The 92915-nt window shown below is 56.6% G+C and carries 81 protein-coding genes and 2 pseudogenes; 37 read left to right on the top strand and 46 right to left on the bottom strand.

All coding sequences use genetic code 11. The annotated features are described in order from the left end of the window. Positions 1–587 precede the first annotated feature (587 nt). On the top strand, positions 588–1709 hold the full coding sequence (locus B9A24_RS19400) for a flavin monoamine oxidase family protein (protein WP_159452109.1): 1122 nt from the start codon (positions 588–590) through the stop codon (positions 1707–1709). 46 nt (positions 1710–1755) lie between these two features. Here B9A24_RS19400 and B9A24_RS19405 read toward each other — a convergent pair whose 3' ends face one another. Then, positions 1756–3885 (bottom strand): heavy metal translocating P-type ATPase, encoded by a 2130-nt coding sequence (locus tag B9A24_RS19405; protein WP_084447682.1) that lies wholly within the window; start codon positions 3883–3885, stop codon positions 1756–1758. Positions 3886–4212: 327 nt separating this feature from the next. After that, entirely contained in the window at positions 4213–5316 is a 1104-nt protein-coding gene (locus B9A24_RS19410) for a vWA domain-containing protein (RefSeq protein WP_084447683.1), read from the bottom strand. A gap of 213 nt (positions 5317–5529) precedes the next feature. On the opposite strand from B9A24_RS19410, the gene B9A24_RS19415 reads away from it, so the two are divergent. The 4 genes from B9A24_RS19415 (at position 5530) to B9A24_RS19430 (ending at position 8714) form a co-directional block, all read left to right on the top strand. After that, on the top strand, positions 5530–5811 hold the full coding sequence (locus B9A24_RS19415) for a DUF427 domain-containing protein (protein WP_084447684.1): 282 nt from the start codon (positions 5530–5532) through the stop codon (positions 5809–5811). Positions 5812–5903: 92 nt separating this feature from the next. Then, positions 5904–6551, top strand: a complete 648-nt coding sequence (locus B9A24_RS19420; RefSeq protein ID WP_084447685.1) for a hypothetical protein — start codon at positions 5904–5906, stop codon at positions 6549–6551. A 227-nt stretch (positions 6552–6778) separates the two neighbouring features. Beyond that, complete coding sequence (locus B9A24_RS19425) at positions 6779–7636, top strand: bifunctional transcriptional activator/DNA repair enzyme AdaA (protein WP_084447686.1); 858 nt, start codon at positions 6779–6781, stop codon at positions 7634–7636. A gap of 100 nt (positions 7637–7736) precedes the next feature. Then, a complete protein-coding gene (locus tag B9A24_RS19430; protein ID WP_084447687.1) occupies positions 7737–8714 on the top strand; it encodes an AAA family ATPase in 978 nt (325 codons plus the stop codon). A gap of 95 nt (positions 8715–8809) precedes the next feature. On the opposite strand, the gene B9A24_RS19435 is transcribed toward B9A24_RS19430, so the two are convergent. Together B9A24_RS19435 and B9A24_RS19440 are read right to left on the bottom strand one after the other, a co-directional pair. Continuing rightward, a complete protein-coding gene (locus tag B9A24_RS19435) occupies positions 8810–9787 on the bottom strand; it encodes an acyl-ACP desaturase (RefSeq protein WP_084447688.1) in 978 nt (325 codons plus the stop codon). A gap of 105 nt (positions 9788–9892) precedes the next feature. Continuing rightward, positions 9893–11536 carry a hypothetical protein gene (locus B9A24_RS19440; RefSeq protein ID WP_084447689.1) on the bottom strand — a complete coding sequence of 548 codons (1644 nt, stop codon included), beginning with the start codon at positions 11534–11536 and terminating at the stop codon, positions 9893–9895. A gap of 68 nt (positions 11537–11604) precedes the next feature. On the opposite strand from B9A24_RS19440, the gene B9A24_RS19445 reads away from it, so the two are divergent. Continuing rightward, positions 11605–13302: an ArnT family glycosyltransferase gene (locus B9A24_RS19445; RefSeq protein WP_143435075.1), complete on the top strand. Its 1698-nt coding sequence runs from the start codon at positions 11605–11607 to the stop codon at positions 13300–13302. A gap of 420 nt (positions 13303–13722) precedes the next feature. Here the strand turns inward: B9A24_RS19445 and B9A24_RS19450 are convergent, their stop codons facing one another. Beyond that, entirely contained in the window at positions 13723–14532 is an 810-nt protein-coding gene (locus B9A24_RS19450; protein WP_143435078.1) for a phytanoyl-CoA dioxygenase family protein, read from the bottom strand. A gap of 215 nt (positions 14533–14747) precedes the next feature. Between B9A24_RS19450 and B9A24_RS19455 the strand changes: the two genes are divergently transcribed. Then, positions 14748–16358, top strand: coding sequence for an ArnT family glycosyltransferase (locus B9A24_RS19455; RefSeq protein WP_084447692.1), 1611 nt, complete (start codon positions 14748–14750; stop codon positions 16356–16358). A 54-nt stretch (positions 16359–16412) separates the two neighbouring features. Here B9A24_RS19455 and B9A24_RS19460 read toward each other — a convergent pair whose 3' ends face one another. The 3 genes from B9A24_RS19460 to B9A24_RS19465 form a co-directional block, all read right to left on the bottom strand. Then, the gene (locus B9A24_RS19460) at positions 16413–17363 is read right to left on the bottom strand and encodes a glycosyltransferase family 2 protein (RefSeq protein WP_159452111.1); all 951 of its coding nucleotides are present in this window, start codon (positions 17361–17363) and stop codon (positions 16413–16415) included. After that, entirely contained in the window at positions 17356–18678 is a 1323-nt protein-coding gene (locus B9A24_RS22150) for an MATE family efflux transporter (protein WP_159452112.1), read from the bottom strand. The genes B9A24_RS19460 and B9A24_RS22150 overlap by 8 nt, the downstream gene beginning before the upstream one ends. A 141-nt stretch (positions 18679–18819) precedes the next feature. Continuing rightward, positions 18820–19839, bottom strand: coding sequence for a hypothetical protein (locus B9A24_RS19465; protein ID WP_084447694.1), 1020 nt, complete (start codon positions 19837–19839; stop codon positions 18820–18822). 155 nt (positions 19840–19994) lie between these two features. Here B9A24_RS19465 and corA point away from each other — a divergent pair, with 155 nt between their 5' ends. Continuing rightward, positions 19995–21194, top strand: coding sequence for a magnesium/cobalt transporter CorA (gene corA / locus B9A24_RS19470; RefSeq protein WP_084447695.1), 1200 nt, complete (start codon positions 19995–19997; stop codon positions 21192–21194). 242 nt (positions 21195–21436) lie between these two features. On the opposite strand, the gene B9A24_RS19475 is transcribed toward corA, so the two are convergent. The 4 genes from B9A24_RS19475 to B9A24_RS19490 form a co-directional block, all read right to left on the bottom strand. Further along, positions 21437–22696, bottom strand: coding sequence for a tol-pal system protein YbgF (locus tag B9A24_RS19475; RefSeq protein ID WP_200813976.1), 1260 nt, complete (start codon positions 22694–22696; stop codon positions 21437–21439). A gap of 236 nt (positions 22697–22932) precedes the next feature. Continuing rightward, complete coding sequence (locus B9A24_RS19480; RefSeq protein WP_084447696.1) at positions 22933–25671, bottom strand: hypothetical protein; 2739 nt, start codon at positions 25669–25671, stop codon at positions 22933–22935. 249 nt (positions 25672–25920) lie between these two features. Next, positions 25921–27012 carry an acetamidase/formamidase family protein gene (locus B9A24_RS19485; RefSeq protein ID WP_084447697.1) on the bottom strand — a complete coding sequence of 364 codons (1092 nt, stop codon included), beginning with the start codon at positions 27010–27012 and terminating at the stop codon, positions 25921–25923. 104 nt (positions 27013–27116) lie between these two features. Beyond that, complete coding sequence (locus tag B9A24_RS19490) at positions 27117–27989, bottom strand: hypothetical protein (RefSeq protein ID WP_143435080.1); 873 nt, start codon at positions 27987–27989, stop codon at positions 27117–27119. A 230-nt stretch (positions 27990–28219) separates the two neighbouring features. Here B9A24_RS19490 and B9A24_RS19495 point away from each other — a divergent pair, with 230 nt between their 5' ends. Next, complete coding sequence (locus B9A24_RS19495) at positions 28220–29692, top strand: APC family permease (protein ID WP_084447699.1); 1473 nt, start codon at positions 28220–28222, stop codon at positions 29690–29692. A 68-nt stretch (positions 29693–29760) separates the two neighbouring features. Here the strand turns inward: B9A24_RS19495 and B9A24_RS19500 are convergent, their stop codons facing one another. The 4 genes from B9A24_RS19500 to B9A24_RS19515 form a co-directional block, all read right to left on the bottom strand. Beyond that, entirely contained in the window at positions 29761–30066 is a 306-nt protein-coding gene (locus tag B9A24_RS19500) for a carboxypeptidase-like regulatory domain-containing protein (protein ID WP_234997543.1), read from the bottom strand. Between the two features lie 616 nt (positions 30067–30682). Continuing rightward, positions 30683–31282: a methyltransferase family protein gene (locus B9A24_RS19505; RefSeq protein WP_143435082.1), complete on the bottom strand. Its 600-nt coding sequence runs from the start codon at positions 31280–31282 to the stop codon at positions 30683–30685. A 95-nt stretch (positions 31283–31377) separates the two neighbouring features. Beyond that, positions 31378–31794: a hypothetical protein gene (locus tag B9A24_RS19510; RefSeq protein WP_084447702.1), complete on the bottom strand. Its 417-nt coding sequence runs from the start codon at positions 31792–31794 to the stop codon at positions 31378–31380. A gap of 136 nt (positions 31795–31930) precedes the next feature. Further along, positions 31931–32686, bottom strand: coding sequence for a DUF547 domain-containing protein (locus B9A24_RS19515; RefSeq protein ID WP_084447703.1), 756 nt, complete (start codon positions 32684–32686; stop codon positions 31931–31933). A 185-nt stretch (positions 32687–32871) separates the two neighbouring features. Between B9A24_RS19515 and B9A24_RS19520 the strand changes: the two genes are divergently transcribed. The 3 genes from B9A24_RS19520 (at position 32872) to B9A24_RS19530 (ending at position 35872) form a co-directional block, all read left to right on the top strand. Beyond that, positions 32872–34167 (top strand): NAD(P)/FAD-dependent oxidoreductase, encoded by a 1296-nt coding sequence (locus tag B9A24_RS19520; RefSeq protein ID WP_084447754.1) that lies wholly within the window; start codon positions 32872–32874, stop codon positions 34165–34167. 82 nt (positions 34168–34249) lie between these two features. Then, on the top strand, positions 34250–34483 hold the full coding sequence (locus tag B9A24_RS19525) for a hypothetical protein (protein WP_084447704.1): 234 nt from the start codon (positions 34250–34252) through the stop codon (positions 34481–34483). A gap of 36 nt (positions 34484–34519) precedes the next feature. Next, positions 34520–35872, top strand: coding sequence for a 4Fe-4S binding protein (locus B9A24_RS19530; RefSeq protein WP_143435084.1), 1353 nt, complete (start codon positions 34520–34522; stop codon positions 35870–35872). 196 nt (positions 35873–36068) lie between these two features. Here B9A24_RS19530 and B9A24_RS19535 read toward each other — a convergent pair whose 3' ends face one another. The 4 genes from B9A24_RS19535 to B9A24_RS19550 form a co-directional block, all read right to left on the bottom strand. Continuing rightward, complete coding sequence (locus B9A24_RS19535) at positions 36069–37055, bottom strand: alpha/beta fold hydrolase (protein ID WP_084447705.1); 987 nt, start codon at positions 37053–37055, stop codon at positions 36069–36071. Between the two features lie 77 nt (positions 37056–37132). Next, entirely contained in the window at positions 37133–37834 is a 702-nt protein-coding gene (locus B9A24_RS19540) for a LytR/AlgR family response regulator transcription factor (RefSeq protein ID WP_084447706.1), read from the bottom strand. 17 nt (positions 37835–37851) lie between these two features. Beyond that, complete coding sequence (locus tag B9A24_RS19545) at positions 37852–38940, bottom strand: sensor histidine kinase (protein ID WP_084447707.1); 1089 nt, start codon at positions 38938–38940, stop codon at positions 37852–37854. Continuing rightward, entirely contained in the window at positions 38937–40118 is a 1182-nt protein-coding gene (locus B9A24_RS19550) for a sensor histidine kinase (RefSeq protein WP_084447708.1), read from the bottom strand. The genes B9A24_RS19545 and B9A24_RS19550 overlap by 4 nt, the downstream gene beginning before the upstream one ends. A gap of 233 nt (positions 40119–40351) precedes the next feature. Here B9A24_RS19550 and B9A24_RS19555 point away from each other — a divergent pair, with 233 nt between their 5' ends. After that, positions 40352–40882 (top strand): hypothetical protein, encoded by a 531-nt coding sequence (locus B9A24_RS19555; RefSeq protein ID WP_084447709.1) that lies wholly within the window; start codon positions 40352–40354, stop codon positions 40880–40882. 162 nt (positions 40883–41044) lie between these two features. Here B9A24_RS19555 and B9A24_RS19560 read toward each other — a convergent pair whose 3' ends face one another. After that, on the bottom strand, positions 41045–41503 hold the full coding sequence (locus B9A24_RS19560; protein WP_084447710.1) for a peroxiredoxin: 459 nt from the start codon (positions 41501–41503) through the stop codon (positions 41045–41047). Positions 41504–41578: 75 nt separating this feature from the next. Here B9A24_RS19560 and B9A24_RS19565 point away from each other — a divergent pair, with 75 nt between their 5' ends. The 4 genes from B9A24_RS19565 (at position 41579) to B9A24_RS19580 (ending at position 45926) form a co-directional block, all read left to right on the top strand. Continuing rightward, a complete protein-coding gene (locus tag B9A24_RS19565) occupies positions 41579–42289 on the top strand; it encodes a glycosyltransferase family 2 protein (protein WP_084447711.1) in 711 nt (236 codons plus the stop codon). A 64-nt stretch (positions 42290–42353) separates the two neighbouring features. Continuing rightward, a complete protein-coding gene (locus B9A24_RS19570) occupies positions 42354–43817 on the top strand; it encodes a cellulose synthase family protein (protein WP_084447712.1) in 1464 nt (487 codons plus the stop codon). Between the two features lie 25 nt (positions 43818–43842). Further along, positions 43843–45186 (top strand): MptA/MptB family glycosyltransferase, encoded by a 1344-nt coding sequence (locus tag B9A24_RS19575; protein ID WP_084447713.1) that lies wholly within the window; start codon positions 43843–43845, stop codon positions 45184–45186. Positions 45187–45617: 431 nt separating this feature from the next. Next, positions 45618–45926, top strand: a complete 309-nt coding sequence (locus B9A24_RS19580) for a hypothetical protein (RefSeq protein WP_143435087.1) — start codon at positions 45618–45620, stop codon at positions 45924–45926. A 26-nt stretch (positions 45927–45952) separates the two neighbouring features. Here B9A24_RS19580 and B9A24_RS19585 read toward each other — a convergent pair whose 3' ends face one another. The 7 genes from B9A24_RS19585 to B9A24_RS19615 form a co-directional block, all read right to left on the bottom strand. Beyond that, complete coding sequence (locus B9A24_RS19585) at positions 45953–46861, bottom strand: hypothetical protein (protein ID WP_143435089.1); 909 nt, start codon at positions 46859–46861, stop codon at positions 45953–45955. Positions 46862–46927: 66 nt separating this feature from the next. Then, the gene (locus B9A24_RS19590; protein WP_143435091.1) at positions 46928–47554 is read right to left on the bottom strand and encodes a TIGR04282 family arsenosugar biosynthesis glycosyltransferase; all 627 of its coding nucleotides are present in this window, start codon (positions 47552–47554) and stop codon (positions 46928–46930) included. Between the two features lie 15 nt (positions 47555–47569). Continuing rightward, positions 47570–48106, bottom strand: a complete 537-nt coding sequence (locus tag B9A24_RS19595) for a rhodanese-like domain-containing protein (RefSeq protein ID WP_143435093.1) — start codon at positions 48104–48106, stop codon at positions 47570–47572. A gap of 24 nt (positions 48107–48130) precedes the next feature. After that, entirely contained in the window at positions 48131–49180 is a 1050-nt protein-coding gene (gene arsS / locus B9A24_RS19600; protein WP_084447717.1) for an arsenosugar biosynthesis radical SAM (seleno)protein ArsS, read from the bottom strand. A gap of 82 nt (positions 49181–49262) precedes the next feature. Beyond that, on the bottom strand, positions 49263–49601 hold the full coding sequence (locus B9A24_RS19605) for an arsenosugar biosynthesis-associated peroxidase-like protein (protein ID WP_084447718.1): 339 nt from the start codon (positions 49599–49601) through the stop codon (positions 49263–49265). A gap of 214 nt (positions 49602–49815) precedes the next feature. Further along, on the bottom strand, positions 49816–50694 hold the full coding sequence (locus B9A24_RS19610; RefSeq protein ID WP_084447719.1) for an anti-sigma factor: 879 nt from the start codon (positions 50692–50694) through the stop codon (positions 49816–49818). Positions 50695–50696: 2 nt separating this feature from the next. Then, positions 50697–51203 carry a sigma-70 family RNA polymerase sigma factor gene (locus B9A24_RS19615; RefSeq protein ID WP_143435100.1) on the bottom strand — a complete coding sequence of 169 codons (507 nt, stop codon included), beginning with the start codon at positions 51201–51203 and terminating at the stop codon, positions 50697–50699. A 301-nt stretch (positions 51204–51504) separates the two neighbouring features. Between B9A24_RS19615 and B9A24_RS19620 the strand changes: the two genes are divergently transcribed. Then, the gene (locus B9A24_RS19620; protein WP_084447720.1) at positions 51505–52905 is read left to right on the top strand and encodes an NAD-dependent succinate-semialdehyde dehydrogenase; all 1401 of its coding nucleotides are present in this window, start codon (positions 51505–51507) and stop codon (positions 52903–52905) included. A 278-nt stretch (positions 52906–53183) separates the two neighbouring features. Here B9A24_RS19620 and B9A24_RS19625 read toward each other — a convergent pair whose 3' ends face one another. Both B9A24_RS19625 and B9A24_RS19630 read right to left on the bottom strand, forming a co-directional pair. Beyond that, entirely contained in the window at positions 53184–53540 is a 357-nt protein-coding gene (locus B9A24_RS19625; protein ID WP_084447721.1) for a thioredoxin family protein, read from the bottom strand. 120 nt (positions 53541–53660) lie between these two features. Beyond that, positions 53661–55451: a DUF885 domain-containing protein gene (locus tag B9A24_RS19630; RefSeq protein ID WP_084447722.1), complete on the bottom strand. Its 1791-nt coding sequence runs from the start codon at positions 55449–55451 to the stop codon at positions 53661–53663. A gap of 268 nt (positions 55452–55719) precedes the next feature. Here B9A24_RS19630 and B9A24_RS19635 point away from each other — a divergent pair. The 4 genes and pseudogenes from B9A24_RS19635 to B9A24_RS19645 all read left to right on the top strand — a co-directional run. Then, positions 55720–56193: pseudogene (locus B9A24_RS19635) on the top strand (DUF7149 domain-containing protein); the annotation flags it as partial. Between the two features lie 77 nt (positions 56194–56270). Further along, positions 56271–56384: pseudogene (locus B9A24_RS23380) on the top strand (hypothetical protein); the annotation flags it as partial. A 69-nt stretch (positions 56385–56453) separates the two neighbouring features. Then, positions 56454–59534 (top strand): type IIG restriction enzyme/methyltransferase, encoded by a 3081-nt coding sequence (locus tag B9A24_RS19640; protein WP_449404358.1) that lies wholly within the window; start codon positions 56454–56456, stop codon positions 59532–59534. Between the two features lie 146 nt (positions 59535–59680). Beyond that, entirely contained in the window at positions 59681–60145 is a 465-nt protein-coding gene (locus B9A24_RS19645) for an endonuclease domain-containing protein (RefSeq protein ID WP_234997545.1), read from the top strand. 74 nt (positions 60146–60219) lie between these two features. Here B9A24_RS19645 and B9A24_RS19650 read toward each other — a convergent pair whose 3' ends face one another. After that, positions 60220–60666 carry a hypothetical protein gene (locus B9A24_RS19650; RefSeq protein WP_084447725.1) on the bottom strand — a complete coding sequence of 149 codons (447 nt, stop codon included), beginning with the start codon at positions 60664–60666 and terminating at the stop codon, positions 60220–60222. A 229-nt stretch (positions 60667–60895) separates the two neighbouring features. Between B9A24_RS19650 and B9A24_RS22850 the strand changes: the two genes are divergently transcribed. Beyond that, complete coding sequence (locus B9A24_RS22850) at positions 60896–62308, top strand: DNA/RNA non-specific endonuclease (RefSeq protein ID WP_084447726.1); 1413 nt, start codon at positions 60896–60898, stop codon at positions 62306–62308. 34 nt (positions 62309–62342) lie between these two features. Here the strand turns inward: B9A24_RS22850 and B9A24_RS19660 are convergent, their stop codons facing one another. Next, positions 62343–63362, bottom strand: coding sequence for an endonuclease/exonuclease/phosphatase family protein (locus B9A24_RS19660; protein ID WP_084447727.1), 1020 nt, complete (start codon positions 63360–63362; stop codon positions 62343–62345). 305 nt (positions 63363–63667) lie between these two features. Between B9A24_RS19660 and B9A24_RS19665 the strand changes: the two genes are divergently transcribed. Beyond that, positions 63668–64825, top strand: a complete 1158-nt coding sequence (locus B9A24_RS19665) for an MFS transporter (protein WP_084447728.1) — start codon at positions 63668–63670, stop codon at positions 64823–64825. Between the two features lie 20 nt (positions 64826–64845). Here the strand turns inward: B9A24_RS19665 and B9A24_RS19670 are convergent, their stop codons facing one another. The 5 genes from B9A24_RS19670 to rsmA form a co-directional block, all read right to left on the bottom strand. Then, a complete protein-coding gene (locus tag B9A24_RS19670; protein ID WP_084447729.1) occupies positions 64846–66483 on the bottom strand; it encodes a M28 family peptidase in 1638 nt (545 codons plus the stop codon). 36 nt (positions 66484–66519) lie between these two features. Next, complete coding sequence (locus B9A24_RS23130) at positions 66520–67425, bottom strand: nuclease A inhibitor family protein (RefSeq protein WP_084447730.1); 906 nt, start codon at positions 67423–67425, stop codon at positions 66520–66522. A gap of 184 nt (positions 67426–67609) precedes the next feature. After that, a complete protein-coding gene (gene greA, locus B9A24_RS19680) occupies positions 67610–68083 on the bottom strand; it encodes a transcription elongation factor GreA (protein WP_084447731.1) in 474 nt (157 codons plus the stop codon). Between the two features lie 102 nt (positions 68084–68185). Beyond that, positions 68186–69142 carry an NAD(P)-dependent oxidoreductase gene (locus tag B9A24_RS19685; protein ID WP_084447732.1) on the bottom strand — a complete coding sequence of 319 codons (957 nt, stop codon included), beginning with the start codon at positions 69140–69142 and terminating at the stop codon, positions 68186–68188. A 124-nt stretch (positions 69143–69266) separates the two neighbouring features. Beyond that, positions 69267–70073: a 16S rRNA (adenine(1518)-N(6)/adenine(1519)-N(6))-dimethyltransferase RsmA gene (gene rsmA, locus B9A24_RS19690; protein WP_084447733.1), complete on the bottom strand. Its 807-nt coding sequence runs from the start codon at positions 70071–70073 to the stop codon at positions 69267–69269. Positions 70074–70263: 190 nt separating this feature from the next. On the opposite strand from rsmA, the gene B9A24_RS19695 reads away from it, so the two are divergent. From B9A24_RS19695 to accC, 10 genes are all read left to right on the top strand, one after another. After that, positions 70264–71718 carry a leucyl aminopeptidase family protein gene (locus B9A24_RS19695; RefSeq protein WP_084447734.1) on the top strand — a complete coding sequence of 485 codons (1455 nt, stop codon included), beginning with the start codon at positions 70264–70266 and terminating at the stop codon, positions 71716–71718. Positions 71719–71787: 69 nt separating this feature from the next. Continuing rightward, positions 71788–72810, top strand: a complete 1023-nt coding sequence (pdxA, locus tag B9A24_RS19700) for a 4-hydroxythreonine-4-phosphate dehydrogenase PdxA (protein WP_084447735.1) — start codon at positions 71788–71790, stop codon at positions 72808–72810. 225 nt (positions 72811–73035) lie between these two features. Continuing rightward, positions 73036–73404 carry a helix-turn-helix domain-containing protein gene (locus tag B9A24_RS19705; protein ID WP_084447736.1) on the top strand — a complete coding sequence of 123 codons (369 nt, stop codon included), beginning with the start codon at positions 73036–73038 and terminating at the stop codon, positions 73402–73404. A 74-nt stretch (positions 73405–73478) separates the two neighbouring features. Further along, positions 73479–74006: a YceD family protein gene (locus B9A24_RS19710; protein ID WP_084447737.1), complete on the top strand. Its 528-nt coding sequence runs from the start codon at positions 73479–73481 to the stop codon at positions 74004–74006. A 60-nt stretch (positions 74007–74066) separates the two neighbouring features. Further along, positions 74067–74291 (top strand): 50S ribosomal protein L32, encoded by a 225-nt coding sequence (gene rpmF / locus B9A24_RS19715; RefSeq protein WP_084447738.1) that lies wholly within the window; start codon positions 74067–74069, stop codon positions 74289–74291. A gap of 72 nt (positions 74292–74363) precedes the next feature. Then, entirely contained in the window at positions 74364–75305 is a 942-nt protein-coding gene (gene plsX / locus B9A24_RS19720; RefSeq protein WP_084447739.1) for a phosphate acyltransferase PlsX, read from the top strand. Positions 75306–75360: 55 nt separating this feature from the next. After that, complete coding sequence (locus tag B9A24_RS19725) at positions 75361–76365, top strand: beta-ketoacyl-ACP synthase III (protein WP_084447740.1); 1005 nt, start codon at positions 75361–75363, stop codon at positions 76363–76365. 162 nt (positions 76366–76527) lie between these two features. Further along, positions 76528–77091, top strand: coding sequence for an elongation factor P (gene efp, locus B9A24_RS19730; protein ID WP_084447741.1), 564 nt, complete (start codon positions 76528–76530; stop codon positions 77089–77091). Positions 77092–77113: 22 nt separating this feature from the next. Continuing rightward, positions 77114–77611, top strand: coding sequence for an acetyl-CoA carboxylase biotin carboxyl carrier protein (gene accB, locus B9A24_RS19735; protein ID WP_084447742.1), 498 nt, complete (start codon positions 77114–77116; stop codon positions 77609–77611). Positions 77612–77743: 132 nt separating this feature from the next. After that, complete coding sequence (gene accC / locus B9A24_RS19740) at positions 77744–79087, top strand: acetyl-CoA carboxylase biotin carboxylase subunit (protein WP_084447743.1); 1344 nt, start codon at positions 77744–77746, stop codon at positions 79085–79087. Positions 79088–79146: 59 nt separating this feature from the next. Here the strand turns inward: accC and B9A24_RS19745 are convergent, their stop codons facing one another. Beyond that, entirely contained in the window at positions 79147–79716 is a 570-nt protein-coding gene (locus B9A24_RS19745; protein ID WP_084447744.1) for a DUF3109 family protein, read from the bottom strand. Between the two features lie 193 nt (positions 79717–79909). Between B9A24_RS19745 and B9A24_RS19750 the strand changes: the two genes are divergently transcribed. The 3 genes from B9A24_RS19750 (at position 79910) to murA (ending at position 84346) form a co-directional block, all read left to right on the top strand. Then, complete coding sequence (locus B9A24_RS19750) at positions 79910–82159, top strand: ATP-dependent helicase (protein ID WP_084447745.1); 2250 nt, start codon at positions 79910–79912, stop codon at positions 82157–82159. A 68-nt stretch (positions 82160–82227) separates the two neighbouring features. Then, positions 82228–82938, top strand: a complete 711-nt coding sequence (locus B9A24_RS19755; RefSeq protein WP_084447746.1) for a DUF4290 domain-containing protein — start codon at positions 82228–82230, stop codon at positions 82936–82938. 103 nt (positions 82939–83041) lie between these two features. Continuing rightward, positions 83042–84346, top strand: a complete 1305-nt coding sequence (gene murA, locus B9A24_RS19760) for a UDP-N-acetylglucosamine 1-carboxyvinyltransferase (protein WP_084447747.1) — start codon at positions 83042–83044, stop codon at positions 84344–84346. Between the two features lie 76 nt (positions 84347–84422). Here the strand turns inward: murA and B9A24_RS19765 are convergent, their stop codons facing one another. The 8 genes from B9A24_RS19765 to B9A24_RS19800 all read right to left on the bottom strand — a co-directional run. After that, positions 84423–84758: a phage holin family protein gene (locus tag B9A24_RS19765; RefSeq protein ID WP_084447748.1), complete on the bottom strand. Its 336-nt coding sequence runs from the start codon at positions 84756–84758 to the stop codon at positions 84423–84425. Positions 84759–84847: 89 nt separating this feature from the next. Then, a complete protein-coding gene (locus B9A24_RS19770; protein WP_084447749.1) occupies positions 84848–85957 on the bottom strand; it encodes an agmatinase family protein in 1110 nt (369 codons plus the stop codon). 210 nt (positions 85958–86167) lie between these two features. Beyond that, on the bottom strand, positions 86168–86806 hold the full coding sequence (locus B9A24_RS19775) for a chemotaxis protein CheC (RefSeq protein ID WP_234997547.1): 639 nt from the start codon (positions 86804–86806) through the stop codon (positions 86168–86170). A gap of 63 nt (positions 86807–86869) precedes the next feature. After that, a complete protein-coding gene (locus B9A24_RS19780) occupies positions 86870–88504 on the bottom strand; it encodes a chemotaxis protein CheA (RefSeq protein WP_084447750.1) in 1635 nt (544 codons plus the stop codon). Next, on the bottom strand, positions 88504–89427 hold the full coding sequence (locus B9A24_RS19785; RefSeq protein ID WP_143435096.1) for a CheB methylesterase domain-containing protein: 924 nt from the start codon (positions 89425–89427) through the stop codon (positions 88504–88506). The genes B9A24_RS19780 and B9A24_RS19785 overlap by 1 nt, the downstream gene beginning before the upstream one ends. 213 nt (positions 89428–89640) lie before the next feature. Continuing rightward, positions 89641–90024, bottom strand: a complete 384-nt coding sequence (locus tag B9A24_RS19790; RefSeq protein WP_084447752.1) for a response regulator — start codon at positions 90022–90024, stop codon at positions 89641–89643. An 83-nt stretch (positions 90025–90107) separates the two neighbouring features. Then, positions 90108–90617 carry a chemotaxis protein CheW gene (locus tag B9A24_RS19795; RefSeq protein WP_084447753.1) on the bottom strand — a complete coding sequence of 170 codons (510 nt, stop codon included), beginning with the start codon at positions 90615–90617 and terminating at the stop codon, positions 90108–90110. 72 nt (positions 90618–90689) lie between these two features. Beyond that, a partial coding sequence (locus tag B9A24_RS19800; RefSeq protein ID WP_143435098.1) for a methyl-accepting chemotaxis protein occupies positions 90690–92915 on the bottom strand: 2226 nt, incomplete at its 5' end.

Here is a 92915-nt window from a genome sequence, read left to right on the forward strand (position 1 = left end):
ATCAGGACTTGTAGGGGGCTTTTTCTTTAGAAATCAGACAGACCAGTAATGGTCAGCTCCTTTCCACACAGAGAATTTCAGAGTCCACGGCAGCAAGCATGCTCCTGTAGTATCAGGGCGGTGAGGCTTGCATATGGCTTTATAGATTAAAACAGTTGGGACTTACGCGTTTGGCGCCTCAACCTCGTTTCCAGCCTTTGAGGGCCTATTTTTAAGCGCCAATTAGTTCCGCTTGAAGAAACAAAAGTGGCTTCAGATGTGGTAAAAGCCCGTTGAGAAACTTCAAGTGCGTAAGTCCTATATCTATTGGTCTAAAAATCAGCGCCTAAAAATTATCTTTTTAAGTAGCCACTGCTAGCAGAAAAGCCCTGCCGTATTTGCGTCACCACCTCGTTGATGGCAGTGACGTCTTACTTCCTGACACTGACCGCAGGCAATAAGGCAAACGTGAAATCCCCCGAAGTTCAGACCCACTTTTGCCCTAGCCGCCGTGAAGTACATTTGCTATCTGAACAGAAATATCAGTCGCCCCGCCGTACGCCCCTCTCCTCTACATGACTACCCCATTACCTGCTTCTGCTACCCCAATGCCGTCCGTTCTCATCATTGGGGCGGGGCTGGCTGGCCTGATGGCTGCCTATACCCTCCAAATGGCGGGGGTGCCCGTACGCGTGCTGGAGGCCCGCGACCGGGTGGGGGGGCGCACGTGGGCGGTGCCAGCGCTTTCGGGTAGTCCGGAGGCTGAGTTGATAGATCTGGGAGCTACTTGGGGCTGGGCGCACCACCCAGAGCTAATGCACTTGCTGCCGGAGCTAGGCATCCGTCCGTTTGAGCAGCACAGCGCGGGCACTACCATCTACGAGACGCCGCAGGGCATCTACCGTTTGGCGCAAGCCTCTGGCTCAACCGGCTACCTGCGCTTTGCTGGGGGCGCGGCCGTGCTCTGCCGTACATTGACCCAGCGCCTGCCAGCCAACTGCCTCCAGTTAAGCACGCACGTGACGGCCATCCGCCAGTTGCCCGATGGCCAGGGGGTGGAAGTGCGGGCGGTGCAGGGCGACAGCACTTGCACATATATAGCCTCCGCCGTGGTGGTCGCACTGCCGCCTCGATTAATAGCCCACAGTATCCAATTCGAGCCTGCCTTACCGACGCTGTTGCACCAGACGCTACGCACGGTGCCAACCTGGATGAGTCATGCTATGAAGAGCGTGGTGGTGTATGAGCAGCCCTTCTGGCGGGCACATAGCTGGTCGGGCTTTGCGGTCAGCCAGGTAGGACCGCTGCTGGAGATACACGATGCTTCGCCGGAAAATGCTCAGTTGGGTGCGTTGTTTGGATTCTTTGCCACACCGCATCCCTTGCGTACCGCCTCACTCATGGAGCGCAAGGCCGCGGTGCTGGCTCAATTGACGCGCTTATTTGGCCCCCAGGCTGCTCACCCGCTCGCTTACCACGAGCTGGACTGGGCGCAGGAGCCGTTCACCAGCGTGCCCGGCGATGAGCAGCTGCCCCTGCAGGTACCATTGCAGGGCCCCGAACTACTGCGCCAACCCATATGGCAAGGAACCCTGCTCTGGGCCGGAGCCGAAACGTCGCTTGGTGAATGGGGCCGCCTGAATGGAGCCATCGAATCGGGGCGCTGGGCAGCGAAGCAGGTATTGCAGCAGCTAAAGGAGGCTGCTGCACCGGTGCCGAAAACTAAATAAGCTGCGTAACAATCAGCCTTCGGACTGGGGCAGTTGGGGGGCAAATCTATCGCTTAGTGAAATTCATGCGCTGAATGCGGACCGCGTTCAGGATGGCCAGCAGAGCCACGCCGACATCGGCAAATACGGCTTCCCACATCGTAGCCAAGCCGCCGGCACCTAGGGCCAGCACCACGGCCTTCACCCCAAATGCTAGCCAGATGTTCTGCCACACCACCGAATGCGTGGCGCGGGCAATGCGGCGGGCGGTGGCAATTTTGCTGGGGTGGTCGGTTTGAATCACCACGTCGGCCGTTTCGATGGTGGCGTCGGAGCCGAGGCCGCCCATGGCAATGCCTACGTCGGCCAGAGCCACCACGGGAGCGTCATTTACCCCGTCACCCACGAATGCCAGCTTGCGTCCCTCCTTGAGATACTGCTGCACGTAGCGGGCTTTGTCTTCGGGCAGCAGGCCGCCGTGGGCCTCGTCAATGCCAAGCTCCTTGGCCACGCGCTGGGTGATGCTGTCTTTGTCGCCGGAAAGCATTACCAGCTTGGTAATGCCATCGGCTTTCAGCTCCTGCACGGCCTGGGCCGCGTCTTCTTTGGGCGCGTCAGCCACGGTTAGGTAGCCAGCGTACTGGCCATCGACGGCGGCTACGACGATGCTGTCTGCCACCTGCTCCACTTCTGCGGGATACGGCACGTTGAACCGGGTGAGCAGCTTGGCGTTGCCGGCCAGCACCTCGTGACCGTCTACGAGGCCGTGCAGGCCGTGGCCGGCAATCTCTTCTACCTGGTCCACGGCCACACCCGCTGCGGCCGAACCTACATGCGTAACCACGGCCTTGGCAATGGGGTGGGTAGACTTAGTTTCCAGCGCGCCTACCAACCGAAGCAGTTGGGTGGTCTCGGTCCCGAGGGCCGGCTGCACTTGCTGCACGGCAAATACGCCCTGAGTGAGCGTCCCGGTCTTGTCCATCACCACGGTATCAATTTCGCGCATGACATCCAGAAAGTTGGAGCCCTTGAACAGAATGCCCGCCTTCGAGGCTGCCCCAATTCCGCCAAAGTAGCCCAGTGGAATACTCACCACCAGCGCACACGGACAGGAAATCACGAGAAAGATGAGGGAGCGGTAAAGCCAGGTGCGGAACACGTAGTCGTCTACTATAAAGTACGGCAGCACAATAACCAGCGTGGCCAGCGCCACCACGATGGGCGTGTATACTTTGGCAAAGCGGGTGATGAAAAGCTGGGTTTTGGCCTTGCGGCCGACGGCGTCCTGCACCATGGCCAGAATCTTGGCCAGCTTGGTATCCTGGTAGGTAGCAGTTACTGCTATCTGCACCAGGCGCTCCAGGTTGATCATGCCGGCCAACACCGTTTCGCCGGCCTGCTTGGTTTGGGGGGCCGATTCGCCCGTGAGAGCTGCCGTGTTGAAGCTGGCCGCAGCAATTTGCAGCGTACCGTCCAGCGCCACTTTCTCGCCGGGCTTAACTTCTATTACATCACCTAGCTGCACCTGCTGAGGGTCTAATATTAAACTTTGCCCCCCACGCACCACCGTCACTTCAGTAGCTTGAATTTCGAGCAGGGCCCGGATGCTGCGCTTGGCGCGGTTCACGGCGGCGTCCTGAAACAGCTCGCCCGCGGTATAGAATAGCATCACAGCCACGCCTTCAGGATACTCACCGATGGCAAACGCCCCCAGCGTAGCCAGACTCATGAGCAGAAACTCATTGAAAATATTGCCGGAAGGAATGCTATACACGGCCGAACGAATCACCTTCCAACCCACTAGCACAAAGGCCAGCCCATACCAGAGCAGCCGCACCGGGCCAGTGAAGAAGGCTACATCGGCGTAATCGAGGGCCAGGCCGCCGAGCAGGAGCGCCAAGCTAACGCCGGGCCACAGATAGGGATTTGTCCCTGCGTCATCGTGGCTATGGTCGCCGTGGTCGTTGGCGGTGGGGGCCTTTTTTGCGGGCTGCTCTACGCTGCAGCAGGCATCGGCGTCGGCGGTGCGCTTGGGCGCGGGCAGCACCGGTGCGTGGTCGTGGCCGGGTACGTCGTGGCCCTGGGGTGAAGTGGCAGCTTCGGGTGTGAGTTGGTTGCGGCTGATGGCACCCGCGTTAGCCGGGTCGACCTGCTTGGCGGTGTTTAATGGTTCACTTATATCGGAGGGCTTCTTCATAGAGCATTTAATCAATAAGAGAAGGCGGGGGGCATTTTCTTCTCTTTCCAGCTACATCAGCACCACAAGCCCCGTCACCAGCAGACGCCCCAAGCTTATAACTCGCTCATTTTGAGCATTGGCTTATCCTTACTACGCAATTAAGAGAAAAGCATAGAGGAATTATGCCTGGGCTGGGCATCGAAACGCCCCTCCGCAGAACCAACAGTTCGCTATCAAAGCACACTCAGACCTATAAAAACAAAGAAGCCGCCGGAGTTACGAAACCCCGGCGGCTGCCATGAAAAGTAATTTTGCGTCAGCTACGCCTCTTAGCTACATACTGTCTTACAACGACTTGCGACGATTCTTTTTGTAGTCTTCGAAAATCAGGTGACCCAAGCCTTTCAAGCCGCTGAAGTAGGCTTTGCCCTGGTTGACCTCTGTAAACTCGTTCACAAACTGCTGCAAGTACGGATCTGAGGCAATCATGAAGGTGGTGATCGGGATTTTGAGGCGGCGGGCGGCGGCGGCCAGGTTCAGAGTTTTGTTGACCACTTTCCGGTCCAGCCCGAAGCTGTTTTTGTAGTAGCCGTTGCCTTCTTTCAGGCAGGTGGGCTTACCGTCGGTAATCATGAAGATCTGCTTGTTGGCGGTTTTGCGCTTGCGCAACAGGTCCATGGCCAGCTCCAGACCGGCAACGGTATTGGTGTGGTACGGGCCAACTTCGAGGTAAGGCAAATCCTTTACCTTGATTTCCCAGGCGTCGTTGCCGAAGACGATGACGTCGAGGAAGTCTTTGGGGTACTTCTGCTTTACCAGCTCGGCCAAGGCCATCGCTACCTTTTTGGCGGGCGTGATGCGGTCCTCGCCGTAGAGAATCATGGAGTGCGAAATATCGATCATAAGCACGGTGCTGGTCTGCGACTTATGCTCGTTCTCGCGCACCTCCAGGTCGCCTTCGGCCAGCATAAACTCATCGGTGAGACCGTGGTTGAGCTGGGCGTTGCGAATGCTCTCGGTCATCGAAATCTGGTCGAGGGAGTCGCCGAAGCGGAACTCGCGCATGTCGGTGCTCTGCTCGTCGCCCTGGCCGGTGTGGGGCGTGCGGTGGTTGCCGGTGTTGCTCTTTTTGAGCTTACCGAAGATTTCCTCCAAAGCACTCTTCCGAATGCCCTGCTCGGTTTTAGGCGTTATCTTAAATGCCCCCCGCTCCTGCTCGTTTTCGTCGATGTAGCCCTTGGTTTTCAGGTCTTCGATGAAATTGCCGATGCCGTACTCGCCTTCGGTCAGGCCGTATTGCTTGTCGAGCTGGGAAAGCCAGGAAAGCGCCTCCCCCACGTCGCCGGACGTGATGGTGACCAGTTGCATAAATATCTTGAATAAAGAGTCGAAGCCTTTTTCGGGCGACTCATCGGGCACGAAGTCCCGGAAGCGAAAACCAGCAGCCATAGGAAGGGAGATTGAAGCCTGAGAACAACGGCGTGGCCGGCAATGTTCACCCGGAGTACCACAAGCAAGTTACAGCTTTGCCGAAACACACCACGGCACGCGTTTGCGCGCTGAACAACGGTGCTGCTTGTTTGTAGTATAATGGCGTCACAATCAGCGGGCGACACTCGTAAAAAAGCCCCCTGACTTCTTCCTACCCAACTTCTTTTACTTATGAAAGCCATCTGGAATAATACGATTCTGGCCGAGAGCAACGACACGGTTGTCGTGGAGAACAACCACTATTTCCCCGCCGATTCCATTAAGCGCGAGTTTTTTGAGGACAGCATCGCCCAGACCACCTGCCCCTGGAAGGGTCGCGCCAGCTACTACTCCGTGCGGGTAAATGGCGAGCTGAACAAAGATGTCGCCTGGTATTACCCCGAGCCCAAAGACGCCGCCAAACAGATCCAGGGCCGCGTGGCGTTCTGGAAAGGTGTGCAGATACAGCCCTAGCGAATCCAAAAAGCCCCCCGGCGCAACCTGGACTGCTATGCGTCGTTTGCAGGAAGAGGTCGGCCAAGGTAGGCCGATGACTTATATCATCAATGCGTTTCGTTATAAAGCAGTATTCTTTCCAAGGTATTCTGGGGGGCATTTTGGTGGGGCTGAGTGTGGTGGGCAGCGGGTGCGACAGTCAGCGCACGGTCACTGAAGGTGCCAATCCGGCCGCGCCGAGTGCGGAGGCTACGGTGCCCATTAGTTTCCAGAAAGAAGTAGCTCAGAACGATTACCGCTTCAGCGTGCAAACCACCGGCACCGGCACCAAGCGTATCCTTTCCCTGCGCGCTGCCAAAGACAACCGCGAGCTGTACACAACTTCCATTCCCATTGAAGGCGAGGTAAGCGACGCGGTAGCCACCAACCTCAACGACGACAAGTACCCGGAGCTGTTCATCTTCGTGGCGGGCGCGGGCAGCGGTTCTTACGGCCGCTTGGTAGGCTATGAGTTTATAAATCAAGGCCATCGACCCCTGACCTTGCCAGAGCTAAGCGGCCCCGCCGCCGCTGGCTATATGGGCCAGGATGCGTTTCGGGTAGAAGGCAGGCAGTTGCTCCGCTCCTTCCCCGTGTATCGGCCCGACGACCCGAACAGCACGCCCTCGGGTGGCATTCGCACCGTGACCTACACCATGGAGCCCGGCATGGTGCTGGCTGTGGCCGGCTTCAATGATGCTCCTGCTCGGGCGCAGTAGGTTTGAATGTGGCTGGGGTGGTACTACGACTCCAAAGTCGTAGTACCACTATCGCTGCTGATGCCTGCATAATCAAAGGTCGTTCAACAATAGTGGTACTACGACTTTGGAGTCGTAGTACCTCTCGGCTCCAATTCAGGGGGCTTTCTGTGCCAAACACCGCAAGTTTCGGGTGGTAGCAAAACCGGCGCGGCAGTACTTTTGATTACCACCTCAGCCTTCTACCGATGACGGATTACGAGCGTATCGCGGCGGCCATTGCCTACGCCCGCACTCACTTTAAAACGCAGCCTGATCTGGACGAAATGGCCCGGCAGGCCCACTGGAGCCCGTTCCACTTTCAGCGAAAGTTTCAGGAGTGGGCCGGCATGTCGCCGAAGAAGTTTCTGCAATACCTCAGCCTCGACCACGCCAAAACCCTGTTGCGCCAGCAGCTTTCCGTCGCCGATACGGCTTACGAAACCGGCCTGTCCGGCCCAGGCCGCCTCCACGACTTATTCGTGAGTCTGGAGGCCATGACGCCCGGCGAATACCGCCAGGGCGGTGCCGACCTGCATATCGACTATAGCTTCGGTGATAGTCCTTTCGGGCGCTATCTGGTAGCCACTACGTTCAAAGGCATCTGCAAGCTGGTGTTCCCCGAAACTGATGAGGCGGCCGTAGCCGAGTTGCATCAGGAGTGGCCTCAAGCCATTCTTGCAGCTCAGGAAACGGTTGTTCACGGGCAGGTGGCGCGCTTTTTCAATGGCACCTTCTCTCCCACCGACCGCTTCACCATGCACCTGAAAGGCACGCCGTTTCAATTGAAAGTGTGGGCCGCCCTCCTGCACATTCCCGAAGGCCAGCTTACTACTTATTCCCAGTTGGCCCGCGTAGCCGGCCACGAGCGGGCCGTGCGGGCAGTAGGCACCGCGGTGGGCGACAATCCCATCAGCTACCTCATCCCCTGCCACCGGGTCATTCGCCAGACCGGCGAGCTGGGCCAGTACCGCTGGGGCGCGACTCGCAAAGTGGCTTTGGTTGGCTGGGAGGCAGCACGAGTTCATCCGCAGGCATTGGTGGCCGCGCCAGGCTTGTTTGATTAGGAAGTAGCCGCCAGAGTTGGAACTCTGTGCCTCCGCCACCCGCAAACCCAACCATACAGCGTTGCGTTAGTCACTTTTAGGTTATCAACACCGCGCGCTTATGCCCTTCTTCTTTCTCCATCGTCGTTCTCAGCTCTACGGGCTGGTAGTTGGCAGCGTGGTACTAGTAAGCGGCTGCAACACGGCCACTCGCTCTCTGGCCCCGGAAAATGTGCCTGACGAAAGTGAATGCGCCCCACTGACGCCCGTCATGGCTCCCCGCGGCTACGTGGTACTGCCAGAAGCAGAAGTAGTCGCCGATTCGCTGCTGACCCGCACCTTCTCGGCCGACGCCGTGCGCACAGCCAACGTATGTGGACTCGTGCCCCACCTGCGCGATCTGCTGGCTACGCCGACGGGCTCGCTACCGCGTGTCGTGGCCCGGCAGCGCGTGGGCGACCAGTTGACCGACGTTGTGCTGGAGATTTCCAGCACGGCTGGCGAGCTGGACTGTGAGGAAGAGCGGGCCGACCAAATTGCCGACTACCTACTCGACGAAGCCGGCTCCCGCGTTAAGCGCCTCACCATTATGGCTATTTTGCTCGGGGCATTGGGCACGGTGGCTACTGGCCTGATGTCTTTGTTCAATGTGCGTAAAACTATTTACCGGCCCGTCGGCATTGCCATTGGCCTCGTAGGGGCTGCGCTGGGCTACTCCAGCCTGCGCACGTCGGCGGCGGCCGATATCCCGTTCACCCACCACCGCAATGCCCTGAGCGACATCTGGCACGGCCCAGCCGAGTCGCGGGTGTTTCCGGCCGCGGTCTGGAATTTTCTGTCACGGCCCGGCATCCGGGGGGCCGGGCAACCTCCGCTACGCCAGCGCCTGCTGAAGCGCTGGCTGACGGCCGGGGAGCTGGGAGCTAAAAACGAAGACGAAAAAAAGCAACTGGAGAACCTGCTGTTTGGGGCCGGTGGCACGTATCGGGCCGATGCGCTACGGATCCGGGCCAACCTCTTCGACCAACTCGAATCTAACGTTAATCTCATGAAAAGCGATGTACAGCAGCTCGCCCGCGAAGTGGCCGAGATTGAGTAACTCCCTGAAGCCGAGCCTGCACTCAGCAGCAAGCTATTTATATAAAAAGCCCCCCGGAAACATTTCCGGGGGGCTTTTTTGTCATCTTCTATGGATTACTCGATCCACTTAAATTTGTATTCCAACTTCGGAACGGACATGCGGTCGGCGACGCGGCGCAGGCGGTTGGGGAGCGCCATGATATATTCGCGGGCCTTTTCTGCCTGACCATTGAGGCCAGTGATTTGGTCGACTTTCCAGGTGGTGATCAGGCCTTCCAGAATGTCAGTGTAATCCTGACTGGTGTACACGCCCAAGCGCTGGGCGGCGTCGGTGAAGTGGCCGAAAGTTTTACCCATATCTACGCCCATTTCGCGCATGTAGTGGGCGGGCATTACAATCTTCTTACGCATCATATCTTCGAAGGCCAGCATCATTTCGGATGGGTCAACCTCGAAGATCTTGTCAACAAACGTCTGATACACACGGGCGTGGCGCGACTCGTCGCCGGCAATCATGCCGCAGAGCTTGGAGAGCTGGTCGTCGCCGGCCTTGCGGGCCAGCGTACCCACGCGGCGGTGCGAAAGGTTGGTGGCGGCTTCCTGGTAGCTGGTGTAAATGAAAGCGCGGTACGGATCGTGGGCAGTGCCCAGGTCGAAGCCGTCGGCAATCAGGTACTGGGTGCTCACCTCAAACTCGCGCATGTTTACGCGGCCGGAGAGGTAGAGGTAGCGGTTGAGCAGGTCGCCGTGGCGGTTTTCCTCCGCAGTCCAGCCCCGAATCCACTGGGCCCAGCCGTTGTTGGGGTCGCGGTTGAGGTCGTCGAGCTGGTGAAACCAGGCTTCGTAATTGGGGAGTGCTTCTTCCGTAATCGTGTCGCCGATGAGTACGGCCAGCAGGTCATAGCTGAGTTCTTTGGCGCGCTCACGCATGAGCTTTACTTCGTCAAAAAACGTATCGAGGCGGGAGTCGGGCAGGAAATCGGAGGGCTGCCAGCTGTCTTCCACTTTTTTAAGGAAGGAGCCCATGTTTTCCCGTAAAAAGGATTCCAGATGCTGAAGCACCTCCCCGCGGGAGGTTACGGTTGCGAGCATGACGTTGGGTAGAAGAGTAGAAGGGAACGGAAGGCCAAAGGTAGGCATTCGCATTTCTCAAATACGATATATAGCCTTGCAAGGGCTATTACAAAATTTTGGCTTTTAGGGCTTTTCTATAATTTTTGGCCGCACATGATAAAGCTGCGGCAAGGTGGAGTCCGGCGTTATCCTATTAAGGAGGCTAAACGTCAGGCCGAGCTTGCCAGCTGGTCGGTGATACTGAGTGTAGCGCTGCAGAAACGGGATTACTTCGGGGGCTAAAGCCCACCGTACACCGGGCCGCTGGGCCAAGCGAAACAAGCTGGTGCTGAAGTCGCGCGTGCCGGTGAGCTGTTGCCGGAGCGCGGGCAGCGAGGGATGCAGCGTGGCCCACCCCGTGAGCGGCAATTGTGGCCCCGGCAGCGTATACACCCGAAACGGCGACAACGACTTATACGCAACTTCCAGGTTAGCCGTAACCAGAATTTGCCCCCCAGCCGTGGCACGGGCTAACTTGCTTAGATAGGTCTCGTGATGCAGACGCCCGGCGGCTAGCAATTGCTTTCTATGCAACGTTTTGTAGCCGTAAATTCCTGTTATCAGAACCAACACAACCAATGCTAAGCGCGGAAACGGTACGCGTACTGCTGGCGTCTGTCGCAACCAATAAATAACATTGCTGAGGGTGAAGAGCGTGAAAAGCGGAAGCCCCAGGCGCGGCGGCAGCTTCAGCCCTACTCCTATACTTAGGATCAGTAAGGCAAAGCCAAATTGAGTCAGCCAGAAAAAAAGCCGGCCGCGAATGGGCGGATTGCGTAGCAGGCTCACAAAAATGAGTACGTTCAGCAGTAACAGTGGAAAGTAGTCGCGCACGACCAACTTGCCCAATGTGACCAGTTTAGCAGGCGCGGATTGGCGTAGGAAGTAGTCAGCGTTTTTGGGGATGGTTCGCTGGAAAAAAGCTTCGTTGACTACTGTTGAGTCACTTAAAATCCAGTGGCTAACGGCCTGCACGCCAAGAGTATCAGAAGTGGTTTTTGGCTGCGGCTGATAAAGCTGAAAGTCGTTGAGATTGGACTTGAGCACATCCAGGACACGGAAGCGCGTAGCCGCCACCGAGCGGGTGAGCGTGAGCGTGAGGCCACCCAGCCCGGCCAGTAGCAACGCCGCCGCCAGCACGCAGGCCCCGCGGCGCTGGCCCAGCCACAGCCCACCGGGCACTACAACCAGTAGCCCCAGCACCGCCGCGCTGGGCCGAATCAGCCAGGCCGCCCCGAAAGCCACTAACCCAAGTGCTATGGCCCAGCCTCGGCCGGTGCGTTGGGCCGCAAAAAGCCCCCCGGCCCCGGCCAGCAACAAGGGCACCCGCATATAGTTGAACCACAGGCTGTTTTCGATAAAGACCAGGCTAAAAAAGAGGATCAGCACCAGGGTTATTTGCCACGGTGTCAGACTAGGGGCCAGCAGGCGATTAAGCACCGCGAAAAGCAAAACCAGGGCCGCGTAGAGCAAAGCATACAGCGACAAGCCATACCAGGGTACCGCCGGAAAGCGCGCGTACAGGGCGGTCAGCGCGGGCGCAAAGCCGTGGAAATACAGATGCAAATTTGTGACAGGGGCTGCGGCCGTAGTCCCCCGTAGCAGCTGCGTAATAATCAGATCGTCGTTGGTTTCGTAGTAGGCACCCAGCCCCCCGATGGCCAGCAGCAACAGGAGCAGCGGCAGCAGCAATACCCGAAAAAAGCCCCCCAAGGTAGCGGTGTTCATGCCTGCAAGGTAGGGAGCGGCGGGACTTAAGTTAGTAGGTGCTGCGCCGGGCTGCCTACCTTGTGGCCGTGAATACTCGTCCGTTCGTTCGTCTGGCTTTCCTCACGCTCCTGTTGGTGGGGCTGTTTACTGTCGCGTACTTCTTCCTGACGCATGAGGGCTTGTACGCCCTCGACGATTATTACTATTCCCGCTACGCCCACCAGCTGGCCACGGGCACCTTCCAGCTGGCTCCCGACCCCATGGGTTTGCTCGTTGATCCGCTGCGTGAAAGGCCCCTGATTTTTGGGCCCGTTGCCTTACTGTACAGGCTTTTCGGCATCAATATCATTACCACCACTTTATGGCCGCTGCTGGCTACGCTAGGCTGCGCGGCAGTGCTTTGGCTTTTGTACGGAAAGCGCGAACCTATCGTGGCAGCGGGGGCAATGCTGCTATTGGGGCTGCACTACTTTAACCTTAATCTTACAAACTATCTTTATCCTGATAATATACTGATGTTCTGGTGTTTATCCTGCTCTTGCGCGTTGCTTATCGGACGGCGTGATGGGCAGCTTTCCGTGGGCTGGTGGGGAGCATCCTTTGCTGTACTCAACTTCGCGGCCCTGCTCAGCAAAGAGACTATTGTCTACTATCTGCCCTTTTACCTGGGCATCTTTCTACTAGACCTACGGCGCCGTCGCAATGGTCAATTTTGGCTGACTGCCTTCGCTATGGGTGCAGGTTTATTGCTGGGGTATCTCCTCTTTTATCAAGTGTATACCAATGACGCGCTATACCGCATTCACCTGATTGAGCGCACCAACGAATTCCTGAAAGAAGGCAATTACATCTTGGGCAAGCGCAATACGTTGTTCTATCGTCTTACCATGGCTCCCCCCAATTTTTTCATCAGCACTGGGCTGGGCGGAGCCGTAGTTTTAGCCGTAGCAGCCTTGCTGAATCAGCGCCGCCAGCCCGATTCAGATGCTGCCTATTGGCTGGCGCTGGTGGGCTCCACGCTGGCTTTTTACTGGTTTGGCAGCACCTCCCTTACGCAGTATAACCCCATTACCCTGCTGCCGCGCATGGCCACTCCCCTGCTGCCGCCGCTATGTGTGGCGGCAGGCTTTGGACTGCGTAATTTTAGCCGTTCCGGACGGGGCGCGGGCTGGATAGCACTGGCTTTGCTGGCTTGCGCGGGCTGGGCGCGAAGCTCTGTTTCCGTGATTTATGGCGGACTAAGCGTGTATTTTGGATTAATAGCACTCCTAGCTAATCCCGCCGCCCGCGCCAGCTGGCGGCGGCCCGGCACATATACCTTCGCCGCGCTGCTCCTGCTGGTGGTGGGCGGCACTACTGCAATCAGGCCAGCCTACTTCATGACCAAGCCAAGCGTATCATCACACTTTGCGCAGAATCAGCTGATTGCAGGATACTTACGACCGCCGGCGCAAGGCGTAGTATTCGTGGATGACTACCTGATAAGCAACTATGACTACTATTACGGGCATAAAAAGCCCCCCGGTATCCATTTCCGGCGTTACGCGGCCCGCGACTCCGTTCGCCTGGAGTCCGGCCAGCAGGCCTGGCTGCTTCTGAACCGCAGCACACTTACCAATGATGAATTGACGAGAAAGCTCATCCGCTATTCGGCGGCGGACGTATTGGCTTGCTATCCGCGGCGGCGACTGGTAGCCGAAGTGGGCAAGGTCAGTCTATATACGCTTGATTTGGGCGGAACGGCAACCGCGATGCCAGCAGCTACGCTGCGGAATGATAAATAAGCAGAAGTGAAATACTTTTCGGCGTTGGCACCTGATATCTTACTGAATGCTCTAGATAGTAATGAGCATCAGCAGGCAGCTTACAGCCAGCAATAAAGTAACTAGGTATGTTTGACGACGATAGTAGACAGTAGTTTTCATAAGCGTGTCACTAGCATTTAATTTATATCCAAATTTCTCCATAAACCACTCGCTTAACAAGGAAAGAATAGGGCTATTTGTGACATGGTTATTCCCTAAATAATAGACAATTACAAATAAATAATACTAATATTTCAATGGGCGGAAATTAGTTCAGCGGGTAATTCTGTTTAAGCCCTACCATAAGATTAAAGCAAGATTAGCGTATCGTGCACCAGAGCTTATCAATATGACTCCCAGGTGAATCCGTAATGCCATAGTTTAGCTGAAACCTACTGCCTATACCGCCCAGAACCGCATTTCTAATGATAAGCGGGTGGCATCTATGTTAAGATTTACCGCGCCGCCGTGTAGCAGATAAGGCGAAAACAGTAACACTTCCGCAGGAGCTGGATTGGGACGAATCAGCCGCAAGGGTTCAGCCGTATGTTTGACAGCTGGCACTGTGTAAGTTACGCCATTGTACACAGCCCCATTTTGGGTGCGTTCTACGCGGTTTTCGGGCCACCAGTGACTGCCTGGCACCAGGCTCAGGGAAGAGTCGGCAGTGCTGCCAGCTACCGGCACGTAGATATTAATGCAGTCATCATAATCAGGCAGCCACACATCCCGGTGGAGCGGATTATTATCGGAGCGGCCGGGCCTTACCAAGCGCAGATGAAACAGACGCATCTGATCAAAAGGGTTATAGGCTTGTACCGGGTGGCCACATAGCTCCGAAACCCGCGCCTCTAACAAAGCCGCTGGCAAGGGCAACCGGTCAATGGAGTATTCCTTCGTCATATTCACCACGGCCAGATGCCGCTGCTGGTCATCACCAATCAATTTGTGGTAGTCGGCCACCGAAAAATCAGCCGCGACGGGTAAGCCGGCCGCCGCTAGTGCCTCGCGTACCAATGTTTCCAGGCCTGCCTGTAGTTGCTGCTGCTCGGGAGCCGGCAATAATTCCGCCACCGTGTAGCCAGCGTCGGCCCAGGAGGAACCATAGGTAAGGTCGATGCTGTCAGCCAGAAGCACTTTATCTTCGACCTGACCGCTTTCGCCCTCAATCTGGTAGATTACCTCGCGTGCGTTGATGCTGGCTTTCATAAAAATGGGAGCAGGTTTGATTTTGAAGAAGGTAAGCGCTACAAATACGGCAATGATTCTGGGTAGCGAAGCATAATACTCCCGCAAATTAGGGCAAAGCGATAGTCAGGCGCAAAGTTTTCATTGTTCCGCCTTCTTTACATTAACGCACCAACATTGGATAACTTGCCACCGTGTCAGCGCCAATCTTCCGTCTACTACCCCGCTTCACGCTTGTGTTCGTTGGGCTCTTTACTATTGCCTTTTTCCTTTTTGCTCACGAGGGCCTGTATGATTACGATGACTACAACTATGCTCGATACGCCCACCAGCTAGCTACTGGCACCTTTGACCTACCCCCCGAACCGGGCCATCTTGACTATACCCCGCTCCACCAACGCCTAATGGTTTTTGGGCCGGTCGCCCTGTTCTATAAGCTGCTGGGCGTCGGGATATTTACTACTACCTTCTGGCCCTTGCTCTGCACGCTTGGTACCAGCCTGATTTTCTATCTGCTTTACCGCCAGCAAGCGCCAGTGGTTGCCAGCGCGGCAATATCACTGCTGGGTCTGCATTACTTCACGCTCAACCTCAGCATCTACCTCTACCCCGATAATGTCCTGATGTTCTTTGCGGCGGGCAGTGCAGCAGCGCTCCTGCACGGCCGCCGTGCCGCGCAGAAGCATCCAGTTTGGTGGGGCTTGGGTTTTGCCCTGCTGAATTTCACGGCCTTACTCAGTAAGGAAACCATCGTCTACTACCTTCCTTTCTACCTGGGCGTTTTGATACTCGATTTATGGCATGGCCGCCACGGCAAGTTCTGGCTAGCCGCACTAAGCGCCGGGACGACACTGCTAGCTATCTACTTGCTTGTTTGTCAGGTAGCTGCACATGACTTGCTATATCGCTTCCACGTTATTGAATCTGTTAATGAGGTGCGAAAAATAGGCAACACCTCCACTGGCTATGGCGGTATAGTGGCTCGCATTACTTATATGCCGCTTCAGCTACTTATAGGTACAGGGCTTGGAGTCGCGTTACTGCTGGTGATAGTAGCTGCAACCAAAAGCAGCCGCTTGAGCAGCGACGCTTGCTATTGGCTGGCGTTGGCGGGCAGCTCGTTGGCCTTTTACTGGCTGGGTAGCACTTCCCTCAGCTATTACAATCCTAATTCTCTGCTGCCACGCATGCTCACTCCCCTTCTGCCGCCGTTATGCCTAGCAGCGGGCTTTGGCCTGGACTATCTTGTGCGCACAGGTCGAGGCGGGTGGTTTCTAGCCTTGGGCCTGTTAGGCTGTGCAGCATGGCTGCGAAGTAGTATTAGTATCGTGTACGGGCTACTGGGGGGCTTTTTTGCCTTGGTAGCCGGACTTCTATCCGTTGGCGTTGGCCGCAAAAAAGTGGAGCGATATGGTCCGGGCACTGTATTTTTTGCAGGCGCTACGCTGGCTGTTTTAAGCTTAACTATAGCCATTCGTCCTGCTTATTTTATGAGTAAGCCGAGCAACTCGGGCTACTTTGCTCAGCAGCGTGTGATGCAGCAGGAATTACGTGGGCCGGCCGGGGGCATCGTGTTAATGGATAATTTCTCGCTGCATAAGTGCGAGATTATGTATGGATTTCAGGTGCCAACTGGCCTCCGTTTTCACCGTTATGCTGCCTATGATACGCTTCGCAAGGTGCCGGGCCGGCCAATCTGGCTGCTGATTAACCGGCCAATCCTCAGCAACGATGAGCTGATTCCGCAGGTAATATCTGCTTCAGCTGAGCAAGTGCTGACCCGTTTTCCGCATCGTAAGCTTCACGCCCGGGATAATGGGGTGGAGCTGTATTTGTTGCTGAATTGAACAGAAAACGATATCCCCAGATGGAGTTGAGTAGCCAGCGTCAATAAGTGCAGGTTAGCATCGCAAACGGCTCCAGCCAGCCAGTAGCCTATCGAGGAGGTGAGCGTTATTCGTTTGGCGCAACAACGCGTAAAAGGCCAACGCGTGCATATAATTGCCCCAGCGCACCGTTTGCCGCATCTCCCAGCGCAGCCGCACCGCTAGAGCCGCCAGTTCCCTCGGGTTTTTACATAAAGCCCGCGCCTTATAGCAAGTCTGGATAGTGGAATCTAGATGGGGATCTGAGGGTAAATAAGCCGTGCGCGACATGGCTTGAGGATGCTTGCGCTTGCGGGTAGTTACCTGGTCCAGAAAGTAGAAATGCCAGTTGCGCGCCGCCCGGACCCAGAAATCGAAATCTTCATAGTACAGCGTCTCGTCGTAGCCCCCTAGCTCGTCGAGGGTGGCGCGGCGCATCATCATGGTGGGCGTGCTGATAAAGTAGCGCGCCAATACATCGGCAAATACGTCGCCGGAGGCCGGGCGCGGCTGGAGGCCCTTTTTGGTATGTCGGAAATGGTGGCGCATAAAGCGCGACTGTTCATCTATCAGCTCCGCATCGGAATACACCACGCCATAGTTAGCCGGCAGGCGCTGAAAAGCCGCAACCTGCTGCGCTACGCGCTGGGGCAGCAGCACGTCATCGGTGGCGAAATCAATCAAAAAAGCCCCCCGCGACTGTCGGAATGCCTGATTGAAACCAGCGCACAAACCCAGGTTTTGAGTGTGCAGCGTGAGCTTCCAGGCAGGATTGCTGGCAGTATATTCGCGCAGAATACTAGGGCTGGCATCGGTGCTGCCATTATCTACCAGCAGAACTTCGAGCGCGGAGTAGGTTTGGGCCAAAATGGAATCCAGCGCTTCGCGTAGGAAAGGGGCATGATTGTGACACAGCGCCACAATCGTTACGAGCGGCTCTGGCTCAATTAAGATCGGCTGGGGGGCATTTTTCTCCGCATCATCCATTGCCGCGCCGTAAATAAGACCGAAAGTACACTGCGCTGAGCAGCAGCAGCAAGCCGAAGCGGCCAGCGTGGGCCAGCGGCACACCCAGCAGACCATAGTGCGGTAGCAGCCCCTGCAATAAGGCGACATACAGCATCGCCGAGCCCGCCTGCACCGCCACGTAGCGTCCCACCTGGGCCTTGGCCGTAAGCAGAAACAGCAACAGCCAAGTGATAAACTTAGCCCAATCGCCCAGGAGCTGGGGGGCAAAAAGGTAGCTGGCCGCGGCAAACTGCACGTTGAATAGCAAGGGCAACAGCCAATCGCGCAACAAGTAAACCAGGCTCAGCCCCACGGCCAGTACCGGTGCCAGCAGCAGCACTACCGTACGCACGTACGCCCGCTGCGCGGCGGGCTGGGTGCTCAAGGCGGCCAAACGCGGGTAATAGACGCTGCTCATCAGGGCCGTAAAAACCATGGTATAGTTGTCGGAGATTTTAGCTACTGCCTGCCAAAGATCGGTTTGGGCGAGTCCGAAGCGCGCAATCAGCACCTCACGCAGCGCAAAGTTGACGGCCGTACCGAATACCAGTAAGCTGCCAGCCATGAGCAGAAAGCGGCCCAGGCTCCTTAGAGCAACCTTACTTACCCGCCCGCTAAGCCGGGGCAGCAGGCCTGCCCGCGCGCACACCACGGCAGTAGGCAGCAGCGTGAGGGCCTGGGCCAGCAGATAGGTAAGCAGCACCTGTTCCACGGGCCACCCCAGGGCCAGGGCAGCGCCTACCCCGCTCACGCCCAAAAAGCTGAGCGTCACTGTCAGCCAGACGTAGGCACGCAGCTGTCCGGCCGCCAGCAGCACCGACCCAAGCAGGGCATGCGCCGAGAGCAGACCAATACCCAGTATAAACCAAAACATCCAGCCCGCCGTGAGTTGAAACACGCCTACCAGCGGCCCCGGCGTCAGCAGTAGCGCCAGCGCACCTAGCAGCAGCCCCACCAGATTCAGAATGATACCAGCCCCAAACCAAGCCCGGTATCGCCCCGAGCCCGCCCGCAATGGAGCCAGGTATTTCACCAACCCGACATGAACTCCGTCATAGGGCAGGATGGTGAACAGGGCCAGTAGATTTTGGAAGTGAGCTAACAGCGTAAGGCCACCAGGACCACCGTAGAGGGCCAGCAGCTTATTTAGCAACAGTGCTCCTGCGGTTCGCGCGCCAATGCCCAGCGTAGAAGTGAGCGAACCGCGCAGAAACCGCCCTGTTATCGTAGCGCTGGGCTCCGGCTCAAACTGGGGGGCATTTTGGGCAACGCTAGGTGGCAGTTTTGCAGGCACAGAACAGAGTTGAAACCACTGAGAAGTAGAATCGGATAGTCACACCACAACGCACAATGATAGTGGAATCAACAGATTTCTAACCCCAACGGTGCGGACTGCTACTACGATATCTACGCGAAAGCGGAGCAATAACTAACCCTACGCTGCCTCCCATTCCAAGGTCAGCTTTAAGCTCAAAATGCCCCCCAGATGTCGCTTGAACTGTAACAGCGACTGATTTAAGCCAGTGGGCAGCGTCGAGGTGCCCAGGTCGAGGAGGGCTAACCCGCTGGCACGACCGAACGCGTGCAAGCCTTCATTGAGCAACACCACCGGGCTGAACGCATTGTAGATCAGTGGGCTAGCTGGATAAAAGTTGTATAGCACCCGCTCGTTTACCTGAATAGCTACCGTAAGCGCCGCCCACTCCCCTGCTGAGTCGCGCACCGAGAATAGGAAATGGTTATTGGGAAATACCCGAAACAGCTGCGTTAGCCTTTCCTCGCTGAGCGACAGGTGCTGACCCTTTTCCTCGCGGCAGCGTCGTAAAAATTCATAGGCTTTGGGCAGAAAAAACAGCGGTTCCTGCTCAAAATGGAAGCCGTGGCGCCGACACTTGGCCAGGCGCCGCCGCTCCGATGGGTGCAGCCGCGCCTCAAAGTCCTGGTCCAGTGGCAAGTGATTATTCAATTCGGCTAGCGTTACTTTATAGCCTAACTGGCTCAATACCTGCGTCATCAGCGCGCTTCCTGCCGGGTCGTAGGCGAAGGGATAGGCGCGTATGCGCAGCCGCCGCACCCCGACTTCCTCAAGCGTTGAGTGAACCGCCAGCATCAACGACTTCAGGGCCGCCGCTGGTACTCCGGGGGCCATCTGTATTCCCCCAAACGGTGCCTGATACGGACTGTAAGCCAGCATATTAATATCCGCATCGATAAAAACGTGCAGTTGCGCTACGGTCTGGGCGCGGGCTTCGTTTTCGAGGTAAAACGCCAGATGCCGGCCCGCCGACCGCTGGAGACTAAGGTGAGCCGGCTGCATGTACAGAAACGACTCGAATGCCAGCGGTAGCGTCGGCTCACTCCCCTGCCCACACCGCACCACGTACTGGGCCTCATTCGTGGAGAAAGCAAGCAGTTGGGCAGTGCCGATGGTGGAGTTCACTAAGGAAAAAGTCAAATTCGGACTGCGAAATTACGAGTAAAACTGCGCGGTTTGCTTTACTTATAAAGAATGATGCCGCTACTCTAGGCCATTTCACCCAAGGTGAAACCCATCTGACTTTAACCTTACTTACCTTAGAAACCCTAAACGCTCGCTTTCCCTTTTGCCGCATGGAACCCACGTCGTCGCAATCTACCGCAAACCTGGACCTGGCGTCGGACGGCCCGGAGACGGAGCACCCTAATGGCGTAGCCGACCGCACCGCGACTCGCCTGGCCAGGGAGCAAGCCATTGGCCAGCGGCCGGGCACGCTCACCATCCGCCCCGACGCCCTGACTCCGCGCCTGTTCATGATTTCCTACACCAATGATTTCTTTCTGGAAAAAGAGTACAGCAGCTACGCTGAGCTGATCCAGTATTTTCGGGCTAACCCAACCCTTAAGCACTGGATTGATGTCCGGGGCTACAACGACCTGGACTTGTTGCAGCACATGATGGCTGATTTTGCCATTCATCCGCTTTTAATGGAGGATGTGCTCAGTGATTATCAACGGGCTAAGGTGGATATTCTTGAAGATGGGCGGCTGTTTCTAGTTTCCCGCATGACGGAATTTACGTCCTTACTCGAAATTGACGACGATCAACTCTCCATCTTCACGGGGCCCAATTATATCCTCAGCTTTCAGGATGACTATGATGATTGCCTCGAAGCGGTGCGTAACCGGCTCCGCTCGGGCTTTAGCCAGATAAAAGCCCGCTCCTCGCTCTATCTGGCCTACGCCCTCACCGATGTGGTGCTCGATCATTACTACCCTACCATGGCCGCCATCGGCGACTATATTGAAACCTTGGAGCATCGAATTCTGACCGAGCGGCGGGTCGACCGGCGCTTACTCAACCGGATTTTGCACGTAAAGAAGGATATCATTCGTTTCCGGCGCCTGGTGTACCCGGAGCGCGAGAAAATCGCGGAAATCCTGCGCCAGCCCGATGACGTGATTCCGGATGATATCAAGCTGTTTTTTCGCGACTGCTACGACCACGCCATCCAAAGCCTGGACTTGGCCGAAAGCTACCGTGAATCCGTCACTAGCCTAGTTGATCTGTTCATGTCGGACCAAAGCAACCGCATGAACGAGGTTATGAAGGTGCTTACCATTATCAGCAGCATCTTTATTCCCCTCAGCTTCGTGGTGGGCCTGTATGGCATGAACTTCCAACGCCAGGCCCCCGATGGTAGCATTAACCATCTCAATATGCCGGAGCTTTACGAACCCTGGGGCTATCCCGTGCTGCTGGGGGTTCTGGGCTTTATCGTGACGGGTCAGCTTATTTATTTCTACCGTAAAGGCTGGCTTACCAACCGCTGACCAGCTTGGAGCATTCCTTAAAAGTTGAGTTAGCAGAACGCGGCAGAAACGCAATAGTTGGAGTCTCGTCATTGAGCAACACCCACGCGGTGCGAACGGGGAGACTCCAACTATTGCGTTTCTGCCGCGTTCTGAGCAAGCGAAAAAGTTAACTTAAACTCTTTCTTAAGGATTAAGTCTAGTGCAAAAAAGCCCCCCAGATACTTACGACAGTGTCGGTGGGGCTTTTTTTGAGCGCGAGCTTAGCGCCGGGTTTGCAGGGAGGTGGATGCGGCCCGCGGCGTAGGTGAGCTGCCGGAATTGAGCTGGTTGTTTTTGTGCTTCTTATAATAAGCAGTTGCCTCCCGATACGACTCCGATTTGCGGTCGGCTTTATCACGCACGACACTGTAGTAGCGCAGCGCCGTTTTTATATCACGTTGGGCAGCGGCCATTTGGGCCAGGTTTTGGTTGGCATAAACGTAGAACCCAACGGTTGTTTCGCCGGTAGATTCCGCGAATACAATACACCGCTCATAGTAGTCCTTAGCCTTTGCCTGGTCTTTGTAGCGCAGTTGCATCAACGAGCCCAGCATGTAGGTAGCATACTTACCACTTACGCCCTCGTAGCCGGGCATTCCCCGGTTTAGCTTCGCCAGAATGTCGCGGCACACCCGCTCGCATTCCTGGTTTTGCTGCTCCCGAAAGCACGTAAGGGCATAAATGCGCTGGAAGTAGCCGTTGTCGGGGTAAGTAGCGGCCAGATAGCGGGCTATTGGGAGGCACTGGGCAGGATTATCTTCCTCATTCAACAGGATTTTCATCAGGAAGAACTTCGCCTCCATTCCGGTATAAAAGCCATTATCGGCCACGGTACGCAGCTGCTCCAGGCCCAGCTTCTGGTTGCCTTTAGGAAAAAAGAGCAACACGGGCCGCAGCAAAGGATAGTTTTCCGAAATCCAGACGGCGTAATAGTTCATGAGCGCCTCCCCAAGCATAAAGTCGGGACTCAAGCCATTGGCTTCTCTGCTCTTCGCCAGGTAATTGAGGGCCCGCTTGCTGCTCACGGTAGCTTTGCGCCAGTTAGACCGCTCCGCGTTTAGGCGGGCATCGAAGCCGTAGGCGGCGGAGAGGAAAAAGCAGGCTTCGTAGTTTTTATTGTCGGCCTCGTACAGCTTCTCGCCGTAGGTAATGGCCGTATCCATGTAGGCGTACAGCAGCTTATCGTACTTTTTCTCCTGCATGTTGGTGGGCAGAATCTTCCACCAGTTGCTCAGGCCAAGCAGGAAGTACGGCATCGGATGCTCGGGGTAGCGCCGCCGCAACGAGCGGAACTGCTTCTCGGCTTTATCGAATTTGAAGTTGTAGAGATTATGCACCGCTCCCTCCAGCTCCGTCTGGATATCCTGGTCGAGCAGCAGCCAGCCTTTAGCATCAACCGCGCCGGGAAGTACTTCTACGTCAGCTACCTCCACACCGGGCATACTCGGCACGGGCGGCACAGAATTGGAGCCCTGCGCCAAGGTTAATAAAGGAAATAAGCCAAAAAATAAGAGTAAAAGTTTTCTATACATAGTACAACTTTAAAGCCTTCTTTCCTTTCATTACCTGAAGTTAGAAACTTGCAAGTTAAAATGGCCTTTATGGCTATTTATCTTTGATTATTATAATAAAAACTAAACCCCGTTATCTTCGACAGATAACGGGGTAATGCAAGCAATTAATATACCTAATCTGTGATGAGTCCTGATTTAAGCCCCTAATTCATTTTCAAATCAGTGCGTCGCAATTCCGTATCTACCGTGCGGAACAAGTAGTAAGTACCGGTCACGGTTTCGTAGTGAAGTCCAACTTCGGGGGCGGTGCTTACAAACGGCTGCCCACCTACCAGACGTCCTTGCGCGTCGTAGATATAAGCCCGGTGGGGAGCCGGCTCCGTGATGACAACTACGCGACGACCGGCGCCAAAGTCAAAGTACTGCACGGGCTTGCGGCCCGAGGTCAGAAAGTTCTGCGTGAGCAGCTGCCGGCCCGATGGGTCGAAGATGCTTACCCGCCCACCCTCCTCCCGGGCGACCACGTAGCCGCGGCCGGCCAGCTCAGGCACCAGGCGAAATACTGAGTTGCGATTCCAGGTAGCTATCCGGCCCCGGCTGACCACGTCGCCGCCAAGGCTGAAGGTAATTCTTTCCCCATGCTGGTTTACTACCGTCAGGCGAGTGCGGCCCAGGGTAGTACCAGCCTCCACGAAAGCGCCCGTATTAAGTCGGGCACCTACACTCAGGGGGAAGCCAGGATACAGATTGCCCTGCTGATTGTAGGCATACACGTAGCCATTCTCCAGCAGCGCCACAATAACAGTGCGTCCGCCCACTACCAGGTAATGCGGTGGTGCGGCCAGGTTGAAATCCAGGCGCTTGGGCTGCCAGCCGGGGAAGGCCCGACCATTGGTATCAAATAAAAACAGATTGCCGCCGCCGCCACCAACCAGCAAGCCGGGGGGCGTTTTCCCGATGCCTGGCCCAGCGGTAAGCGAGCTGGCGCGCACTGTATCGGGTAGGTTCAGGGGGAAGTTAGGGGCCGAGCGGCCCTGCGGGTCGAGCAGGTGCAGCTGGGTGGGCGTAGCCAGCAGATAGCCCAAATTGCCCCCCACCGGCAACCGGCTGATAGACCCGACCAGCGGCCCCGGCAACGTATCGGACCAGGCTACCACGTTATCGGGGGTTACGTAGTGCAGCACCTGCGCCTTATCCTGCACCAGCGCGCCGGGCAGCCGGGCTCCCTGTACGGATATCAGGGTAGGCGAGCTGGCTAAGGGAGTTTTGAAGGTGAGCAGGCCGCCCGTGTCATTGGCGCCCTGGGGACTAGCCACGGCCGGACCCACTGCCGGATGCCGCAGCAGCAGCTGAGTATAGTACTGAGCATCAGGATCGGCTTCATTGGTAGGGGGCACAAACTGCAGGGCCAGCTGAGGAAAGCGCTTAAACAGGGCCTCATTGCGCAACAAGTCCGCCCGGCGTTCCTCTACCAACGCCCGCAACAGTACGTTCCAGCTATTGCGGGTGTCCATTATCAAACTCACGCGGGCCAGCGGCTGGGTTTCCTGCAGAAAAGCCACCTGAGCGGGCGAAGTAGTCCAGGTATCTTTACCAACCACATCATCCAGCCAGGTGCGCAGCGTAGCGGCATCTTTCCCAAATGCCAGATAATCCCCAACCTGCGCCACCACAGGAGCCTCATCGAAGCCGGTGAAAAAGCCCCCCAGCAGGCGACTGGGCAACTCGGGCACCCCGCCCTGATAAATCCGGTAAGGCCCTACGCGCTCAAAGGAGGGACTGGTGCCGGTAAGACGGCGCAGCTGGCCCAGCAGCGTAGCCGTTCGGGTCGGGCTGGGGCAATACACCAAGGCGAGCTTAGCGGGCACCTGGCGGGGCGACGAGGAGCCCAGATAACACACTGCCGCTTCCCGGCTGAAGGAGGCCGTCAGGCTGTCGAGCAGGGCACCGGTGCGGGCCGCGAGAGTATCCGCGGCAACCCGCCGCGCCACGGGGAGCGTAGCCATATCCCGCAGGCCCAGGTGCAAGAGCAGGGCCGTGCGTAGCGGCAGCACATCGGCCATGCGCAGGCGCTGGGCGGGTTGGCCGCGCAGGCGCTGGTGCAGGGCGTCGCGGGTGGTTTCGGGATTGGTAAAGCCGTTGAATAAAATCTTATTGCCCACGAGCTTCATTCCCAGCAGGCCATTGCGGCTCAGGCCCGTGATGCTTTCCAGGCTGGGCCGCAGCTTAGGGCGAAAGAACACGCCCAGAAAGCGCGGAAACTGCCGGTAGTTGAGCAGCAGCATCGCATCGACATCCTTATGCTGGAGGTAGTCGGTGTTTTTAAAATCGGCAGCGATGGAAGGCAGCTCCGGCTGCTCCAGACGCCTAACCACCGACTCCACAAGGCCCGCGTTGGTGCTTATAATGAGCTGGTTGCGGTAGTTCAGAAACGTAATGCCATGCCCGGTGCCCCGCTGCCGCACATCCGTAATCTGCTGGCCGCGGTACTCCCGCGTAGCTACGCGGTAGCGCGCATCCTGGCCCAAGCCATTCACCAGACCCCGAAGCTGCCGGTACTCCCGCACGGTCGCGATGGGCACTTGAAACAATAGGTCGAATGTGCCGGGGCCCGTAACGTGCACGGAGGTGAGCACCAGCTTAGTACCCAAAAAACGCAGCACTACGCTTGGGCTACCGGCAATACTATCAATCAGGGCCGAGTTTTCCTCGACCTGCTGAAAGTAGCGCACCCCGGTCAGGTTGTCCCAGATCTGGGTTTCCTTCAGATGGCGCACCAGCGTGGGGTGGTCGCGGGTGGCGGCCACCAGCACGGCATCGTCGGGCACCAGCGCCCAGGGGTCCACGGGGGTGCGGGCCACCGAACGGCGGTAGTACAGGTAAGAGCCGAGGGCCGAAACCAGCAGCAGTCCTGCCAAAAACACCAGAAGCTTCTGCGACATTAGGGGCCAGGGAGCGTGAGCGAGGGGGTAAAGGTAGCTATTCGGCTAAGCGCAGCGGAAGGTTGTGCGTATGGGTGGACCCCACCCCCGGCCCCGGTTCGCTTGAAGCGCGAAGCCTTGGGGAGAGGGGGGCGTTCTAACGTGAATGGTTAACGTGTCGTTTGGCTCCCCTCTCCTGAGGAGAGGAGCCGGGGGTGAGGTCCACCAACGCCGAAACTAACTCAAATGACGACGAGCAGGCGCGAAACGTTAGTTTTTGCCCCCCAACGATTTTCCGGTGAAGACTTTCTTCGAAATCATGCTATGGACGCCTTTAGTCCCATCCACGAGCTGGGTAATTTCCATGTTGGCAGCCACGCTGGCGAGCATGTAGGCATCATCGTGGCTGAGGTTCTTCTCCTTCATCAGAAAGTCGAGCATTTCGCGCAGGGCGATTTTGGTAGCCTTGGTCAGGTCTTCGTCCATGCCCATAGTAATATAGTCGGTAGGCGTTTCGGCGCGGGGCCAGGTCAAGTGCAGATCTTTGCGCACGATAAACTCCAGGGTGCCCGTCAGCGACGTTTCCAGTCCCGTGATGTCGACCTCTCCGTTGCCCTGACCGGCGTGGCCATCCCCGACTTCAAAAAGCCCCCCGGCTACGTGCACCGGAATGTAGAGCGTGGTGCCGGCCACCAGCTCTTTGTTATCGAGGTTGCCGGCGTGGATACCGGGCGGGGCGCTGTTGATGCGGCCCGCCGCCGGGGGTGGCGCTACGCCCATGCTCCCAAAAAACGGCCGCAGCGGCACCTCAATACCCGGCGCGAAGTTGGCCACCATGCGCTTCCGGTCGAGGGGGATAATGCGCATTTTGGCGTAGCCGAAGTCTTCGGGCAGAAAGCCGCTGGTCGGGCCGAAGGCGTTGTAGGCGTACGGAATAGCCAATGCCACCTTCTTTATCCGCACTTCCAGCACGTCGCCGGGCTCGGCACCCTCCACGTAGATGGGGCCGGTCAGAATATGCCCCCCGGGCCCTTTATTGGTTACGCTCTGATGAATATCGCGCAGGGACTGCTCCACCTGGTCGGGAGGCAGGCCGGCACCTTCCAGCCGCGTAGGGCTGGAGGTAATGAGCGTTTTCACCTCCACCCTATCCCCGGATTTGATACGCAGCACGGGCTTGGCGGCGGCATCATAAAAGCCCCAGGCGACGGTGGTGGGCGTGGGCTTCAACTGGTAGGTGGTGGGTTTACTGGGCCGGGTGTTGGGAGCAGCGGGTTGCTGCGCCTGGGCTCCGGCAGCCAGCACCAGGCCGGCTCCAACGGTTAAAATTGCGGTAGCTATGATCGAGGGTCGCGTTTTCATCAGGTGGTAGTGGCAGTTGTAGAAGCTCCAAGCTACGCATCTATACCCCAAAAGCTACCCTAAACTGGTTTCGCATTAATTACCAGGGTCGCGGACAACCCATTTTACGCAATAAAATCTACCTGCTTAGGCGGAAACAGGCGGTGCACCAGTTTTTCCAACCGGCGCTGGGTGTTACGGACCTTCTTTTTAATAGGCAGCTTTTGATAATCGAAGCTGCTCAGCGCTTCCAGCTCAGCCTCTACCGTACGCTTTTTGAGGTGAGACTCCAGGAAAAACGCGCTGATGCCCGCATTCCAATCGTCTTTGGTGCTCCAGTAGTGGCCAATGTAAGGACGCGCCGCCCGCAGCATGTAGGTTTCAGCCAAAGCCACTGACAAGGCAAACTGCTCTATCAGCCGGGGCATAACCTGCTGCTCGCACAGCTCATCGCAAATGCGAAGCGCCAACTCAATGGCCTCTAGATTTTGAGCGGCGGGAATACCAACGACGCCGGCATTCCACATGACGCGCTGCCCGTGCATAGCCACGCCTCCGAAGCTCCGATCTTTTACCTGCTGCCACATGCGGCGCTCGGTTTTACTGGTCAGACTGGCCAGGGCGCCCTCTGCTTCGTGCATAAAGGCCGTTCCAGTGGCTAATTCCTGGCTCATTTGCGCCAATGAGCCGTGTAAAAACGTGTCGGTATCGAGGTAGAGCAGCGGCGCTCCGGGGTGCTGGCGAACGGCGTACTCCAGCGCCTTGATCTTGGCCCGCCAGAAAAACGCATACTGGCCCTGCCACTCCTCCAAAGTACGCGCGTCGAGCGCGTGCACGGTTATGGCCTGAGTTAGATGCTGATAGAAATCGGGGGCATCGGTAACGACCGTTATTCCAGCCAAATCACTGCTCTTTTGCCGCAGGAAGGACAGGATGGAAAAGTGCGCCTGAAAGTGATTTTGCAGGTTGTTGCCGAACACCAGATAAAGAAGTCGCATGGCCTAATGTAGAAGTTTTGCCGCAACGGGCCGGCGGAATCTGTACTGGTTAGAACAGCGCGTCAAACTGCACAGGCCGATTGGCAAAGAAACGGCAAGCTACCGGAGCGGGCCGGACAAAGGATGAGATGGACAGTATGGCACCAATTTGCCCCCCAGCGGCCTTCTACGCAGCGAACAGGGCTTTTCTTTTCTATCTTCCGCCCCTGAATCTACATTTACCTCCGCTCATGCCTGAAAAACAAGGTCAGTTTCAACGCGCCATTACGCTCTTCGATGCCATCATGATTGTGACTGGCAGCATGATTGGCTCTGGTATTTTCATTGTTTCCGCCGATATCTCCCGCAAAGTGGGCGCGCCGGGCTGGCTGTTGGTGGTGTGGCTGGTCACGGGCTTTATCACGTTGGCCGGGGCCGTAAGCTACGGCGAGCTGGCCTCCATGTTTCCGAAAGTGGGCGGGCAGTACGTGTACCTACGCGAGGCCTACAATAAGCTGGTAGCCTTCCTGTATGGCTGGTCGCTGTTTCTGGTTATCCAAACGGGCGTAATCGCGGCGGTGGCTGTGGCCTTCGCGCGGTTTGTGGGCGTGCTGGTGCCGTGGTTTAGCGAAGAGCATATTTTGTTCTCTATTCTAGGGTTCAGGTTTAGTACCGTCATGCTGCTGGCTGTGCTTATGCTGGTGGGCCTAACGTGGGTGAACGCGCAGGGCGTACGCGGCGGCAAGCTTATTTCTAATGTGTTCGGAACTACCAAGCTGGTGGCGCTGGCCTTGCTGATTTTGTTTGGCCTGGCGCTGGGTATTAATCAGGAAGCACTCAATGTCAACTTTAGCGATATGTGGCAGGCGGCCAGTTTCTCGCCCACGGGCGAGGCAGTGCCGCTGAGCGTCTGGGGGCTGGTGGGCGCCATTGGCCTGGCCATGACGGGCTCCCTGTTCAGCTCCGATGCCTGGAACAATATCGGTTTCTCCGGCGACGAGATTGTCCGGCCCGAGCGCACTATCGTGCTCAGCATGGCCATCGGTACGGCTATCGTTACGGGCTTGTATCTGCTTATTAATTTGGTGTATCTGCTGGTGCTCCCCTTGCAGGGCAGCCCCGATGCCACTGATATTCTGGGGCGCGGCATCATGTACACGAAGGGCGATTTGGTCGCTACGGCCGTGGCGGAGAGCATTTTGGGCCGGGCCGGGGCCTACGTTATGGCCGTGCTGATCATGATCAGCACCTTTGGCGCGAATAACAGCATTATTCTGAGCGGGGCGCGGGCTTACTACGCCATGGCCAAAGACGGCTTGTTCTTTCCCGGCATGGCGCGGCTCAACAAAGCCGGCGTGCCCGGTGTAGCCCTGTGGGCTCAATGCCTGTGGGCCTGCGGGTTGTGCCTGACGGGCTCCTATGGGCAGCTACTCAACTACGTGATGTTTTCGGTGATTCTGTTTTATGTCATCACTATCATTGGCATCTTCATTCTGCGCCGCACGCGCCCCGATGCGCCCCGCCCCTACAAGGCACTGGGTTACCCGGTTATTCCGCTGCTTTACGTCATTCTGGCCTCCGCCTTCTGCGTTATCCTGCTCGTCTCGCCCACCACGGCCCGCGACTCCGGCCTGGGCCTGCTGCTGGTAGCGCTGGGAGTGCCGGTATATTTCTTCTTTGGCAAGCAGTTCGCCGTTCGCCCGGAGTCGAAAATCAAGGTTTAAAAATTGCAACTCACAAAAAAGCCCCCTAGAACTATTCTTGGGGGCTTTTTTGTGGGCAGAAACTTATCTTATTTTTCTTTGCGCCGCTCAATAATTTTAGTACTGGGGTGCAGGCTCATGGTTAGAGGGGCGCTACTGCTGACAATAACATCGCGGTCTTGGTAGCCACCGTAGCCGTAGCGGAGGGTTTTCTTGCCGGCGGCAGGTACTTCTAAGGAGAAGATACCTTGCCCATCGGTGGTGACAGCTACTGCGCTGCCCTGCAAATAAACCGTAGCTCCAGCTAGGGGCTGGCCTTCCTCGTTGCGAATGCGGCCGGTAAGTACCACCATAGCCTCAGTAGCGCTGGTGGAGGCTGGGGCAGCTTTAATCACTGCTGCTGGGGCGACAACTTTCTCAATCTTCCCTTTTTTATCCTTAGCTGTCGGATCAGTTGCGTGAGCAAGAGTAGAGAATAAGCAGCAGCTTACTAACGTCAGGGCCTTAAGGGTAGTAAGTAAGTTCATTGCAGCGGCAGTAGGTAGTGAGAGAAGCGCGGGTGAAAGATTAGGTGGGAAAAATCCCTTTCCTAAGTTTCATGTCGTAAATATATATGAATCATCACATATCAAACAATATTTTTATAAATATTTAGTTATAATAAATAACACAATCATGATTAAGTTCATTTGAATGCAGCTAATGCACTTTTTTCAGAAATATTTTTAGAAATTCTGTTTCGAATATTTACTAATACATATACTAGAGATTGGTAATTACACCAGTCCAAATGCACATTGGCTTATAGATGAGCTTGATATAAACTTTGGCCAAAGGCTGCTTGAGTTAGCATGTAGAGACGCGTATTCGCGTCTACTCGTTGCGGACATTGTTTACCCGAACGGCGCGGCACTAGTTGTTAGCTGCGCTGACCTTCCGTTCGACGAGGAAGACGCGAATACGCGTACCTACACCGTTCGGCTGGTCATAAAAATTAACTCGACCAGCTTCTCAGGCTTTCGGCTGCCTACTCAAGCGGGGCATCAGCCGAGGTACCTGCTGCCGATAGCGAGCATAAGTTACCCCAAACCGCTGAAGCAGTTTGCGCTCCTCCAGGCGGGTGCCTACCAGCACATACGCCGCGGCACAACCCACGAAAACGAGGTGAGCCAGGGTGGGCGCCGTCAGAAAAAAGCCCCCCAGACCCACCAGAATCGCCAGATACAGTGGATGGCGCACCACGCCGTTGAAACCCTTGGTACTGAGGCCATTATCGGCGGCGGCCGCGCCCTGACGCAGATAAGCCCACCCGGCGAACTCGCCTAAACTGTATCCGCGCAGGGCCAGTATCGCCAGTAACAGGCCGCCGCCCATCAGCGCATACCCGCTTATGGTAAGTACCAGGCCGGACGGCATCACCAGTTTGTCAGGCAAACTTATCTGGTAGCGCAGGAGCAGCAGAAACAACCAGACCGACAGCTGATTGTAGGCAAGCCGGTAGAAACGCGGGGTCGCCGGCCAGCGGGCCGCCACAGCATTTTTTACCCACACCGTTGCCAGCAGGCTATGCAGCGTGTAATACAATACCCATCCAAGGAGCAAATAGATCATAGCTGGCAGTATAAACGCAAAGTAGAACCTTAACGGATTGCGCACAAAAAACCCCACGCCTGGGGCGTGGGGTTTTGGCGGGAAGCAGTAATTGCTTACTGCGAAATAGTGCCGTCCTTGGGTGGCTCGCCGGAGCTGCTGGCCGTTTTTTCGCCAAACTCCTGGTCGCCGGAGCGTACCTTATGATCCAGCTCGTAGGTGCCTTCAGCCTCAAAGCCAGGGCCTTGCGCCTGCTCGCCGGCATTTTTGTGGTCGTTGCCGCCCTGGGGCGACGTCTCGTCACCGCCGATATGCAGGTTCTCCAATTGGTCTTTCTGGTTGCTGCGCTGGGTGTAGCCGTTGGCGCCCGTGTTGCGCTGGGCCGACGGGTCATTGGCTTCCTTACCGTTACTCTCGGTTTGCTGAACCTTCTTTTGCGCCTCAAACTCTTCGTTTTTAGAAACGCCCTTGCCTTCGGTAATGTCGCCGTTCTCGTTGTTATCGTCGTCGCCAAAAAGTTTATCTAAAATCATCGTCGTGGTTTTTCTGGGTGGAATGCCTGATTACCTTTTGCTTACGGCTGGCGAGGTGGTGAAGTTGTGAAGAGTGAAGTGGCGAAAAATGAGGAATGAAGGGTGGTAAAGAATTAGCCGTCGTCTGCTCACAACCTCACCCTTCATTCAGCGACCAATCGTAGGCATAGTAGTCTACGGTATAGGTAGCCGGAATGGGCTGGGCCGCGCGGTACTGATTGAGGTAATGAATCAGGGCCGGGCCGGGGGCTTTAAAGTCGGCGGCGTACCATTTGAATATTTCCGAAACCTGTACTTTTTTAGCCTTTGCGTCAGGCCGGATGAAGGTAGGGTCGGTGAGCACGCGCTTGGTTTGGGCGGCCAACTGCGCATCGAGGGTAGCGGCTGCGAAGGCTTCGCGGCTAAGCCGGGGGCAGCCTTTAGCGGCGCACACCAAGGCAAAATGGATGCGCGGGTCGTTGTAGGGCTTGCGTAGCTTGTTGGTTTCCAACTCATTAATCGTCATTTGCTCGCCGGCCACCGTAAACTTCAGCTTATCAAAAAAGCCCGGCACCTTCATCACCGATGCCAGCGGGTAGCGCTCTACCACGGCCCCAATGACTGTTACATTATACGCGTTCAGATAAAACGCCTTGCGCTCGGCCGCTGAAGCAGCTTTGGCATCGAAGCTCTGCACGGTTTGGAGAAGAGCCTTCAGCTCGGCGGGCTGTTTTTTGATGGCGGCGTAGTTCACGTTGCCATCGGCCCGCACGTACTTTTGCAAAAAAGCCGAGGTAGCGGCCGCAAACGAAGGCGCGGCCGGAGCCGCCAGAAGGCCCCCCAACGGGAGCCAGAGCGCCACAAGCAGCAGCAGGCGCGTCGGGTGCATCAAAGAAAATTCAAAAGGTTGCATAATTGAGTAGGTTTAGGAGAAATACGGCAGAATGCCCGCCCATGGATTCACAAACCTGACGCCACAAACTAAAGTTGGGCTTCATAGTTGAGGCGGGGGGCTTTTTGCAGTTGCAAGACCGTCCTGAAGTTCTCGCAAACGAAGCTCTTCACAACTTCACCCTTCACATTTTCACCTTCCACCCCATGCACCTGGTTATTATCGGCAACGGCATCACGGGCGTGACGGCGGCCCAGACCGTGCGCCGGCTTGCCCCGGCGGCCCGCATCACGCTGGTATCGGAGGAGAGCGAGCATCACTACTCGCGCACGGCCCTCATGTACGTGTACATGGGCCACCTGCGCTACCAGGATGTGAAGCCCTACGAGGATTGGTTCTGGGCCGAAAACCACCTGGAGCTGATTCATGCCACCGCCACTGCCCTTGATGCCGGCCAGCGCCAGCTCCGGCTCAGCAATGGCCAGACGCTGGGCTACGATAAGCTGCTGCTGGCTACGGGCTCCGTGTCGCGGCGCTTCGGCTGGCCCGGCCAGGACCTGCGCGGCGTACAGGGCCTCTACGGCCTGCCCGATTTGGCGCAGATGGAGCGCGACACCCAGGGCATCAGCCGGGGCGTGGTGGTGGGCGGGGGCCTGATTGGCGTGGAGCTGGCCGAGATGCTGCACACCCGCCACATCGCCGCCACCGTGCTCGTGCGCGACCAGCACTACTGGGGCTCGGTTTTGCCCCCCGAAGAAGCCGAACTGGTGGACCAGCAGTTCCGGGCCCACGACGTGGACGTGCGCTACCGCACCGAGCTGCGCGAGATTCTGGGCGACTCCAGCGGACGGGTGCGCGCCATCGTGACCAGCCAAGGCGAGGAAATAGCCTGCCAGTGGGTGGGCCTGGGCATTGGCGTGACGCCTAATCTGAGCCTGGCGCAAGACTCGGCCGTGGAAACCGACCGGGGAATTCTGGTGGATGAGCTATTGCAAACCAACCAGCCCGACGTGTACGCGGCCGGCGACTGCGCCCAGCACCGCCAGCCAGGGGCGGGCGAGGTAGCCATCGAGCAGCTCTGGTACACGGGCCGCATGCAGGGCGAAACCGTGGCGCACACCATCTGCGGGCGGCCCACGCCCTACCGGCGGGGCGTGTGGTTCAACTCGGCCAAGTTCTTCAACCTCGAATACCAGACCTACGGCCAGGTGCCGGCCCGCCCGCCGGCCGATGTGGAGAGCTTTTACTGGCAGCACCCCACCGGCAGCTGCGCGCTACGTATCAATTTTGCCCCCCAGACCGGCAACGCGGTACTCGGATTCAATGCGATGGGCCTGCGCCTGCGCCAGGCCGTATGCGAAAGCTGGATTAAGGCCAAAACGCCGATTCAAACAGTTATTCAGCAGCTCAAAACAGCCAATTTCGACCCTGAGTTTTACCGCCGCCACGAGCGAGCTATTCAGCGGCAGTTTGCGGAGATGTCGGTAGTAAAACGGTACTAACTGAATTAAAAGAGCGTGCACTTTATTTACCGTTCTAGCACTCGCTCCTGATCATCAGGTATTTCTCATTTAACTGTTCTCCGTGGATCTTTCCAAACTTTACCGTCCCAGTGCCCTCAACAGCTACCAGTTCATTGCCATCACCGGCCTGATCATGAGCGTGGGCGCCCACCTCATTCTGCACTTTTTTGCCCCCCAGCACCGGCCTGCCGGCTTCAACTGGCTCTACGTATGCTGGACGGTGCTCTACATTATTGGCTCCCTGCTCAACCTCTTCGGCAAGCCCGACGAGGGCCATCATCACCATCATCATTAACCTCACCAGCGCCTTCCTCCACTTCCTGCTCTGTTTATGGAACTGACTTCCGACCATTCCTTCGCTCTCGCCCAAGCACCCTTACCCGTCACCGACGCAACGGAGAAAGTGACTCTTGCCGCCGTAGCGCTGGGGCTGCTGGCGCTGCTCGGCGCCACCTTCGATGCCGACGCGGCACGGGCTCGCCTGAGTATGTACGCGGCGCTGGCCCTTATTAGTGGCGGCACGCTGGCCTGGGCCTGGCACAAGTTTGGGCGAAGTGAGGCGGGCGTGAAGCAAAATAACCTGTGGCTGCGCGCCAGCACCAGTCGCGGGGCCATTGCCTGGGTTACGGGTCTGGTACTCACGGGCTTCTACGTGCTGCTGTACTGGTTTTCCTGGACGCTCGAAAACCTGATCCGCACCCTCGACCCATTCAGCCAGGCGCTGCGCGGCAAGGCGGCCGACCAGTGGTTTCTATACGGCACCTTCTACACGCTGGCCATCCTGCTGATGGGGGCCCGTGCCTTGTGGAAATACCGTCACTCCCGCTACCAGCTGATTCGGACCGTGTCGGTAATGTTTTTCCAGCTGGGCTTCGCGTTTCTGTTGCCGGGCGTGCTGCTTTTTTTTCAACAGCCCGAGTTTTACTTCTCCTACTTCTGGCCCCTGAAGTACGACTACCTGTTTCCGGGCGGCGTGACCGATTTAGTAAAAAATGGCGGTTTGGGCGTATTTATGGTGTTCTGGGGGGCAATTATGTCGCTGGTAGCGACGCCCGTACTCACCTACTTCTTTGGCAAGCGGTGGTACTGCTCGTGGGTGTGCGGCTGCGGCGGTTTGGCCGAAACCGCCGGCGACCCGTATCGCCACCTCTCCGACAAAAGCCGCGCCGCCTGGCGCTGGGAAGTGCGCATTGTATACTCCGTTCTGGCCCTTATCGTTCTGATAACTAGTATTTTGTGGGTGAACCAGGTGTACGGCAGCTTTCTGGGAGAGATTGGCAATAGTCTCAACCGATTTTATGGCTTCGCCATCGGGGCGGTGTTTTCAGGCGTGGTGGGCGTGGGCTTCTACCCTATTATGGGCTCGCGGGTGTGGTGCCGGTTTGGCTGCCCGATGGCGGCTTACCTGGGCCTTTTGCAAAAGCACTTTTCCCGCTTCCGCATTACTACCAACGGCGGCCAGTGCATCAGCTGCGGCAACTGTTCCAACGTCTGCGAAATGGGCATTGATGTAAAGCAGTACGCCCAGCGCGGCGAGCCCATCATTCGGGCTTCCTGCGTGGGCTGTGGCATGTGCTCCACAGCTTGTCCACGGGGCGTGCTCAACCTGGAAAATGGCCCCCGCGAAGGCCGCTATCAGGGTTCTCAACTGGTTCACGCAGATTCGCTGAGAATACTTAGCTAGCCTTTGTTCTCGGCTAGCATGGCAAAAGGCCTAAAGACTTGCGGGTCTTTAGGCCTTTTGATTTATCAACTTCTCTAGGCGGTCATGTAGAGCAGAGCGAAGTATCTCGCGTGCTGACGCCAAATTCTACTAACCTTACTACCGCGAGCGAGATGCTTCGCTCTGCTCTGCATGACGTTCAAATACTCCATGCTTTTTACTTCAAAAACGCCAAGAGCGCCGCTTGAAACTCCTTTGATGCCTCCAGGTGCGGGATGTGGCCTACCTTCTCCAGGGCCACCAACTTTGCCCCCCGGATCTGCGCTGCGGTGCGCTTGCCCAGTGCCGGGTACTGGCCCATCATAGCCAACGCTTTCGGGTCTTTCACCAACCCCTTGCCCACTACCGTACGGTCTTGCTGGCCAATAATGAGCAGTGTGGGTACGGCCACGCGGTCGAATTCATACACTACCGGCTGCTGATAAATCATTTGATAAGTAAGGGCGCTGGCCAGGGCAACCTTCGGGAAGTCGGGGTGAGTTATTTGGGCGGCCAGCGGGCGTACCCATTCGTCGTGGGCCGCCGGGTAGCCGCCAGGGTAGTACGTCGCGTGGTACTTGCGGATGCTTGCCTCCGTGGTTTTCAGCTCCGTTGCCAAAGACTGATCCACGGACTGAAAGGGTACTCCCACGCGGTAATCTTCTAGGCCGATGGGGTTTTCGAGCACCAGGCGTTCGGTGGTTTCGGGGTAAAGCAGAGCAAAATGCGTAGCCAGCATACCGCCCATGCTGTGGCCTACTACCACCGCTTTGGCTATGCCCAAGGTATCGAGCAGTTGCTTGGTGTTGCGGGCCAGCTGATGAAACGAGTAGCGCAGGGCCGGCTTATCCGACTTGCCAAACCCCACCTGATCGGGCGCGACTACCCGGAAACCCGCCTGGGTTAAGGCCTTAATCGTTTCGCGCCAGTAGGCCGCAAAGAAGTTTTTGCCGTGGAGCAATACCACCGTGCGGCCGTTGGCGCGGGCAGTGGGAGCTACGTCCATGTAGGCCATACGCACCGCCTGCCCTTCCAGCTTCAGAGGCAGGTTTTCTACCGTATAAGGATATTCGTAGCCGTCGAGGGTAGCGTTGAGGCTGGGGGGCGTTTGGGCCAGGAGCTGAAGCGGCAGCAGGAGCAGCAGAAATGAGAGAAGCGTTTGCATAAGGTAGAGGCAATAATAGATCTTGCCTACTACGCAATCTGCGCGCCCACCGACCGATACTGCTCATTTCCGATCCTCTATCCTAGCACTTCCTCCACACGTTTCTGAAACAGACGGCCAATCGGTAACTCCTCTTTCGCTACCTCAATATGCCTGGCGCTGTAGCTTTGAATTTTATCGAGAGCTACGATAAAAGAGCGGTGAATTCGAAGGAAGTTGCTCTCCGACAGCTTCTCCTCCATCCCGCTAATGGTTTGCTTCACGATGAGAGGCGTCCCGCCAACGGTGTGAATCATCACGTAGTCTTTTAGGCCTTCCACGTACAGAATGTCACGCAGCATCACTTTCACCATCTTCCGATCGATGCGGAAGTAGAGAAAGGCATCAGAGTTCACCCCTTGGGCAGGCTCAGCAACAGCCGGCGTCTCGGTTTTGCTGGCTTTGGCTACGGCTTTCAGAAACCGCTCCAACGATACTGGCTTAAGCAAGTAGTCTACGGCATCAAGCTCAAATCCCTCATAGGCATACTCGCGGTAAGCCGTCGTGAAGATGACCTTTGGCGGGTGGCGTAGGCTCCGTAGAAACTCCGTTCCAAGCATTTTGGGCATCTTAATGTCTAGGAATAGTAGATCAACACTGCGCTCCTGCAGAACTCCAAACGCCTGTAAGGCATTGCTGCAACTGGCTACCAACTCTAAATGAGCCACTTCTCGCACGTACGATTCCAGCACCTCCAGCGCTGGCGGCTCATCATCTACCAATAGGCACTGTAGTTTCATGGCTACTGATAGATGAGTTACAAGAAGGCCGAAGCATGGATAGACAACGGCTGGGGGGCAAATTGTAAGGATAGAGCAATCAGAAAGGTGTCCGGTTCGGTGATGAGCTTCAACTCATGCTGGCCGGGATAAAGGCGCTGCAGCCGCTGCCGAATACTACCCAGACCAGACAGCTCGACTACACCAGACTCGGTAAGCAACTGGCTATTAATTACTTTGAAGATAGCACAATCCTGCTTTACTACCAGATCGATACTTATCCAAGGGCACTCCAGCTGGGTGCTGGTACCATGCCGGAAGGCATTTTCTACAAATGGCAGCAGCAGCAATGGGGCAATAGTATAGGCCCCCAAATCCCCGCTAAAGCTCAACGACACATCGACCCGGCTTCCTAGCCTCCGCTTCTCCAAGGCCACATAATGCCGGATCATCTCCACCTCATCAACCAGCGGCACGACATCCAGTGAACTTTCATATAGCATAAATCGAAGCACATCGGCCAGCTGCAACACCACAGCCGGCGAATCAGGCGACTTCTGGGCTGTTAGGTGTCGCAGGGTGTGTAGGGTGTTAAACAGGAAGGAAGGCTGAAGCTGTGCCTTTAGCAACTGGAGCTCTGCTTGTAGCTTGTGCTGTTGCAGCTCTTGGCTGCGCTGCTGCTGCTCGTACCACCAGTTCAGTACTTTACTAACGCTGGCCCCACCCGCTATTACCATCAGGGCAAAAAAGTTGAAACTCAGCCTATCAAAAAGCTTAGTCCATTGAAACGCCTCGTAGGGCGGTTGCTGAAATAAGCTGGGAGCCACCACGTAGGAGTAGAAGGCTTGCATCAGGTTGGCCAACAGTACACTCGCAAGCAACCACACGGCCAGCAACCCTAGAAATAGCGACAACCGCTGCCGCCGTAGCAGCCGGGGCAGCAATCCATATAGCAATGGATAGGTGGCCAGCAACGCCGTCGGCAACTGCATGAAAAGGTACTCTCGCCACAATACTGGCCGACCCGTCATGAAGTAATCGGGCAGTTGAATTAGCAGAAAAAAGCCCCACAACGTCAACCAAAACAACGTGTGCCGACCGATCCGGTGTACTACTCCTACTTTCATACCTTGGGAAGTAGAAGTGGCGAGGCGACAGAAACCGCTGCCTCTGCTACCCGACTAATGGGCGCTACTCGTCCCGACGATTGCGACTCAGTAGCAGCTATAAGCTCCGGCAACTGGAGCGTCAGCCGAACAGTGAAGGTGTCGTCGCGAGCCTCAATGCTGAACTGATGGCGCTGCGGATACAGGAGCTGGAGGCGCTTTTGCACATTACGCAACCCAATTCCTTCCGCCCCCATTCGGGCAGTGGGTGCTGCATTTTTAGTATTCGTGATAAGGAATGTGAATCTGCCGCTTTCCACGGCCAGGATAATGCGAATGGATGCCTCCCCTACCTGCTCCGCTGAGCCATGTTTGAACGCGTTTTCGACCAAGGGCAAGAGCAGCAGGGGCGCAATGGTTGTGGTGGCGGGTATGTTATCGGCGCGGAACTCCAGGGTCAGGCGAGTGCCGTAGCGCAGCTGTTCCAAGGCAATATAATTGCGGAGAAGCTTCACTTCGTCGGGTAGGGATACCTGGGCGGCATTGCCCTGCTCCACCACGAATTGCAGCAGCCCCGTCAGGCGCTCCACTACCTCCGAAGCGTGGCTGGATTGTTTGAGCGTGAGAGCATACAGGTTGTTGAGCGTATTAAAGAGAAAATGCGGGTGAATTTGAGCTTTAAGAAGCTGTAGTTCAACCTGGTAATTCTCCTGCGTAAGCCGCCCGTTATCTACATCTCTCTGCCGCCACTGCCGATACACGCGTAAGCAGGCGGCTACTCCTACCGTAACTAAGACCGGAATAATTGGGCCGGTTGCAAAGGCATTATGCAGATCGGGGGAAATGGTGTGACGCCCTTCGTACAGGGGTACCATCACAAAAAACCGAAAGCCGTGGTGGATAATCAGGCTGGCGACCAGCCACCCTATCAGTAGCACTGCTAAAAGCCATCGGTTACCGCGCCAGAGGGCAGATAGTACGCCATACAGCAGTAGATACGTAATCAGGGCATGCGGCAGTAGCATGAGCAGCGCGTCGCGGATCGCAAACTGAGGTTCCACCATAATCCGGGCGCCATACAGCAGCATCCACGCCATCATTATGGTACGTACCAGCCAAAATAGCCCATGTCGCAGCCAGAACCGCTCATCTATGGCCCTCAGCAGTTGAAATAGCGCCGATGTGCTTGTCTGGGTCATGCTGCCACTGCTGTAAGTCAGGCTGAATATACCACTTCAAAGGCAGGCAACATGCTGTCAGCCTGCTTTATAGACTAACAACTATTCTTCATCGACTAACAACACAAATGTCTGTTAGTCGACGCTCCCATGCTGTATTTCGCCCCCCACGCAACTCAGGACGAATAGGTGAGCAATAGTTTTTCGACGTGCCCATCTTCGTACCGTCACCGTCAACCTTAACCTTACTTCTTATGAAAAACGTAGTATTGGCGCTCTTCCTTAGCGCACTCTTTCTAGTCAGCTGCACCTCCGAAAAGGCTGAACTTTATGCGAATGGCATCCTGGGTGCCCGAGGTAATGGGGTTGTTAAAAAGAAACCCGTACCATTCAAAGGCACCTTCGAAACCATCTCTGTTCCGTTGGGGCCTCCTTTGGCTGATCCACCCCGGCAGCTCCAGAGGATTACGGGTGAGGGACAAGCGTCACACCTTGGCAAAGCTACGTTTGAAGCCTCCTCCACTATCTTTTTTGCCCCCCAGCCACCCTTTACGAACAGTGGCACCTCCACCATGACGGCAGCCAATGGAGATAAATTGTATTCTACTTTTACAGGCACTATCGTTCCGCAGCCGGATGGTAAACGTCTTGTCACAGTCCGCCACACCATTACGGGGGGTACTGGTCGGTTCGACCGTGCCAGTGGCTACTATGTTGGAGTAACCCTCGCCGACCCCACTACCCCGAGCGGCACCCTGAACATTGAGGGTGAGCTATCCTACTGATTACGTAGTAGCTACCAGATTAGGCTCCAACCTTTCTGCGTTATGAAAACCTAGTGGCTTGTTTGTTTTCCTGCCGGGCAGAAGACAAAGTGCTTACCATGCAAAAAGGCGCCTCTATAGAGGCGCCTTTTTGCATGGTAAGGTTAAAAGCTGGGCAGCTTATTACTTAGCCAAATCCGCCAGCACTTCTTTCGCCTTAGCCACATGGTCGGTAGCCCGCTGCATGGAGTTGAAGATGTATTGAATCACGCCTTGCTTGTCAATCACGAATGTGACGCGGCCGGGCAAAATGCCGAGTAGCGAACGGGGCACTTCGTAAAGCTTGCGCACCTTACCACTTTCATCGGCTAGCAGCGGGAAAGGCAGACAGTGCTTCTGCGTGAATTTCTGGTGGGAGGCCTCACTGTCGGAGCTGACGCCGATTACCTCGGCTCCCAGGTCCTGAAAGTCCTCGTATTGGTCGCGGAAAGAGCAGGCTTCGGCCGTGCAGCCGGGCGTATCGTCTTTGGGATAGAAGTACAGTACGATGGCGCGCTGGCCGCGCTGGTCGGCGAGGCGGAAGGTAGCGCCGGTGGTGGTGCGCAAGGTAAAATCGGGGGCCTGGTCGCCAATCTGTAGCATGCGGTTCGGATGTAAGTGGGCGGGAAAGATAGCCCCAAAAAGATTCGGCATCTTTGTGCAACCCCCTTCCTGTGTATGGCCGATTTGCCCCCCGCTCCCGTCATCGATGTTATTATTCCCGCCTACAATGAGGTGCACTCTATTTCGCACGTCATCCTGGAAATTCCTAAGGGCCTAGTGCGTGAAATAATTGTGGTCGATAACAACTCCACCGATGATACGGGCCTGATAGCCCGCGCTTCCGGTGCCACGGTGCTCCAGGAGCACCGCGCCGGCTACGGCTACGCCTGCCTGCGCGGCATGGCGCACTGCTTCGGCCGCCCTGCCGAGGAGCAGCCCGACATCATCGTGTTCCTCGACGGCGACTACTCCGACTACCCCAAGGATATGCCCCAGGTGCTGGCCCCCATTCTGCGCGGCGAGGCCGATATGGTGATTGGCTCCCGGGCCTTGGGCAAGCGCGAAAAAGGCTCTATGCTGCCCCAGCAGATTTTTGGCAATTGGCTGGCTACCACATTACTGCACTCCTTCTATGGTGCACGTTTTACTGATTTGGGCCCTTTCCGGGCAATCCGCGCCTCAGCCCTGAAGAAAATCAACATGCAGGATAAGACCTATGGCTGGACGGTAGAGATGCAGCTCAAAGCGGCGAAACTCAAGCTGCGCACCACCGAAGTACCTGTACGCTACCGCCGCCGCATTGGCAAATCAAAGGTATCCGGGACGGTGGCAGGCACGCTGGGCGCGGGCTACAAGATTCTGTGGACCATTTTTAAGTATTTGTAAGCAAAAAGCCCCCCCGCGGTTAGCCTTTTATAGTATTTCGCTTTATGCCCTTTTTACTGCCTTCATGAAAGAGCTGGAAATACTTCTTCTGGTTCTTTATGGGTTGTGTCTAACGTTTATCCTGGGCTTCAGCCTGAGTCAGCTGCAGCTCACGGTGCTGGCCCGGCGCGCCTACCGCCGCCCGCCGTTGCCGGCCCCTGCTCCCCCATCGGAGTGGCCCCTGGTGACGGTGCAGCTGCCGGTGTATAATGAGCTGTATGTAATCGAGCGCATCATCGATGCCGCCGCCGCGCTGACCTATCCGTCGGATAAATTACACATTCAGATACTCGATGACTCAACCGACGAAACAGTCACGCTGGCCGCCGCCCGCATAGCCTTTCACCGGGCAAATGGCATCAACATTGAACATATACTACGCGCTGATCGTGAGGGATTTAAAGCGGGTGCTCTAAAGCATGCCTTGAATTATACGAATGCTGAACTAATCGCCATTTTCGACGCCGATTTCGTACCCGAGCCTGACTTCCTGCTCCGTACCGTACCCTACTTTTCCGATACCGCCGTAGGGGTGGTGCAAACGCGTTGGGCTCACCTCAACGAGGAGTACTCGTTGCTGACGAAGCTCCAGGCCTTTGCCCTGAACGCGCACTTTTACGTGGAGCAGGTGGGGCGCCGGGCCGGGGGGCATTTTATTAATTTCAACGGTACGGGCGGCGTGTGGCGGCGTCGCTGCATCGAGGAATCGGGCGGCTGGCACAGCGACACGCTCACTGAAGACCTCGACCTGAGCTACCGGGCGCAGCTGGGCAACTGGCAATTCGTGTACCTACCCCAGGTAATGTCGCCGGCCGAATTACCCGCCGCAATGGATGCCCTGAAGTCGCAGCAGTTTCGCTGGACTAAGGGTGGCGCCGAAACCGCGCGTAAGCATCTGGGTAGCGTGTTACGATCAGCTTTCCCCCTTTCTACCAAGCTGCACGCTACCTTTCATTTGCTCAACAGCACTGTATTTCTCGCTATCCTGCTCCTGTCGGTAATAAGCGTGCCTTTGGTGTTTGTGCGGCAGCAGCTACCGGAGCTGGAGCCCGTATTCCAGCTGGCCAGCGTGTTCTTGCTCACCCTGCTGCCCTTAGTGTTTTATTATTATTCGTCGTGGCGCTACGCCAATCCGAGGGCCCGCTGGGGGGCTTTTCTGCCTAAATTTCTGTTGTTTCTGGCCGTGTCGATGGGCCTGGCTTTGCACAACTCGCGCGCGGTGCTGCTGGGGCTGGCGGGTCGGCGCTCGGCTTTTATCCGCACTCCCAAGCTGGGTCTGATCCGGCGGCAGGGCACCTGGCGGGGCCGCCGCTACCGCACCGGCCGCTTCGACGGCCTCACGGTGCTGGAAGGGCTGCTTACGCTTTACTTCTTGTTCGGCATCGGGGCGGGCTTGTACATCGGCGACTATGGCCTGCTGCCTTTTCACCTGCTGTTGGCGGTAGGCTACGGCCTGGTTTTTTACTACTCCGTCCGCCACTCCAACTAAGCTAATCCGCCCAAAGGCCACCGCAATGCCCCGCCTCACTCCCTATCAGCTCATGGCCCTGCTGCTCAGCGCGGCGGCGTATGCGGGGATAGCCTACGCCACGCCCCGCGCCCATTTTGGGCAGCTGGTTGGGCTGCTGGCCGTGGCATTCGCGGCCTATATCTGGCTTGTGCGCAGCCAGCTGCCGCTACGGGTAGCCTTGGTTGCCGGGCTGCTGCTGCGCCTGCTGTGGCTGCCCGTTGCCCCCGCCCTCTCCGACGACTACCACCGCTTCCGCTGGGATGGCCTGCTGGTGGCTGGGGGGCAAAATCCCTACCTGCACCGCCCCGATGAGCTGCTAACACCCAGCACCCGCGCGTGGCCTACGTTGGCCGACAACGCCTCATTGCGACAACGACTTACCAGCCTATACCCCAGACTAAACTCCCCTCACTATTACTCGGTGTACCCACCGGTTTGTCAGGCCGTGTTCGGGCTGGGCGCCTGGTTATTTCCCGATAGCGAACAGGTCTTTATTGTTTTTTTGCGAGTGGTAATACTGAGCACGGAGCTGGGCACGATGCTATTGCTAATGAGCTTGTTGCGCACTTTTGGCCAACCTAAGCACCGCGCCCTATGGTACGTGCTCAATCCGCTGGTTATCGTGGAGCTGACGGGCAACCTCCATTTTGAAGCCTTGCTTATCTGCGGGCTGCTGGCGGCCTGGTGGGCGCTGGCGCGGGGGCGCTGGGTGTGGTCGGCGGGGGCGCTGGGGCTGGCCGTGGCTACCAAGCTGCTGCCGCTGCTGGTGCTGCCTTTTCTTATCCGACGCCTGGGCTGGGGGGCTTTTCTGCGCTACGCTGGCGTGCTGAGCGTAGTGGTGGGGGGCTTTTTCGTGCCGTTTCTGTCGGCAGACTTATTCCACAACTTCGGCCGCAGCCTCGACCTGTATTTTCACACGTTTGAGTTCAACGCCAGCTTTTACTATTTGCTGCGGGCGGTGGGCTACTGGCAGGTGGGCTACAACCAGATTGCCACCATCGGTACCAGCCTGGCCCTGACCGCCGGCTTGCTGCTGCTACTGTTAGCCTGGCGCGAGCATCAACCTAGTATGGCCTCGCTGGGTAGAGCGCTACTGCTGGCCCTGACGCTGTATTACCTGCTGGCTACGACGATACATCCTTGGTATCTGACGCCGCTGGTGGCTCTGAGCTGCTTTGCGCGCTACCGCTACGCGCTAGTGTGGTCGGGGCTAGTGGCCCTCTCCTACGCAGCCTACCAGACCAGCACCTACTCCGAGAATCTGGCCCTTGTGGGGCTGGAGTACGGTATCGTGTTGAGCGTACTGCTGTGGGAACTGACCCGCCCGGTGCCTGCTCCACTGGCGTAGGCCCACGCCAGGGCCGGGTGTTGTGTAGCTGCCAACCAGCGCAGCCATACCGAATTAGAAATTCACTCCGGTTGTCAGACCAGCAAAGTGAACCCTATTAAAAACAGAATAATCATATAATAGACAAAGCAGCTTGTTGCTGGATAAAGGAACTAATTACTTTCACTTCCATTGTTTATCACATTAAAAAGCTAGGTTTAAAGTGCTTAATTCAGGTTTTATCACTAAAACTGAATCAAATAGCATCAGTTCTTTTCAGCGGGCTTGTGCTGATACACTCAGCATTTTCTTATAAAACATAATTTATGGTCGCACTCTTTACTCTGACCGATACTAAATCCATCACCATCGTTTATGATCGGGCCAACGATTGGCTCTATGCCGAGTGGAAGGGGCATCAGGACTAGGAATCGGTGCAGGATAACTGCAAATTGCTGCTGGCCTGCCTGCGACGGTTTCCTTGCCAAAAGCTGCTCAACGACAGCTCAGGCGTCACGGGTGACTGGAAATTGGCTGCTAAGTGGATAGGGGAATACTTCTTCCCGCTCCTGGCCGATGCCGGCTTGCACTACATGGCCTGGGTATACTCACCCAATTACTTCAGCCGGCGCGCCATCAACCTGGCTCTATCCTTCGTGAGGCAGCCGGTAATAGTAGTAGTGAACTTTGAGGAGGTAGCCTCGGCTTATACGTGGCTGCGGGAAAAGGTTCGGCCCTCCTGCATTACGTCTATGCTCTGATTTAAAGGAACTTATCTCGCTTTACCTCAAGTCTGCCAGTAGGCGTAGCGCCGTACAGATTTCAGGCGCAGATTGCGGCCGTCCCAGGTTGTTTGGCGAAGCAGAACGTTGGGATATTTTTTGGCAAACCAGTATACATTCTGCTTGTTCGCAGCCAGGGCAACAGTCACGCGCCAGGCCGCCTCGGGGGTGTCGACAGCAAGGCCCTCCTCTACTTTCAGCTGAGCAGTATAGTAGTTTGGCCGGGCTGCCTTGCTGGTTTGCTGTAGCTCCGTGACCACCAGCTGAAAGGCTGGCTTGCGGGCAAAGCGCAGACTGCGTAAGGTGTACGGCAACGCGTCCTCAAAAACGGCATCGCGCCGCAGTTGCCGCTCCCCGCTCCCTTGCCCGTCCCAGTAAGAGTTATAGGTCTGCAGATAATGCAGGCCCTCGTCGGTAATGGCCTTGAACGTATTGCCGCACCACTCCTGGGAGGAGGTGGTCAGCTTGTGCAGGGCCACGGGCTCATCGCGCCGAAAAAACAGGGACGTGAGGTAGTGGTAAGGGTACTGATCGGTTTCGATGCGGCAAAACTGATTCACCTTCATCACCGGAAACAGGTCGGGGCGCTGTAGGGTGTCGGCTTTCACGTCGAACTGGGGCGTAAATTCCTCTTTCACGGTAATCAGAGTGTACTCGAAGCGGCGTACTTTATCATACACCACCCGTTCGGCCTCATAGGTTGCTACCTCGGCCAGTCCGTCTTCCCACCATGTGGCCATCGCCCACTGCTGATTGAAGTGAGGTGCCAGTTTGAGCAACGCGGCATTATCATCCAGCACTAGCTTACTTTTGCCCCCCAAAGCTACTTCCCCATCGGAGGAGGAGCAGGCGGTAAGACCATTGCTTAAGGCCACGAATCCCAACCCAATTACAAAACGACAGACAGAGTGCATACGAACTAGCTTAATCAAGTAGAATGATGCTAGTACGGCGAAACGCCACTGTAGTGGCTACATAGTCTAATTTTCTGTCGCGCGCCACACGGCCAGATCATCGGCTGTATCCACATCGTGCAGCGTAGGCAGGCGTGCGACATGCAGGCCCAGGCGAGCAGCATCGGCTAGGGTATCGGGCAGGACGGAAGCGGTGCTCCAGGTTTTATTCTGGAACAACTCCTCCTGTAAAGTCTTCATTCCAAGCAAGTAATAACCGCCATCGGCCGCTGGCCCGACCACTACGTCGTGGGTTATCAGCAGAGCAAAGGCCTGGTTTAAAAGCTTAGTGGTAAGGCCGGGGCAATCAGTTCCAATGATTACTACGGAAGCAGCACCAGCTGTAAATGCAAGCGTAAAAGCCAGCTGCATTTTGCCCCCCAGGTCGCTGGGCGGCTGCGGCCGCCAGGCATAGCCTGGCCATTCAGCGGCTACGGCCTCTGGCGTTAAGGGCAAGCTGACAGGTTGGGGGAGCCACACGGTTTTTTGCCCCCCAAAGCCATCGGCGGCGGCGCGGGTGCGGGCCAGCAGCTCACGGTATAGGGCTAATGTTGCTTCGTCGCCGATGCTTTGCGCCAGCCGGGTTTTTACCTGCCCCAGCTCTGGCAGGCGGGCAAAAATGAGCAAATGGCGTTGGTGGAAACTGTTGGCCACGCGGTATTTTTTTCGTTATTGATACACCTGCTCGCCCTGCCGTAGCCACGCACTCCACAGCACCGAGTACGGATGAATCTGGCGCGTAGGCCCGGCGGCATTGTACACGAGCCGCCCTTCGTTTACCCACTGAAAAATACCCCCGTACAGATTACGCACGTCGCTAAAGCCCAGAGCTTTGAGCCGCTCCCCTACCCGCTCACTGCGGTAGCCCACCGAGCAGTAAACTACCACGGTTTGCCCGCGCGATAAGCCGGCGAAATCGTTCTTCTCGAAAGAATCAAAATTCACGAATTTAGCCCCCGTCAAGTGGCTGACCTTATATTCAGCGGGGGTGCGAGTATCGAGCAGCAATACCTTCTTGGGCTTGGCAAGCAGCATATCAGCCAGCGCGGCAGCCTGTATAGTAGGCACCGTTTCGCGGTAAAGCATGCGCAGCATTTCCCGGTACGCCGGACTTACCGTTTCCGGCACGGATGCATCCTGCCCGCAAGCCGGCAGCGCCAGCAGCCCCAGAAACATCACTAATATGCGCCACCAATTGCTCATCATTACCTCCTGATTACAAATTAAATATCAAGCCGTAGCGCCGCCGCAGCTGGAGCCAGCTCCGGCCGTGCAGCCATAGCAGTGCTGATTGATAACAATGGCTCGATCCTGCAAAGCGGCCGCATCGAAGGAACGAATGTGCTGGGGGGCATTTTGGGCCACGTTCAGGTCGAGCTGCTGATTGAAGTCGCAGTCGTAGAGCTGCCCGTCCCAGCCGATGGAGAGTGTACTGCGACACATCACATTGGCCGCCGCCACGGGGTTGTACGCGGCCACCAGCTTTTGCATGTAGCTCTCGTAGTTGCCGCTCTCCAGCAGATAGTCCATAAACCGGCTTATGGGCAGGTTGGTAATGGCCAGCAGGTTGTTGAACACCACTTCATGCTCGCGCAGCAGCCGTTGCTTGAACTCCCGCTCCAGCCCCACCTGACTACCCGGCAAAAAGGCCCCCGACGGATTATAAACCAAATCCAGCAGCAAGCCGGAGCCTTCCACACCGTAGCCCACCGCGTTCAGCATGCGCAAGGCCCGGATAGAGCGCCCAAACACCCCTTCACCCCGTTGGGCATCGGTGCGGGCCGCCGAAAAGTGCGGCAGCGACGACACCACCCGCACGCCATGTTTAGCAAAGAACTCAGGCAGGTCATGGTACTTGGGGTTGGCTACGATGATGGTCAGGTTACAGCGCACGATGGTCTGCCGGCCCAGGGCCGAAATCTGCTCCACGAACCAGCGAAAATCCGGATTCATTTCCGGGGCTCCGCCCGTTAAGTCAACCACAGGAATCGTCGTCTGAGCCAGCGCATTGAGGCAAAGCTGCATGGTAGCGCGCGTCATTATCTCGGTGCGGTCGGGGCCGGCATCTACGTGGCAATGGCGGCAGGTCTGGTTGCACATCTTCCCTACGTTCACCTGCATAACCGCCAGCTCAGTGGGGCGTAGCGGCAGCAGACCCGATTCGCGCAGCTTGTGGGCAAAGGCAGGCAGCCGGGCACCCGCCGCTTCCGCCTCACTCAGCACCGTAAGCTGGTAGCTGGTATCGGCAAGGGCGTGGTGTTGGGCATGCAGTGATTTCATGGGCTAAATGGTTGGCTGGAAGGGCAACCGGGCAAATGAATCATCCTAAAAAAAAGAGCTATTCACCCAGTCAACCATTTAATTACATAGACAGTTCTTTGGCTTTGTTCATCATCTGAACGCTGTGTACCAGCGCCGCGCCGCCCTTGATAGCCACGGCTACGTGTACGGCTTCCATCATTTGCGCCTCGTCGGCACCTTTCTGGAGCGAGTCCGCGGTGTACGCGTCAATGCAGTAAGGGCACTGCACGGCGTGCGCTACGGCTAAGGCAATAAGCGCCTTTTCCCGCTCGGAGAGGGCGCCTTCTTTAAAAACTTCGCCGTAGTAGTCGAAAAACTTCCGGCCCATTTCGGGCTGCCAGTCTGAAACGTTACCAAATTTGGCCAAGTCAGCGGGGTTGTAGTACGTTGATTTTTCCATGATCGTGAAAGAGGACGGGAGGTGAAAGTGTATAGGTAGCAAGGTAAGCGCGGATTAGTAGTTGCCCGCTTCAGAGGTCGCGCTTCTATCAGCCGCAACAGCCAAAAAGCCCCCCATCGACTATATCAAGAAGGACCTACTTACCGAGGCAGTAAATTCTGCTTTCGGTGAATAGGTCCTTCCGTCTGCTCATTGGCAGCAATGTGAGGTAAGCTTAAATATTGCCAACAACCGTCAGAGTCGATAACGTCGGGTTGACGCTGCCACCGGCTGGCTCTACGGTCATGGCAAACGCCTGAGCGCTGGCAATATCTTTCATCTGCTGAAGACTGTCGCCAGCAGTGGTAGCGGCGGCTAATACTCCCGCATCGACGGGCTTACCATTATCCAGAGCCCACAACTGATACTGCTTACCTGTTGGAGGCGCGGGCAAGTTGCGCACATCGAGATATACTGCTTTGGTTTTAGGGTTATACAGTACCCGGGCGCTGGCCGAAGGGGCGGCGGCCGTACCGGCTAGTGCCACCGTCCGGAAATCGTCGCTGCGTAGTACGTCCAGCTCCTGCTGACGCACCGCCAACGTTCGCTCTGAGGCCTGCATCACGGACGCTACCCGGCTCTGCTCAGTACGGGCGATGGCCAGATCGGAGGCTGCGTCGCGCCAGCGGGTATACAATACGAAGTTAGCTAAGCCACTAGCCAGCAATAACGCTACGGAGGCAGCCAGCATCCAGCGGAAAGCGGGACCAGAGGCGTTGTTGGCCGTTTCGGGCTCCATTGGAGTTAGCTGGCGAACTACCGGCCCGTCAGGTGTCGCCGTCGTGGGGGGCACAATGCTCCGGGGGGCATTTTGAGCATCTGCCCGGATAGCCGCCTGCCAGCCGGCCAGCACCCGCTCACGCATGGCGGCGGGGGGCGTTTCGGCGTGCGCTTGGGCATATACGCCAAGTGCCTGCTGCACCTGGTCCAGCTCCCGCGCAATGTCGGCATGAGTCGCGGCCCGCTCTTCCACGGTCTGGCGCTCCGCCTCGCTCAGCTCGCCCAGGGCGTACTGTTCGAGGATACCTGATTCGATATATTCCTGCGTGTCCACGATTATCGAATCAATTTTGCGAGTACTTTGATGGCCGCCCGGGCCCGGGTTTTCACCGTCCCGAGCGGCAGGTTGAGTTCGTCTGCCACTTCACTTTGTGTATATCCGCCAAAGTACAGCAGGTCAATCACTTGCTTCTGCTCAGGGTTGAGTTTTGCGGTTATTTCCTGCACACCGATATGCTCGGGCTGAAACCCGGTTGGGGCAGCCTGACGCAGCGCGGCGCTGTCCTCCAGCGGCTGTGTGCGACTACCTACGCGGTACTGCCGGGACCGGATTTTATCAATAGCTAAATTCCGACATATATTCACGACCCACGTAAACAAACGCCCCTTAGAAGCATCATAGGAAGTAAAAGAGTGCCATATCTTCACTAAGCTTTCCTGCAGGACATCTTCCGCTATTTCCTCTTTTTTGACGATTCGGAGAATAACCCCGTACAGGGCCGCCGAATACTTGTCATAAAAAACAGTCATAGCCGCCTCTTCGCGGGCGCGCAATCGCTGCACCAGCAACTCCTCGGGTACAGGTAGTAACGATTCTGGGTGGTTAACAGACACTTGGAACAGGCTGAAGGATATGGGGCTTGCTTGGACCCTGAGTCAGCCGCCGAACGAAAGTAAAGCATAAAGCTTGCATTTCACTTGTCCGGTGGTCGATGGGGACAACTGAGAAACTCGATGCGCTTACCTACACCGCTGGGTTTCCGTGGGTATACTGTGAATCCACATTTTTGTTTATGCTTTTACCAACTCTAGGCGAGTTGCGTACCGTAAAGCACTTATTCGACTCCTCTCATTCGGTTTACTTATGGCTATTGAATCCTTCAATCCTTACACCGGCCGCGTTGAGCGGTGCTTTCGGGCATTTTCCTGGGTTAAAACAGAGCGCATTCTGGCCCAGGCCGCCCGGGAGGCGCTTACCTGGCGCACGACCAGCTTTGCCCACCGCGCCGGGCGGATGCACCGCGCCGCCGCCCTGCTCCGTGAGCGCCAGGATGAGCTGGCCCGCCTCATGGCCATCGAAATGGGTAAGCCCGTAACTGACGGCCGGGCTGAGGTGGAAAAATGCGCCCTCACCTGCGACTACTACGCCGACCACGCCGAGGAATTTATGCGTGATGAGGTGATTGAAACGCAGGCCCAGCGCAGTTTCATCTCGCACGAGCCATTGGGCGTCGTGCTGGCCGTGATGCCCTGGAACTTCCCCTTCTGGCAGGTAGTACGCTTCGCCGCGCCCGCGCTGATGGCCGGCAACGTAGGATTGCTCAAGCACGCTTCCAACGTGCCCCAGTGCGCGCTGGCGCTGGAAGCCATTTTTCATGACGCCGGCTTTCCGCCCGCCACCTTTCGGACCCTGCTCATCAATACTGATTTGGTCGAAAAGCTCATTGCCGACGACCGGCTCAAGGCCGTCACGCTCACGGGCAGCGAGCTGGCCGGCTCCAAAGTGGCCGCTACGGCCGGGGCTCACATCAAGAAAACCGTGCTGGAGCTGGGCGGCTCCGATGCCTTTATCGTGCTGGCCGACGCTGACCTGGAGCTGGCCGCCAAAACCGCCGCCCAGGCCCGCATGATCAACGCGGGCCAGAGCTGCATCGCGGCCAAGCGCTTTATCGTGGAAAAGCCCGTGGTGCGAGAATTTATCAACCAGCTGAAAACCCATTTGCTGGCCTTCCGCACCGGCGACCCACTCGATGAAGCCACCCAGTACGGTCCCCTCGCCCGCCCCGACCTGGCCGACGACCTGACCAAGCAAGTGGAAGAATCGGTGCGGCGGGGGGCAAAAGTGGAGCTGTATGGGGGCCAGTCGGCACCCGGCGCTACCTTATTCCGCCCGATGATTCTCTCTCGTGTGAAGCCCGGCCAACCTGCCTACCACGAAGAGCTTTTCGGGCCGGTAGCACTCATTCTGGAAGCCCGCGACGCCGACGACGCCATTCGTCTGGCCAATGACTCGCCCTTTGGTCTGGGTGGCGCCATCTGGACCCGCGACGTGAAGCGCGGGAAAGAGCTGGCCCGTCGCGTGGAGGCGGGGGCCGTTTTTGTGAATTCCATGGTAAAGTCCTCCCCTGAAATGCCTTTTGGGGGCATCAAGAAGTCGGGCTACGGGCGGGAATTATCGTACCTGGGCATCCGGGAATTTGTCAATCAGAAAAGTATCTGGATTGCCGGGGAAGCGCTGCTGAAGGATGGCAAGAAAACGGAGTAACAAAACGCCAGCCTCGCTCTCAGTGAGCCTACGCACGGTAGAGACGCGTATTGGCTTGGCCGACCCTCGGTTCGCGTTTCCTTAGCTGAGGTTGTTTGCCCTGTCATCCTGAGCAGAGCGAAGGACCTTCTCTCGTCAGCACGAGTCGTAACAACATCATGTTCAAACGGAAGAAGGTCCTTCGCCCTGTTCAGGATGACAGCCGATTATCCTTCACTCCAGAGTCGCAACTATGCGCCTCTACGCCGTATTGCTTCCTCAAACCGTTCTTCGGCTTCTTACGCCGTCTGGGGTTTAAAATACCGCAGCCGCGTGAGCATTGTCTGTACTTCTTCCTCGGTGAAAAGCATGTCGCACTCCAGTAGATGGCCCTGGCAGTAGGAGACGAAGAAAGGCGCATCTTTTTCATTCATCAACTTGCGGGCTACCGGGTTTTCGTCGGCATTAAGGCGCAAAAACCGAATGGCGTCGAACTGCTCCTGGCTGGCAAACTCAGCAAAGGACGGAGCCAGCCGCTCACAAATTACGCAGTCGGGCGCGGTGAACTTGGCAAACACTTTCAGGTGCTGATGAACGAGGCGACGCAGGCCTTCGTCGTTGGTGTCCAGAACTTGTAGGCGAGTAGAATCACTCATGGGGACAATAGAAAAGCAACTGAATGGCTGACGAAATTCAGCATTGTTCGCTGACAAGAAAGTCACGCCAATAATTCCCAATTGGCGCTGCTCCTTGCTATATTACTATACTTCAACCACTTAAACTTCATTAGGCAGCATCATAGCCCGAATGTACTTTACGGGTGCGCTACCGTAGCTTAAAAACTGCTCGTTGAAGGATTTTAAGTCGAATTTATCCCCCCGCTCCTTTTTCAGCTCCTCGCGCAAATCGTAGATGGCCGTGTAGCCGCTGAAATAGCTGCTCAACTGCACCTGCGAGAGCGTCGCCCGACGCCACTTGTTGGTCGTTTCGTTTTCCTCCTGGAAGCCGTCGCGCTGGAGCAGTCGCAGGGCCGCTTCGCGGGAAATATTACCTACGTGCACCTCGTGGTCGAGGATGGTATTCAGGGTCACGCGCATATTCCACTTATCCCACATCAGCCAGATTTCGTCCGAGTTCTGGCCGTAGCCGCTTTCCAGCATCATGCGCTCGGCGTACACGGCCCAGCCCTCTATCATGGCCCCGTTGCCGAAGATGGCTTTTACCAGCGAGGGCGAGCGGTTGGCGTACACGAGCTGGGTGTAGTGGCCCGGAATAGCTTCGTGGATGTTCAGAATCTGGAGGGTGTAGTCGTTGTATTCGCGCAGGTAGCTCTGGGCCTGGGCGGGGGGCAAATTATCCAGCGGCTCCACGTTGTAGTAGGTATTGGCGGCTTTATCGTAGGGGCCAGGGGCCGAAATGCTGGCGCCCGCGCCGCTGCCGCGCATATATAGTGGCGTCTCGCGCACCACCAGGGGCTTGCTGGCATCCTGGGTAAGCAGCTTTTTATCGTTCACGAACTGGATCAGCTGCGGAATCTGGGCTTTCACCGCGTCCACGAAACCAGCCTGGGTAGCGTGCTTTTCCGACAGGCGACTGATCACGCGCTTTATCATCGCCACCGAATCGGTGGGTAGGGGCTGGCCGGCAAAGTACTTCGGCCAGAGGCGGACGGCGCGGCGGCCCATATCGCGGAGCAGGTACGCCCGGTTGTCCTGCGCTTTCTGGTACACCTGATCGGCCGAGTACGCCGACTGAATATCCAAAGCAAACTTGCGGTCGAACAGCTCTTTACCTAGGCGGAAGCTGCGAAATTTGCCCCCCGCCAGCACTTCCCCGCGCAAAAACTTCAGGTAGTTCTCAATCACCAGGCGCGTGGTGGCAACACGGTCCTGGAGGTCTTTTTTCTCGCGGGCATCCAGGCCCGAGCGTTTGATGGAGTCCTGCAAGGCCGGCCCGAATACCTGCAAGCCGCCTTCGTTCTGCAAAATGGCCAGCTCGGTATGCTCGCGGGTGGGCTGCTTGATGTTGGCTTCGGCCGCCTCGTAGTAGTCAGAGGCGTGATCTATTTTAAAAGAAATGGCCCGCAGCCGCCGGTCGAGCGGGTGGTAGCGGCCATTCAGGATTTCGGCCACCGACGCCCCCAGATTATAGTTCGACGGGTCCCAGGACCAGGTGCGCAGCGTATCGGTATAAAAGCGCGACTTGTCCAGGTAGTTGAGCAGCAGCTGATAATCGGTCTGGTTATTCACCGACAAGTCATTCACCGCGAAACCCGTCAGGCGCTTACGCATGCGCTCCTGGGCCGCGGCCTCCACCTGCCGCCGCGCCGCCGTCGGGATGACGAGCAAAGAATCGTAGCGGTGGTAGCCTTTGGCTGAGGCCAGGCGGGGGTTATAATACCAAAGCGAGTCGATAAACTGAGCCTTAAAGCGGTCGAAGCTGGCGTCGGCTTCGTCGGCGGTGTTCGTTGCGGCGGTCGTGCCGGAGCTGCCGCAGCTGCTTAGAAGCGCGCCGGCGACCAAAGCGCCGGCAGCCAGCCAAGCTTTTAGGGTAGTGGTTGAGGTCATAGGATGGGGGTTGGGGTAGCAAGATAATGGCCGGGAACGGGGAATGCTATTATTCTGGCGGGACCTCACCCCCTAGCCCCGGTTCGCTTGATGCGCGAAGTCCTCGGGGAGAGGGGGAACTAGATCTAAAAGTTATAAGGCTAGAAAACGATTATTCTAGAAAAGCTAAGAACTAGTCCCCCCTCTCCTCGGGGAGAGGGGGCTAGGGGGTGAGGTCCCGCCAGAACAAGCTAAAAGGTCTGGCCACGAACCGTATCTTGCTCCCCCTATGAAAGTAGCCCCCCAGCAGCCTTCCCAGGCCCTCGACTTAGCTTACCGCCGCCAGAAAGTAGCCCGCGCCACCCTCGATACGTTTGAAAATGCCCGCCGCCAGCTGCTCACTGACCTCGACCCCCAGCAGGACGAGGCCGATATAATTGAGCCGCTGCGGCGGTTTCTGCACGCGGTCGGGTTCAACAACTTTCTCAATTCCAGGAAAAAGCGCGACCTGATCATGCACACCGGACCGGCCGCCACCGACCCGATTGGGGTGCTGTTTGAGCTGAAGCACCAGAAAAATAAGGGCGAGATGGTGCAGCCTACCAACCTCAACCGCAAGGCCCTGCACGAGCTGCTGCTGTACTACTTTCAGGAGCGCACCTCCGAGCAGCAATTGCCCGAATTGCGCCAACTTGTTATTACCACCGGCTACGATTGGTTTGTGTTCGATGCCCACGAGTTTCACCGGGTGTTCTGGAAGTATAGTGAGCTGCGCGGGGGGCTTTTCAGAAGTTCAAGCAGGGCCAGACCACGGCCGGCAGCACCGATTTCTTTTACAGAGACATTGCCCAGCCCCTGCTCGACAAGCTCGAAACGGAGGTTCGCTTTACCTATTTCACCCTCGATCCGCGCGACGAGAAAGGCCAGCGCACCGGCCTCGGCGAGCGGGGCCTGCTGTGGCTGAGCAAGGTTTTCTCCGCCCCGCACCTGCTCAAGGAGCCCTTCGCCCAGGACGCCAACACCCTGAACCGGGCTTTCTACGAGGAGCTGCTGTACCTCATGGGCCTGGAGGAAGTGAAAGACAAGGGCCGCAAGCTCATTCAGCGGTGCGCGCCCGAGCGGCGACAGCGCGGCTCCCTGCTCGAAAATGCCCTGGTGCAACTCCGGGCCGAGGATATGCTCCGCAATTTGCCCCCCGACGAGCTGGCTACCTACGGCGACGCGCCCGAGCAGCAGGCCGAAGGCGTGGCGCTGGCCTTGTGCCTCACTTGGGTATCGCGGCTCTTGTTTCTGAAGCTGCTGGAGGGGCAGCTGCGGCGCTACCACGCGCCCGGCCCGGAGCAGCCGTTTCGGTTTCTCGACCCCGCCCAGCTGAAAGAGTACGACCTGCTCAACCGCCTGTTTTACCGCATCCTCAACCGGCCTGCCCCGGAGCGCGAGGAGCCCGAAGCTACGCTCTATCCGCATGTGCCTTACCTGAATTCCTCCCTGTTTGAGCCCAGCGCTTTGGAGCGGCTTACTTTGCGCATCTCGGGGCTCGATGATATGATTCCGCTGCCGCTGCTGAGCAAGGGCAAAGCTAGCCGCTCGGTGCTGCGCCAGGAGGCGGGCGGCCCGGCGCCCTCGGCTCTCACGTATCTGCTGCGCTTTCTGGATGCCTACGACTTTGCCTCCGAAGGCTCCGAGGCGGTGCAGGACGACGACCGGCCGCTGATTTCGGCGGCCGTGCTGGGGCTTATCTTCGAGAAGATCAGCGGCTACCGCGACGGCTCTTTTTACACGCCCGGCTTCATTACCATGTATATGTGCCGCCACACCCTGCGCCGGGCCGTGGTGCGCCACTTCAACGAGCGCTACGGCTGGCACGTTGAAGCCGTAGCCGATCTGCGCGAGCGGCTGGACGACGACCTCAAAAAGCGCCCTGAGTTCAGCGCGGCCTTCAACGAGCTGCGCGTGCTGGACCCGGCCGTGGGCTCGGGCCACTTTCTGGTGTCGGCGCTGAATGAGCTGCTGGCCATCAAGAGTGAGCTGGGGCTGCTGCTCGACGACGAGGGCAAGCGTCTGCGCTACCGCCTCACGGTGGCCCGCGACGAGCTGGCCGTCACCTCCGACGAAGACGATACCCTCTTCGAGTACCGCGCCACCTGGGACGCGGCTACCCAGACCCGCCGCGTGGGCCGCGACCATACCCGCCTGCAAAGCGCCCTCTTTCGCGAAAAGCGCCACCTGATAGAGCACTGCCTCTACGGCGTAGACCTGAACCCCAACTCGGTGCGCATCTGCCGGCTGCGGCTTTGGATTGAGCTGCTCAAGCACGCCTACTACACGCCCGAAAGCAGCTACCGTGAGTTGGAAACCCTGCCCAACCTCGACCTGAACGTGCGCGCCGGCAACTCCCTCATCAGCCGCTACCCCTTGCAGGCCGACCTGACGGAGGTGTTTCGGCGCAAGGATTTCTCCCTGGCGGCCTACCGCCGGGCCGTGGGGGGCTTTTTTTCGGCCAGGGGGCGCGAGGCCAAGCAGGAACTACAGGATTACCTCCAGCGCCTCAAAGACCAGTTTCGCACCGATATTCAGCGCCACGACCCGCTACTGAAAAAGATCAGCCGGGCCCGGGAAGACCTGCTGCGGGTAGAGCTGGACCAGAAGCCCGACCTCTTCGGCAAGTCCCGCCTCACGGAGGAAGATGGCTGGGCCCGCCGCACCACGCTCCAACTCAACCTCGACAAGCTGGAAGCCGAGCGCCAGCAGCGCGAGCAGGGCGCCCTCTACCGCGACGCCTTCGAGTGGCGCTTCGAGTTTCCGGAGGTGCTCAGCCCCGATGGCTCGTTTCGGGGGTTTGATGCGGTGCTGGGCAACCCGCCCTATATCCGGCAGGAGGAGCTGGCGCCCCAGCTCAAGCCTTACCTCAAAACCCACTACGAGACCAGCGCCGGCACCGCCGACCTCTACGTGTACTTCTACGAGCTGGGCCTGCGCCTGCTCGCCCCCGGTGGCGAATTGTCGTTTATCACCAACAACAAATGGCTGCGCGCCGGCTATGGGCAGGCCCTGCGCCGCTACCTGCTCCAGCCCACGCTGCGCCTGCAAGAGCTGCTCGACTTCGGCGACCTGCCCGTGTTTCCGGAGGCCACCACCTACCCCAACATCCTGAGCGTGCAAAAATCCCCCCAGGCCGCCACCGTGCGCGTAGCCGAGCTGACCACCCTCGGCTCCGACCTCACCCGCTTCCCCGAAGTAGTGCAGGCGGCGGCAGCCGACATGCCCACCGCCCGCCTCTCCGAAGAAGCCTGGAGCCTCGCCGCGCCCCAGGTACAGGCGCTGCTGGAGAAGCTGCGAAGCGCCGGCACGCCGCTGGGCGAGTATGTGGGGGGCAAAATTTATTCTGGAATCAAGACAGGTTCAAACGAAGCCTTTGTAATTGATGCCGCTACTAAAGACGCATTGATTGCCGAAGACCCTAATGCTGCTGAGTTTATTAAACCTTTTCTGGCTGGCCGCGACATCAAGCGATATCAAATGCCCAAAGCGGACAAATACTTAATCTATGTTCCTTGGACTTTCAAGCTTGATTTATACCCATCTATTAAAACTCACTTATTTAAACATTACGAAATACTTTCTAACCGTTCAGAAGTGCTGAGTGGAAGGTTTGCTTGGTTTGCTTTGAGTAGATATGCTTCGGAATATGTGAAGGACTTCAAGAAGCCAAAGATTATTTATCAAGAAATAGCCACCTATCAGTCGTTCGCCTACGATATCTCTGGCCTATTCTCAAACAACAAAACTTTTATAATTCCTGAAGGAGACCATTTCCTTTTGGGCGTAATGAACTCTTCTCCGGCCTGGTTTTTCATTAATCAAGTTGCTTCTAAAATGGCGGGCGGAGCAATTGCAATGCAGGCACCTACTCTAACCCAACTCCCCATTCCCGCCGCCACGGCGGAGCAGCAGGCGCCCATCGTGGCGCTGGTGAAGCAGGTGCTGGCCGCCAAAGCCGCCGCCCCCACCGCCAATACCCAGCCGCTGGAGCAGCAGATCGATGCGCTGGTGGCAGCCCTGTATGGCCTCACGCCGGAAGAAGTCGCCCTGCTGGCTGTTTGAGGCGCGGGCGGGGACCTCACCCCCCGGCCCCCTCTCCTCGGGGAGAGGGGGAGCCTGACGTCAATTACTGACTGTTGGCACTTAAATTGACTTTCTACTGCCTTACTATTGACCTTTTACTTCCCTAAATAAAAATCCGCGCCGACGTGGCTCCCCCTCTCCCCGAGGAGAGGGGGCCGGGGGGTGAGGTCCCCCGCATGAACGAAGCCCCCGCCGACCAGCCCGACTACCCTTACCGCATGTACACGACGGATGCGAAGCGCTGGACCAAGAGCCTGAAGGAATACGCCCGCGTCAACCGTCGGCAGCCCACGCCGGCCGAGGACCATTTGTGGCAGACGCTGCGCGGGGCGCAGCTGGGCGTACGCTTCCGGCGGCAGCACGCCATCAAACAGTTTATCGTCGATTTCGTGTGTCTGGCCGCGTGGCTTATTGTAGAAGTAGATGGCGGAATCCACGCCGACCAAGCTGACTACGACGCTGGTCGCACCCATGAGCTACAGGAGTGCGGATTTCTGGTTCTCCGCTTTTCCAATGAGGAAGTGTTGAATGACACCGCGAAGGTGTTGCGCATCATCGCGGAGAATGTTCAGTTGCTTATGTCGAGGTAGCTCCCGCCCAATCACTTGGCGGGGCCGAGTGACCGCGCAGGGCGCCGGGGGGCATTTTGGCCCCGCCCGAGGCCTCAGTAGTCGATAGTAGTAGCCGTGTAGCTAACCGCGCCGCCAAACTCCCGGCCAATGGCTACCAGCTCACCCCAGCCGTCGTGCTTGCGGCGGGCGAGCAATGGCTGACCACCGCCCGTATCGCTAGCGGCACCCCAGTACATACGCACGATCAGGGCGCCATTTATCACCGTACCCGCTACTCTGTTTACCCTTACCCCCGGCTTATACAGCGCGTAGGTAGAAAGTGTGAGCAAGTCTTTGTCGCTGTGCTGAATGCTGTAGCCCCGCTGCACCAATATCTGCGCCAGCCGCCGCCAGCTCGCTTCGGGCGTATCGGTGAGGGTCAGTACCATGGTGTCATCGTCTTTGCTGGCCACCGGCCGCGCCGCCGGAGTAGCAGCGGTTTGCGCCTGCGCCGCTTGAATGGATAAGAATAATAAGCCGAGGCAGAGTAGTTTCTTCATGCCCTCAAAGTATCGATTTATTTGAATATCTAAAGAACGACGAAGAGGCGCGTATTGGCTTCGCCGACCTTCGGTTCGCGTCTGATCGTTGCTGATATTGTTTAAATGAGTAGCATGGTGTGGCTCCAGTCGTTCAACGATTGAGACGCGAATCGAAGGTCGGCGAAGCCAATACGCGTCTCTACACGGCTTCTTTGTATTGTTGTAGCTCCAAAAAAGCCCCCCAGCTATGCGCTTATCTGCTTCCCTCCTGTTTTCTGGCCTGCTGCTGACCCTGGCACCGCTGGCGTGCTCCCAGCAAACACCCGAAACCACCGGCACCTATACTCCAACGGGTCCGCCAGCCATTCCGGTGCAGTCGGCAGGGCCGGCTCTGCTCGAAACCTTTGAGACGGGCAGCAAAGGCGCCTACGCCGAGGCCGACGAAGCACTGCCTTCCGGCTCCTGGCACTTCACCGATGGGCTGATTGGCGCGGCCCCCGCCGACCACAAAAACGGTACGCGCGCCGCGCGCCTGCGGAATCGGGGCCGCCTGCGCATGAACTTCGACGCGCCGGCCGGCACCCAATCTATCCGCGTCAGCAGCGCGGCCTACGGCGACGATGCGCCCAGCACTTGGGAGCTGTGGGTAAGTCAGGATGGAGGCCGCCAGTACCAGCGCGCCGGCCAGGCTGTGCGCGCCAGCGGCCCGCGCCTGGTTGCGAATACCTTCGCGGTGATTCCGGGGGGCAAATTGCGGCTGGAGATTCGCAAAACCGACGGCGGCAACACCCGCCTCAATCTGGATGATATTGCTTTGCTGACGGCGGCCGGCACCACACCCGCACCGCCTACCGCTCCGCCCGCGCCGGACACTCCGCCTCCCTCGGCCATCGTGGTCAGTCGCGACGACAACATGGCCCTCGGCAACCCCAGCGGGGCCACCAGCAGCATCAGCACCCCCAATAATTACCTGCTCACCAGGCCTCAGTACGCCATGAGCTACAACGCCGGCCGGGGCATCCCGAACTGGGTAAGCTGGCACCTGAACCGGGCCTGGCTGGGCAGCGCCCCCCGCCAGGACGACTTTCGCCCCGATCCGGCCCTGCCCCGCGGCTTCTACCAGGTTTCCACCGGCAGCTACCTGGGCTCGGGCTTCGACCGGGGCCACAACTGCCCCTCCGCCGACCGCACCACCGACCTGGACGACAACTCGGCCACCTTCCTGACGACCAACATGATACCCCAGGCCGCCAACAACAACCAGCGCACCTGGGCGGGACTGGAGGAGTACGGCCGGCGATTGGTAGACCAAGGCCAGGAGGTTTACATCATCATGGGCAGCTACGGCAAGGGCGGTACCGGCCTCAACGGCCTCGCCACCACCATCGACCAGGGCCGCATCACGGTGCCGGCGCGGGTGTGGAAGGTGCTGGTCATTCTGCCTGAAGGCACCGATGATTTGCATCGCATTGCCGCCGGGCAGGCCCGCGTGCTGGCCGTAGATACCCCCAATGACCAGTCCGTCAGCCCCGACTGGAGCCGCTACCGCGTGTCGGTCGATGCTATCGAAGAAGCTACCGGCCTTGATTTGCTCAGCAAATTGCCCCCCGAAGCTCAGGACCGGCTGGAAGCGCGGGTAGATACGAGCTCCACACGCTAACGCCTGCCTCCGCATCGCCCCGTAACGGCCACGCTTAGGGGGCCGCGGGTTCGTTGAGGACCAGCTCGGCATAAATGGGGAAGTGGTCGGAGCCGATACCGGGCAAACGCTTCAGCTCGGCGACCTGGAAGTGCCTGGTCACGAAAATATGATCAAGGGGCCACCGCATAATGAGGGAAGTCGCGCGAAACGAGTTGTAAAGGCCGCGCCCCAGGCGCACGTTGCGCAGCTTGCCGCCGGCCTCGAACATACGCGTGGTAAAAGACCAGGATACGTCGTTGAAGTCGCCGGCGACAATGGCGGGGCGCTGGGTCTGCCGCACCATATCGCCTACTTTCAGCAGCGCTACTTCCTTGTAATGCGTCTTATCTTTCAGATACTCGAGAGGCACCGGGGGCGGGGGGTGTACGCCGTGGAAGGCAATGAGGCGGCCATCGGGCAGACGCAGGCTCGTGTGAATTGAAGGTACGCCGGGGTGCTCCAGGTATTTCACCCGCGTCCCCTCCAGCGGCAGGCGAGAGTACAGGACCATGCCGTAGGTATTATCGCGCGGCAGCTCCAGCTGGTACGGGTAGAGCGGCCGCAGCTCCCGCAGCTCCCGTGCCCACCGGGCGTCGGTTTCCAAGGCCAGCAGCACATCCGGCCGGGTAGTCTGTACCAGCTGCCGCAGCGGCGCGGTCTGCCGGTTATGCATGAGCACATTGATCACGAGCAAACGAAGACGAAAGGCGCGGCTATCGGCCACCGCGGGCCGGGCGTCCGGGACGGTTTTCTTCCCCAGCACGGTGTAGGGCAGAATAAAAGACGCTTGCAGGGCTAGGCCCACGCCGGTGCCGAGCACTAGCAGCAGGCGGGCCCCACGGTGCCGTTGCCCCCCCACAGCCAGCAGCCCAACCAGCACCACCGCGTGAATGAGCAGCAGCTGTAAGCGAGGGAAGTTGAGCACCTGAATCCACCACACTAGCTCCGGCCCCACCGATAGCAGGGTCAGCAGCAAAGCCGCCGTACCGACGGCGGCCAGCAGGTATCGGAATAAGATGGCTATTCGCTGCATAGGAGGACGCGGGAAATGAAGTAGGGTACAGCAGCGTATACGGCACCCGCTGGATTTGCAGGCTAAATGTCGGGCTTGGCAGTCCCGACGGCTCGCCTTCGGTAGCAGTCCAGGCAACTCTTCCTTCACTACGCCGTATCTTTGCCCCGAACCAGCCCGCGCGGCTCGTTCGTCCCGTGCCCTCCCTGCCTATTTCGCTTGTTATCCCGCCCATTATGCGTCAGCCGACGCGTTATGGGCTTTTTATTTGTCTTCTTCCCCGATTTCCTGCCGCAGGGTTTATTGGAGTTGATTTTTCTGTGCTTATGCTTGCCCAAACTTCTCTCCAGGCTACTTCGCCGCGTGTCCATAGAATGGCCGTCAGCGCGATTTTCTTTTTGCAGGGCCTGTGCTTTGCCAGCTGGGCCTCGCGCATCCCGACCATTCAGCAGCGTATGGGCTTCTCCGATGCCGGGCTCGGGCTGGTGCTGCTGGCGCTGCCCGTGGGCCTGATGCTGTCGTTGCCGCTGTCGGGCTGGCTGGTGGCCCGGCAAGGCAGCCGGCGGGTGGCACTGGTGGGCGCGCTGCTGTACGCTGTCACTTTGCTCACGCTGGGGCTGGCGGCTACGCCGGCTCAGCTGGTGGGCTGCCTGGTGTTCTTTGGCCTCGCGGCCAACATGCTCAACATCGCCATCAATACCCAGGCCGTGGGTGTGGAAGCCCTTTACAAACGCTCTATCATGGCTTCCTTCCACGGTCTTTGGAGCTTGGCGGGCTTTGTGGGTGCGGCCGTGGGTACGGCCATGATTGGCTACAACATTGATCCGCTAACTCACTTTGCCCTGATTACCGGCCTCATCGTAGCGGGCGTGCTGGTGGCCGGCCGTCACGTACTGCCCACCGATGCCAACGGCCAGGTCGCCGATCAGCCCATCTTCGTTTGGCCCGATAAGTCGTTGCTACTCCTGGGTCTCATTGCCTTTTGCTCCATGATCTGCGAGGGGGCCATGTTCGACTGGAGCGGGGTATATTTTCGCAAAGTAGTACTGGCCGAAAAAGCCTGGGTGGGCGCGGGCTATACTGCCTTCATGAGTACGATGGCCGCTGGCCGCTTCGTTGCCGACCGCTTCACGAGCCGCTTCGGCCGCGCCCGCACCTTGCAGCTCAGCGGCCTGCTTACGGCCTCGGGACTGCTGCTGGCCGTGCTGCTGCCCCAGCTTGGGCCGGCGCTGGGGGGCTTTTTGCTCGTGGGCTTTGGCGTGTCGTCGGTGGTGCCGCTGGTGTACGGGGCGGCGGGGCGCTCCACGGCTATGTCACCGGGCGTGGCGCTGGCGGCGGTGTCCACGGTGGGCTTTCTGGGCTTTCTGATTGGGCCGCCCCTCATCGGGCTGGTGGCCGGCGCTACCAGCCTGCGAATCTCCTTCTCAATTATTGCCGTGATGGGGCTGAGTATCACACTTTTGGCTGGCCGGACCAATCTGTAACGCCAGGCTGGAGCTTGGCGCTACTTCTTTTGGCCAAAGAAATTACCTGGATTCCAGGTAGGGCGTTGCGCATCATTGGCCACTAAATAGCCAATGAGAAAATTCAGCTGGACGTATTTTTTGCCGGCCTCGAAGTCGAATACGCCGTTGATGTCGTCCTGGGGCTTGTGGTAATAGTTGGCCCGCCAGGCTTGCACCTGCTCGCTGTGGTTATTGCGGCCGTCGGCGGTTTTGTCGCCGTATTTAATGTGCAGGGCCGGAATGCCCTGGGCCACGAAGCTGTATTGATCGGAGCGGATAAAGCGGTTTTGAGCGGGCTCCGGGTCGGCCTCCACCGTCAGGCCCAGCGCCTGGCTGGCCTCAGCCACCGGTCCGGCCAGCGACGAGTTTTCGGCCCCCAAAGCCACCACCGACAGCAAGGGCGCGATTATGGTCGGCATGTCGGTGTTGATGTTGGCCACTAATTGCGCTTTGGGAACCGTGGGGTTTTGGGCGAAATACGCGGAGCCCAACAGGCCCATCTCCTCCCCCGTCACCGCCACTATGAGAACCGAACGTCGGGGCTTCTGCTTGAGGTGTTGGTAGGCACTGGCAATTCCGAGCAGGCTGGCCACGCCCGTCGCGTTGTCGTGCGCGCCGTTGTAGAGCGAGTCGCCCTGCACGGGCTCACCGATGCCCAAGTGGTCGAGGTGGGCGCTGTGTACCACGTACTCATTACGCAGTTGAGGGTCGGAACCTGTTATTCTGCCTACTACGTTGTAGCTGATTACGTCCAGATAGCGCGAGGATTGGGTAGCGCTCAGGCGCGGCAGCAGCGGCCCCGAAGCCGGCCGGCCAGCGCGCAGCGTGGCGAAGGCCCTGGCGGTATCGGTGGCAGCGCCGGCAAACAGCTGGTGAAAAGTGACCGCATTTACCGCGCCCAACACCTGAATTTGCCCCCCGGCGTAGCTGCGCGACACACTTACCTTGCCATCAGGCCCCAGCACACTCACCTGGCCCTTACTGAAGTTGGGCAGCCGGGCGGTGGGCTTTGGAAAAGCCAGCAGTACGCCCACGGCTCCGTGCCGGGCGGCCGTTTGCAGAATGGTTAATACATCGGTGTTGTAGAGGCGAACGGCGGCCGCAAACTGCTTTGGCTCCTCCCTGGTCACTACCACGACTTTGCCCTTCGCATCGAGGCCCGCGTAGTCATCGTAGCCCAGACTCGGGGCGCTGATGCCGTAGCCCGCGAAGACCAAAGGAGCAGCTGCTATGGTCGTGCGGAGCACTTCAGGATTCGGGTACAAAACAAAGTCTTCGCCCGCCTTTAGAGTAGTAGCCTGACCGGTGGCGTTTTGCAGCTGCATCGTGGCAGCTGGCTCGGTGAAAGCGCGCCGCAGCCGCACCTGCTGGGTGTAGCCGCCGTTTTCGCCGGCCGGCTCTACTCCCGCTTTCTTGAGCTGAGCTACGACGTACTCAACGGCCAACTGATAGCCTGGCGTGCCCGGCAGCCGCCCTTGCAGCTTGTCGTCGGCCAGGTACCGCACATGGGCCTTGTAGTTATCAGCACTTACGCTGCTCAGCGCTTTCTGAACGGGTTTTGAAATGTCTTTCGATTGAGCCAAGCCGCTTTCACTGAAGAGAAGGCAGGCGCTCAGAAGGGAAACGTAGTATCTCATCAGGTAGGAAGAGGTTCAATTCCGGGAAGTTGTTTCCTAGGTTTCCGTCAGTACGGTTTTGAATCCGGCCAGCTTTCCGTCTTCGGTTTTACCTAATGCAAATGCCTGAATCTGTGGCCCTTCGCCTACCCGATACACTTTGGTGTCCTGCAGCTCCTGCTTCATAAACATCTGCAAGGCCTTGTAACGGTTGGCTAAATCTACATTGCCGAGCACGCCGTTGTCGGCCGTATGGTTGCGCAAAAACACCGTTAGCTCCTTGGTCTCTACTGGTGCGCCGGCAGGCTGACCAAGCAGCTTCAGCAAGGCGGCATCAGTCAACTCGCCTTCGGGAGCAGCGTAGCTCACGGCCTCCAGCGGCGCATCCGACTCACTCATGTAAAACAGCCCTTTGGTCATGGCTTGCAGCTGGTCCGTTGCGGCATCAGATGCTGGGGCAGCCGTGGCGGCGCTGGGGGGCATTTTGGCGCTGCTCGTCTCCCGCGCTGCTTTAGAGTCCGGCGCTGGCTCGGTGGCTTGGCCTTTTGCGCCAGTTTCCCCTTCGGGGGGCAATTTGGCGCTGATAGCAGCGGCCAGCTCCTTCATCCGTGCTTCCGCTACTTTGATTTTAGGATTGGCAAAATTCATATCCGACACCCGGTTCATTGGAATCAGGTGAATGTGCGCGTGCGGCACTTCCAGACCAATCACCGCCACGCCAATGCGCTTGCAGGGCACCGCCTCGCGCACCGCCTGAGCCACGCGCTGGGCAAACTGATGCAGGGCTGCCAGCTCGGCGGGGGGCAAATCGAAGATATAATCCACCTCCCGCTTCGGTATGACCAGCGTGTGGCCTTCAACCAGCGGCGTTATATCAAGAAAGGCCAGATGGTCAGCATCTTCGGCTACTTTGTAGGCGGGCAGCTCGCCCGAAACGATACGAGAAAAGATGGATTTAGACATGAGATATGAGAGGTGAGAAGTTAGAAGCGAGACAGTAGAGGTGAGAAGCGAGAGAGTAGAGCAAATATCCAAAGCGCGGAGACTTTGGAGTGAAGGTGTACGAGCCTGGCTGAAAAGCAAAGAGGTGAAACCAGTTATAGTCTCACCTCTTTGCTTTTCAGCTCTTACTTCTCACTTCTCAACTCTACCGGCTTATATCCAGAATCTTGAATTGCAGCTTGCCGGCGGGCACCGTGATTTCGGCTACGTCGCCTACGGATAAACCTAGCAGGCCTTTGCCAATCGGCGACTTCACGGAAATCTTGCCGGCGGCCAGGTTGGCTTCTTCCTCGGCTACCAGCGTGTAGTCGAGCACCATGTTATTTTTCAGATTCTTAAGCTTCACCTTGCTCATAATCAAGGCCTTGCTCGCATCTATATTCGACTCATCGATCAGGCGGGCATTGCCAATAACTTCTTCGAGCTTGGAGATTTTCAGCTCCAGGTGGCCCTGGGCATCCTTAGCCGCGTCGTATTCGGCATTCTCGCTTAGGTCGCCTTTGTCGCGGGCGTCGCGCAGCTGTTCGGCCGCCGCGGCCCGGCCGCGGATTTTGAGGTCTTGCAGCTCGTCCTTGAGCTTTTGCAGGCCCTCGGGGGTGTAATAATTAACAGTGGCCATGACGGTGGGGTGGTAAGCTAAAAAACAAGAAGAACGGTCGGCAAAGCCAACCGTTCTCCCCAACAGGTTTAAGACAAATATACGAATCCCGCCCAATTTCCGCTACCCTCGCCGGGGCGCAAGCCGCAGAAAGGCTCCTATCTTTTGGGCCAGCACCTCATTGATGTGCTGGTACGACTGGTGGGTCCAGCCGCCGATATGAGGCGAAAGAAGTACCTGGGGGGCATTTTTCAGGAAGTCAAAAGTAGCCTGCTGGGTTGGCGTGAGTGTAGCCAGCTTTTCGTTTTCGAGCACGTCGAGGGCCGCCCCGCGCACCTGCCCACTTTGCAGGCCGCGCACCAGGGCCGCCTGATCGAGCACCTCGCCCCGCGCCGTATTCAGCACCCAGATGGGGTTGCGAAAAGCCAGCAGCATCGCCTCATTTACAAAGTGATGATTGAGTACTGAATACGGAATATGCAGACTCAGTACCTCGGCCCGCTGCTGCAATTCATGCAGGGTCACGAGCGTCGCGTTGTGGTCGGGCAGGCAGGCAGAATCGTTGTCGTGGGCCAATACAGTGCAGCCGAAACTCATGAGCCGTTGGGCAAAGGCGCGGCCCATGTTTCCGTAGCCTAGTATCCCGACAACTTTGCCCCCCAGCTCCTCGCCCCGATTGGCCTCGCGCTGCCAGATGGCCTGGCGAACCTCCTGATCAGCCCGCGGAATGTTGCGCAAGAGAGCCAGCAACAGGCCCAACGCAAATTCACCTACCGCGTCGCGGTTGCCTTCGGGCGCATTCAATAGCGTGACGCCCGCCGCTCTCATTGCTGCCTCATCAATATTATCCACGCCAGCTCCGGCGCGGGCTACGTAGCGCAGCGCTGGTCCGTGGGCCAGCAAAGCAGCCGTTACGCGCACTTTGCCACGCACTACTAAACCCTCGTACGCATGCGCCGCCAACGCCGCGGGCACTTCAGCCGCCATCAGGTCGGGGCGGTAGTGGGTGATAAGGTCGGCTTCCTGAAACAGGCTTTGCCAGGAAGGATGCAGGTCGTCGACGACGAGACAGAGAGACATGAATAATTACTATTTACTGCTGTGTTAAGGGGTTCAATTTAGAAGTACACGTATCCATTGACCCCGATTATAGAGAAAAACCAGGGAGCAGATACACTCGTCGGACAATAAATAATCAATCTGCTCAGGACTCTGCGTGAGCCTCCGCTTCATTCTGCTGCTCCACCAGCTTCGTCAGGCCTACGAACTCAGCCACGCCCAGCTGCTCGGCCCGCTTATCGAAAATAGGATCAGCGGTGACCTCGGGGGGCAAACCGAACGGCTTGAGAGCGTTGCGCAGGGTTTTGCGGCGAGTTTGAAAAGCCTGCTTTACCACCCGAAAAAACAGTTTTTCGTCGCAATCCAGCCGCTCGGTAGTATTACGGGTGAGGCGGATGACGGCCGACTGTACCTTAGGCGGCGGCACGAATACGTGGGGCGGCACCGCGAACAGCATTTCCACGGTATAGTACGCCTGCAAGAGCACGCTCAGAATGCCGTAGGCTTTAGAGCCCGGCGGTTCGGCGATGCGCTCCGCTACTTCCTTCTGCAGCATGCCTATCACTTCGCGCACCTGCTGGCGGTGAGCCAGCACCTGAAAGTAAATCTGGGTGGAGATATTATAGGGGAAATTGCCAATGATACTCAGCGGCTTACCCGGAAACAGCTGGCTCAGATCCTGCCGCAGGAAGTCCGCGGAGATAATTCGCCCCCCAAGTGCGGGGAAGTTACGCTCCAGGTAAGCCACCGACTCGCGGTCAATTTCCACCACACTCGTCTGGTAAGCCGGATTCTGCAACAGATTACCCGTGAGTACGCCCATGCCGGGGCCAATTTCGAGCACATGGGCTACCCCGTCGGGCAGACGCAAAGCGTCCACGATGTCGCGGGCAATATTAGGGTCGGCCAGAAAGTGCTGGCCGAGGTGTTTTTTGGGCCTGACGGGATTCATTTTCTATTTTCAGAAGTGAAAGCGAAGATTGGAAAGGTGAGATTATTTTTCAGAGAGAAGGCTATTAGAACGTAAAGGCTCACTTCTCCGGTCTCCGCTCTCACTTCTCTCAAAAGACGCCTACCTTGCGTCGCCCAAAGATACGCCCGTCGTTGGGCTTCTGCTTTTCACCTCTGCCCTCCTGCTGTTTATGGCCCTCCAACTCACGTACGCTTCCACGGTGCCCGCCGGCACCGACACCGTTTTTGTGCTGCCCACTGGTACCCGTGAATTGCCCCCCGCCGCGCTCACCGACCTCCCGGAAGCGGCCCGGAACTATGTAAACGAGCAGCTCGCCGCTGATAGCAAGCTCATCACCCTCAATCACTTTTCACATCGCCATTACTTTGTAGTAGCCGCTACCAAAGCCACCCCCGAGCTGGTAGCGGAGGATCTGCGCAAGGCTGGCCATAAACTGCACGCTGCGCTTAAAGCTGATAAAGTAGCCGAGCTGAACATTCAGGATCTGACGACGGATGGCACTGGTGCCCTACCGCTGGCCGAAGGCATCTACCTGACGGCTTATCAGTTTGCGGGGTATAAAACGGACGAGAAGTCGCGTCAGAATGCCTCTCTGACGAATGTAACCCTTGTGGGGGTCACTCTGCAAGCCGAATCAGTGCAGGAGTTGGAAGGACTGCTCCAAGGCGTATGTTTGGCCCGCGACTTTATCAATGAGCCGCTCAACCGCCTGAATGCTATCCAGTTTGCCGAACGCATGGCCGCCGCGGGTGAGGAAGCCGGTTTCCATACCGACATTCTGGACCTGGCCCGCATCGAGGCCCTGCGCATGGGCGGGCTCATTGCCGTGAACATGGGCAGCCCCGAGCCGCCCACCTTCACTATCATGGAGTATAAGCCGGAGGGGGCCAAAAACGAGAAGCCCTACGTGCTCGTGGGCAAAGGTGTGGTGTTCGATACGGGTGGCCTGAGTCTGAAGCCTACGCCCAACTCCATGGACATGATGAAGTGCGACATGGCGGGCGGCGCGGCCGTAACGGGTGTGCTGTACGCGCTGGCCAAAAATAAAATACCACTGCACGTAATCGGTTTGGTGCCCGCCACCGACAACCGGCCGGGGGGCTTAGCCTTCGTGCCCGGCGACGTACTCGAAATGCACAGCGGTCTTACGGTTGAAGTCCTGAACACGGATGCTGAGGGCCGCCTGATTTTAGCCGATGCTCTCAGCTTCGCCCGTAAATATGAGCCGGAGCTGGTTTTCGACATTGCTACGCTTACTGGTGCAGCGGCTCGCGCTGTTGGCAAAGAAGGTCTTGTAGCAATGGGCACCGCTGGCGATGAGCGCATGCTTCAGCTTAAGCAAGCGGGCCACCGCACCCACGAGCGCATCGTGGAGCTGCCGCTTTGGGACGAGTACGCCGAGCATATCAAGTCTGATATTGCCGACATCAACAACCTGGGCAAAGCTGAAGCCGGTGCCATTTCGGCCGGTAAATTTTTGGAGCGTTTCATCGAAGGCACGCCCTGGATTCACCTTGATATCGCCGGCCCCGCTTTTCTCACTGGCCCCGACAGCTACCGGGGTAAAGGCGGCACTGGCACCAGCGTGCGGCTGCTATATGAGTTTTTGAAAAACACGTATTAACGCGTTTCACCCTTCTCTTTACTTACTCAGACGAGGAACCTAATCCTCTCCATTCGCTAGCTCCTGCCCATGTCCCAACTGCCCCGCCTCGGCATTTCTGTCGGCGACCTCGCCGGTATCGGACCCGAAATCATTTATAAAACCTTGCGCGACGTGCGCCTGCTAAAGTACTGCACGCCGGTAGTGTACGGCACGGCCACGGTGCTTTTCGACGATTTTCCAACGGAGGAACGTGGCGAGCCCTTGACTTTTCGCCAGGTGCGGGCCGCCGCCGATATAGCCACCGGCAAGCCTAACGCGGTTACGTGCTGGGATGAAGACTTTGCACTAACGCCTGGTCAGCCCAGCGCGGCCAGCGGCGCAGCCGCCCGGCAGTCATTGCTGGCCGCCTGCCGCGACTTAAAAGACGGCCTGCTTGATGGCATCGTGACGGCCCCTATCAGCAAGGAGAACACCCAAGCCGATGATTTCCGCTACCCCGGCCACACCGAGTTTCTGACCAGCTTTTTCGGGGCTCCCGAGAGTCTGATGTTTTTGGTAAGTGAAGACCTGCGCGTGGCCACCGTTACAGGTCACATTCCACTAAAAGACGTTTCAAGTAGAGTAACAAAGGAGCTTTTAACGAAGAAGCTGCGCATTCTACTCACTTCCCTGCGCCAGGATTTCGGGATTCAAAAGCCACGGGTAGCTGTATTGGGCCTGAACCCACATGCTGGGGAAAAAGGTTTGCTAGGCACCGAAGAAGCCGATATCGTTACGCCCGTCATCCAGCAATTTCTGGGGGAAGGCCAACTGGTATATGGCCCCTTCCCTGCCGACGGCTACTTCGGTACTCGCCAATACCACCAGTTCGACGCAACCCTGGCTTTGTATCACGATCAAGGTTTGATTCCGTTCAAAACGCTGGCCTTCGAGCGGGGCGTCAACTTCACGGCCGGCCTGCCCATCGTGCGCACCTCCCCCGACCACGGCACTGCTTACGGCCTGGCAGGCACATTCAAAGCGGATGAAACCTCGTTCCGGGAAGCACTTTATCTAGCCTGCGACTTGGTTCACCAACGGCAAGGACTGGCAGTGGAAAAGCGCCGGTAGTTACCAAGCAAAAGCCCCCCAGCACTGATCTGGGGGGCTTTTTTGTGAACTGCACCACCAACCAAATTGCTCTGGTTTTTCTATTAATAAGCCGACCGACCATTATCATATCGAAATTTTCTTTCTATAAACGAAATATAATTTGTTCTTTTAAAATTCAGCCGTAAGTTTGCCGAAGAAATAAGCGGAGCCAGTTCGGTTCCGTTTTGCTTTTATCTGGTTCTCATGGTGCTTCAAACTCCTACAGATTACCGCATTGCCCTGCGCCGCCTTGATGCGCTGGCAACCGCCGGAGTGGAGGGCAACGCTGCGCTGGAGGCCGAGTTTCGGGAGTTGATCCTGAGCATCGACACCTATGAAGGCAAGTTAGGGCTGCTACCCATTCCAAATCTGCCGACCTCACTGGCTGAGATGATAGAACTCAAACGCCAGCAAATGCGGCTCAAGCAGAAAGATTTGGCGCAACTACTGGAAGTACCTGCCGGACGTCTCTCCCAGATTCTAAGTGGTAAGCGCCGTGTTACGCTCGATCTGGCCAAACGCCTTTACGAGCGACTCGGCATCCCATCTGATTTCATTCTTAAAAACGCTTAGTCCCCCGATACTGCCTCCAGCTTTAAAAAACGGCGAAATCTTCCTACTTTTGCCCCCTGCTATACATCTCAACCGTGAAGAAGGACTCGCAATATGACTTAGCTATTGCTAAGCTGGCCCCCAAAACGCACCATTTTGCGTTTGAGCTAGGCAGAGCGTTTTTCGAACAGTTTGATCAACAGCTAATTCAGGATGGCCACCTTCACGCTGACGTGGAGCTGACCAAAACGGATCTGCTGCTGACGCTCGACTTTCACATTAAGGGCACCGTGCGCCTCATCTGCGACCGAAGCCTGGAAGATTTTGATCAACCCATTGATGTGCGCCACCAGCTGCGCGTGCGCTTTGGGGATCAGTACTTGGAGTTAGACGACGACGTGCTGCAAATCACGCCCGATACCCAAACCCTCCCTATTGCTCAGCACTTGTTCGATTACATTGGGCTGGCAATTCCGATGAAAAAGCTGCATCCGCGCTTTCAGAACGAGCCCGACGATAACCCAGATGCTGACGCAAAGCTCATCTTCACGACTCGTCAGGCCGACGATGAGGACGAAGACAATTCCGACCCACGTTGGGATGCGCTACGGAATCTTAATTAAGCTTACCCATCTATTCGACTTTCTCCCTTTTAAATTCACATTCAACTTTCATAATTTTCCATGGCACATCCTAAGCGCCGAACCTCCAAAGCCCGCCGCGACAAGCGTCGCACCCACGACAAGCTCACTCCCAAGGCTATTTCCATCTGCCAGACTACTGGCGAGACGCACCTGCGCCACAAGGCGTACGTAGTAGAAGGCGACTTGTATCTGCACGGCAAAATAGCAGTAAAGGACTACGCTCCTGTCGCCGCTGCCGCTGCCCCAACCGAGGACGAAGAATAAGCCTCACTTTGCTGGCAGCATCCGCCTGCCAGCCCGCCTTTTCGACTCCGTACTCCCCTTGATTTCCTGTACATGAAGATAGCCCTGGACGCAATGGGGGGCGATTTTGCCCCCCAGGCTGCCGTCGATGGTGCCGTAATGGCTGCCCAACAGCTAAACGGTGCGGCTCAGATTGTGCTCATCGGCCAGGAAGAGGCCGTGCGCCCTTTGCTCCAACAGCACGGTGCCGCCGCCGCCGACCTCCTATTTATCCCGGCCACGCAAGTAATCGCGATGGGTGAGCATCCTGCCAAGGCTTACCAGCAAAAGCAGGATTCCAGCATTGCCGTGGGTTATCGGATGTTGCACGCTGGCGAGTTAGATGCATTCTGCTCAGCCGGTAGCACAGGGGCGATGCTCGTAGGTGCCATGTTCAGCGTAAAAGCGGTGCCCGGCGTATTGCGGCCAGCTATTGCCAACTTCGTACCGAAGCTATCAGGCGAGCAAGGCGTTTTGCTAGACGTGGGAGCCAATGCGGAGTGCAAACCTGAGATGCTGGAGCAATTCGGCGAATTGGGCTCGCTCTATGCACACTACGTGCTGGGCATTGAAACCCCTAAAGTGGGTTTGATGAATCTGGGTGAGGAAGAAGGGAAAGGCACAACCTTGACCCAGGCCGCCCACCAATTATTGAAGGTAAATCCGCATGTGCATTTTATCGGCAATATTGAGGGGCGTGACCTTTTCAACTCCAAAGCCGATGTAATTATCTGCGATGGTTATACAGGCAACGTAATATTGAAGATGGCAGAATCCATTTATGAGATTCTGAATGAGAAGAAGATGCATGACCCCTTCTTCGACAACTTCAATTATGAGGCTTTTGGTGGCAGCCCTATCCTGGGCATAAATGATAATGCCATCATTGGGCACGGAGTGAGTACGCCACTGGCCATTTGCAATATGCTCTTACAGAGTTACAAAATGGTCGAGTCGGGCATTTCAGACCAAATCAAGAGCACCTTTAAATCTTAAAGACTAAGTCCGGCCAGAGCCGGACTTTTTTTGCCGCCTTCGTTCGTCTTTCTCGATGAAAATAACTGCCGCTATTACCGGAGTGGGTGCCTATGTGCCCGATTACGTACTCACCAATAAGGAACTTGTAACCCTGGTGGATACTACCGAGGAGTGGATCGTGAGTCGCACAGGCATACAAGAGCGGCACATTTTGAAAGGCGAAGGACAAGGCACCTCCGTTATGGGGATAAAGGCCGTCGAGCAATTACTAGCGAAGACTGGCACACGAGCCGAGGATATTGACCTGATTATTTGCGCTACTACTACTCCAGATCTTGTATTTCCTGCCACCGCTAATATCATTTCGGCGGCTGTGGGGGCCAAAAAAGCGTTCAGCTACGACATGCAGGCTGCCTGTTCGGGCTTTATGTTCGCTTTGGCTACCGGTGCTCAGTTTATTCAAACCGGCACGTATACAAAGGTTATAGTAGTAGGTGCCGACAAAATGTCGAGCATAATTGACTATACTGACCGTTCTACCTGCATTATTTTTGGCGATGGGGCTGGTGCGGTTCTCTTAGAGCCAACTACTGATGGCCTAGGATTACTTGATCAACAGCTTTGCTCCGACGGCAATGGCGAGCCGTTTCTGCATCAAAAGGCAGGGGGGAGCCGCCGCCCGCCCTCAGCAGAAACCCTTGCGGGCCGGGAACACTTCGTGTACCAGGAAGGAGCGACAGTGTTCAAATTTGCAGTGAAAAACATGGCTGATGTAGCCGCTCAAGTAATGGAGCGTAATCAGCTCACGGCCAATGATGTAGCCTGGCTGGTACCACACCAGGCCAACAAGCGCATAATTGACGCGACAGCTCACCGCATGGGTGTTGGCCCTGAGAAGGTAATGCTCAATATCCATCGCTATGGCAATACCACTAACGGCACCATTCCGCTTTGCCTGGCTGATTACGAGAGCCAATTACACAAAGGGGACAACCTCATTATTGCCGCATTTGGCGGAGGCTTCACTTGGGGGTCGTTATACCTCAAATGGGCGTACGACGCCAAACCTAGCCAGTAAATAGCTTGATTAGCTAACTGCCCGCGGAAAACCTCTATACTTGCACTTTCGGAAATGCTGAGCTTGTTACGTTAGCGATTGAGTAGATTCCGACTACGACATTTTTTGAGCAATCCAGCGATACGCGTTCAGCCTTTAACCTTTAACGACAGCACCTAAAAAATGGCCACCACCGCAGACTTCCGTAACGGCCTCGTCCTGAATTACAACAACGAATTGCACGTTATTACCGAGTTTCAACATGTGAAACCTGGTAAGGGTCCCGCTTTTGTGCGCACCAAATTGCGCAACATCAAAACAGGCCGCATGATTGATAATACCTTTAACGCCGGCGTGAAGGTAGAAACAGCACGAGTGGAGCAGCGCCCTCACCAATTCCTGTACAAGGATGAATATGGCTTCAACTTCATGAACAAGGAAGATTTTGAGCAGGTCACGCTACCCGAAGCAATGGTGCCCTTCGCCGATTTGCTGAAGGATGGCCAGGAAGTAACCATTCTATTCCACGCCGAGACGGAATTGCCTCTCACAGCTGAATTGCCAACTACAGTGGAACTGGTAGTAACGTACACCGAGCCTGGTTTGCGGGGCGATACTGCCACTAACACGCTAAAGCCCGCAACAGTGGAAACAGGCGCCCGTATTCAGGTACCCTTGTTTATCAGCCAGGACGAAAAAATTCGCGTGGATACCCGCGACTACTCCTATGTCGAAAGAGTTAAATAAGTCGCCGCAGAAGCAGCCTGCTATGAAAGCCAAAGAACTACAGGAACTGCTCGATTTTATCGCAAAATCGGGCTTGAACAAAGTCAACATTGAGACTGAGGAGTTTAAGATCTCCGTGCAGCGCGACCCCAGCTATAAGCCGGTTATCAGCTCATCAATGTCCGCGTCGGCACCGGCCGTAGTGCCTCAGGCCCCAGCGCCGGTTGCCGCCTCTGCATCTGCGCCCACCCCGGTTGCTCCTGCGCCCGCTGCCACCGCTAGCGAGACCTCTGAGGCCAATTATCAGGCCCTGAAGGCCCCCATGATTGGCACTTTCTATCGATCTAACAGCCCCGAGTCCCCAGTTTTCGTGAACGTAGGCGACATGGTCGAAAAGGGTCAGGTCATTTGTATCATTGAAGCCATGAAGCTGTTCAATGAGATTGAAGCCGAAGCTTCCGGTCGTATTGTGAAGGCGTTAGTAGAGAACTCTTCTCCCGTAGAATACGATCAGCCCCTGTTCCTGATTGAGCCAATGTAATTTTTGGGCCTTGAGGTCTTGGTAGCTTAGGTTCTGAGCGAGTCGGATGACGCGCACTACTATCCTTAGCTACCAAGACCTTTCTGTTTCAATCAGGTCCATCAAATTATTTGCTCCCAGAATCTACTCATCATGTTTAAAAAAATACTGATTGCTAACCGGGGTGAAATTGCCTTGCGCATTATTCGCACATGCAAAGAAATGGGTATCAAAACGGTAGCCGTCTACTCCACTGCTGATAAGGAAAGCCTTCACGTACGTTTCGCCGACGAGGCTGTATGTATTGGTCCTCCTCCTAGCGCCCAGTCGTACCTAAACATCCCAACCCTGATCGCAGCGGCCGAAATCACCAACGCTGACGCCATTCATCCTGGCTATGGCTTCCTGTCGGAAAACGCAGAATTTTCGCGTATTTGTCAGGAAAACGGTATAAAGTTCATCGGTGCTTCGCCTGAAATGATCAACAGCATGGGCGACAAGGCTTCGGCTAAAGCGACCATGAAAAAAGCCGGAGTTCCCACCATTCCTGGTTCAGAAGGGCTGTTGGATTCCTTACAGGATGCGCTGAAAATTGCGCATAAGATTAAGTATCCGGTTATTCTGAAGGCGACGGCTGGTGGCGGTGGGCGGGGTATGCGCGTAGCCCGTACCGATGAGGAGCTGGAGAAAGGCTGGCACGATGCCCGCACGGAGGCCAAAGCCGCCTTCGGCAACGATGGTATCTACCTCGAAAAGTTTGTGGAAGAGCCGCGCCATATTGAGATTCAAATTGTTGGGGACCAGTTTGGCCGCGCCGCTCACCTTTCTGAGCGTGACTGTAGCATTCAGCGCCGGCACCAGAAGCTGGTAGAAGAGGCTCCTTCTCCTTTCATGACCAAAGATCTGCGTAAGAAAATGGGTAATGCCGCCGTAGCCGGAGCCAAGTCTATTCGCTACGAAGGAGTAGGTACGATTGAGTTTTTAGTAGACAAAAACCGGGACTTCTATTTCATGGAGATGAACACCCGTATTCAGGTGGAGCACCCCGTGACGGAGGAAATCATCAACTACGATCTGATCAAGGAGCAGATAAAAGTGGCGGCCGGCGTGCCCATTTCGGGCAACAACTACGAGCCCAAGATGCACGCCATGGAGTGCCGCATCAATGCTGAAGATCCGCGCAACGGCTTCCGCCCGGCCCCAGGCAAGATTACGACGCTGCACATCCCTGGCGGTCATGGGGTACGGGTAGACACGCATGTGTACGCTGGCTACACCATTCCGCCGAATTACGATTCGATGATTGCCAAGCTTATTACTACTGCCCAGACCCGGGAAGAATGCATCGTGAAAATGAAGCGGGCGCTGAGTGAGTTTGTAGTGGAAGGCGTAAAAACTACTATTCCATTTCACCTAGCTCTGATGGATAATCAAAGCTTTAAGGATGGCAACTTCACGACAGCATTCCTGGATACGTTTGACTTTTCGACTGTTTAGCCTGATCGGCTAACCCGCCTAGCAACAAAAAGCCCCTGTACAAGGGGGCTTTTTGTTAACTATAAGGTAGAATTCTCTATTTCCTGCACTAGTTCACTGTACCATTCTTCCCCATACTTACGAATAAGTGGCTCTTTAAGAAACTGATAAACCCGTACGCCCAAATCGGCACCGAAGGCGCAGGCAGGATTGCAGATACCCCAACGGTCGTAGTTCAAGGCTTCAAAACCCTCGTACTTGCTGATTCGAATGGGGTACAAATGGCAGCTGATCGGCTTCTTGAAGCTAGTGGCGCCGGCCAAATATGCTTGCTCGATGCCACACTTTAAAATACCGCGCTCGTCATAGAGCGCGTAGGCACACTCCCGGTCGTTGATGGTGGTTGTGCTGAAATCGCCTTCCCAATCCTTGATGTAAAGTCCTTGCTGTTCGATAGCCTGCTGACCGGCTTCAGTAAGAAAGGGCTTGATGCTGGCGTATTCCGCCTCCAGAATTGTCAACTCAGCCTCTTCTAAAGGTGCACCCAGGTCACCTTCTACGCAGCACGCACCTTTGCAGGCTTCGAGATTACAAACAAAGAAATTGTCGCGAACGTCATCGGAGATGACGGTGTTCTGGATAATAATCATGGGTATACGCGCAGGATCTCGCGGGGGGCTTTTTTAGGCGCGCCACTCCGGTAAAAGGTGGTAAGCCAACCAATAAGCAAAGCGCCGGGAGAAGTGGATTGACAAAGATAACCCCAAACGTCGGCTCTCTGGTTTCCTGGGGGGCAAAACCTTACCTTTGCCGCTTCGCCAACGAGCCGGTTTACTTGAAAGAATGGCCTTAGATTATCACTCCCTCCTGAACCCCTCGCAGGCCGCCGCCGTGCTGCAAACGGAAGGCCCCTGCATGATTATAGCCGGTGCTGGTTCCGGCAAAACGCGTGTATTGACGTATCGCATCGCGCATTTACTTGAGAAAGGCGTCGACCCATTCAACATCCTGGCCCTGACTTTCACCAATAAGGCGGCCAAGGAAATGCGCGCCCGCATTGAAAAAGTAGTGGGCCCGGAAGCTAAGAACGTGTGGATGGGTACTTTCCACAGTATTTTTGCCCGCATCCTGCGCTCCGAGGCCGAGAAAATCGGCTTCCCGCGCCACTTCACCATTTACGACACCCAGGACTCCAAGACGCTGGTGTCGCAGATCGTGAAGGAGCTGGACCTGGACGACAAGCTCTACAAGCCCAGTATGGTGCTGGGGCGCATTTCCTCAGCTAAGAACAAGCTGATTTCGGTGCAGCAGTACCTGAGCGACCCGGTTATCAAGCAGGACGATGAAGCGGCGCTGCGCCCAAAAATCGGCGTGATTTATCAGCAGTACCAGTCGCGGTGCTTTAAGGCGGGTGCCATGGACTTTGACGACCTGCTGTTTAATACCAACGTTTTATTCAAAGACCACCCGGAGGCGCTGAACAAGTACCAGCACATCTTCAAGTACGTGATGGTGGACGAGTATCAGGACACGAACTACTCGCAGTACCTGATTACGCGCAAGCTGGCGGCCAAGGATCGCAATATCTGCGTGGTCGGCGACGACGCGCAGAGCATTTACGCCTTCCGGGGGGCCGATATTACCAATATTCTCAACTTCGAGAAGGACTACCCGGAGCTGGAAGTGTTCAAGCTGGAGCAGAACTACCGCTCTACCAAGAACATCGTGAAGGCCGCTAACTCGGTCATTAAGAACAACAAAGCCCAGCTGCGCAAGGACGTTTTCTCCGAAAACGAGGAAGGTACGCTGATCGAAGTGCTCAAGGCATCTTCCGATAATGAAGAAGGCAAGCTGATTGCTAACTCCATCTTCGAGGACAAGATGAACCTGCACTTGTCGTACGACCACTTTGCCATTCTCTACCGCACCAATGCCCAGAGCAGGGCCATGGAAGAGGCGTTGCGTAAGCTGAACATCAAGTATAAGATCGTGGGGGGCCTTTCTTTCTACCAAAGGAAAGAAATTAAGGATTTGGTAGCTTATCTGCGCCTGACGGTAAACCCCAACGACGAGCAGGCCCTGCGCCGTGTCATCAACTACCCCAAGCGCGGCATCGGCGACACGACGGTGAGCAAGCTTATCACCACGGCCGAGGAAACCAACCACACGCTGTGGGAAGTGGTGGCCAACGCAGCCTCGTTTCTGGGCGCGCGCGTATCAGGAGCCATTACTCAGTTCGCGGAGCAGATCAAGAGCTACGCCGTGGTGGCGGGCAAGGAAGACGCGTTTGAGGCGGCCAAGTTCATTGCCAAAAACTCGGGCATGATTGAGGAATTGTACGCTGATAAAAGCATCGAGGGTCTCTCGCGCTACGAGAACATTCAGGAATTGCTGAACGGCATAAAAGCCTACACCGAAGACCCGGAGCGCGACGATAAGTCGCTGGCGTCCTTCCTGCAGGATATTGCCCTCGTCACCGATGCTGACACCAAGGACGCCCAGCAGGATGGTGAGGCCGTGACGCTGATGACGATTCACTCGGCCAAGGGTCTGGAGTTTCGCAACGTGTACATCGTGGGAATGGAGGAGAACCTGTTTCCGAGCCAGATGATGATTACCTCGCGGGCTGATCTGGAGGAGGAGCGGCGGCTGTTTTACGTGGCCATCACGCGGGCTGAGAAGAAGCTGACGCTCAGCTACGCCACCTCGCGCTACCAGTGGGGCAACTTGCGGAGTTGTGAGAAAAGTCGTTTTTTAGACGAAATCGATCCGCAATTCGTAGATTTCAAGTTCTCGGCGGGTCCGGGCAGTGGGGAGTCGCCATTTGGGCACGTATTGGAGCGGCGCAGTAACCTAATTCCGCCCGCTCCGCGTAAAACGGTAGCTACCAGCTACAAGCCTTCGGCCGATTTTCAACCCTCCGATACTTCCAACTTAGCGACCGGGCAGCGGGTAGAACACCCCAAGTTTGGCTTCGGCACGGTGAGCAAGCTCGAAACGCAGGCTGGCTCTACCAAGGCCATTATTCAGTTTGAAGAGGTCGGCGAGAAGACGTTGTTGCTGAGTTTTGCCAAATTGCGGGTGCTGAGCTAATTAGCTGCATTTAGTACCCACCACAGAGTACGCAAAGGCTCTGAATCTTCTTTTTTTTAATTTCCCCCATGTCTCTCCCCTCCCCTCATAAGCACGAGCTGCTCCAGCGCGAATACGGCCAGAGCACCTTTCAACTCGTGCAGACCCTGCGGACTATCGAAGATAAGGCTGAGCGCACGCGCCGGGCTCATCAGATAGTGCAGCTGATCTTTCGCTTGAATGCCAACTTGCGTGACCAGCCTGACGCTCAGCAGAAAGTATGGAATCATCTCTATGAAATGGCCGATGAGGACCTAGACGTAGATAGCCCGTTCCCGCTCACCAGCCTTGCCCAGCTGCACCAGCAGCCGAAGCGGGTGCCCTATCCCAGCAAATCGCCTAAGCTCAAGGCTTATGGCCGCAGCGTAGAGGATATGATTGCCAAAGCCCTCACGCTGGAAGACCCAGCAGAGCGGGAGCAGGCCACTATTGCCATTGGGCGAACCATGAAGTTCCTGTACCGCTCCTACAGCAAGGAGAATGCGAAGGATATAACTATCCTGAAGCATTTAAAAGAGCTTTCGGGGGGCAGATTAGAGCTTGACCCAGTTCAGGTTGACGCGCAGAACCTCTTTGAGTTTGCCACCAACGGCCGGCCGGTGCCCTTCATCGTACCCCAGCCTCGCAACGACCGCAACGACCGCGACGCCCGTCGGGGCAGCAGTGGTGGCGGCAACCGGCGCGACAAGCAGCGCCGCGGAGGCAAAAAGCGGCAGGAACCACAGCAGCCTCCTCAGTAATTTTTGTAGAAGCAAGGAATCTGAAGTCGGAGTTGAAATTCCAGACCAAGAATTTTAGCCCCGGCTCCCAATTCTTAGCTCCTAAATTCTAATTCTTTTTTTGATGGCCTCTTTTGAAGTAATTGGCGGACACCCGCTTAAAGGCGAGATTATACCCCAGGGGGCAAAAAACGAAGCACTCCAGATTTTGTGCGCCGTACTGCTTACCAATGAGCCAGTTACGATTAGCAACATTCCTGATATCCGCGATGTAAACAAGCTCATTGAGCTACTGCGGGATATGGGCGTAAAGGTGGGGAAGCTCGCCACCGATACCTACGTATTTCAGGCTGACAGCGTAAACTTAGAATACCTCGACTCAGAGCAATTCGTAGCCCAAGGCCGCGCCCTACGCGGTTCAGTTATGATTCTGGGTCCTATGCTGGCACGCTTTGGCCAGTGCCAATTGCCTAAACCAGGCGGCGACAAAATTGGCCGTCGTCCGCTGGATACGCACTTTTTGGGCTTGCAGAAGCTGGGGGGCAAATTGACCCTGGAAGGCAACGATTTTTACCGCATCCGTACCGAGGGTAAGTTGCAGGGCACTTATATGCTGCTCGACGAAGCTTCCGTGACGGGCACCGCCAACATTGTGATGGCCGCGGTCCTAGCGGATGGCATCACCACCGTTTATAACGCTGCCTGCGAGCCTTATTTGCAGCAGCTGTGCAAAATGCTGGTGCGTATGGGGGCCAAAATCAACGGTATCGGCTCTAACCTGCTCACCATTGAAGGCGTGGAAAGCCTCGGCGGCACGGAGCACCGCATGTTGCCGGACATGATAGAAATTGGTTCTTTTATCGGCCTAGCGGCCATGACAGGCTCCGAAATCACGATCAAAGACGCGCAGATTCAGGAGCTAGGCCTTATTCCGGATACCTTCCGCAAGATGGGTATTCAGTTGGAATTCAGGGGCGATGACATTTTTATTCCCGCGCAGGACCACTATCAGATTGCTACTTATCTGGATGGCAGCATCCTGACGGTATCGGATCATACGTGGCCGGGCCTCACACCTGATTTGCTCAGCATTATTCTGGTAGTAGCTACCCAGGCAAAAGGCACGGTTCTCATTCACCAAAAGATGTTTGAGTCACGCTTGTTCTTCGTTGATAAGCTCATTGATATGGGCGCGCAAATCATTCTCTGCGACCCGCACCGGGCTACCGTTATTGGCCTCGATCAACGCACCCGCCTGCATGGTATCAGCATGACGTCGCCCGACATTCGGGCCGGGGTAGCGCTGCTTATCGCGGCCCTTTCCGCCGACGGACGCAGCGTGATCGACAACGTGGAGCAGATTGATCGGGGATATCAGTTTATTGATAAACGCCTGAACGCACTGGGGGCTCAAATAAAGAGGCTGTAATGCAGAGAGTCTTTGACCATAGAAAAGCCCCCCAGAGACTTTCCGGGGGGCTTTTCTGTGACCTATTGAGTTACTCTTAATCAATGACCATGTCAATGACGCTCGTTACCAGCGACAACACGACGCTGAAAAGCAAAGCCGCCAGGAAGCCATCCAGTTTGAAGCCGGGTAGCACCCAATCGGCCAGGAGCACGATTACGGCATTAATAACGAGTAGAAATAACCCCAGCGTAAGTACGGTAATGGGAAAGCCCAGAATTTTAAGGATGGGCTTTAACACAGCATTTAGCACCGCCAGCACCAGCACCAGCAATAGGGCATCACCAAAACCATCGAGGTGAGCACCAGGCAGAAAGTAAGCCAGGGCATAGGTGACAATGGCGGTGAGAATGAATTTGAGTAGAAATCCCATAGAGGCAAAAAGATGAATGAACAAAGAAAATCCGACCCCCAGTCGGGAGTCGGATTACGGTACGCAAAAACGCGGGCAGTGTTAGGCCACTAGTCCTCGTCTTCCACTTTCTTCATGTCGCGGGCAGCAATGCGCCCCTGCGAGACCGCCATCCAGTTGCAGAGCTGATACAGCAGACGGGCCCCCACAATTCCATTCCAGTCAGTATCGCCGGGGGCTACTTCATTCAGGTCGCAGCCGATGATTTCGCGGCCCGAGCGCACGACCATCCGAATCAGGTACAGGGCTTCCTCAAACTCCAACCCACCGGGAACGGGCGTGCCGGTGCCGGGGCAAAGCTTCGGATCGAGGCCGTCGATATCGAAGCTCAGATACACCTTTTGGGGTAGCTGAGCGATAATTTTCTTGCACTCCTTCCGCCAAGATTTGCCGGCAAAAAGCTCTTCCCGCAGGAAACGCTCCGCAAACATGATGATGCGACCATTGCTGCGCTCGGCCAGTTCGGCTTCCTGCTGGCAAAAATCACGGATTCCTACCTGCACCAGCTTTTTTACCTGCGGCAACTGTAGCGCATTATACATGACGGACGCGTGCGAGTATTCGAAGCCTTCGTAGGCCGGGCGCAGGTCGCAATGGGCATCGATTTGCAGAATACCGAACTCCTCGTGGCGTTCAGCCAACGCATGAATGTAGCCTAAGGGAGTGCTGTGGTCACCGCCTAATACGGCTACCGCCTTACCCGCGTCGAGGTAAGCCCCGGCTTTTTGCTTAAGCCAGTTCAGGAGTGCTTTTCCACGAACGGTAGCTTCGGCGGTGGCGGTGGCATGCTGGGGGGCTTTTTCGGCAGGCTGACCCGCTTCGAGCCAGCTGATATAGCCAGCAGCCTGCTCGCGTAGCTCGCGGCTTTCCGCGGCCCAGCTTTCGTCTTCGTCTTCCATGGCCAGGCCCAGGCGCCAGGCATCCGCGATATCCGGATCGTAAAGGTCTACTTGCAGGGAGGCTTCCCGGATAGCAGCCGGCCCTAGCGCCGTGCCTGCCCGATACGAAACCGTAACCTCCCACGGCACCGGCACCACCACTACCTGCGCCTCTTCTACGGTGAAGGGCAAGCCAAAAATGCCCCCCGCGGTATCGCCCAAGGCATTGGGATCGAATGAGGCGAGCTTCTTTTCAAGATTTGATGAACGTGCGTTCGACATAACAAACGGATTAGAAAAAGAAATATGTAAGTGAAGCGTCAGGGCGACGCTATCAAAAAACGCTGTTCTTCAGGCTGACTCAGGGCGTCTGAGCTGTCTGCCTAATGCAATAAAAAAAGCTGTCATTTCGGGTGGTCCAACCAGCCGCGATCAGAAATCCGCGATAGTCGATATCTACCAAAAATGACAGCTTTTCCCCTTAGGGAATGATTAATGCGTGGCTTGCTGACCGTTCAGAAAGTCGTAGGTCCGAATGATCTCCAGGATCTTGACGAAAGTTTCGCGGTCGAAGAACAGCATCAGCGGTAATTCAACCGAGTACTTTTTGTCTGAGAAATGCGTGATGACCGAGAAAACCATAGGTTGATATAGCGGATTCTGCGCTACCAACCTGGTCAGGGAAGTATCGAGGTGGCCTTTTGGCGCAATGGGCGGCGCGCCATATATATTAGCTTTCAGGATGTTAGCCAGCTGCGTTACCAGAGCGCCCGTGATAATGTTGCTAATCTCAAGCAACAACGACTCCTGCAATTCGTCAATTTCGACCGATTCAGGCTTCGACAGACGCAAACACACACGCGACAGGCGCTGCACATGCTGCCCGGAGAAGAACATCAGCGTCGAGCCATTGAATTCGCCCTTTATATCGGACTGGATAACGACATGGTCTTTCTCGTACACTTTTACTCGCTCCAGAATACTGGTACCGGGCACCAAATCAAGGCTTGGCACCTCCAATAACACGGTTTCCTGAGCAATAGAGGCGAAAGAATCGGCGGCGCGAGCCAAGCCAATATTCAGGATTTCCCGAATAATGTCCCGCTCCAGTTCCGTCATGTGCAAATACATACAAGTCAGTCAGTTGGTACGAAAAAGCCACTATAGGCAGTTTCGAAATCTGCAATACGTGATTTAAGGTCGTTTGGCCAAGAATAGTCGAGTTAATGCTGGCACATCGAGCACGAGGCACACATGTCCGCTGCCCAGTAGCGTCACACCTCCAAATAAGTCAATGGTATCCAACGGTTTACTCATGGGCTTGATCACAATATCTTGCTGACGCAAAAAACGATCAACGATCAAACCCAGCTTACGATTATTGTAATCCACAATGATAATGCGCTGACGGCCCACCAGCTCGTCGCGCGCGGCAGGCGGCAGCGGCCCGTCGCCACTATGCAGCAACGTCCGCAGATTCACTATCGGCACATTTTCTTCCTGAATACGGGCCAGCAGCGTCCCACCTACTACATGTAGCTCGTCGGGTTCCAGGGCTACCACCGAATCGGTGTGCATGAGTGGAATGGCGTAGCTACGCTCCTCCAATTCAAACAACAGCGCTCCTTTTACGGCAATCGAGGTGGGCAGCACCAGGGTGAATACGGTTCCCTGGCCCAACTCCGACTCAACCCGTATTTGCCCCCCCAGCGAATCAATCGCCAGCTTCACCACATCTAAGCCTACGCCCCGGCCCGAAATCTCAGTGACTTCCTTTGCCATAGAAAAGCCTGGCTCAAACAGGAAGGCCCGTACCGCATTCGCATCGAGGTGAGCAGCCGCGTCAGCTCTTACCAAGCCGCGCTCTACTGCCTTGCGCCGCACCCCTTCTACATCAATCCCGCGGCCATCATCGACCACCCGAATCAGTACATCGTCACGCTCCGTTTGAGCAGATAGCGTCAGACGCCCGGCGGCGGGCTTATTGGCCCGCTGGCGCTCGTCGGGCGTTTCAATACCGTGGGCAATAGCGTTGCGAACTAAATGCAGCAGAGCGTCGGTAATGATTTGCAGGATATTTCGGTCAATCTGAATGTCCTGCCCTTCCAGCTTCAGGGCTACTTCTTTTTGCTCGGCAGCAGCTACGTCACGAACCACGCGGGGAAACTTATTGAAAAGCGAACCAACGTTTACCAGACGCGCGTCCATCACACTATACTGCAGCTCGTCGGTAATACGAAACAGATGTGAGGCCGCCGCCTGTAGGGCCGGATGCCCAATCTCGCCGCCAAGCGTCATAATCCGGTCACGGTCGATAATTAGCTCACCTACTAAATTGAGCAGGTGGTCCAGCTTTTTGATCTGAATATACACCAGGTCCGATAGCTCCAGCTTGCGGCCGGCGTCCTCATCAGTATCCGACTCGGCAGTAATCAGGATCGGCTCCTCCCCTAGCACCAAACGCTCAAGGTTTGCGAGCAAATCCTCGGCGGGGGGCATTTCGGCCTCTTCCCCAACGGCCCGAATCATGGCCCCCAACGTATCAACGCCAGTAAACAGCACGGGAACGACCGTGCCGGTGAAGGCTTTCTCTTTGTCTCTAATCAAACCAAATATGGTTTCCATCTCATGCGAGACTTCGCCAATCTGGTTGTAGCCCATCGCCCGCGCGTTGGACTTGAGATTGTGCATGAGCCGAAAAAGCTCATTCAGGGCGGGGATATCTTCCGGATTTTTCTCCAACTCGCTGATATGACGGCTCATGGCGTCATAATATTCGAGTGCCTCGGCCATAAATATTTCCCGGTACTCCTGTTCCCGTGACTTCATCAGCTAACGGTCGCTAGAGGTGGAGAAAAACGGACGGCCGGAACCGGCAGCGTCGCACGCTGATTTATGACTTCTGCGATTTGCTCCAGCGGCAACACGTCGTTAGCGTATCCGGCCCGAATCACGGAGCCAGGCATGCTAAATACCGCGGCCGACTCCTGGCTTTGCACGATGACCCTGCCTCCCTGTGCCCGAATAGCCTGAGCACCCAAGGTTCCATCGTGTCCTAGCCCGGTTAGAACTATACCTAATACCTGCGGGCCAGCCACTTTGGCAGCCGAACGCATAAGCACATCAATAGATGGGTCATCAGCCGATAGGTTTGGTTTAGAGCTAAGGTCAATCTGCCATACCCGCCAAGGCCCGCGTTGCACAGATTTTATTACCATATTTTGCCCCCCAGGAGCTATGATAATCTGCCCTTCTTCCAGAGGCATGCCCACGGTGCCAATTTTTACTGGCAGCGGGGTCAGACGCTGTAAGCGCTTAACGAATGAGATGGCAAAGTGCGCGGGCAAATGCACGGCAATCAGCAAAGTGCACGGCAGAGCGGGACGTAGAGCGTGCACGAGTTGCTCTACAGCCATAATCCCTCCTGTGGAAGCCCCAATCACAGTCAGGTTTTGGGGCTGAGCACTCACGACATGGCGTAGCGGGCTACTAAAAGTGGCTGTCCGCGACATGGTTGGGGCGCCGCGAAGCTGCTGGAGTACCGCCAGCCGAAAAGCCTGTTCAGCGCCTAATTTTAGGGGGACGATGTAATCATAAATTCCCCAGCGAGCAGCTTCGCGCATCATACCCGGTAAAGGGGTGCCCGCAGCGTAAAAAAGTACCGGACAAGCATGCTGTCGATGCAGTCGCTCCAGATCCGGCAGGTCGTGTTCGTCCAGAATCACTAGTGTCGGCCGAAGCCTTCGAGCCATAATTACCAACTCATCAGCGTTGCAAGCTGAACCCAGCAATAGGCAGTTGGGCTGGGCTTGCAATAGGCGCGTCAACTCCAGTCGCACTAAAGCGGGAAGCTTACCAAGCAGAACAGTAAAAGAGACGGGTAAAGCGGGCACGAAATAGGTGGAAGCGCGGAGTAAGAAAGCAGAGCGGATATGTAAACATGTGCCCTGGGGGCCATGCTCACCTTATACGTCGGTTTCCTCTGAGTTTTGTAAAGCACTACCTACAATCTCGAGCACTTTTTCCTCGGAGAAAGGCTTCACGATGTAAGCTGAAGCACCGCTTTCAAGCGCCTCGTTCACAATAATTTCCTGCCCTACCGCACTGCACATAACCACTTTTACGGTAGGATTTACCTGCCGAATGCCCTTCAAAACATCAAGGCCCGTATTATCCGGCAGGATAACGTCGAGCGTAATCAGATCAGGATTGGTAGCGCTGGTCATCTCCAGTGCCTGCTGGCCATTCGCGGCCTCCCCTACCACCTCGTAGCCAGCATCAGTAAGCATATTCTTTAGCATCGTGCGCATATAAAAGGAGTCGTCAACGATGAGAATGCGGTTTTTCATAAAAGTAGTATCAGTAGAAGAAAAAGACGGAGGATAAGCAGAACAGCAGTGTTAGCCCTTATACGGGGCACCACGCACTAAGATTAAGCTTTCGGTTGGAGCTGCATTATTTCCGTCGGGGTGAGGAGCTTCAGCATATCGAGCACAATAATAATGCGACCGTCCAGCTTAGCAATTCCCTCAATGTATTTGTCCTGAATGTTGGCGTCCTGAATAAATTCAGGGGCTTTCTCGATGATTGAAACCGGAATCGATAACGGCTGCGGCACTTCGCGTACCACTAGTCCAATCGTATAGTCCTTGGCCTCAATCGCTAAGGTGTAGGTAGTGGCCGGCAACGCCTCCGTAATTGAGCGCAATTGAAATCGCTCCTCTAAGTCAATAATGGCGATAATATCGCCGCGCAGATTGGCTATTCCTTTTACGAAGGGGGGCGTTTTGGGCATGCGCGCAATCTCTGGGGTAACAGTTACCTCCTTTACCTGCTCAATGCGAATACCATACTCTTCGCGTCCCAGCCGGAACACGATTAATTGAATAAGCGCTTGCTGCTTAACAACTTTCTTTTCGTTACTCGACTCTATTTCAGGCATGCATAAGGTTAGTATAGGCTTGCTACTGTCCATTCGGATTAGTAGCATGCTTGGAAATAGACCTAACAGGAATTAATTGGCTTTGGCTTTAGCCCGAGCTTTTGGCGTTTTTTTCTCGGCTCCATTTGTCGGCTGTGGCTCCGCTACTTTCCCATTTACGGGTGCCGGACGCCGTGCTGCAGCCTTCTCTGTAGCAGGAGCCTCTGCTGATTTGCCCCCCCGTGCGGGTCTGGCTGGCTGAGCTTTCGTCAACGGTTGGGCAACGTCAGCGCGTCGAACAGGCCGCTCCGGTTGAGGGAGGGCTGGCTTAGCCGGAACTGCGTGTCCATTGCGAGGCGGTGTCATCTGAGTTAAGCGTTGGCGGCCACGACGGGGCTCAGGCTCGGGCTCTGGTTCCATATACTCCATCAGCTGGAAGGCCGACAAGCCAACTTGTAGATCGTCCGCAATATCAGTCAGCTTCTGGCTGGAGGCCGTCAGCTCCTGCATAGAAGTCGATAGCTGCTTAGCAGTGCCTGCCACTTGCTGCGTGCCCGAGGCAGTTTGCTCCGCGATGGCTACCACTTCCTCCACGTACTTTACTACGTCCCCAATACTGATTTTCTGCACTTCGGTAGCCGTGAGAATGTCGCGGGAAGTACGCAGCGTTTCGCCGCTGCTCGTCGCAATGTTTTTAAAGGCGGAGCTAGCTTCGAACGTCGCGTTTTTACCTTTTAATACCCGGCCTTCCATGGTCGAGATAGCCGTAGCAGCTGAGCTCGTATCCTTGCGTACGTCGTCTACCAGCGTAGCTATTTCACTGGCTGATTTGCGTGAGCCTTCGGCCAGCTTGCGTATCTCTTCGGCTACGACCGCAAAGCCTCGACCAGCCTCACCAGCTCGGGCTGCCTCAATAGCCGCGTTCAAAGCCAGCAGGTTGGTTTGGGAAGCAATGTCCGTGATTACTCCCAGCGACTTGCTGATCTCCTGGCTGCGGGTACTTAGTACTTCAATAGTCTTGGACGTTTGGGCGGCAGCATTGGAAATTTCTTCCATGTTTTTTACCACCTCAGCCACCGTTTTAAGACCAAGCTGAGAGGTTTGCTCACCCAGGATAGCGGCTTTGTTCACCACGTCTGCTTTACCCGCCGTTTCCTTGGTGGCCTGCATAATTTCCTCGATCAGCTTAAAGGCTTGGTCGGTTTTCAAGGCCTGATTCTGAGCGCCTTCCGCCATTTGCTGCATAGCCAAAGCTACGTCAACCGTTACGCGGCTCATCTCCTGACCTTTGCCGGCCATTTCCTCCGATGAGGTCCCTACTACCTGTGATGAATCGTTGATTTCACCCAGCAGCTCGTTGAGGTTCTCAACAGCCAGGTTCAAGGCATTGGACATAGCCATGATGTCGCCGGCGGTAGGCACTTCTACGCGCTGGGTCAGATCGCCTTCGGAAATGGCTCGCACTACGCGGCTTACTTCCAGCACCGGAGAGGCAATGGATTCGAGCAGCTCGTTAAGTGTATCTACAAGTTCTTTCCATGAACCACTCACGCCGCCTACGGTAGCCCGCTCGGTCAGCTTACCTTCTACCCCGGCTACTTTGGCCACCCGGCTAACTTCCACTGCCAGGCGGTTCAGGTCGTCCACCATGCGGTTGATGGTGTCGGCTAGCTCTGCTACCTCACCTTTTGCATCAAGGGTGAGTTTTTGAGTCAAGTCACCCTGCGAAACAGCTGTTACTACTTTTACCAGTCCCCGCACCTGCGTGGTGAGGTTTGAGGCCATTGTATTTACGTTGTCGGTCAGGTCTTTCCATACTCCACTCACGCTCGGCACATTGGCCTGGCCCCCGAGTTTTCCCTCGGTACCTACTTCCTGCGCCACACGGGTTACCTCGCCAGCGAAGATGTTCAAGGAGTCCACCATGCGGTTGATGTTGTCCTTCAAATCCAGCAGCTCGCCTTTGACGTCTACTGATACTTTCTGGCTTAGGTCACCTTTGGCTACGGCAATGGCCACGTTGGCAATGTCCCGCACCTGACTCGTCAGGTTCGAGGCCATCGTATTTACGTTATCGGTCAACGCTTTCCACGTACCGCTGACACTTGGCACATTGGCCTGACCACCAAGTTTTCCTTCGGTGCCCACATCAAGCGCCACGCGGGTTACTTCCCCGGCGAACAGGTTCAGCGAGTCCACCATCTGGTTCAGGTTCTGCTTGAGCTGTAGCAGCTCCCCTTTCACGTCTACCGTTATTTTTTGGCTCAGGTCACCTTTGGCTACGGCCGTGGCCACGTTGGCAATGTCCCGCACCTGACT

Origin of the sequence: Hymenobacter roseosalivarius DSM 11622 (assembly GCF_900176135.1) — a bacterium.
Classification (GTDB): domain Bacteria; phylum Bacteroidota; class Bacteroidia; order Cytophagales; family Hymenobacteraceae; genus Hymenobacter; species Hymenobacter roseosalivarius.

Bases quoted from the DNA above. Each gene is read 5' to 3' on its own strand.
- B9A24_RS19400 (WP_159452109.1), top strand. From the start codon at position 588: ATGCCGTCCGTTCTCATCATTGGGGCGGGGCTGGCTGGCCTGATGGCT.
- B9A24_RS19405 (WP_084447682.1), bottom strand. From the start codon at position 3,885: ATGAAGAAGCCCTCCGATATAAGTGAACCATTAAACACCGCCAAGCAG.
- B9A24_RS19410 (WP_084447683.1), bottom strand. From the start codon at position 5,316: ATGGCTGCTGGTTTTCGCTTCCGGGACTTCGTGCCCGATGAGTCGCCC.
- B9A24_RS19415 (WP_084447684.1), top strand. From the start codon at position 5,530: ATGAAAGCCATCTGGAATAATACGATTCTGGCCGAGAGCAACGACACG.
- B9A24_RS19420 (WP_084447685.1), top strand. From the start codon at position 5,904: ATGCGTTTCGTTATAAAGCAGTATTCTTTCCAAGGTATTCTGGGGGGC.
- B9A24_RS19425 (WP_084447686.1), top strand. From the start codon at position 6,779: ATGACGGATTACGAGCGTATCGCGGCGGCCATTGCCTACGCCCGCACT.
- B9A24_RS19430 (WP_084447687.1), top strand. From the start codon at position 7,737: ATGCCCTTCTTCTTTCTCCATCGTCGTTCTCAGCTCTACGGGCTGGTA.
- B9A24_RS19435 (WP_084447688.1), bottom strand. From the start codon at position 9,787: ATGCTCGCAACCGTAACCTCCCGCGGGGAGGTGCTTCAGCATCTGGAA.
- B9A24_RS19440 (WP_084447689.1), bottom strand. From the start codon at position 11,536: ATGAACACCGCTACCTTGGGGGGCTTTTTTCGGGTATTGCTGCTGCCG.
- B9A24_RS19450 (WP_143435078.1), bottom strand. From the start codon at position 14,532: ATGAAAGCCAGCATCAACGCACGCGAGGTAATCTACCAGATTGAGGGC.
- B9A24_RS19460 (WP_159452111.1), bottom strand. From the start codon at position 17,363: ATGGATGATGCGGAGAAAAATGCCCCCCAGCCGATCTTAATTGAGCCA.
- corA (WP_084447695.1), top strand. From the start codon at position 19,995: ATGGAACCCACGTCGTCGCAATCTACCGCAAACCTGGACCTGGCGTCG.
- B9A24_RS19480 (WP_084447696.1), bottom strand. From the start codon at position 25,671: ATGTCGCAGAAGCTTCTGGTGTTTTTGGCAGGACTGCTGCTGGTTTCG.
- B9A24_RS19485 (WP_084447697.1), bottom strand. From the start codon at position 27,012: ATGAAAACGCGACCCTCGATCATAGCTACCGCAATTTTAACCGTTGGA.
- B9A24_RS19490 (WP_143435080.1), bottom strand. From the start codon at position 27,989: ATGCGACTTCTTTATCTGGTGTTCGGCAACAACCTGCAAAATCACTTT.
- B9A24_RS19495 (WP_084447699.1), top strand. From the start codon at position 28,220: ATGCCTGAAAAACAAGGTCAGTTTCAACGCGCCATTACGCTCTTCGAT.
- B9A24_RS19505 (WP_143435082.1), bottom strand. From the start codon at position 31,282: ATGATCTATTTGCTCCTTGGATGGGTATTGTATTACACGCTGCATAGC.
- B9A24_RS19510 (WP_084447702.1), bottom strand. From the start codon at position 31,794: ATGATTTTAGATAAACTTTTTGGCGACGACGATAACAACGAGAACGGC.
- B9A24_RS19515 (WP_084447703.1), bottom strand. From the start codon at position 32,686: ATGCAACCTTTTGAATTTTCTTTGATGCACCCGACGCGCCTGCTGCTG.
- B9A24_RS19520 (WP_084447754.1), top strand. From the start codon at position 32,872: ATGCACCTGGTTATTATCGGCAACGGCATCACGGGCGTGACGGCGGCC.
- B9A24_RS19530 (WP_143435084.1), top strand. From the start codon at position 34,520: ATGGAACTGACTTCCGACCATTCCTTCGCTCTCGCCCAAGCACCCTTA.
- B9A24_RS19535 (WP_084447705.1), bottom strand. From the start codon at position 37,055: ATGCAAACGCTTCTCTCATTTCTGCTGCTCCTGCTGCCGCTTCAGCTC.
- B9A24_RS19540 (WP_084447706.1), bottom strand. From the start codon at position 37,834: ATGAAACTACAGTGCCTATTGGTAGATGATGAGCCGCCAGCGCTGGAG.
- B9A24_RS19545 (WP_084447707.1), bottom strand. From the start codon at position 38,940: ATGAAAGTAGGAGTAGTACACCGGATCGGTCGGCACACGTTGTTTTGG.
- B9A24_RS19550 (WP_084447708.1), bottom strand. From the start codon at position 40,118: ATGACCCAGACAAGCACATCGGCGCTATTTCAACTGCTGAGGGCCATA.
- B9A24_RS19555 (WP_084447709.1), top strand. From the start codon at position 40,352: ATGAAAAACGTAGTATTGGCGCTCTTCCTTAGCGCACTCTTTCTAGTC.
- B9A24_RS19560 (WP_084447710.1), bottom strand. From the start codon at position 41,503: ATGCTACAGATTGGCGACCAGGCCCCCGATTTTACCTTGCGCACCACC.
- B9A24_RS19565 (WP_084447711.1), top strand. From the start codon at position 41,579: ATGGCCGATTTGCCCCCCGCTCCCGTCATCGATGTTATTATTCCCGCC.
- B9A24_RS19570 (WP_084447712.1), top strand. From the start codon at position 42,354: ATGAAAGAGCTGGAAATACTTCTTCTGGTTCTTTATGGGTTGTGTCTA.
- B9A24_RS19575 (WP_084447713.1), top strand. From the start codon at position 43,843: ATGCCCCGCCTCACTCCCTATCAGCTCATGGCCCTGCTGCTCAGCGCG.
- B9A24_RS19585 (WP_143435089.1), bottom strand. From the start codon at position 46,861: ATGCACTCTGTCTGTCGTTTTGTAATTGGGTTGGGATTCGTGGCCTTA.
- B9A24_RS19595 (WP_143435093.1), bottom strand. From the start codon at position 48,106: ATGATGAGCAATTGGTGGCGCATATTAGTGATGTTTCTGGGGCTGCTG.
- arsS (WP_084447717.1), bottom strand. From the start codon at position 49,180: ATGAAATCACTGCATGCCCAACACCACGCCCTTGCCGATACCAGCTAC.
- B9A24_RS19605 (WP_084447718.1), bottom strand. From the start codon at position 49,601: ATGGAAAAATCAACGTACTACAACCCCGCTGACTTGGCCAAATTTGGT.
- B9A24_RS19620 (WP_084447720.1), top strand. From the start codon at position 51,505: ATGGCTATTGAATCCTTCAATCCTTACACCGGCCGCGTTGAGCGGTGC.
- B9A24_RS19625 (WP_084447721.1), bottom strand. From the start codon at position 53,540: ATGAGTGATTCTACTCGCCTACAAGTTCTGGACACCAACGACGAAGGC.
- B9A24_RS19630 (WP_084447722.1), bottom strand. From the start codon at position 55,451: ATGACCTCAACCACTACCCTAAAAGCTTGGCTGGCTGCCGGCGCTTTG.
- B9A24_RS19650 (WP_084447725.1), bottom strand. From the start codon at position 60,666: ATGAAGAAACTACTCTGCCTCGGCTTATTATTCTTATCCATTCAAGCG.
- B9A24_RS22850 (WP_084447726.1), top strand. From the start codon at position 60,896: ATGCGCTTATCTGCTTCCCTCCTGTTTTCTGGCCTGCTGCTGACCCTG.
- B9A24_RS19660 (WP_084447727.1), bottom strand. From the start codon at position 63,362: ATGCAGCGAATAGCCATCTTATTCCGATACCTGCTGGCCGCCGTCGGT.
- B9A24_RS19665 (WP_084447728.1), top strand. From the start codon at position 63,668: ATGCTTGCCCAAACTTCTCTCCAGGCTACTTCGCCGCGTGTCCATAGA.
- B9A24_RS19670 (WP_084447729.1), bottom strand. From the start codon at position 66,483: ATGAGATACTACGTTTCCCTTCTGAGCGCCTGCCTTCTCTTCAGTGAA.
- B9A24_RS23130 (WP_084447730.1), bottom strand. From the start codon at position 67,425: ATGTCTAAATCCATCTTTTCTCGTATCGTTTCGGGCGAGCTGCCCGCC.
- greA (WP_084447731.1), bottom strand. From the start codon at position 68,083: ATGGCCACTGTTAATTATTACACCCCCGAGGGCCTGCAAAAGCTCAAG.
- B9A24_RS19685 (WP_084447732.1), bottom strand. From the start codon at position 69,142: ATGTCTCTCTGTCTCGTCGTCGACGACCTGCATCCTTCCTGGCAAAGC.
- rsmA (WP_084447733.1), bottom strand. From the start codon at position 70,073: ATGAATCCCGTCAGGCCCAAAAAACACCTCGGCCAGCACTTTCTGGCC.
- B9A24_RS19695 (WP_084447734.1), top strand. From the start codon at position 70,264: ATGGCCCTCCAACTCACGTACGCTTCCACGGTGCCCGCCGGCACCGAC.
- pdxA (WP_084447735.1), top strand. From the start codon at position 71,788: ATGTCCCAACTGCCCCGCCTCGGCATTTCTGTCGGCGACCTCGCCGGT.
- B9A24_RS19705 (WP_084447736.1), top strand. From the start codon at position 73,036: ATGGTGCTTCAAACTCCTACAGATTACCGCATTGCCCTGCGCCGCCTT.
- rpmF (WP_084447738.1), top strand. From the start codon at position 74,067: ATGGCACATCCTAAGCGCCGAACCTCCAAAGCCCGCCGCGACAAGCGT.
- plsX (WP_084447739.1), top strand. From the start codon at position 74,364: ATGAAGATAGCCCTGGACGCAATGGGGGGCGATTTTGCCCCCCAGGCT.
- B9A24_RS19725 (WP_084447740.1), top strand. From the start codon at position 75,361: ATGAAAATAACTGCCGCTATTACCGGAGTGGGTGCCTATGTGCCCGAT.
- efp (WP_084447741.1), top strand. From the start codon at position 76,528: ATGGCCACCACCGCAGACTTCCGTAACGGCCTCGTCCTGAATTACAAC.
- accB (WP_084447742.1), top strand. From the start codon at position 77,114: ATGAAAGCCAAAGAACTACAGGAACTGCTCGATTTTATCGCAAAATCG.
- accC (WP_084447743.1), top strand. From the start codon at position 77,744: ATGTTTAAAAAAATACTGATTGCTAACCGGGGTGAAATTGCCTTGCGC.
- B9A24_RS19745 (WP_084447744.1), bottom strand. From the start codon at position 79,716: ATGATTATTATCCAGAACACCGTCATCTCCGATGACGTTCGCGACAAT.
- B9A24_RS19750 (WP_084447745.1), top strand. From the start codon at position 79,910: ATGGCCTTAGATTATCACTCCCTCCTGAACCCCTCGCAGGCCGCCGCC.
- B9A24_RS19755 (WP_084447746.1), top strand. From the start codon at position 82,228: ATGTCTCTCCCCTCCCCTCATAAGCACGAGCTGCTCCAGCGCGAATAC.
- murA (WP_084447747.1), top strand. From the start codon at position 83,042: ATGGCCTCTTTTGAAGTAATTGGCGGACACCCGCTTAAAGGCGAGATT.
- B9A24_RS19765 (WP_084447748.1), bottom strand. From the start codon at position 84,758: ATGGGATTTCTACTCAAATTCATTCTCACCGCCATTGTCACCTATGCC.
- B9A24_RS19770 (WP_084447749.1), bottom strand. From the start codon at position 85,957: ATGTCGAACGCACGTTCATCAAATCTTGAAAAGAAGCTCGCCTCATTC.
- B9A24_RS19775 (WP_234997547.1), bottom strand. From the start codon at position 86,806: ATGTATTTGCACATGACGGAACTGGAGCGGGACATTATTCGGGAAATC.
- B9A24_RS19780 (WP_084447750.1), bottom strand. From the start codon at position 88,504: ATGAAGTCACGGGAACAGGAGTACCGGGAAATATTTATGGCCGAGGCA.
- B9A24_RS19785 (WP_143435096.1), bottom strand. From the start codon at position 89,427: ATGGCTCGAAGGCTTCGGCCGACACTAGTGATTCTGGACGAACACGAC.
- B9A24_RS19790 (WP_084447752.1), bottom strand. From the start codon at position 90,024: ATGAAAAACCGCATTCTCATCGTTGACGACTCCTTTTATATGCGCACG.
- B9A24_RS19795 (WP_084447753.1), bottom strand. From the start codon at position 90,617: ATGCCTGAAATAGAGTCGAGTAACGAAAAGAAAGTTGTTAAGCAGCAA.